This is a genomic window from Kitasatospora sp. NPDC023385 (assembly GCF_055664045.1).
This window is the reverse complement of record NZ_JBVOOL010000011.1, coordinates 1-112,863: the sequence shown is the minus strand read 5'-3', so window position 1 is coordinate 112,863 and position 112,863 is coordinate 1. Positions and strand designations below refer to the sequence as shown.

The following is a 112,863-nucleotide window of genomic DNA, read 5'->3' as shown; positions in this document are numbered from 1 at the left end:
CTCGCGTACGTCGCCGCCGACTACCTGGTGCTCAAGCGGATCCGGCCGCTGGCCGTCCTCGACGTCGCGGACGCCCTCGCCGCCGGCGCCTTCGCCGCCCTCGGCCTGATCGGGCTCGCCGAGGGCGCCGGCTACCTGGCCAACACCCTGCCGCTCGGCACCTTCAACCAGCTCTCCTCCAGCGGGCTGGTGGTGGTGGTCAACGCCGCCGTCGGGGTGGAGGTCGCCTCCGGCGTGGTGGTGCTGCTCGCGCACTTCCTGGACCAGGCCGTCGAGGTCGTCCCCGGCGGGGGGACGCGATGAGCCTGCTGCCCTACCTGGTCGCCGGGTGGATCCTGCTCGCCGGCCTGTACGGCCTGGTCACCAGCCGCAACCTGGTGCAGGCGGTCGGCTGCCTGGCCGTCGCGCAGGCCTCGACGTACGTGCTGCTGCTCGCCGTCGGCTACCGGCGCGGCGCGACCGCGCCGGTCTACTCGGACCTGCCGACCGACGCCCCGGTCGTGGACCCGGTGGTCCAGGCCCTCACGCTCACCGACATCGTCGTCGGCGCCACCGTCACCGCGCTGCTCCTCTCCCTGGTCGTCCAACTGCGCAAACGGCACGGCACGGTGGACCCGGAGCGACTGACCGGGCTGCGGGGGTGACGCCCGCGTGAACACCGCCGACCTGCTGCCCCTGGCCGTCGCCGTCCCCCTGCTCGGCGCAGCCCTCCTCGCCGTCACCGGCCGGTGGCTGCCCCGCCCCGCCCGTGACGCGCTCGCCACCGCCCTGGCCGCCGCCGACGTCGGCTGCCTCGCCCTGCTGTGGGCGCGGACCGCCCCGGACGGCCGGGCGGTGTCCTGGCTCGGCGGCTGGGGCCCGCACGGCGGGCACAGCGTCGGCATCGTCCTGGTCGCCGACCGCCTCGGCAGCGGCCTGGCCCTGCTCGCCGCCGTCCTGGTGCTGGCCGTGCTCTGCTACGCCTGGCGGTACTTCGACGAGCCCTCCGGCGGGCACCGCGGCGTGTTCCCCGCGCTGCTGCTGCTCTTCGAAGCCGGGATGTGCGGATTCGCGCTCACCGGCGACCTCTTCGACGCCTTCGTCTTCTTCGAGCTGATGGGCGCCGTCGCCTACGCGCTGACCGGCTACCGGATCGAGGACCCGCGCCCGCTGCAGGGCGCGCTCGCCTTCGGCCTCGTCAACTCGGCCGCCGCCTACCTGTCCCTGCTCGGCATCGGCCTGCTCTACGCCAGGACGGGCGAGCTCGGCCTCGCCCAGATCGGCAGCGCACTCGACCGGCTCGCCGCCCCCGGCCACGGCCCGGACGCCCTGCTGGTGCTCGCCTTCGTCCTGGTCCTGGCCGGGCCGCTGGTGAAGGCCGCGGCGGCGCCCTTCCACTTCTGGCTGCCGGACGCGCACGCCGTCGCCCCGAGCCCGGTGTGCATGCTGCTGTCCGGGGTGATGGTCGAACTCGGCGTGTACGGCGTGGCCCGGATCCACCGGGTGGTCTTCGCCGGCCCGGGCGGCCTGCCGGACGCCGTCGTCCGGGACACCCTGCTGGCGGTCGGCGTGCTGACGGCCCTGGTCGGCGCCGTGATGTGCTGGCAGCAACGGCACCTGAAGCGGATGCTGGCGTTCTCCACCGTCGGGCACATCGGACTGTTCCTGATCGGGGCGGCCCTGCTCACCCCGGCCGGGCTCGCCGGCACCGCGGTGTACGTGGCCGGCCACGCGGGCGCCAAGGCCGCCCTGTTCGGGCTCACCGGAGTCCTCCTCGACCGGTACGGCTCGGTGGACGAGCACGGGCTGCACGGCCGGGCCCGCGAACTGCGCTCCACCGGGCTGCTGTTCGCGCTCGGCGCGCTCGCGCTGGCCGGGCTGCCGCCGTTCGGCACCGGGCTCGGCAAGGCCGTCGCCGAGGAGGCCGCCGGACACCGCCTGGCCTGGCTGCCCGCCGTGTTCGTCCTGGTCTCGGCCCTCACCGGCGGCGCGGTCCTCCGGGCCGCCCTGCGGGTCTTCGGCGGCGTCGGCGCGCCGCCGGAGGAGCACCCCGAGGTGGCCGCCACCACCGGCGAGGGCGAGGAACCCGAGATCCGCGGCCCAGGCCGCCGGCTGCCCCCGCCGATGGTCGTAGTGCCCGGGCTGCTGCTGGCCGGCTGCCTGGCCGTCGGCGTCCTGCCGGGCGTCGGCCGGGCCCTCGCCGCCGGGGCCGGCGCCTTCACCGACCGCGACGCCTACCTCGCCGAAACCCTCCGGGGGACGACCGGGCGCACCGCCGCCGCACCCGACGCCTGGTGGACCGCCTCCGGGGTCGGACTCGGCCTGCTCTCCGCCCTGCTCGCCGTCGCCTTCGCCACCGCCGCAGTCCGCCGCGACCCACGGCGCGGCACCGGCGGCCTCCACCGCGCCGTCACCCTCCCGCTGCGCCGCCTGCACTCCGGCCTCCTCGGGGACTACGTGGCCTGGCTGACCGTCGGCCTCGCGGCCCTGCTGGCCGCCCTCACCGCCCAGCTCTGACCGGGACGCCGCGGCGCCCGCCCGGATTGACCCGACCGGCCCCCGGCGGCCCCGTCCGACACGCCACGGGCGGCGGACCATCGCCCGCCACCGGGCGGGCCGCGCCTACTGTCGCCTTCGCCCGGACAGGGCGATACCTGACAGAAGCGGAGAATCCCCCATGAACCGACGCATCACCCGGACGCTCACCCTGCTCGCCGCCGCCGGCCTCGCCGCCGTACCGACCGCCGCGAGCGCCGAGGTCGTCTCCGGCGGCAACCACGGGACGGTCATCGTCGGCGACGGCAACCAGGTCGCCGGCTACGACATCATCAACGCCGGCCACGACGCCACCGTCGGCTCCCACAACGGCTCCACCGGGGTGGCCGCCGGAGCCATGGACGCCGCCCAGGCCACGGGCGGCAACTACGGGACCGTGATCGTCGGCGACGGCAACCAGGTCGCCGGGGACGACATCGTCAACGCCCTGGGCGACGCCACCGTCGGCTCCTACAACGGCACCTCGACCATGGCGGCGACGATGGCCGCCGCACTCAGGCCGATCACCGGCTGACGCCCCGCGCCGGCGGCCGCCCGCACCCCCGCGCGCACCCCTTCCGCGCACGACCTCCCACGCATGACCGGCCCGACGTGCGGAGCGGCCCGTCCCGGCGCACCGTCGAAGACATGGCCTCGATCATCGTGCTGTTCGAGCTGGAGCCCGAGCAGGTCCTCGGCGCCGAAGGCGTGGGACCGGGGGTGCTGGCCGTCCACGCCGCCGGCGCCGATCCGGACATCCCCGAAGACCCCCAGCCCACCACGCTGTGCCGGCGCGACACCCGCTCCATGGAGCACAGCCACTACTCCCCCTCCCGCCCCGGCGAACCCTGGTACCCGCCCGACCTGGCCGACCGGCGGTGCCGCGAGTGCGAGCGGGCCCTCGCCACCTCGTGAGCCGCCTCCGGTGCTGCGGGCTCAGTCCTGCGGGCCGCCGGCCGCCGGCGCGGGGGACGGCGCTGGACCGGTAGCCGGGCGGGAGGTACAGGGCCTCGCCGCTCAGGGTGGAGACCTCGGCTGCCGGGTCGCCCGGTGACCGGAGCGTCCAGCGGCTCGATCCCGCGGACTGGATGACAGCGTTGAGGTCGGCCGACCGGCCCCGTCATCCGGGGGCGGAGCGGAACGAACCGGGCACCGTCGAAACTCTGACGGTTCGTCATGACTGAAACGCCGTTCGGCCGGGCATAAAGGACTCAGCCCGCCGAGGGCCCCGGCTGAAGCTCCCCCACGAGCCCAACCGGGACCATGGCCGGCGACCGGGCCTGGGCGCGACTCCCCCCACGGAGTGACGACCAGGCCCGCATGGTGTCCAACCAACGACACGCAGCGTACTTGTCATATCGACGTAACGCTACTGCCCCGTTTCCGGCCACCCACTCCACCCGCGCGAACCGGCCGTTCCGTCCCGCCCGCCCGCACGGGCGCCGAGGGCCGAGGGCCGAGGGCCGAGCCGTTGACAGTGCCCCGACCGGCTCCTACCGTGGCGCAGTCGATTACCCGCGAGTAGGGACTGTTGATGGCCGAGCCGCGCCCGTACGACCTCGTCCTGTTCGGTGCCACCGGGTTCACCGGCGGGCTCACCGCCGAGTACCTGGCCAGAACCGTGCCCGAGGGCTGCCGCTGGGCCCTCGCCGGACGCGACGAGGGCAGGCTCGCCGCCGTCCGGACGAAGCTGGCCCGGATCGACCCGCGCTGCGCCGACCTCCCCCTGCTGATCGCGGACGCCGCGGACCGCGAAGCGCTGCGCGCCGTGGCCGCCGGGGCCCGGGTGGTGGCCTCCACCGTCGGCCCGTACCTGCGGCACGGCGAGCCGCTGGTGGCCGCCTGCGCGGACAGCGGCACCGACTACGTGGACCTCACCGGCGAGCCGGAGTTCGTCGACCGGATGTACCTGCGGCACCACGAGCGGGCGGTGGCCACCGGTGCCCGGCTGGTGCACGCCTGCGGCTTCGACTCGGTGCCGCACGACCTGGGCGTGCTGTTCACCGTCGAGGAGTTGCTGCGCCGCGGAGGCCCGGTGGCCGAGGTCTCGGTCGAGGGCTTCGTCCGCGCCGGCGGCACCGTCTCCGGCGGCACCTTCGCCTCGGCGATGACGGCCTTCTCCCGACCGCGGGCGATGGCCCGGGCCGCCCGGGCGCGCCGCGCGGCGGAGCCCCGGCCGAAGGGCCGGCTGGTCCGCACCCCGGCCGGCCGGCCGCACCGCTCGCGGGCGGCCCGGGCCTGGGCGGTACCGATGCCCTCGATCGATCCGCAGGTGGTCGCCCGCTCGGCCGCCGCACTGGACGAGTACGGCCCGGACTTCGGCTACGCGCACTACGCGGCGGTGCGACGGCTGCCGATCGCGCTCGGCGGTGTCGCCGCGGTGGCGGCGATCGCCCTCGCCGCGCAACTGCCGGTTCTGCGCCGGGCGTTGGGGCGGCTGCGCAGGCCCGGTGACGGGCCGAGTGCGGAGCAGCGGGCGCGTTCGTGGTTCGCCGTCCGGTTCGTGGCCCGGGCGCAGGACGGGCGGACGGTTCTCACCGAGGTGTCCGGGGGCGATCCCGGCTACCAGGAGACCGCGAAGATGCTGGCCGAGTCGGCGCTCTGCCTGGCCTACGACGACCTGCCGCCGGTGGCGGGGCAGCTGACCACGGCGGTGGCGATGGGGCGGCCGCTGATCGACCGGCTGATCGCTGCGGGCATCTCCTTCCGGGTGCTGGACACCCCGCCGACGGCCGCCCCCGGCCGGTAGCGGGCGGGGGCGGCCGGGGGCGGCGCGCGCTCGCCTACTGCGGCGTCACGTAGGCGCCGGAGATGCCGCCGTCGACGAGGAAGGTGTTGGCGGTCATGAAGGACGAGTCGTCGGAGGCGAGGAACGCCACCGCCGCGGCGATCTCCTCGGGCTCGGCGAAGCGGCCGAGCGGGATGTGGACCAGCCGGCGGGCGGCCCGCTCCGGGTCCTTGGCGAACAGTTCCTGCAGCAGCGGGGTGTTCACCGGGCCGGGGCAGAGCGCGTTGACCCGGATGCCCTCGCGGGCGAACTGCACACCCAGTTCGCGGGACATGGCCAGCACGCCGCCCTTGGAGGCGCTGTAGGAGATCTGCGAGGTGGCGGCCCCCATCACGGCGACGAACGACGCGGTGTTGATGATCGAGCCCTTGCCCTGGCGCTGCATGTGCGGGATCGCGTACTTGCAGCACAGGTAGACGCTGGTCAGGTTGACCTCCTGGACCCGCTTCCAGGCGTCCAGTCCGGTGGTGAGGATGGAGTCGTCGTCCGGCGGGGAGATACCCGCGTTGTTGAAGGTGATGTCGAGCCGGCCGTACTCGTCGACGGCCCGCTGGAAGAGGTCGCGCACCGCGTCCTCGTCGGTGACGTCGGCCTGGATGAACAGGCCGCCGACCTCGTTCGCGGCCTTGGCGCCGGTCTCGGCGTCGAGGTCGACGCAGACCACCTTCGCCCCCTCGGCGGCGAAGCGGCGGGCGGTCGCCAGGCCGATGCCGCTGCCCGCGCCGGTGATGACGGCCACGCGGCCGTCGAGTCGCTGGGTCATGCTGATCATTCCTCCGTGGAGATGAAGACGTTCTTGGTCTGGGTGAAGGCGTCGAGGGCGTCCGGGCCGAGCTCGCGGCCGAGGCCGGACTGCTTGAATCCGCCGAAGGGCGTGGTGTAGCGCACCGAGGAGTGCGAGTTGACGGAGAGGTTGCCGGCCTCGACGCCCCGTGAGACCCGCAGGGCCCGCCCGAGGTCCCTGGTCCAGATGGAGCCGGACAGCCCGTACTCGGTGGCGTTGGCGATGCGCAGGGCGTCCTCCTCGTCGCGGAACGGGACGACCGTGACGACCGGGCCGAAGATCTCCTCGGTGAAGGCGCGGTCGTCGTGCCGCACGGGCGCGAGCACGGTCGGCGGGTACCAGAAGCCGGGCCCCTCGGGGGCGCTGCCGCGGATGGCGACGGCCGCGCCGTCCGGGACGTAGGAGGACACCCGGGCCCGGTGGGCGGCCGAGATCAACGGGCCCATCTCGGTCTTCTCGTCGGTCGGGTCGCCGACCCGCACGCCGCGCACGGCCGGCTCCAGGAGCGCCAGGAAGTCCTCGAAGGCGGAGGCTTCGACCAGGATCCGGGAGCGGGCGCAGCAGTCCTGGCCGGCGTTGTCGAAGACGGCGTAGGGCGCGGTCGCGGCGGCCTTGGCGAGGTCCGCGTCGGCGAAGACGATGTTGGCGCTCTTGCCGCCGAGTTCGAGGGTGACGGGCTTCACCTGGGCGGCGCAGCCCGCCATGATCTCCTTGCCGACCCGGGTGGAGCCGGTGAACACGACCTTGCGCACGTCGGGGTGGGTGACGAAGCGCTGTCCGACGACCGGGCCGCGGCCGGGCAGGACCTGCAGCACGCCTTCGGGGATCCCGGCCTCCAGGGCGAGCTCGGCCAGGCGCAGGGCGGTGAGCGGGGTGAGTTCGGCCGGTTTGACGAGGACGGTGTTGCCGGCGGCGAGCGCCGGGGCCAGGGCCCAGGCGGCGATCGGCATCGGGAAGTTCCAGGGCACGATGACGCCGACCACGCCGATCGGTTCCTGGAAGGTGACGTCGATGCCCCCGGCGACGGGGATCTGCCGGCCGAACAGCCGCTCGGGCGCGGCGGCGTAGTACTCGATGACGTCCCGCGCGTTGCCCGCCTCCCAACGGGCGTTGCCGATGGTGTGGCCGGCGTTGGCGACCTCCAGTGCGGCGAGGTGTTCGCGGTCGGCGTCGACGGCGGCGGCGAAGGAGCGCAGCAGCCGGGCCCGGTCGGCGGGGGCCACCCGGCGCCAGGTGTCGAAGGCGGCCCGGGCGCGGGCGACGGCGGCATCGGTCTCGGCGAGGCCGGCCAGTTCGATGGTGGTGATCACCTCCTCGGTGGCGGGGTTGACGACCTCGAGGAGGTCCGGTTCGGTCATGGAGCTGTCTCCCTGTGCGTGGAGGTGGTCCGGCTCGCGGTGAGCAGGGCTTGGAAGAGGCGCGGGTCGTCGGGGTCGGTCTCGGGGTGCCACTGGACGCCCACCACGAAGCGCCGGCCGGCCAGTTCGAGTGCCTCGACGGTGCCGTCTTCGCCCCAGGCGGTGGCCCGCAGGCCGGTGCCGAGCCGGTCGACGGCCTGGTGGTGGTAGCAGGAGACTTCGGCGGTCGGCCCGAGGACGGCGGCGAGCCGGCTGCCGTCCACCACGCCGATCCGGTGGCGGACGAAGCGGGCGGGGACGCTCTGGTGGCTCCCGTCGGGCAGGTGCTGGCGGAGGGTGCCGCCGAGTTCGACGTTGAGCAGCTGCATGCCGCGGCAGACGCCGAGCACCGGCAGGTCGCGGGCCAGGCCGGCTGCGAGCAGCCGGCTCTCCCAGTCGTCGCGGGCGTGGTGGGGCGGGCCGGTGCGCGGATCGGCGGTCGCCGCGTACCGGGCCGGGTCGATGTCCGGTCCGCCGGCGAGGACGAGCCCGTCCAGCACGTCGACGAGGTGGTCGGTGCCGCCGGGTTGCGGTGGCAGCAGCACCGGGGTGCCGCCCGCGCGCGCGACGGCGTCGACGTACGTCTGGGGCACGAGGGAGGCCCGCTGGTTCCAGACGGACCAGGCGGCGTCGTCCTGATAGCTGCTGATGCCGATCAGTGGCCGCCGGCGGTCGTCGCGGCTCACAGCCGCTCGAATCCGCAGCGCCGCTCCCAGTCGGTCACCGCCCGCTGGTAGGAGGCGAGTTCGGTGCGTCCGGCGTGGGTGTAGTGGCGGACGACGTCCTTGCCGAAGGCCTCGGTGGCGACGGCGCTGCGTTCGAAGGCGTCGACCGCGTCACGCAGGTCGGCGGGCACCCGGGGAGCGGTGGAGGCGTACGCGTTGCCGGTGAACTCCGGTTCGAGTTCGAGGCGTTGCTCGACGCCGTGCAGTCCGGCCGCGATCAGGGCGGCGACCGCCAGGTACGGGTTGACGTCGCCGCCGGGGACGCGGTTCTCGAAGCGCAGCGACGGGCCGTGGCCGACCACCCGCAGCGCGCAGGTGCGGTTGTCGCGGCCCCAGGCGATGGCGGTGGGCGCGAAGCTGCCGGGCACGTAGCGCTTGTAGGAGTTGACGGTGGGCGCGAACAGCAGGGCGAAGTCGGCCAGGCAGGCGAGCTGTCCGGCGAGGAAGTGCTCCATGGTGCGGGAGAAGCCGTGCGGCCGGTCGCCGGCGAACACCGGGCTGCCCTGGTCGTCGCGCAGGCTCAGGTGGATGTGGCAGGAGTTGCCCTCGCGTTCGTCGTACTTCGCCATGAACGTGAGGCTGCAGCCCTCCTGGGCGGCGATCTCCTTGGCGCCGGTCTTGTAGACGGCGTGGTTGTCGCAGGTGGTGAGGGCGTCCGCGTACTTGAAGGCGATCTCGTGCTGGCCGAGGTTGCATTCGCCCTTGGCGGACTCGACGGTGAGGCCGGCGCCGGCCATGCCGTTGCGGAGCCGGCGCAGCAGGGGCTCGATCCGGCCGGTGCCCAGGATGGAGTAGTCCACGTTGTACTGGTTGGCGGGGGTGAGCCGGGTGTAGTCCTTGTCCCAGGCCTGTTCGTAGCTGTCCCGGAAGACGATGAACTCCAGCTCGGTGGCGGCCTGGGCCTGCCAGCCGTATCCGGCCAGCCGGTCCAGCTGCCGGCGCAGGATCTGCCGTGGGGAGACGGCGACCGGGGTGCCGTCGTGGTGGACGACGTCGCACTGGACCATGACGGTGGCGGGGTGCCAGGGGACGGACCGCAGGGTGGCGAGGTCGGGGCGCAGCGTCAGGTCGCCGTAGCCGTTCTCCCAGGAGGAGATCTCGTACCCGTCGACGGTGTTCATGTCGACGTCGACGGCCAGCAGGTAGCCGCAGCCTTCGGCGGCGCCGGGCACGACGTCGTCGAGGAAGTACTCGGCGGCGACGCGCTTGCCCTGGAGGCGCCCCTGCATGTCGGTCATGGCCAGCACGACGGTGTCGACGGACCCGTCGGCGACGCGGGTGCGCAGTTCGTCGAGGGTGAGCCGGGGGGTGGTCATCGGATCTCCAGTTCGGTGTCCCGGGCGTCGGGCTCGGGCGGCGTGCCGTGGACGTGGGGCCCGGTGAACCAGTGCCGGGCGGAGAGCAGCCACCACAGGCCGGCGAAGCCGACCACGACGGCCACGGCGACGGGGGTGTAGTTGAAGCTCTCGGCGGTGATCGGGCTCGTGGTCGGGAGCATGAACAGGACGGTGATGACGGCGGTCCAGGCGACCGCGATCACGCCGATCGGTCGGCTCCACCGGCCCAGGTGCCAGGGGCCGCGCGCGAAGTCCCCGCCCTGGCGCAGCCGCAGGTACACCGGGATGACGTAGGAGATGTAGAGGCCGATGACGGAGATCGACGTCACGGCGGTGTAGGCGGTGCTGTTCCAGAGCGCGGGCAGCCCGAGCAGCAGCGCGCCCCCGGTGGCCAGCCAGACGGCGTTGGTGGGGGTCTGGGTGCGCGGGTCGATGCGGTGCCAGAGGCGGGAGCCGGGCAGCGCGCCGTCCCGGGAGAAGGCGTAGATCATGCGGGAGTTGGCGGTCACCGAGGCCATGCCGCAGAAGAACTGGGCGCCGATGACGATGAGCAGCAGCAGTTGGGCGCCGCCGGCGCCGATCGCGTCGATGAAGATCTGCGCGGGCGGCACGTCGGTGTCGCTGTTGAGCGCGCCGTCGTAGTCGCGGATCGCGAAGGTGATGCCGAGCAGCAGGATCCAGCCCGCCACCAGGGAGACGGTGATGGCGTTGACGATGCCGCGCGGTCCGGAGCGGGCGGCGTCGCGGGTCTCCTCGGTCATGTGCGCGGAGGCGTCGTAGCCGGTCAGGGTGTACTGGGCCATCAGCAGGCCGAGCAGGGCGACGTAGAACTGGTTGTGGAAGCCGGTCTGGTTGACGAACTCGGTGAGGACGAAGGACACGGAGGCGTGCCGGTCGGGCAGGACGGCCAGCGCGCCGACGATGATCGCGACGCCGACCAGGTGCCACCACACGGACACGCTGTTGAGGACCGCGACCAGGCGTACCCCGAAGGTGTTGAGCAGGCCGTGCACCAGCAGGATGACGGCGAAGATCTCCATGGTGTGCGCGGGGCTGGCCTCGACGCCGAAGCGGAGGGTGAGGAACGCGTTGGTGAAGAAGGCGGCGCCGTAGTCCACGCTGGCGGTCACGGCGACCTGGCCGAGGAAGTTGAACCAGCCGGTGAACCAGCTCCAGGCCGGGCCGCGGCTGCGGGTCAGCTTGGCGGACCAGTAGTAGAGGCCCCCGGCCGTCGGGTAGCTGGAACAGATCTCGGCCATCGCCAGGCCGACGCAGAGCGTGAGCAGGCCGACCACCGGCCAGCCCCAGACGATCAGGGCCGGGCCCCCGGTCTTCATCCCCGTTCCGTACAGGGTCAGGCAGCCGGAGAGGATGGAGACGATGGAGAAGGAGACGGCGAAGTTGGAGAAGCCCGACATCGAGCGGGCCAGTTCCTGGGTGTAGCCCAGCTCGCGGAGCCGCTGTTCGTCGGCGGAGACGGGGGCGGTGTGCTCCGGAAACATTTCGGGGGCAGGGTGGTCGGGTGAGCGTGCGTCGGTCATGGGCACCCCTGGGGGATTGAGGGTGTGCCGGGGAGCACGCGGCCACGGCGGCGTGGCACGGTCGCCCCGACGGGTTCGACGGTCGGACGGCTCTTCAATGGTCTGGAATCAGTCCATTGGGGTGGGTGAGCAGCATCGTTCCGGCTGAGCCGGTGTCGCGTCAAGGGCGGGAAGGGAACGAGTCCCGGAAACCCGTTCGTAGGTACGATTCCGACGTGGACGTGGACGAAACCCGTGAGCGAGCACGGCTCGACTGGCAGGCCGGGGCGATCTTCCGCCCGGTCCGGAACGGCAACGCCTTCGAGGAGACCGTCGAGAAGCTGCTCCAGGCCATCAAGCTCGGCGTCTTCGGCCTCGGCGACCGGCTGCCCGCCGAACGCGACCTCGCCACCCGGCTCGGCGTCAGCCGGGAGACCCTGCGCGAGGCGCTCCGCACCCTGCAGCAGGCCGGCTGCGTCGAATCCCGGCGCGGCCGGTACGGCGGCACCTTCGTCACCTACCGGATGCCCGCGCCGGACGTCGCCGACCTGCGCCGCGCCGCCCGCGACCTCGGCGGCGCGCTGGAGGACGCACTGACCTACCGCCAGGTGCTGGAGGTCGGCGCCGCCGAGGCGGCCGCCCGCCGGCCCCTCTCCGCCGACCAGCGGGCCCACCTGGAGAGCCGGCTGACCGATCTGGAAGGAGCCCCGGCCGAGCAGTACCGCCAGCTGGACTCGCGCTTCCACCTCGCCATCGGCGAGCTCACCGGCTCTCCCACCCTCGCCACGGCCATCGCCGGTGCCCGGATGCGCCTCAACGACCTGCTCAACGCCATCCCCATGCTGGACCGGAACATCGAGCACGCCGCCGAGCAGCACCGGGCAATGGTCCGGGCGATCCTCTCCGGCGACGGCGACGCCGCCCGACGCGCCACCGAGGAACACCTCGCCGCGACGGCCGCCCTGCTGCGGGGCTTCCTGGCCTGAAGCGCCGTCAGGCCCCTCCGCCACTCAGCTCCGAGCGCCGGAACCGCCCGTGGAGGGCTCCTCGGCAGCTCTCCACGGGCGGTTCGGTCCAGGTATCCGTCCAGGTATCCGTCTGGCTATCCGGAGAGTTCACCGTGGCGCTCGGCCGAGCCTCCGGGCGCCGGCACTCCCACTGGCGCGCCGGTCGCCCGGAAGCCGGACCTCAGCGCCGGGCGGCCGCTTCGACCCGGGTGCGCAGCGCGGCGTCGATGCCGCGCAGGAACTGTTCGAGGTCGCCGGGGTTGCGCGAGGTCACCAGCCGCCAGTCATTGGCATCATCCGTGACCAGCGGCTCGTCCACCCAGGTGGCACCGGCGTTGACCAGGTCAGTGCGCAGGGACGGGTAGGACGTGAGGCGCTTGCCGTGACCGACGCCGGCCTCAGCCAGCAGCCAGGGGCCGTGGCAGATGGCTGCGACCGGCCGCCCCGAGGTGGTGAAGGCGAGCACCGCGTCCACGGCGGGCTGCTGGAGCCTGAGGGTGTCCGCGTTGACGGTGCCACCCGGGATGAGCAGCAGGTCGTAGCCGGTGGCGTCGACCTCCTCGAGGGCGAGTGTCGCGGTCACCGTCTCGCCGGGATCCTTGTCCCCGACCAGGGTGCGGATCTCGCCCCGTTCGGGGGCGGCGATGTCGACGTGGATGCCGTTCTCGCGCAGATGCCTTACGGGGGCGAGCAGTTCGTCCTGTTCGACGCCGTAGTTCGTCACGATCGCCAGGACCTTGCCGTGCTGCTGGGTCATGTCTCCTCCTGTCCGTGGATCTCCTGCGGATGTGCGTCCGGGGGGTCAGCCCCGGCCGATACACTCCCCGCCGACCGCCTCTGCGCGGCCGGGGCGCTCCGGCCGACCGTGCGCCTGCCCGCCCCCGCCCGGCGCAACCCTCCGGCCCGCCGGAGTCCGCGCGGGCTACAGCCCGGCGGTGTAGGGGGCGATGCCGATGATCAGGATGTCGCGGCGGCCCTCGCTGCTGTCATCGCCGAGGCGGACCGGGCCGACGTAGTGGCTGACGCGGCAGTCGTGCACGCCGTAGCCGTCCAGCGGCTCGGTCAGGACGAAGCGGGCATGGACGGCCTCGGGCGCCAGTGCGTCGGGCCGCCGCCCAGCGCTCTCCGGCGTGGCGATGACGTTCTCGCCGCCCTCGACGTTCCGGCGACCGATCAGGTGGGCGAAGGTGAAGGTGGCCGGCGAACCGCCGTCCTGGTGAAGGCAGTCGGGCGAGGAGACCGCGATCTGCTCCCGGTCGCGCACCCCGAGTGCGATCAGGTGGACGCCGACGTAGACCGGCACCCGCCGGAGGTCCTCCAGCCACAGGGCGTGACCCAGGTCGGCGTGGATCAGGGCGTCGAGCAGCCGGTTGTCATGCAGGCCGGACGGGATGTCGGGCAGCCTCCGGAGCACGCGCGGGTACTCCGGGTTGTGCTCGTCCTGCCAGTACTCGGTGACGGTGCCGAACTCCTCGTCAGGCGCGCCGGGGATGTAGGACAGCTCGCCGGTCCACGGCAGGTACACGGCGTGCGAGTAGCGGCGGAACCGGTTGGTCGCCCGCGCGTAGGGATCCCGCGGCAGGTCCCGGTAGACAGCGGCGAGCTCGGCGAAGTCCGCCGCCAGGGCCCCGGCGTCGATGCCCAGGTCCGCGGCGCCCAGTCGGGCATAACCGTCCCGGCGGATCCTCGTGGCCTGCCCGGTCGGCTGGAGTCCGCCCGTCCGGCCGGTCGTGTTCGCGGTGTTCGCGGTGTCGTCCATCGACTGCTCCCAGCATTCCCGGCCGGTCTCCGGCACGGGTCCTTTTCCCGGTCCCTGGCAGGCCGTGCTTCCACGCTGGCATGCCCCGGGCGGCCGCACCGGCGTGGCATCCGCCGTCCGGACGAGCGCGGGGCCGCCCGGGCGATCGACTCCCGGGCTCAGGCGGGAGCCCGGGGCACGGAGGGAGGCCCGGACCGGAGCATGCAGTCCGCGAGGTCGTCCACGACGGCGGGCAGGCCTTCCGTCCGTTGCACGGCACGCTGGCGGTGGGCACCGCTGCCCCGGGTGGCCAGCCGCTCGACGAAGGCGGTGACCCGCTCCAGGTCTCCCATGTCCTCCAACGCGGCGCCGATGTGTTCCACCAGCCGCCCGGCCCGCTCCGGGGCCGGCAGCGCCCGCCCGCTCAGCGCGTCCGCTCCCGGGCCCGGCCAGCCGTCGCGGGTGGCATACCAGTACGCGCCCCGCAGCACCTCACCGCGCATCGGAGGGCCGGGATCGCCGCGCACCACCAGGCCGGCCGAGGTGACCACCAGCCCTCGGACGATGGCGGCGAGGGCGACCGAGTCGCCGGTCTCGGCCGGGACGTCCATGCACCGCACCTCCAGCGTCGGCAGGCTCGGGTGGGGTCGGGTGTCCCAGAACGGCAGCTCGGCGAACGAGCTCCCACCGACCTCCGCCATCGATGCCGCGACGCGCCGGTAGTCGTCGAAGGACTCGACCCACGGAGGCGGCCCGAGGGAGGGGAAGCGCAGCCGCAGCACCGAGCGCCAGCTCGCGTACCCGGTGTCCCGCCCGGCGTGGAAGGGCGAGTTGGCGCTCATCTCCACCAGCAGCGGCAGCCAGGGCCGCAAGTGGTTGCCGACCAGCGCCGCCACCTCGCGATCGGGCAGGCACACGTGGACGTGCAGGGCGCAGACGACGAGGTCGTCCACCATCGTCCGGAACAGCTCCACCCCGTCCTGGTACCGGGGATGGTCGCCGACCGGCGCCGCGCCTCCGCCGCCGAGCACGGGCGTCGCGCTGGGGCACAGCTTCTGGTCCTCGGCCGCGGCGCAGGCGGCGAGCTCCCGACGCAGCCTCGTCAGCCACTCGGACAATCCGTCCATCGTGGCGCACGGCGGTGTCCGGACCTCGACCTGGAAGTCCGTGAACTCCCCGGACACCAGCTCGCCCAGCACCTGACCGGCCCGGGTGGCCAGCCGCGGGCCGGCGGGCACCACGGCACGGGTGCGCGCGTCCACGAGGAAGTACTCCTCCTCCACACCAACCGTCGGCGGCAGCCCGCGCCCCGCACCCCGCTCAGTACCGTCGTCCACATCACCAGGGTCGTGCCCCCGGAGCGTGCTGTCATCCGGTGCCCGCGGACCGGCCCCGCTGCCCGGGCGTTGGACGCACCCGGGCACGGACTTCCTCGGCACCCCGGCCCGGCCGCGCGCCGAGGCGGCGCAGGCGCTGCCCCTCGGCCCGTACCGCGACGCCCTGCACCGCGGGTGCCTCGGCCGCGGCGCCGGTCAGGCGGGAGACGCCGCCTCGGCGGTCCCGACGCTTATTCGGTGGCCCGCCCTCCGCGGCCGCTCCTACAGTGGCCGCGGATCACTGACGTTCACGGGAGCCGGACATGCGCGTGCACTACCCCCGGACTCCGCATCTGCCCTGGTCACCGGGCGCGACCGCGGACGACGTACGGACCGGGGACCTCACCGCGCTGGCCGGCACCGAGGTCGTCGTCACCGAGAAGCTCGACGGGGAGAACACCACCCTCTACCGCGACGGCCTGCACGCCCGGTCGCTGGACTCCGCCCACCACCCCTCCCGCGCCTGGGTGAAGTCCCTGCAGAGCCGGATCGGCGGGCGGATCCCGGACGGCTGGCGGATCTGCGGCGAGAACCTGTTCGCCCGGCACTCGATCCCGTACACCGATCTGGAGAGCTGGTTCTACGGCTTCTCGGTCTGGACGGACCGGGACCACTGCCTGGGCTGGGACGACACCGTCCGCTTCCTGCGCCGCCTCGGCATCCCGGCACCCCGGGTGCTGTGGCGCGGCCGTTACGACGAACGGGCCCTGCGCTCCCTGAAGTCGGACCCCGACCGGCAGGAGGGCTACGTCGTCCGGACGGTGCGGGGCTTCCCCCGGGCCGCGTTCGGCGAACGGGTCGCCAAGTGGGTCCGCCCGCACCATGTGCGCACCGACACCCACTGGATGCACGCCGCCGTGGTGGCGAACGGGCTCGGCCCGAGCGCCGCGCTGTGGGCCGTACGGTCCGGCGCGCCGCCCGAACTCCCCGCCCTGGCCGCCGCTCTGGGGGTGGACGAACTCACCTGCCGGCCCGAGGAGCCGGCCGAGGTGTCGGCCCGGCTGGACGAGCTCGGCCGCGGCGGGGACGCCCGGCTGGCCGGGGTGCTCGCCACCGCCCTGCGTGCCGGACACCGACAGTCGCTGGTACCGCGGCTGGCCGGCCCGCTGGGCCTGCCGCTGGCCCGCCGGGTCGCCGACCTGGTCGGGCTGCACCCCGGCCTGCAGCAGCCGTACCCGGACGGGGAGCGCCGCGCCGGGCTGGTCCGGCTCTCCTGCGCCGCCGACCTCGGGGTCCTGCACGCCGTCGCCGCGGTGGCCGCCTCCGGGCCGGCGGAGCGCGAGCAGGTCGCCTGGTCCGCACTGCACGCCGAGGACGCCGGTCTGCTCGACGAGGCGCCGCTCGCTTGGCTGCGCTCCGGCCTGCGCGAGGCACTGGCCGGCCTCGACCGCGACGCCGCCGACCGCTGCTGGGCGCAGGCCCGGGAGGCGTACGCGCTCGGCCGGATCTCCACCGTCGAGGAGGCGGTCGCGGTCGCCTGGCGTTGGCGGGACGGCCGCTTCCCCCGGCTCGTCCACCTGTGCGGGCCGTCCGGCAGCGGCAAGAGCACCTTCGCCGCCGGGCTCACCGGCATCGGCGCCCGGATCAGCCTGGACGACCTGCGCACCGCCCGGGGCTCGCGCGCCGACCAGCGCGACAACGCCGCGGTCCTGCGCGAGGGCCTGGCCGGGCTGGACGCCGCCCTCGCGGGGGCGGTCGGCAGCGGCTCCGGCAGCCCTGACCCCGGCAGCCTTGATGCCGGCAGCCCGGGCGCCGCCCTCTGGGACGCCACCTCCCTCAACCGCCGGCAGCGCTCCCATGTCCACGCCATCGCGCAGCGCCGCGACGCCCTGGTCACCCAGGTGGTGCTGGTCGTCGGCGAGGGCGAACTGCTGCGCCGCAACGCCCTACGGCCCCACCCGGTGCCGACCGAAGTGCTCACCGCACAGCTCCACCGCTTCAGCCCGCCCTACCCCGGCGAGGCGCACCGCACCTGGTACGTCGGCCCGGGTGGCACCGTGGAGGACACGGCGGGCACGCTCGATGCCGAGGAGGACTGATGCGCCCCATCGAACAGATCTGCCAGCGCATCCGCTGGGACGCCCGCTTCGACCCGGCCCGGTTCACCCTGGGCGTGCGCCAGCGCGACGACCGCACCGAGCGCGTCCCGCTGGAGGCGTTCGCCGCTTCGGGCGACATCCCCTGGCACCGGGTGCGCCGGGTCGAGGCCGACGGCGTCGTGGTCTGGGACCGCGACTCCGGCGTTGACGTGCTCGACACCACCGAAGCAGGCCGCCGCACCGACCCGCGCCGCCTCCGGTCGCCCTTCTTCACGGCGACGACCCCGCACACCTGGCTCCCGGACGGCGGCTGGCAAGCCGCCGCCCCCGAGCCCGCACAGGCCGTCACCCCGACGACCTCGGCGGTCTCCCCCGCCCCGACCGGCACCAGCCTGCGCGTGGTCACCTGGAACACCCTGTGGGACCGCTACGACGCCGACCGGATCGCCACCGCCCGCCGCCGCCCGCTGCTGCTCGCCGCGCTGGAGGCCTGCGACGCCGACGTCATCGCCCTGCAGGAGGTCGAGCCTGCCCTTGTCGCCCTGCTGCTGGCCGCGCCCTGGATCCGCGCCGGGTACACGCTCGACACGGACCCGCTCGGGCGCGACGTCGACGAGCACGGCCTGCTGCTGCTCAGCCGGCTGCCGGTCCTGGAGGCCGGCCGGCACACGCTGGGCCCGCACAAGGCCGTCACCGCGATCACCGTACGGGCCGCGGGCGCGCCGCTGACCGTCGCCGCCGTCCACCTGAGCAGCGACCACTCCACGGACGGCCCGGCCCGCCGCCAGGCCGAACTCGCCCGGCTGGCCGAAGGGTTGGCCGGCGTCGAGGGCGAGCTGCTGCTGCTCGGCGACTTCAACGACGGCCGTTCCGGCCCGTCCGGCCCGGCCGCCGCACTCGGCCTGCGGGACGCCTGGACGCAGGTGCACGGGCCGTCCGACGACACCCCCACCTTCGACCCGAGGACCAACCCGCTCGCCGCGGTCTCCTCCCTGACCGGCCGCCCGGGCCGTATCGACCGCGTCCTGCACCGCGGCGACCGCACCCGTATCGTCCGCGCCGCACTGCTCGGCGACCGGCCGACCGCCGACGGGCTGCTCCCCTCCGACCACTACGGCGTGGCCGTGGACCTCGTCCTCGACGGAGACGGAGGTGGAGATGGAGGGGGCAGCGGACCGGACGACAGCGAGGCGCTGGACTTCCTCGTGGCCGAGCCCACCGCCCGCACCGCCGTCGCCTGGCTGCCGCCGGACGAGCTGCGGCCGCCGATCCAGCAGCTGCGCGCCGCGTACGACCCGCAGCTGCGCCGCTGGCCGCCGCACGTCAACCTGCTGTTCGGCTTCGTCCCGGAGGCGGCGTTCGACCGTGCGCTGCCGCTGCTGGGCACGGCCGCCGCCGAGGTGGCCCCGTTCACCGCGCGACTGGAGGGAGTGCACACCTTCGGGCACCGCGAGGACGCCACCATCTGGCTCGATCCGGCCGCCGCCTCCGCCGAGCCCTGGGCGGCGCTGCGACACGCGCTGGAGCGCCGCTTCCCGCGCTGCCGCGGCCGAGCGGAGGGCTTCACGCCGCATCTGACGCTCGGGCGCAGCACCGACCCGCAGCGCGTGGCCGCCGACTGTGCCGCCCGGTTCGGCGGGGTTTCGGCCCGGGTGGGCGCGTTGGTGGTGCTGTCCCGCCGGGGCTCCGAGCCGATGCGGCCGCGCGCGGTGGTCTCGCTCGGCACGGGCGAGGTGCGCCTGGTGCCCGAGGAGGCAACCGTCTCCCCGCGGCCGGAACCACCCCGACGGGCAGCCGCCGCAGGGGCGGTGGCGCAGCGCATCGTGGGGGCGCTGCCCGAGGGCGTGGTCCACACCGTCGGCTCGCGCCGGATGGGCTGCCAACTGGACGGCGCCGACCTGGACTTGGTGGCCGCCCTACCGGGCCCGGCCGACCTGCCGGGCGTCCGCGCCCGGGTGGCAGCCGCACTGCCCGACGCCCGACAGCTGCGCGACGTGCGCGGGGCCCGCGTCCCCGGGCTGCGGCTGGAGGTGGACGGCCTTTCCGTCGACCTCGCCGTCGTGTTCACCGGCTCACTCGATCCGTCCGAAGCGGTCGACCGTCGGGCGGAGTTGGGCGAGGCGGAGGCCGTCGCACTGAGCGCGGTCACGGACGCCGAGGCGGTCCTGGCGGCGCTCGGCGACCGGCACGCCCGGTTCGTCCGGCTGGCCCGCCAGGTCAAGGCCTGGGCCCGCGCGCGCGGACTGGACTCCGCGCCCTTCGGCCAACTGCCGTCGCTCGCCTGGTCGGTACTCGCCGCACGCACCGTCCTGGACGCCGACGACACCCACGGCACCGACACCGACGGCACCCACGGCACCCACGGCACCCACGGCACCCACGGCACCGACGACACCGACGACGCGGAGGGGGGCCTCTTCCGCCGGTTCGCCGAGACCTGGGCAAGCCGGGACTGGAGCCAACCAGTCGGCCTCATCGGCGAACCGACGAGGCGTCAGGATGATGACCCGGTCACCATTCTCACCCCCTCCGCGCCGATCCGCAGCTGCACCACCCAGGTGAGCGCCGACACCCGCGACCTGCTCGCCGAAGAGCTCTACCGCGCCTGGGAGCTCACCACCGAGCACGGCGGCCCCTGGCCCGCCCTGCTCACCCCGCCCCCGCTCCACCGCCGCCACGCCGCCTGGGCCGTGGTGAGCGCCCCCGACGAGTCCGCCGGCCTCGCCCGGGGCCGCCTGCGCACCCTCCTGTCCGCACTGGAGGGCGCGGGCGCCACCCACCTCCACGCCTGGCCCCACCCCTACCGGACCGCCGACGGCCTCCTCCACTTCCCCATCGGCCTCGGCCCGAGCCCGCTCACGGCGGACCGCCTCACCCCGGTCGCCGCCGCCTGGTGCCGCCACCTTCCCGGCGTCCGCGTGCAGCACACCGACGGAGGAGCCGTCCCCACCCTGACCCGCTGAATCTCGCGGGTCACGCTCACGTCCTTACTCCTCACCCTCTAGATCCGAAACTTTTATTGCGCAATTTATCCTTCGGACCTACCGTTGGGGGCATGCCCCAGCAGCCCGAGCCCGAGCGGATCACCGACCTCTCCCGCCTGAAGGCGTTCACCAACCCCTTGCGGATGCAGCTCTACCGGCTCCTCTACGCGGCGGGCAGCGCCACCGCATCCCAGCTCGCCGAGCAGGTCGACCAGGCGCCGTCCCTGGTCAGCTACCACCTGCGCAAGCTCGCCGAGCACGGGTTCGTCGCCGAGGCGAGCGGCCGCAGCAGCGACGGTCGGGAGCGGTGGTGGCAGGTCACCTCGGAGGAAGGCTGGGGCTTCCGCGAGTCCGACCTCGCCGACACGCCCGAAGGCGCCGCCGCCGTCGGCGCGGTGACCCGCGCCGTGGTCGATTCCCGCGCCGCCCAGTACCGCGCGCACCTGGACCAGAGCGCCGCCTGGGGCCGCGAGTGGACCGATGCCGCCTTCAGCACCGAATGGCTGATCGACCTCAACCCGGCCGAACTCGCGGAAATGGGAGAGGAGTTGCAGGACCTCGCGCGTCGCTGGCGGGAGCGCGGCAAGGCCGCCGGTGCGGCTGGCGACACCGAGGGCCGCGAGCACGTGTCCGTCCACCTGTACGGGTTCCCCTTCCGCCCCTGACCCCGCCGCCGACCCCAAACCGGCGCCGCTAAGGCCGCTCACGCCGCCCCGCTACCACCGCCCGACACCGCGCCGGCCGAGCCCCGCCCGGGCGAAGCGTGTCCCCGACCCGCCGGAGTCCCCCATGGCCGCCGCCGAGACGACCCTCCCCCGTCAGCCCGCCGCACCGCCCGCCCACCGCGACGCCAACGTGCTGCGCTGGCTCGGCGCCTACACCGCCTCCCTGGTCGGCGACAGCGTCTACTTCGTCGCCCTCGGCTGGTCCGCCCAGCGGGCCGCCGGCCCCACCGAGGTCGGTCTGGTGATGGCCGCCGGGGCGCTCCCCCGCGCGGTGCTGATGCTCGGCGGCGGTGTGCTGGCCGACCGCAGCGACCTTCGGCGGGTGATCCTCCGCAGCGACGCCCTGCGGTGTCTGCTGATCCTCTCCGTGGCCGCCGTCATCGCCCTGACCGCGCCCGCCCTCTGGCTGCTGGTCGCGGTCGCGCTCGTCTTCGGGGCCGTGGACGCGCTGTTCGTCCCCGCCGTCGGCGCCCTCCCCTCCCGGATCACCAGCCGCGACCAACTGGCCCGGGTCACCGGCCTGCGCTCGCTGTCGATGCGCCTCGGCCAGATCGCGGGCCCGCCGATCGGCGGCCTGGCCATGGGCCTCGGCGGCCCGGCCGCCGCCTTCGCCGCAGCCGGTCTCCTCTTCGCGGTCTCCGTCCCACTCCTGCTGACCGTACGGCTGCGCCCCCTCGATGCAGCCTCGGACGAAGCCCCGCACCGCCCCGGCACCGCCCGCGCGGACCTCCTCGACGGGCTGCGCTACATCCGCCGCCACCGCCTGATCGGCCCACTCGTCCTCGCCGGCGCCGTCTGCGAACTCGGCCTCACCGGCACCCTCAACGTCGGCATGGTGCTCCTCAACGCCGAACGCGGCTGGGGACCGTCCGGCTACGGCTGGATCGTCAGCTGCTTCGGCGGTGGAGCGGCTGCGAGCGCCGCGCTGCTCGCCGTCGTCGGCCGGCTGCCCCGCGCCGGCCTGACCATGGCGGGCACCCTGCTCGTCGGCAGTGTGGGCGCGGCGGCCCTGGCACTGGTCCCGCACCTGTGGACCGCCGCCGTACTGGCCGCTCTCCTCGGCCTGAGCGCGGGCGTCTTCGGCAGCCTGGACAGCGCCCTCATCCAGACCACGGCCGACCCCGCCTACCTCGGTCGGGTCACCTCCGTCATGATGCTCACCATGCTCGGCCTCGCCCCGCTCAGCTACCCCCTGGTCGGCGCCGCCATCGGCACCTGGGGCACCGCTCCCGTCTTCCTCGCCTGCGGCGCCCTCTCCTGCCTGGGCGCGGCCTTCGCCCTCACCTCCGGCCCAGTCCGACGCGCCGAACTGCCCCGCCGCCAACGGGAAACCCGCTCCCGCTGACGTCCCGACGCCCGCCTAGATCCTCTCTGGAGTCCGGATTCAGGTGGAGTCAAGCGTTTCCTGTTCGATTGGTTTGACCACCTGTTAGCGTGCGCGGATGGAAGATCTGGGACCTGTGGCTTGGCCGCCTGAGCCGATCAGGACCGCGAGGCTCGTGCTCCGTGAGCCCGAGGTCCGGGACCGTGCGGCGTTCATCGAGCTGCTCGCCTCGCCGGAGGTGCACACCTACCTCGGCGGCCCCCGGCCGCGTGACGAGCTTGAGCGTGAGATGCCCGAGGTGCCTGAGCGGTGGCCGGGGAGCTTCGTCGTTGATCTCGACGGGTCGATGATCGGCCAGATCCTGCTCAGGAGAGCAACGGGGCACCGTCGCCCGGCTGCCGCGGGGAAGGCCGATCTCGGCTACCTGTTCCTGCCGCGGGCGTGGGGATTCGGATACGCCACCGAGGCGTGCGCGGCGTCACTCGACTGGCTCGCCGGCGCGCTGCCCGGCGAGCCGGTGGTGCTCACCACCCAGAGCGCCAACGTCGGCTCGATGCGTCTCGCGGCGAAGCTGGGGTTCACCGAGGTAGAGCGGTTCGAGGCCTGGGGCGCCGAGCAGTGGCTCGGCATGTGGGCCGGCCACCGGCGCTGCCGCGCTTCTTGCGGTTGATCGGAAGGCGGGGTTCGATCAGGGCCCACTGCTGATCGGTCAGATCGCCTCGCGCCATGACTGATGGCCTACCAAAACCGAGCCTCCGCGCGTAGGCGATCTACCGAACTCGTGATGCGGACTCCAGACAGGACGTAGCGCCCCCGCGCCGACGGGTACGGCCCCGGGCTCCGGGGTCAGCTCCGCTGGTGGTCGCCCGTCCCGCCGTCGATCAACTCCCGCAGGATGTCCAGGTGTCCGGCGTGCCGCGCGGTCTCCGTCGTCATGTGGATGAGCACCCAGCGCAGCGAGACGGTGTTGCCCGACCAGGACGTCCCGAGGTCGTCCAGCCCGAGCTCCCGGATCACCTCGTCGGCACCGGCCCGGGCCCGGGCGTAGAACGCCAGCACGTCCGCCGTCGACTCGTGCGGCTCCACCCGCATGTCGGACGTCTCGTCGGCGTCGACGTCGAACGGGAGCGGCCCGGTCTCCCGTCCGAACGCCTCCCGGAACCAGCCGAGTTCGGCGCCCCCGAGGTGCTTCACCAGCCCCAGCAGGTTCGTCCCCGACGGCGTCATCGGTCGGCGCAACTGCTCGTCGTCCAGGCCCTGCACCTTCCACAGCACCACCTCGCGGTGCCGGTCCAGCGCCGCGTGAAGGCTCTCCTTCTCCTCGCCCGTGAAGGGCACGCTTCTCATCATGCGCGGACCGTACCACCCGTCACCGACAGGCCCGCCCGCCGCAGCGGTGACCGATCCCGCTCAGGGCCGCGGCCGCCGACCGTCCGGGATCACGGGTGCGCCCCGTCCCCGTACACGCCGCCCGCCCGGTCGGTCAGGCCCGCCATGAACTCCGCGTGCGCGAGGTTCATGTACGGCAGCGGACGCCACCTCGCGCGGTGGTCGGGGTGCTCGCGGAACCGCGCCGCCGTCCCGCACAGCCCGTGCGGTTCCCCTGGGCTCGGACGGTACATATCCTGACTGACCGTCAGATCTGCGTGACGTACTGTCCCGTCGCGTCCGGGCCCGACCCTAGCCCTCCCGCACGGGCGCCACGACGGATTCCCGAATCCCCCCGCAGGTCGGCCCCACCTGCCACCATGGGCGCCGCCCGCACACCACCCCGGCCGCGCAACACGCCTGCCGCGCCTTGGCCTTCACACCGGTGCGAGGACAGATGATGGTCCCATGACCGCCACACCTTTCGACCCGTACGCGCTGCTCGCACAGAGCCGCCTCGGCGTGCTCGCCACCATCAAGACCGACGGACGCCCCCAGCTCTCCCCCGTCATGCCGTTCTACGACCGGGAGGCGAACGCCATCCTGATCTCCACCCGGGACGGACTGGCCAAGACGGCCAACCTGCGCAGGGATCCCCGGGTCAGCCTGGAGGTGACCGGGCCGGACGGACGCTCCTGGGCCACCGCCGAGGGCGCCGCCACCCTCACCGGCCCGGGCACCGACCCCGACGGCCCCGAAGTCGAGGCGCTGGTCGACTACTACCGCCGCGCCGCCGGGGAGCACCCCGACTGGGCGGAGTACCGCGCGGCGATGGTCGCCGACCGCCGGGTCCTCCTCACCATCCCGGTCGACCACGTCTACGGCACCCACCTCTGAACCACCCGGCCCGGCCGCCGCTCCGTCGGGGCGGCGGCCGGGCCACGCTGGGCCAGCGTAGGGCCCGCGCCGCTGACCGGCGCCGGTCAGCGCAGCGTCGCGGTGACCACCGTGGCGTCCAGGTCCTCGTGCCGGCTCTCCACCGCCGCCAGCCCGGCCGCCCGGGTCACCGCGAGGGCCGTCTGCCCCTGCCGCTCGCTGGTCTCGAACAGCAGCGACCCGCCCGGCGCGAGCCACCGCGGCGCCTCCGCGACCATCCTGCGCAGCACGTCCAGGCCGTCCGCGCCGCCGTCCAGCGCCGGCCGGGCCTCGTGCAGCCGCGCCTCGGGCGGCAGCAGGGCGAGATCGCCGGTCGGGACGTACGGGACGTTGGCGATCAGCACGTCCACCCGGCCGCGCAGCGCGTCGGGCAGGGCGGCGAACAGGTCGCCCTCGTACACCCGCGCCCCGGTCCCGGCCAGGTTGCGGCGGGCGCAGCGGACGGCGGTCGGATCGATGTCGGCCGCGTGCAGTTCGACGGGGTGCGCTGCCCCGGCCGCCACGGCCGCGCCCAGCGCGCCGCTGCCGCAGCACAGGTCGAGGACGACCGCGCCCGGGCCGGCCAGCGCGGTCGCGGCGGCGGCCAGGAACTCGCTGCGCCGGCGCGGCACGAAGACCCCCGGGTCGACGGCGATCCGCAGACCGGCGAACTCGGCCCAGCCGACGACGTGTTCGAGCGGGCGTCCGTCGGCGCGGGCGCGGACCATGGCGGCCAGATCGGCGGGCGAGGCGGCGGCGGCGAGCAGGACGCGCGCCTCGTCCTCGGCGAACACGCAACCGGCGGCGCGCAGCCGGGAGACCACCGAGGAACGGAGGGTGGCGGAGGAGAAGACCGGCAAGAGAAACCCCTCGGGGGAAGACGGGAGGAAGACGGACGAAGAAGAACGAACGACTCCGTCAGGGCTCCCGCAAGGGCCGACACCGCGTCGGCGCGCCCTCCGCGCTACGCGCGCGAGGCGCCCGCACGGCCGCGCTCCGGGAGCACCCGCTCGGACATTCCGGTAATGGGTCTCACCTCCCTGAGTCGCGGTCATACTCGGCGTCGGCCACCCTACCGCACGGCCGGAGGGCCCTGACGGCATCGAGCCCGACGGCAACGGGCCCGGCAGCAACGGGCTCGACGGCAACGGGCAGGGCCCCGCGGCACCCGGCGGGCTCCCGACCGCCGAGTCGGTCGATCCCCCCGCGCCCTCGCACCACCGCGCCACGCGGACGGCGAGGCCGGTCCAGCTCCCCAACACCGCAGGTGCGGAAGGGATGACCCGCGGGGCCAGGGCGTGCAGAACCGTCGCAGGCCAGGCCACGCTCCACCCCGAGCCGAGCACTACCCGCCACGGAACGTACGCCGTGCCGGCGGATGACGCGCAGACGGGCAGACGGGCAGACGGGCAGCACCACCGACACCCTCAGGCGGACTGCGGCTGCGGGGCCGGTGGCCTGGTGCGGTAGGCGCCGGCGGTGCCCGGCGGGACGAGGCAGGGCAGCAGCCAGTCCCAGAGGGCGCCGACCCGCCGGGCGCGCTCCTCGGCGGGGCAGCCGTCGGCGAACACCACCTCCAGGCCACAGGCGGTGGTCACCACCAGGGTCTCCGGGCCGAGGCCGCCCGAGCGGCCGCGCAGTTCCCCAGCGCGGCGGGCCCCGGCCAACAGGTCCCGGACGACGGCCGCCCAGACGCTGTGGAAGCCGCGCATGCCCGCGAAGGCGTACTGCGGATCCATCGACCTGAGATCCGTCGCCCTGGGATCCGTCGGCCCGGGATCCGTCGGCCTGGGGTCAGGCTGCCTCGGCTCCGCCGGCCGGAATTCCGACTGCCGAGCGACCGCCGCTCGGGCTGCACCGACCGTGGGCTCGTCCGGTTCCCGTTCGCCCCGCCCGGGCTCCGTCTGCCAGCCGCCGTCCTCACGGCCGAGGCGGAACGCCGCCCGGACCACCGGGTCCGCCCCCAGGGCGTCGACCAGCCAGTATCCGGCGTCAATCAGCCCCTGGAGCGGTGATGAGGAGACGCGCGGGTCGCCGCAGGCCGACCGCAGTGAGCGCTCGGCCTGGGCGAACACGGCTCTGGCCAGCTCCTCCTTGGAGGCGAAGTGGAAGTAGAGCGCCCCCTTCGTCACCCCTGCGGCGGCGGCGATCTCGCCGAGGGTGGCACCGGCGTAACCCCGGCGGTCGAACAGCGCCGCCCCCGCTTCGACCAGCCGCCCGCGCGTCCGTTCCGACCTCTCCTGGACCACCCGTCCCACAACTCCTCACGACGACAAGCACGTTACGACCGGAGCCGCGTGGCCCCCGGTCGACGCCGGGGGCCACCGACCGTCCTGCTCAGCCGACCCGGCTCAGCCCGACCCTGCCCAGCCGGGCCGCCGTGGCCTCCGGCCCCGCAGCGGCAACCCCAACGGCAACCGCAGCCGCAGTCGCGGCGGGTTCGCGCTCCGCCCGCTCGGGGGCGGTGAGCAGGATGGAGCGCTGCAGGCGGCGCAGTCCGACCGAGGGCTCCATGCCCAACTCCCGCACCAGGGTGTTCCGGAGTCGCTGGTAGGCCTCCAGCGCCTCGCCTCGGCGGCCGGATCGGTGGAGGGCGACCATGTACTGGCCGTGCAGGCTCTCGTGGGTGCGGTAGCGGTCGATCAGGACGGTGAGTTCGGCGAGCAGTACCCGGTGGCGACCCAGCCGCAGGTCGGCGTCGATCCGCTGGTCCAGCGCGCAGAGCCTGGTCTCCTCCAACCGCCTGGCCTCGACGGCGAGTTGGCCGCCGACTGGGACGTCCGCGAAGGCCGGTCCGCGCCACAGCGCCAGCGCCTCGCCCAACTGCCGGGCGGCCAGCGGGTGGTCCTCCGCGTCCATCGCCCGGTAGCCCATGCCGGCCAGCCGCTCGAACTCCCGGACGTCCGTCACCCCGCCGCCGCTGTTCAGCATGTAGCCGCCGGGCGAGGTGACCAGGACGTCCTTGGCGCAGGACACCCCCGCCGCCGCGCCGGCCCGGGCGAGCGCCCGGTCGATCAGGTCGCGCAGTTGCAGGACATACGTCTGCACGGTGGTGCGCGCGCTGCGTGGCGGGTGGCCGGACCACAACTCGTCGGCCAACACCCCCGCCGGAACCACCTGGTCCGCACGGAGCGCCAGCACCCCCAACACCTGGCGCGGCTTCGGTGCCGACGGCACCACCGACACCCCGCACACTCGGACGTCCAACGCCCCGAGCACCCGAATTTCCACGATGACCACCCCAATCACACGGAACGCCGCAAGCTTCTCCGCTGCGGCCGGCACCCGGGTCGACACCCCTGGGGGCAACTGTCACCAGTGAAAAACAGGACGCACGGTTTGTCAATACAAAACCGAACGTGCTGTTTGTTTTTTGGCGCGGCCGACTGCTGTACGGTTCCGCGCTCCGAGACAAACCAAAGGCGGCGCCGGACCCCCGTGAGTCCCGCCGCCGCCAGTGCGTCCGCGCCCGCCCCATCTCCCGGTCGGTAGCAGGTGCGCTGAGCCCTCGTCAGTCGACTCAGCCCACGCCGGCCCCCGCCGGCGCCGCGACCGGAGCCTCGACCGCTGCCCCGACTGTCGCCTCGCCGCGCTGCTCGCCGCGTTCCTCACCGCTCGCCCCTATGGCACGGGTCGCCGCGGCCTCCGCGGCCTCCGCGACCACCTGGGCACCGCGCTCCGGACCCATCTGCAGCGAACCGAGCACTCCCGGCACCGCGATGCTCGGCATCAGGTGCTGGAAAAGTCCGGATACCCGCAGTTCCAAGTCCGCACGGCCGCACAGCTTCTGAGACTGGATCTGGACGCCCGTCCACGCGGCGATGATCAGCCACGCGGTGTCCGCCGGAACGACATGCGGCAGCAGCTCGCCACGCTCACCGGCCGCGACGAGCAGCGCCTCCATCCGACCGATCCACCCGGGGATCGCGCCGCCTCCGAGATCGTCGAACACGTCCTGGCCGAGCGACAGCCGGGCTCCCGCACTCAGCAGCGGGTCACGCGGCATCAGGTGCGCCACCACCATCCCGGTGTCCACGAACTCCTGGAGCTTGCAGCTCCGTTCGGGAACTCCGTCCTGGGCGAACTGCTCCTCCACGACACCCTGCGCAAGATCACGCTTCGACGCGAAATGGAAATACACCGCACCACGCGTCACACCGGCCCGGGAGACCACCTCACCGATGGTCGCCCCCTCGTACCCGAACTCGTCGAACACCGACGCCGCCGCCTCCAGGATCAGCCGACGCGTCCGGAGCGCCCGCTCCTGCCGTACCACCGCAATCACCCCGCCCTGAGCTGCCGGAAAAGCAAACCAAACACCCCGTATCTTAGCTATGCCTCACCCGCAACCGACAAGACGCGGTCGGTGAATCCCCCAAGGCCAGTCCCCTCACCCACAATCCGCCGAGCCTCGTCGCAACTCCCGTCACCATCCGTCCCACGATCAAGCTGCATCGGCGCCCACCGAACCGCTCCTTTCATCAGAAAAACCGAACGATCGGTTTCCTATGCCATCCGAAGAATGGCACAGCCGAAGGCGCACCTACCGCCTCCACAACCGAACGGTTGAGTATCCGGGTGAGGCGGCGTAGCGTTGTTCTCAACCAATCGGTTGAGGATGAGCAGGAGTGTGTGGTGGCTGTCGACCAACTGTCCCGGGCGTTCGTGGCGCTCTCGGATCCGACGCGGCGCGACATCGTGACGCGGCTGGCGGTACGGGACGCGTCCGTCGGTGAGTTGGCAGAGTCCTATGCGATGTCCATGCAGGCCGTCTCCAAGCACCTGAAGGTGCTGGAGGATGCCGGGCTGGTGAGTCGCAGCCGGGACGGGCAGCGGCGGCCGTGCCACTTGGAACCGCAGGTGTTCGACTTGATGACGACCTGGATCGAGCGGTACCGGCGCCAGGCCGAGGAGCGGTTCAGCCGCCTGGATGTCCTCCTCTCAGGCTTGGCGGACGACCACGTCGACCACGTCGACCACGTCGACCACGGCAATCAAGACAACCCAGGCGAAAACAGCGCAGCCAACGAAAACAACGAAGGCGACGAAGGCAACAACCGACCCGAGCACACCGAAGGAGCCCCGTCATGACCTCCCCCACCGACCGCACCGACCGTGAAACCCGGATCGAAGCGGACCCGCAGCTGCCCACCATCCGGATCGTCCGCGAGTTCGACGCCCCGCAGGAGCGGGTGTTCCGGGCCTGGATCGAGCCCGAGCTGGTCGCCCGATGGCTCGGACCGCAGGACCTCGACATGAAGATCGACGCCTGGGAGGGTCGCACCGGCGGGCGCTACCGCTACTCGATGCACCGCGAGGGCCAGGAGGTCGCCGCCTTCTACGGCTCCTTCCACGAAGTCCGGCCGGCCACGCGGCTCGTCCAGACCTTCACGTTCGAGGGCGTGCCGGACGGCGTCTCGCTGGACACCGCGACCTTCGAACCCGCCGGGGAGGGCCGCACCCGCGTCACCGTGCTGTCGGTGGTCGACAGCCTCGCGGCGCGGGACGCCATCCTGGCCAGCGGCATGGAGCACGGCGTGGTCGAGGGATACCGGAAGCTGGACGCCCTGCTCGCCACGCTCTGACGCACAGCACGCCGCACTCCACGCGCGGCACGCCGCATCGCAGCCGGCCCGCGCGCACCCGGCCGCTCAGGGCAGGACGGCCACCGCCTCCACCTCCACCAGCTGGTCGTGGTAGCCCAGCACCGTCACCCCGAGCAGGGTGCTGGGCGCGTCGTGCTCCCCCATGTACGAGCGGTACACGTTCCACACCTTCACCAGGTCGGCTTGGTCGGCGGAGGCCACGTACACGGTGGTCCGGGCGAGGTCGGTGAGCCCGGCGCCCGCCTCCTCCAGCACGGTTATCAGGTTGCGCATCACCTGGTGGGCCTGCCCCTCGTAGTCACCGACGGCGACCGTCCAGCCCTCCTCGTCGAGCGGGCAGGCCCCGGCGAGCCAGAGCGAACGGGCCGGGGCGTCGACCAGCGCCCCGTAGGCGTAGTCGACGGCCGGGGTGAGCCGCGTGGAGCGGATCAGCTTGACGGCGCTGCTCATGGGTCCTCCGACGGTCCGACCGAACGTTCGCGCCCATCGTTGGCCTCGCCTGAACGATCGTCAAACCATTTACCGGCGAACGTCGCTCCGTTTCAGGGCCCGTGCGCGCGCGATTCACCGTTCCGGGTGATGGCGGACGGCCCCACCGGAACGGGATCCTGGTGCGCACCCGTACCACGACCGCCCCGGGAGCCGCCTCATGGAACCCCGACCGCCCGACCGCGACCAGGCCTGCGAGGCCGGATCCGCCGGCGTCGGACGTCGTCGCATGCTCGGCCTCGCGCTCGGGGCGGGCCTCGTCCCCACGCTCGCCCCGGCAGCGCACGCGACGCCCACCGCCACCACCACCGGCGCACCCGCGTCCGCCCCAGCACCAGCACCAGCACCCGCACCGCCCACGGCGACGCCGCCGTCCGCCGCCGCGCTGGGCCGCCGGGTCGCCGCCGTGGCCGCAGCGCAGATCGGCGTGCCGTACGCCTGGGGCGGCGGCGACCGCCTCGGTGCGGGCCTGGGCTTCTGCGACGACGAGAACGGCTACCTCGACGGCCAGTGCCTGGGCGAGAAGACGGTCGGCTTCGACTGCAGCGGCCTGTCGCTCTACTGCTGGTACCGGGCCAGCCACGGCACGGTCGAGCTGGGGCACTACACCGTCGCGCAGTTCAACCGCAGCGCCCCGGTGGCGCGCGACGCGCTCGCCCCTGGCGACCTGCTGTTCTTCTCCCGCCCGGACGCGCCCCTGCACCACGTCGGCATCCACGTCGGGGACGGCGCGATGATCCACGCCGAGCGCACCGGCACGCTGGTCGCCCGGGTGGAGCACGTGCTGGACATCCCGCGCTGGGCTGGCGAGTTCGCGGGCGCCCGCCGCCCCGGGCAGCCCACCGCCTGATGCCCACCGCCTGACGCCCGGCGCGGGCGCCCCCGCTCACAGCCCGCTGCCCCGCTCCCCCAACCCCTGGTGGACCCGCAGCAGGAGCCGCTGCAACAACTGCCGCTCCGCCGGGTCCAGCGGCGCGAGCACCTCGTCCTGCACCGCCCGCGCAGCGCCGTCGAGTTCGGCGAGCAGCGCCCGTCCGGCGTCGGTGATCGAGACCGAGACCCGGCGCCGGTCGGCCTGGTCCCGGGCGCGCTCGACGTACCCGGCGGCGGCGAGCTGGTCGGCGACCTTGGCCAGGTCGCTCGGGTCGATGCCCAGCCGCCGCACCAGGTCGCGCTGGGCCTGGGGGCCGAAGTCGGCGAGCGACGCCAGCACCGCCATGTCCCAGAGCCGCAGGCCGCGTCCGCCGAGCTGCTCGGCGAGCCGGCCGCGCGCGGTCTTGCCGACCCGGGAGAGCAGGTAGGTGCTCAGGTCCAGCAGGGTCGGCGGGAGCTCGGAGGCGGGCGTCGGGAGGTCGGGGGCGGGCGTCGGGAGGTCGGGGGCGGGCGGCGGAGTCTCGGAGGTCATGGCGGCATTCTAGGGTCTATCCCTATAGTGGGTTGACACCCACCATCCGTGGGTTCCAGCCGACCGAACCCAGGAGTTCGACCGTGGACGCCCTGTACCCCCGCCTGCTCGTCACCCGCTTCGCCGACTGCTTCGCCTTCTACCGCGCGATACTCCCGCCACTCGCCGGCGCCACCCTGGTCAAGGGCTCGCCCGAGGGCCCGTACGCCAACTGGGACGCCGCCGACCAGGCCGTCCTGGTGCTCTACGACCGCTCCGCGATGGCCGCCACCCTCGGCACCACCGGCCTGCCCGCCCACCCCACCGCACCCGCGCAGGACGCCGCGATGCTGGTCCTCCGGGTGGACGACGTGGACGCCGCCCTCGACCTCTGTCTGCGCCACGGTGGCACCCCGGCCGTCCCGGCGACCGACCGACCGGAGTGGGGACCGAACCTGCGCACCGCCCATCTGCGCGACCCCGACGGCCACTTGGTCGAGCTGCAGTCCTACTGACCCGCCCCGCGTACGCCCGCCGCCCGCCACCCGCCCGCCTGGGAGAGCACCCAAGGGCGGCACCCCGGCGGGCGGCGGGCGAGCCGTCAGCTGTGGTACACCTGCAGCTCGCGCACGGCGTCGTTGAACTTCGATCCGAGGTAGCCGGCCGGCAAGCCCAGGACCTCCTCGTCACCGAGCGACGACCAGAGGTGGACGGTGTTGCAGTTGTTGTACCCCTGCATCGACGACACGCTCAGCGCCACGTCGATGTAGTTGACCAGGTGGTATCCGGTCGAGTCACAGCCGCCCGCGTCCCCGTAGAACGTGTAGATGACGCCGCCGCCGTAGTTGACGTCCTTGTACTCCTCCAACAACAGCGTGCGGTCGGCCGGTTGCTCCGCCGTGCGGGTCCGGCCGTCGGCCAGGGCGAGCGCGTCGGCCCGGGAGTCCGGCGAGCAGGCGCGGCCGAGGAGGGGCGAGGCACCGTCCGCGCCCGGCACGTGCCCGAGCACGGCGGCGCAGTACCGGACGTCGGGTACGGGCAGCGGGCGGAGCCGGGCCGAGCCAGCCGGGGCCGCCGGGGCGGCGGCGACCGCCCCGACGAGGGCGAGACACCCGGCGACTGCGGGCGCGACGAGTCTGTGCGGGATGCGCGGGATGCGCGGGATGCGCGGGATACGTGGGACGCGCATGGGATACCTCCGGTACAGGGACGAGTGGGGACAGCGGCGGCCCCGACTCGGCCGCCGCGCCCATTCGACGGGCGGCCGACGCCCACGACGCCGCCGACACACCGCGCACCGCACTAGTCGTACGTATGCCGCCGGATTGCCGACTCCCCCCGCGCCCGAGGCCGGATCACCCCCCGGCGCCGTCCTCCTACAACTCGGCGCTGCACGCGGCCACTAGCCCGCCGATCCGAGCCCACGCCTCCTCGGCCACCAGCGGCTCCAGCCGTCGACCGTCCCGCAGGCGCAGCGCGACCCGGTCGTCCACGGCCTCCTTCGCGCCGATCACCGCCTGGTACGGCACCAGCCGGGCCGCCCGGATCCGGGCGCCGAGGGTGCCGTACTCGGGCCCGGCGACTTCGGCGCGCAGTCCGAGGTCGAGGCACCGCCGGCGGAGCCGTTCGGCCTGCGGCAGTTCGGCTTCGGAGATCGGCAGCAGGACGACCTGGACGGGCGCGAGCCAGGCCGGGAACGCGCCGCCGTACAGCTCGATCAGGTGGGCGACCGCACGCTCGACACTGCCGATCACGCTGCGGTGGACCATCACCGGGCGGTGCTTGGCGCCGTCCGGGCCGATGTAGTGCAGGTTGAACCGCTCGGGCTGGTGGAAGTCGATCTGCACGGTGGAGAGGGTGAACTCGCGCCCGGCGCCGTCGGCGATCTGCACGTCGATCTTCGGCCCGTAGAACGCGGCCTCGCCCTCCGCCGCCTCGAACGGCACCCCGGATCGCTCCAGCACGTCGACGAGCAGCGCGGTGGCGCGCTCCCACAGCGCCGGATCCGCCACGTACTTGCCGCCCTCACCGGGCAGCGAGAGCCGGTAGCGGACCGGCACGATGCCGAGCGCCCGGTGTGCCTCGCGGATCAACTCCAGTGCGGCGACGGCCTCGTCGGCGGCCTGCTCCGGGGTGCAGAAGATGTGCGCGTCGTTCAGCTGGATCGCCCGGACCCTGGTCAGCCCGCCCAGCACCCCGGACAGCTCGGAACGGTACATGCCGCCCAACTCGGCCATGCGCAGCGGAAGTTCCCGGTAGCTGTGGGAGCGGGAGCGGAAGATCAGCGCATGGTGTGGACAGAGGCTGGGCCGCAGCACCATCTCCTCCGAGCCCAGCTCCATGGGTGGGAACATGTCCTCGCGGTAGTGCGCCCAGTGGCCGGAGATCTCGTACAGCTCGCGCTTGCCGAGCACCGGGGAGTAGACGTGGCGGTAGCCGGCCCGGCGCTCACGACCGCGGATGAACTCCTCCAGGGCGTGCCGGACCGCGGCGCCGTCGGGCAGCCAGTACGGCAGGCCGGAGCCCATCAGCGGGTCGGTGTCGAACAGGTCGAGCTCTCGGCCGAGCTTGCGGTGGTCGTGCTGGAGGTGGTTGTGCTGCAGGTGGTCGCGCGACGGACGGACGTGCGACGGAAGGTCGTTCATGGCGATGGTCTCCACTCTGGGGCCGCGGGCGAGTGGAGCCGGAAACGACGAAGCCCCGGGGCACTCGCCCCGGGGCTTCGGACTAGGTCAGCAGTCAGCGCACCGGGACTCTCTCCGGCGTCGTCGTGACGAGTGCAGCGCGCTTCATGTGATCAACCGTAGCAGGTCGGGAGACGAGCGCAAGATCTTTTCCGAGGGCTTCGCCGAGGCCTCAGTACAGGACGACGCACCCGCGCGCTCCGAGCGCGTCCAGCAGACGCGCGGACGGCCGCACCTCGTTCCACCGCAGGTCCAGCTTCTCCAGCGCAGGCAGCGCCGGCAACGCCGCGGGTTCGGTCAGCCAGTGCGGCAGTTCGGTGATCCGGTTGCCGCGCAGGTCGAGGCGGCGCAGTCGCGGCAGCCCGGCGAGCGCGGCCGGGACCTCGGTGAGCGCGTTGTCCCTCAGCTCCAGTTCGCGGAGCTCGGTGAGCCGGGCGACGGAGTCCGGCAGGCAGGTCAACGCGTTGCCGCGAAGCCAGAGTTCGCGGAGCGCGCCGAGGTTGCCGATCGCTTCGGGCAGCGAACCGATCCGGTTGTCCTGTGCGCGCAACTCGACCAGGGCGGTCATCTCCCCGATGGTGGAGGGGAGTTCGGTGAGCCGGTTGTCTCCGATGTTGAGGTAGCGCAGCGCGGTCAGCCGCCCGAGGGAGTCCGGCAGGGCGGTCAGGGCGTTGTCGTGCAGGTAGAGAAAGTCACCGAGCCCGGTGAGGTCGCCCAGCTCGGCGGGCAGCGCGGCGAGCCGGTTGTGTCCGAGGTCGAGGGTGCGCAGCCCGGTCAACCGACCGATGTCGGGGGGTAGTTCGGAGATCCCGGTGTCAGCGAGGATGAGTACCGTCAGGTCGGTGCGGTCCCACACCGAGGCCGGCACCGCGTCGAGCGGCTGCCGCCAGAGGTTCAGCGTCACGTCCGTCACGCCTGCCCCCCGAAGGCCGGCGCGACGGTCGACGGACGCCGCTTCCTGGGTGACGTAGGCACGACCTGCGGTCCTCGGCTCTCGCTCTTCGCTGTTCGCTCTTCGCTCTTCGCTGTTCGCTCTTCGCTCGGCGGTGCCGCCCGGCGCCCCCGACCCAGTCTACGGACGGGCCAGGGCCGCCAAGCCGCCGCACCGGCGCAGCTACCGACCCGAGGTCCGCGCGGTCACTGCCCCGGGGTCGGCCGGACCGGGTGCTTGCTCATGATGGAGACCCGGTTGAAGGAGTTGATGGTGATCGCCACCCACACCGCAGCGGAGATCTCCGCCTCGGTCAGCTCCTCGCGCGCGGCGCCGTACGCGACCGCCTGCGCGGCGGCGTCCGCCGGGTGGGTCGTCGCCTCGGCCAGCGCCAGCACGGCGCGCTCCCGCGCGGTGAACACCTCGGTGTCGCGCCACGCCGGGAGCACGCCCAGCCGCTGCGTGGTCTCGCCCTCGCGCAGCGCGGCCCTGGTGTGCACGTTCAGGCAGTAGGCGCAGCCGTTGACCTGCGACACCCGGAGGTTCACGAGTTCCACCAGCCGGCGGTCGAGCCCGGCCTCGGCCGCTGCTTCTCGTGCGGCCTCGGCGGCCGCGACCAGGGCCTTGTACGCCTGGGGGCTCTGCTTGTCGATGAACACCCGCCGGTCCGCCGGGACCACCGTCACGTCACTCACCTGCACTCCTTAGGCTGGTCACTGTCGCCCGTCACTCTGCCATGACATGATAGTTGAATATAGAACTATCCGAGACCATCCATCCACCCCCGGGAGGGACCACAACCGTGAGCACCGCCGAGACCGACCTCGTCGAGCCGAGCGCCGCCGATCCGCGCGTGGAGGTCCTGCCCGCACGCGACGTCCCGCTCGGCGGCCCGCGCGCGATGACCGTGCGCCGGACACTGCCGCAGCGCTCCCGCACCCTCATCGGCGCCTGGTGCTTCGTCGACCACTACGGTCCCGACGACGTCGCCGGCACCGGCGGCATGGACGTCGCCCCGCACCCGCACACCGGGCTGCAGACGGTCAGCTGGCTGTTCACCGGCGAAATCGAGCACCGGGACAGCCTCGGCGTCCACGCGTACGTACGACCGGGCGAAGTGAACCTGATGACCTCCGGCCACGGCATCGCCCACTCCGAGGTCTCCACCCCGGCCACCACGGTCCTGCACGGCGTGCAGCTGTGGGTCGCCCTGCCCGAGGAACACCGCCACACCGCCCGCGACTTCCGCCACCACGCACCGGCCCCGGTCCCCCTGGACGGCGGCGAGGCCCGCGTCTTCCTCGGCTCCCTCGCAGGCGACACCTCCCCCGTCCCCACCTTCACCCCGCTGCTCGGCGCCGAACTCGTCCTGCGCCCGCACGCCACCGTCACCCTCGACGTCGACCCCGCCTTCGAACACGGCCTCCTGGTCGACCGCGGCGAGATCCGCTTCGCCGACACCCCGCTCCACTCCGCCGAACTCGGCTACCTCGCCCCCGGCCCCACCACCATCACCCTCACCAACACCACCGGCGCCGACGCACGAGCCGTCCTGCTGGGCGGCACGCCCTTCGAGGAGCAGATCGTCATGTGGTGGAACTTCGTCGGGCGCACCCACGAGGACATCGCCCGGGCCCGCGCCGACTGGCAGGCCGCCGCCGACCGCTTCGGCGAGGTCCACGGCTACCCCGGCGACCGCCTCCCCGCCCCCGAACTCCCCGGCACCCCCCTGAAGCCGCGCGGACGCATGCGCTGACCTTCGGTGATGCTGTCCGCCGCGGCGCATTCGGCCTTTTCAGCGGCGGACGCATCAGCCCCTGCGAGTCGACACACCTAGGGCGAAGCCAAGCTCTGGAGCCGGCCGGCGATCAGGGCGACGGCACGGGGAAGGTCGAGGTAGTGGTGTTCCACGGGAAGTGTGTGATGGGTGAGCCTGTGCTTGGTCACGGCCTGCCACTTGGCCGCGGAGGCTGCCGGAATGAGGGAGTCGTCGCGGGCGGTCCACACCGTGACCGGGTAGGTCAGCTGTTGGTCGGCTCGGTGGCGGTAGGAGTCGATCAGGGTGAGGTCGTGTCGGATGGCGCGAAGTGCAACGCTGCGCCGGTGTTCGTCGCGTGGAAGGTGGATGCCGAGTGACATGGCGAGGCGGGTCAGTGCGGGGTCGTCCATCGACCGGGCGTCGAGGTCGATGTCGCCGTATTCGGGCGGCGACAGAGCTGCGGAGGCGTGGAGGGCGACGGGCGGCTGACGGCGCCGGGTGAGCTGCCAGGCCGTCTCGTAGCCGATGAGGGCGCCGAAGCTGTGTCCGAAGACGACCAGCGGTTCAGGGACGTGGTACGTCAAGCGCTGGGCGAGCTCGCCGGCGAGCGCGGTGAGATCCGCCGCCGGGACGGGGGAGTCGCCGCGCCCGGGGTAGCGTGCGCTCAGGACGCGGAAGCGGGGCCCGAGGCAGTGCGGCCACAGGGCGAAGTCGGCGGGGCTTCCCGCCACCCCGGGCAGCAGGAGTACGGCCAGGTCCGCCACTGCCCCCTCGGGTGTCAGCTCCCACACCAGGCCGTCACCAAGCGCTCTCATCGTCATCCCTTCACATGAACAGGTCTTTTGTCACAAGTCGCCTGGATTCACTCGTTCGTGACGTTCGGTCAGCTCTGGCTGGCCTTCCGATGCCGGTCGCGGGCAGGCTCTGTGCCACGGTTGGCGGCAGAGGCGGGGAAGACACATGGACCGGGCAGTGGACAGCCCTGAGCGTGGCGCGGGCAAGCGAGCGGACGATGTGGCGATCATCGGGATCGGCTGTCGGCTTCCCGGTGGCCTGGACAGCATTGACGCCCTGTGGTCTGCGCTCGTTCAGGGTCGTGATCTGGTCACGCGGATCCCTCCCGAGCGATTCGACACGGACGCATTCACCGACTCCGATCCTCGTCGGCCGGGTAGAACCTACACGGATGCCGCCGGTGTGCTCGCCGATATCGCGGCCTTCGACGCCGAGTACTTCGGCATCTCGCCGCGCGAGGCAGCGTGCATGGATCCACAGCAGCGGTTGCTGCTGGAGCTGGCCGCGGAAGCCATCGACGACGCCGGCATCGATCCGGCGGCGGTCGCCGCCACCGACACCGGGGTCTTCGTCGGGGTGTCCAACCACGCGTACGGCAATCTGCAGTTCAGTCGCCTGGAGCGGGTCGGTCAGCACACCATGACCGGCATCGCCGGCGCGAACACCGCGGGCAGGCTGTCCCATGCGTTCGATCTGCGCGGTCCGAGCGTCGCTGTGGACACCGCCTGCTCGTCCAGTCTGGTCGCTCTGCACCAGGCCTGCGAATTCCTGCGCGCGGGCGGCGAGGCGGCCGTGGCGGCCGGGGTCAACATCCTGGTCGGCCCGCACGAGTTCGTCGGGTTCGCCAAGGCCTCGATGCTCTCTCCCACCGGCAGGTGCCGCGCCTTCTCCGCGGCCGCCGACGGGTTCGTCCGAGCCGAGGGCGGCGTCGTCCTCCTGCTCAAGAGCCTCGAACGCGCCCTCGCCGACGGGGACCGCATCCACGCGGTGATCGCTGCCACCGGCACCAACAGCGACGGCCGCACCCCCGGCCTCGCCCAGCCCAGCGCCCGCGCGCAGGCGGCGTTGCTGCGCCGGGTGTACGGGCGGGCCGGCCTGGCCGCCGATGACCTGCTGTACCTGGAGGCGCACGGCACCGGCACCCCGGTGGGCGACCCGCTGGAGTGCGAGGCCGTCTCGGCAGCGCTGGCAGCGCGGCGATCCGTCCACCCGCTGCCCATCGGCTCGATCAAGACGAACCTCGGACACCTGGAATCGGCCTCCGGCCTCGCCGGCCTGCTCAAGGCCCTGCTGATCCTGCGCCATCGCGTCATCCCGGCGTCTCTGCACGGCCAACCAGCGAGCCCCGCCATCGACTTCGCCGACCTGGGCCTCTCCCCCGTACCTGTCGCCGTGCCGCTGCCCACCGCCTCGGGTGGACTGGTCGGGGTCAACTCCTTCGGGTTCGGCGGCGCCAACGCCCATGCCGTTCTCGCCCCCGCCCCGGCCCTTGCGGCCCGGACCGCCCCGGCGCCGGGACCGCGGCCCCTCCTGGTGTCCGCCCGGACTCCCGCCGCCCTCACCCAGGCGGCCACCGCCATGGCGGACCGCCTCTGCGAAGCGGACGTGGACGAGCAGGTCTTCTACGACATCGCCCACACCTCGGTCACCCGCCGTGGCCGCCACGCCCACCGAGCCGCCGTGGTGGCCGCCGACGCCGCCACCGCCGCCCACCGGCTGCGCGCCGCTGCCGCGAACCCGCAGGTCCCCGCGCTGTCCCGCCGTGATGTCGCGTTCGTCTACAACGGCAACGGCGCCCAGTGGACGGGCATGGGCCGGAGCCTGCTCACTCGTTCCGTCCCGTTCCGGGAGGCCGTCGAGGAGATCGACGGGGCGCTGGCGCCGCTGCTCGGCTGGTCCGTGCACGAGGAGCTCGCCACCGGCACCGACACCGGCCGCCAGGCGCGGACCGAGGTCGCCCAGCCGCTGCTGTTCACCGTGCAGGCGGCCCTGACCGCGACTCTGGCCGCCTACGGGGTGCAGCCCGCGGCGGTGGTCGGTCACAGCGTCGGAGAGATTGCCGCCGCCCATGCCTGCGGTGCCCTGGACCTGCCCGGTGCGGCGCTGGTCATCGCCCACCGCAGCAGCGCCCAGGCCCGAACGGCCGGGTCGGGACGGATGGCGGCGGTCGGACTCGGCCGCCCCGAGGCGGAGGAAGAACTGGCCGCCTACGACGGCCGGCTGGAGCTGGCCGCGGTCAACAGCCCTCAGGACGTCACCGTGGCCGGGGACGAGGCCGCGCTCGACGACCTGGCCCGAAGCCTGGCGGGACGCGGCACGTTCTTCCGGATGCTGGACCTGGACCACGCCTTCCACACCCGGCACATGGACCTCGTCGAAGAAGACCTGCGCAGCGCTCTGGGCGCCCTGGCGCCGCAGTCCGCCCTGGTCCCCTTCGCCTCCACGGTCACCGGCGGCCTGCTGAAGGGCCACGAACTGACGGCTGAGTACTGGTGGCTCAACGTCCGTCGGCCGGTGCGGTTGACCGACGCCGTCCAGGCCCTTGCCGAAGCGGGCTGCGGCGCGTTCGTCGAGATCGGCCCGCACCCCGTCCTGAGCCATTACCTGCGCCGCACGCTCAGCGCCGTGCGCCCGCCCGGGCAGACGGTCGTGGTACCGACCCTCAGCCGCGACCGCGACGGCACCGAGGGCGTCGAAACGGCCGCGGCCACCCTGCTGGCGGCCGGCGCGCGCATGGACCACGCCCGGCTCCTCCCGGTTCCCGGCCGGGTCCGGAGCCTGCCTCCCTACCCCTGGGAGCGCGAACACCACTGGCACGGCGCCCCGCAGTGGTTCGAGCGCGGCTGCGGTGACGGCCGGCGCCACCACCCCCTGCTCGGCGAACGGTCGGGCCACCCGGACCCGCTCTGGCAGACCCGCATCGACCCCTCACGGCACCACTGGCTCGCCGACCACGTCGTCGCCGACGCCGTGGTCGTCCCTGCCGCCGCCTTCGCCGAAACCGCCCTGGCCGCAGGCCGTCTTCACCACCAGGCCCCCGTCCAGCTGACCGCCCTGGCCGTCGAGCGCGCCCTCGTCCTGCCCTTCGACGACCCGGCGATGGACATCCAGCTCCAGACCGCCCTCGACCCGGCCGACGGCACCGTACGCCTCTCCAGCCGCGACGGCTCCGGCCCCTGGCGAGCTCACGCCCGAGGAGTCGTCCGCCGGCTGCTGCGCGAACGCCCCGCGCCACAGGACCTGGCCGACCTGCACGGCCGACTGGGCGAGCCCCTGACCGCCGCCGCCCACTACGCGGCCATCGCCGCGACCGGCATCAGCTACGGCCCCGCCTTCCGCGTCCTCACCCAGCTGCACACCGGCCCCGACGAAGTCCTGGCCCGCTACACCCTCACCACCACCGAACCGTCCGCCACCGCCACCAAGCCATCCGTCACCACCACCCAACCGTCCACCGACCCCGACAGCGGGCACCTGCTGCACCTCACCCTCCTGGACGGCGCCATCCAAGCCGGCGCCGCACTGCTCCACCGCACCGGCGACAGCTCCGATCGCCCACTCGACGCGCCCTACCTCCCCGCCGCCGTCGAGGCCCTTCGGGTGTGGAGCCCGCCACCCTCGGAAGGCTGGGTGCTCGTACGCCACCGCGAGGCCACCGACCGTGAAGTCTGCTGGGACATCCAGCTCCTCGACGACCAGGGACAGGTCACCGCCGAACTGGACGCATGCCGGCTGCACCGCTTCGACGCCGCCCGCACCGCGCCACGGCACCTGACCACGGTCCTGCGCGCCGCCCCCCACGGACCCGACCCCGACATTCCGCCGCACCACCTGCCCGGCCCGCGCGAGCTGGCCCACACGCTCTCCGGCACTTCCCTGCTCGCGCAGAACGACGACCGGTACGCCCGGGCGCTCGTCCTGGCCAAATCACTGAGCGCCCAATTCACCCTGCAGGCCGCCCACACCATCGACCCGGCCGCCACCACGTTCAGCCCCGAGACCCTGATCGCGGCAGGCGCCCTCCCCGAGTACCGGCGTGCGCTGCACGGACTCCTCGGTCACGCCGAACGCGCCGGGCTGCTGCACCGCACCGGCGACGGCGTCTGGACGCCCACCAGCCCCGCCGACCCGCGGCAGGCCCTGACCGAACTGCTGCGCACCGCGCCGGGCCAGGTCGTGGAAGCCGTCCTCTACAGCCGCTGCGGCAGCGTACTGGCGGACGTCCTGCTAGGTCGGCTGGACCCCGTCGCCCTGCTCTTCGGCGATGCCGAACGCCACTGGATGGAGAGCTTCTACTCCGACACCGAAGTCACCCGCCACTACAACGCCGTGGCCGCCGCCCTGGCCCGTGAGATCGCCCGGAACTGGCCCTCCGGGCGGCCGTTGCGCGTTCTGGAGATCGGCGCGGGCACCGGGGCCCTGACCGCGGCACTTCTCACCGCGCTCCCCGCCGACCGCACCCACTACACGTTCACAGACGTCTCCGAAGCGTTCTTCCACCACGCCCGGCGCCGCTTCAGCGACCACGACCACATCACCTACCGCACCCTCGACCTCGACCAGGACCCCGAGCGGCAGGGCTTCGCCCCCGGCTCGTTCGACCTCGTCGTCGCGGGCAACGTCCTGCACGCCACGACCGGACTGCGGGAAAGCCTCGCCCGTATCGCCGCTCTACTCGACGACGGCGGGCAGCTGCTGGCCGTCGAGACCCACAACCCCGACGTGCTCCTGCCGATCTTCGGCCTGCTGAAGAGTTTCTGGAACGCCGACGACCCCGACCTACGCCCCGACTCGCCCCTGCTCCCGCACGATCAGTGGCCGCGGCTGCTCGCCGGCAACGGGTTCGACGAGGCGGCCCAGCTCGGCGCCGACCGGACCGGTGGCGACTACTCGGTCCTCCTCTCCCGCCGTGGGCCCCGCCCGCTGCCCCGCCCCGAAGCACCTGCCCCCGAAACCGGCGTGACCTCCTGGATCATCGCCACCGAGCACCCGCACAATGCCCTCGCCGGCCCCCTGGCGACCGCCCTGCGCGCGACCTGCGACGTCCCCGTCGCTGTCGTGGCCGCCGCCACCGACCGCACCCAGTGGGCGGCCCGGCTGTCCTCGGACCGGGACCGCCCCGCCGTGGTCCTGCTCCTCGCCGACTCCGCCACCCCCCGCGACGACGACGGCACACCGTACGAAGCCGGCCACGTCGAAGACGGGTCGGACATCCTGGGACCGGCCGTCACCCGTACCGCGGTGCTGCGTGCCCTCGCCCAGGCCTGTGCCGGACTGCCCCGGTCGACCACCCCCGAACTCTGGCTGATCACCCGGCCGTCGGGGGCCCTTCCCGCAGCCGGAGCGCTGCTGACCCCGGGCGACGCCGTCCCGTGGGGCGTGGCCCGGACGGTCTCCAACGAACAGGCCAGGCCGGCCGTCCGACGGCTGTCGTTCGAGCCGGGGCCCTCGCCCGAGCGCGACGCCCGGCGGCTGGCCCGTGAGCTGCTGGCCGAACCGGCCGGGGAGGACGAGATCGTCCTCACCTCCGGCGGGCGGTTCGTGCCTCGGTTGCGGGAAGCACCCGCCACGACCGTGCCGGCGCACGGGAGCCCGTACCGGTTGAGGCTGCGCCGGCCGGGTCTGGGCTTCGGCCTGGACTGGACGCCCGCCCCCGCGCCGCCCGCCCCCGGCCCGGGCCAAGTGGCCGTCGAGGTGCGAGCGGCCGCCCTGATCTACCGTGACGTGATGCTGGCCACCGGCCTGCTGCCACCCGGGGCCGAAAGCCCGGCACCCGGCGAGTACAGCCTCGGCCTGGAATGCGCCGGTGTCGTCAGCGCCGTCGGGGCCGGTGCCCCGTTCACCGTCGGGCAGCGCGTCCTCGCCTACGCTCCCGGGGCGCTGGCCTCGCACGTCGTCGTCCCGGCCCTGGCCGCGGGCCTGATCCCCGCCCGTCTGGGCTTCGCCGAGGCCGCGACGCTGCCGGTGGCTTTCTTCACCGTCCAGCACGCCCTGGAACACCTGGCCCGGCTCACCGAGGGCGAGACCGTCCTCGTCCACGGCGCCGCCGGCGGCGTGGGACTCGCGGCTCTCCAGTACGCCCACCAGGTGGGCGCCCGGGTCATCGCCACCGCGGGCAGCCCGGCCAAACGCGATCTGCTGACCCTGCTGGGCGCCGACCACGTGCTGGACTCCCGCACGCTCGCGTTCGCCGACCACGTACTGGAGCTGACCGACGGCAAGGGGGTCGACGTCGTCCTCAACTCCCTCGCGGGTGAGGCCATCGCGCGCAACCTCGACGTCCTACGGCCCGGCGGCCGCTGTATCGAGCTGGGCAAACGCGACATCCACACCGGCGGGCGCCTCCCGTTGCGGCCCTTCCGCAACAACCTGTCCCTGCACGCCGTGGACGCCCACCAGATGTTCACCTGCCAGCCCGAGCTGTCGAGCCGTCACTTCGCCGAGCTCGTCCGCCGCGTCCACGAGGGCGCCTACCAGCCGCTGCCGCACCAGGTGTTCCCCGCCGACCAGGCCGTGGAGGCCTTCACCCTGCTGCGGCACTCCCGGCACGTCGGCAAGGTCGTCATGTCGCTGGAGACCCCGCCGCACCTGGCACCCGCCGCCAGGCGCCTCGCCTGCGCACCGGACGGCACCTACCTGATCATCGGCGGCCTCACCGGACTCGGGGCCGCCACCGCCCGTTTCCTCGCCGCCCGCGGCGCCCGCCACCTGGCCCTGGTGAGCCGCCGCGGCTCCGCCACTCCCGGCGCGGCCGAGCTGCTCGCCGACCTGGCACGTCAGGGAGCCACCGCCACCGCCTACGCCGCCGACGTGGCCGACCCCGCGGCGATCGGCGCCGTCCTGGAGAGGATCGGCGGGACCGGACGGCCCTTGCGCGGCGTCGTCCATTCCGCCATGACCCTGGAGGACCGGCTGCTGACCGACCTGAGCGACGAGGCCATCGAGACGGTCCTCGCGCCGAAGCTGTGCGGGGCAGCCGTCCTGGACCGTCTCACCCGCAAGGCCGTCCTGGAGTTCTTCGTCATCAACTCCTCCATCTCCGCCACCGTCGGCCACCGCGCCCAGGCCGCCTACGCCGCCGCCAACCTGGCCATGGAAGGACTCGTCCGCGCCCGCCGGGCAGCCGGCCTGCCCGCTCTGGCCGTCGGCTGGGGACTGATCGGCGAGGTCGGCACCGCCGTCGAGGCCGAATACACCGGCACCTTGGAGCGCATGGGTCTCGGCCCCTTGTCCTCCCAGCAGATCTTCACCGCGCTCGAAGACCTCATGACCCGCGCCGCCGCCGACCGCGACCGCGACCGCGACCGCGAGGGCGACGGCGACGCGGCGGTCGTACAGGTCGGCCACTTCGACTTCCCGCGCATGGTCACCCTGCTACCTGCCCTGCGCGCTCCCAGGTTCGCCGCCCTCCTGCCCCCCGAAGAAGCCGAGGACGAGCAAGGTGGCGACCTGCGACGGTCCCTGACCTGCGACGACCCGCAGACCCAGCACACCACCGTCGCCGACCTCCTCGTCCGCCTGGTCGCCCGCGTCACCCACCACGCCCCGGAACGGGTGGACCGCACCCGCCCCCTGGACACCCTCGGCATGGACTCGCTGATGGCCGCCGAACTCGTTGTCGCCCTCCAGCGTGAACTGGCCTGCGAAATCCCCACCATGGAAGTCATCGGTGCCGCCGGCATCAACGATCTCGCCAACCGTGTCCTGACCCTACTCAACCGGCCCGCCACTGCTTGACCGGCAGCAGAGTGGGGAGTCCCCGACCCGCGGTATCAGGGATGACGTGCACTCGTCGGCAGCGCCGGCGGGGAGGAGATCCCGGTTCACATACCGGGAACGCCCGGGAGCCCGCGGATGGTGAGACCGAGGCCGACGGTGAGGACGACTGCGGCCGTGAGCAGGGAGGTGTAGGGGGTGAGGCGGCGCAGGGTGGGCAGGCGGCGGCTGGTCAGGTCGGCCAGGCGGGTGCTGCCGCCGGCGAGGAGGACTCCCGCCGCGGCGAGGGCGAGCGCCATGCCGACGCCGTAGCCGATCACCAGCAGCACGCCGAACAGGGAGCGGCCGAGCGCGACGGCACCGAGGAGCACGACCAGGGCGGAGGGGCTGGGGACCAGGCCCCCGGCCAGGCCGATCCCCAGCAGCGAGGCGAGGCCGCCGAGTCGCCGCCCGTGCCGGTGGTGGTGGTCGTGCGAGTGGCCGTGCGAGTGCTCGTGGTCGTGCGCGTGCGAGTGGCCGTGCGAGTGCTCGTGGTGGTCGTGGTGCTCGGGCTGGTGCCGGCTTCCGTCGCGCAGGGTGCGGACGGCGCGGTAGAGCAGGCCCGCGCCGATCACCGTGATCAGTGCCCCGCCGAGCAGGCCGAGCCAGCCCAGCAGGTGCTCGCCCGCGAGGCCGGCCGAAGCCGTGAGCAGCAGGCCGGTCAGCAGGACGCCCGCTGTGTGGGTGATGGTCACCGTGGCCCCGACGGCCAGCGCCGCGCGCAGGCCGCCGCGCCGCTGCGCGAGGCAGGCGGCCACGGCGAGCTTGGCGTGGCCGGGCAGGGCGGCGTGGCCCGCTCCGAGCAGCAGGGCGAGGGCGACGGCGAGCAGGCCGACGGGGAGGGTGAGGTCGCGGGCGCCGACCAGGTCGCTCAGTCGCCGTTCGAGGGCGGGGAACGGCACCCAGCCGTCCTGGGCCGGCGGTGCCGCGCCGTCGTGGGCTGTGGCCGGCACCGGTTGGCTGCTCCCCGGGGCCGTCCGCAGTTCGGCGGTGAGTTCGCCCAGGGGGCGGTCGAGCAGGGTCTGCGGATAATCGGTCAGCGCCGCGCTGACGCTCTCGGTGGGGACGGACGACTCGGTCAGGTGCAGCCCGTCGCCGACGGCCGTGATCTCCTTCCAGCCGAGGCGGCCGCCGTCCGCGCCCGAGGTGAACCGGATCCGGGCCGGCCGGTCCAGCGCGGCGGGCGCGGTGAGGGTGCAGGTGAGCCGGGCGGTCGGCAGCCCGGCGGCGGCGGGGCGGTATTCCAGCGCGCTGCCGGTCAGGCGCCAGCCGAGTGCCTGCCCGTCCGCGTCGGTCCGAACTCCCGTGGCCAGTTCCGTACAGCGGGCGGTCGCCCGGACGGCGGCCTCGGCCGGGCTGATCACGCCGTCGTGGTCGGTGTCGGTGACCTCGCGGTCCTGGGCGGTCGGGATTTCCGCCGAGTCCACCACTGCGGTGTCCTCGATGCGGTCGGCCAGGAGCCGCAGTTGGTCGAGCCGGTTGACGGAGAAGTTGCCGAGGGGGTGGGCGTGCGCGGCGGTACCGGGGGCGAGGCCGAGCAGCAGCCCGGCGATCACGCCGAGGACGGCTCGCGGTGTTCGGTTCACGGATGGGTTCCTGACGAGGGGCTCGGGGTCAGCCGGTGCCGACCGGCAGCGTCTCGAGCAACTGCCGGGCCGTGGGGGCGTGGTAGGGCGAGAAGGACGGGTTCAGGCGCAGCGCCGCTCGCAGGTCGGTGGCCGCCTCGGGGCGTCCGAGCGCGGCTTCGACCGTGCCGCGGTGGTAGTCGAGGGCGGCGGTGTGCCAGTGGGTGGCCGCGGCCTGGTCCAGGAGGTCGAGCGCCTCGGTGTCCTGGCCGGCCCGGTGCAGTGCCCAGCCGAGCGCGTCAGCGACCAGGACGCTGTGGCGTCTTCCCCATTCCGCGCGCAGGAGCCGTACGGCGACCGTCGGGTCGCCGTGGTCGGCCTGGTGGAGCATGAGTGCCGGGTCGACCGGGCCGCCGCCGCTGTCGAGCAGCCGGACTTCGGCGGCCAACGCGGCCAGTTGCGGCCGGGCGTCCGCGTCGAGGTGCCGCGAGAGCTGCAACTCGGCGTACTCCAGGAGGAATTGTGGCTGCGGCACATGCTCGACCAGGGCACGGTACGCCGCCGCGGCCTCGTCGTAGCGGCCCTGGGCGGCGGCGACGCGGGCCCGGCCCGCCTGGGCGTAGTAGTCGTCGGGGGTGGCGGCCAGGGCGCGCCGGTAGTGTTCGTCGGCTTCGCCCAACTGTCCCTGTTCCCAGGCCAGGTCGCCGATGCGGTGTTCGCAGAAGGCGATGTCACCGGGCGTGCTCGCGCTCTGCAGGGCGCGGTCGAGGGTGATCCTGGCCTCCTCGGCGCGGCCGTGGGTTTCCAGGTCGTAGGCGGCCCGGGTGTAGCCGGGGACGGTCGGGGCCAGGTCGAGCAGGCGTTGGGCGGCGGCGGTGGCGGCCGGGTAGTCGCCGAGCTGGATCTCGGCGTCTGCGAGGACCAGGTAGCCGGTCGGCCGGTCGGGGGCCATGGCGGTCGCGCGGCGGCCGGCCTCCCGGGCGGCGGCGAAGTCGTGGCGGGCGTTGGCGAGCATGCCGGTGCCGGCCACGGCGTCGTAGTTGGCCTCGGGCTTGAGGTCGAGGGAGTGTCGGAACGCCTGCTCGGCGTCGGCCAGGCGGGCTGCGTCCAGGGTGGTTCGCGCCTGGTCGAGCGCGGCGAGGCCCAGCTCGTTCCAGGCGTGCGGGTCCTGGGGGCGGTTGCGGACGGCGGAGCCGGCGGCGGTGAGGCGGTCCGCGGTGGCCGGCGGTGCGGCGGCGGCCGTGGATCCCGGCCCGGTCGGGGGTGGCGGGCCGGCCGCGATCGGCGGCCCGGACGGCCCGAGCGCGAGCAGCGCGCCCGCGCAGGCCAGCACGGCCGCGCCGCCGATCGCGGCCCCCGCCGCCCGTCGCCACCTGGGACGACGGGCGGCGACGCTCTCGGGTGGCTGGGTCACGGCAGCGCGTGCGGCAGGTTGAGGTACGGGAACGCGTCGCTCGCCGGCTTCGGCTGGAGGTCGAAGAGCGGTTCGGGCAGCAGGTCGGCCGCGGATCGACCGCCAGGTTCGCCTTCCAGCATCCGCAGCAGCGAGTTGTCGATCATGTCGTTGGGGCGGCGGCCGTTGGGGTAACCCTGGGGATCGCCGGCCAGCACGCCGAGGCGGTCGGGGTTGGCGGTGACCGGTGTGCCGAGGTTCAGCCGCAGTTCGTCGGCGAAGGCGAGCGCGCTCGGGTCGGCGTCGGCGTTCATCGCCTGGGTGTTGAGGTCGAAGCCGAACTTGGCGCCGTTGTCCTTGCCGATCCCGCGCAGGAAGAGCGCCCGGATGTCGGTGCGCGGTCCGGCCGGGGCGGGACGGCCGCCGGCTGCCTCGATCTTGTGCGGCGGGGCCGGGTCCAGAGCCGAGGCGAGGAAGGCCTGGTCGTTCTGGTCCTGGTCGGCCGGGCGGGCGTTGAACCGGTCCTCGGGCCCGCCGGGGGTGGCGGTCCCGCCGAAGGTGCCCCAGAGCGCGAAGCCGATGTGCGGGTTGCCGAGCCGGCCGACCTGCCGGTACGTCGCGTCCTGGGTGCGCAGGTCACGGGAGAGGTCCGCGCCGGGCCGGGACATCGTCGCCCAGACGCCGACCACCGGGTTGCGCTTGGCGTCCCCGTTCAACGCGAGTTCGGACTTGGGGACTTGGAGGATCAGGCTGCTGACGTTGATCGCCGTGAGCGGGTTCGCCGCGGGCAGGTAGCCGGGCACCGGGCCGGCGGTGCCGGCCAGGAAGTAGCCGAAGACGCGGGCGTCGGCCTGGAAGGACTCCGCACTCTGGCCGGCGATCGTGCGGCCGCCGCCGGGCAGCGCGGTGGTCGCCTGGTCGCGCAGCGCTCCGTAGTCGGGCATCACGGCGAGGCTCTGCCGGGTCGGCGCGACCGGCGCGTCCTTGACCAGGACCTCCGCCGGCTGCCCGGCCCGGATCCGCTCCAGCGTGTAGTACTGGCGAAGCAGTAGCGCCGGGTCCTTCAGCGAGCGGACCGGGCCGGCCGCGATCGGACCGGCACCGAACAGGCGACGGTCCTCGGTGCGGAAGGTCCACCGGTAGGTGAGGTCGGACTTTCCCGTGCCACGGCTGTCGACGTGGACCTCGTACCGGGCACCGCCGGTCGCGAACGGGTAGTTGACGGGCGTCGCCGTCGTCGCGGGCAGTTGGAGGGGCTGGACGTCCGCGATGATCGTCGCCATCGACGGATCGTCGGGGCTGGTGAAGGCGTAGACGTCGGTGACGTTGGCCTGCGGGTCGGCGATCACGCCGGGCGCGTCGAAGTGGCCGCCGGCCGCACTGGTCCCGAGGTACGGGCCGACCAGCGCGGCGGCGGTGAGGAGCGAGATCGCTGCGACGGGCGCGAGCCGTTTGGCGCGGCGGGACGGCGGACGGGGCATCGGCAACTCCAAGCCTCAGTAGGGATGTTGGTGGACCCTCCGCACGGCGTGCGGGCACGAAAGAGCCACGCGGGATCTCTGACGGTGCCGTCCGGACGCGCTCACCCTAGGCGGCTGTGGATCATGAAACGCCGGAATCGGTTCGGAAGCCAACCAAACGGGTGGCGGGTTTCCCCCGCGAGAGTGATCACCGGTTGCGAGGGCCTTTCGACCTGCGTTACCCATGGCTGCGCTTCAGCTCAGAGGCGTCAATTCCGCTTGACAAGAAGGAGCAATGCCCATGCGACTGTTCCGCTGTATCGCCGCGCTCTCGCTGGCCGGGGCACTCGCCCTGTCGGCCGCCCCGGCCGACGCCTCCGCCCCCGGCGTCGACGCCGCTCCGCGCAGCGCGCCGTCCACGGCCGGTCCGTACATCTCGCCGTGGGGCAGCGCCCACGTCCGGCTCAGCGACACCACGAAGGCCTGGTTCGACCGCAACGGCATCAAGCTCGGCGCGATCGCACCGTTCGTACTGGACCCCGACGGCTACGGCGTCGACATGCCGATCGGGTCGACGGCGGGCGACCACCTCGACGAGAAGGGCCGGATCTACTACCCGGGCGGGATGACCCTCACCCAGCAGAGCAGCGGCACCACGGTCGAACTGCAGGCCACCTGGATCCGGGTCATGCCGCAGCCCGGCTACTCGGCGGGCGTCAAGCTCAACGGCCGGCAGATCAGCCCGGAGACGCTGCTCGCCTACACCACCCCGGCGGAGGTCCTGGCCAACGGCCGCCCGACCTTCACCGGCTTCAAGCTCGACCGCGTCCCGTTCCACGTCACCCAGGACACAGCTGACCTGACCAAGTTCTGGTTCAAGGACGGCCTGGCCGTCGACTCGATGTTCGGCGAGCTGACCCCGAAGTTCGACTACGTACCGACCTCGTGACCCCGATACCGACACCGGGGTACGGACGGATCGCCGGGTCCGTCCGTACCCCGGTAAGGCCGAGCACCGCTGAGCACTCCCGGCCGCTCACGGCACCAGACCCCTGGTCGTGGGCACGGCGGATCTCCTCCACGGCATCGCCCACCGCTTTCTCCCCGGTGGTCGGATACAACAGAACGGAACCACTCCATGGCCATCACATCCCGCAAGGCGCTGACCGTAGCCACGCTCGCGCTGGCGGGTCGATTCCGGTCTTGGGGGGTGCGCCGTCGTTCTCGTCATCGCGGAGGACCAGCTCGATCCGGCGCTGCTCCAGTTGCACTCGCTTGCTGGGGTAGAGGAGAGCGTGAAGCTCCTCGGTCGCGGTGGCTCCGACCCCGCGTTCACCCAGGTCCTCGCGACGCTGCAGGTGTTGAAGCACCCATGCGGGCCGCTGGGCTCGCAGGACGAGCTGTCTCGCGGCGGCCAGGAGGAAGAACGCCGCGACCGGGGCGGCGGGAAACAGCAGGCTTCCCGTGACACTCACCGTGCTCAGCATGACCGGGTAACGTCCGGTCCACCGACGGCAGTTCCGTCAATGGGACTGGGCACGATGGCCGTCAGTTCCGTATTCACCGTCCGCATGATGAGGTGGCACGGTGACCAATCAACATGAGGCGGGGATTGTCCGACCGTTGACGCTGGCCTGGGTGCGCCGTCACCTGGAGGCCGGCGAGCGGGTCGTCGGAGCCGAGGCGCTGCACGGCGGCGCCACCGCCGAAATGCGGAGGCTGACCATCGGCACGCGGGGCGGAGGCACCCGGCACCTGGTGCTGCGCTCCTTCGTCGACCCGACCCGGCAGGGGCCGGCCGAGGACCTCCTGCACCGGGAGGCCGACGCCCTGACCACGCTCACCGGCACCGGTGTGCCGGCTCCCGGACTCGTCGGCGTCGATCCGACCGCCGCGCACTGCGAGTACCCCTCGCTCCTCATGACCCACCTGCCGGGCCAGCCGGTCCTCGACGAGGAGGGGCTGGAGACGCGCCTGCCCCTGCTGGCCCGTCAACTCGTGGCGATCCACGCGGTGCGGCCGGCCGCACCGCCCCGGGAGTACGTGGCGCTGTCGACCGCCGACACGGTCGTGACCCCCGAGGGCGCCGACGCCGCGGTCTGGGCCGCCGCCATCGACGTGATCCGCAGGCCCGCTCCGCGCTACGAAGGGCGGTTCCTGCACCGGGACTTCCAACCCTGCAATGTGCTGTTCGGCCTGCCGCCCGAGGACCCGGCCGGTTCGGCAGATGCCCGGATCACCGGCGTCGTCGACTGGGCGGCGGCCTCCTGTGGCCCCGCGGACCTCGACGTGGCGCACTGCTCCACCAATCTCGCGCTGCTGTACGGCCCGGTGTGGGGCCTGCGCTTCACCGAGGCGTACCAGGAGGCCGGCGGGATACTGGCCGCGGCCGCGGACGAGCGGCTGTACTGGCAGGTGCGGGTGCCACTGGCGTTCTCGGAGGAAGTGCAGTGGGTGGCGCAGCCGTGGCAGGAGGCAGGACGGACCGAGCTGACGACACGGGTCGTGGAGGAGCGGCTGGATGCCTATGTCACCTCCCTGATGGCCGCGCTGGGCTGAGCACGGCGGTCCGGGGTGTGTCGGCGCCACGGTCTACGCTCCCCGGCACCTACGGCGGTCGTGACCCGGGGTGGCCTTGGCTGGGTCAACCCCCGTTCGGAAGCCACTGGGGGATCTCAGAGGGCACCGCTGACCGGGAAACCCGGGCCGGGGGCTTCGCTGACAAACGATCCCTGATCGCCTACGACCACTGAGGACATCGAAATCGTTCATCCAGCCACGACCGGTCCGGCCCGGGCTAACCTGGTTCGGGACGGGCGGAGTTGGGTCTCCTGGGGCCGTTCCGCCACAGCGGAGTCGGGAGGACGGATGTTGGCCGAGTCACTGACGGCGCTCGCCGGCGCGGGGGCGAGCGCGCTGATCGGAGCCATGGCCACCGACCTGTGGCAGGGCGCCCGCGGCAGGGTGGTCCGGCTCTTCGGGCGGGGCGGCGAGGCCCGCGGGGAGGCGATCGGCGCGCAGCTCGACGAGGACGCCGTCCTGGTCGGCCGCGCCGAGCCGACCGACGCGGACGAGATCCGGGCCGAGCTGCTGCCCGTGTGGCGTCGGCGGCTGATCCTGCTGCTGGAGGAACACCCCAACGCCGAGGGCGAGTTGCGGGAGCTCGTCGCCCGCGTACAGGACGGCCTGCCCGCCGGACGCCAGGTATGGACGCAGTCGAACACCGCCCGCGACCACGGCACCCTCTTCGCCGTGCAGGGCGGCAGCCTGCATTACCACCAGGCGGCCGAGGGGCAGGTGTCACCACCCACCGACGAGGACGGCGTGGACGGGACCGGCTGACCGTGGACCTCCCCGACGAGGTCCACCAGGAGGTCCGCGCCGTCGCCGGCTTCGCCTACGGCGCGGTCGGCGCCGACATCCACGTCTTCGGCGACGGCACCCCCGTCTACCTGCTGTACGCCCGCGACACCCACGGCGCCGCCGACGGCCTGCGGCGGGACTCCGCCTGGCTGCGCGCCCAGCCCAGCAGGATGCTCGACGCCCGCAGCGAGATCGTGGAGTTCACCGGCCGCGAGGCGGAGCTGGGCCGGCTCCGCGCGTGGCGCGACCAGCCCGCGCGGACGGCCGTGCGGTGGCTGCACGGCCCCGGCGGCGCCGGCAAGTCCCGCCTCGCGGCCCGCTTCGCCGCCGAATGCGCCGCCGCCGGCTGGCTCGTCGTCGACGCCGTGCACGGCACCGACAACCATCCGCCCGCCGAGGGCAGCCAGGACCTGCGCACCGACCACCGCGCCGGGGTGCTGATCCTCGTCGACTACGCCGACCGCTGGCCGGACGCCCACCTCGCCTGGCTCTTCCACAACGGCCTCCTGCGCGGCGAACTCCCCGCGCGGGTCCTGCTCATCGCCCGCTCCGTGCGGCCCTGGCCGGCCCTGCGCGCCCAGCTCGGCCGCCGGCGGCGCCCCACCGACCTCTCCGACCAGCCGCTGGACCCGCTGGCCGACTCCGGCCGCCAGGGGGAGCGCGCCCGGATGTTCGAGGCCGCCCGCCGGGGCTTCGCCGCCCACTACCCGGACCCCGGCGCCCTCAAAGCCCTCCGCCCGCGCCACGAGGACCTCGTCCGCCCCGACTTCGGGCTGACCCTCGCCGTCCACATGGCGGCGCTCACCGCCGTCGACGCCCGCGCCACCGGCCGGGAACCACCCGAGGACCTCGCCGGGATGACCGCCTACCTCCTCGACCGCGAGCACGAGAACTGGCGCCGCCCCGACGCGCGCGCTCCGGGCGCCCCGGTCACGGACGCCGCCGCCGACGACCGCCGCGGCCTCGACCTCGCCCGTACCGTCTTCACCGCCGTCCTCACCGGCCCGATGCGCCGCGACGCCGCGCGGCCCCTTCTGGACCGCCTCCTGTTACGGACCCCGGCCGACCAGGCGCTGACGGCCCACGCCGTGCACTACCCACCCACCGACCCGGCGGCCGCCCACGTACTCGAACCGCTGCTCCCCGACCGGCTCGCCGAGGACTACCTCGCCCTCACCCTCCCCGGGAGCCCCGTCACCGGATACCCCACCGACCTGTGGTCGGTCACCGGCACCACCCGCATCCTCCAGCGCGACGCAGGAGCCGCACCGCCCTGGACCCCCCGCGCCCTCACCTTCCTCACCGCCGCCGCCGAACGCTGGCCGCACGTCGGCCCCGCCGTCCTCTTCCCGCTGCTGCGCCGCGACCCCGCCCTCGCCGTCCGGGGCGGCGACGCCGTCCTGGCCGCGCTCGCCGCCCTCGACTCCGTGGACCTCGACGTCCTGGAGGCCGTCGAGCCGCTGGTGTCCTCGCGCGACGTGCGGGTGGAGACCGGTGCCGCAGCCCTGGCCTCGCGCCTCGCCAGCCGCCGCCTCGAAGGGGCCGCCGACCCCACCGAACGGGCCCGGTTCCTACCGGGCTTGGTCGCCGGCCATCTCAGGGCGGACCGCCGGAGCGACGCGCTGGCGCTCATGGAGGAGGTCGTACGGCTCACCCGGGAGGCCGCCCGGCAGGATCCGGTACACCGGCCCGACTACGCCAGAGCCCTCCTCAACCTGGGCGGCCTCTTCATCCGGGAGATCGGCTCCGAGCGCCAGGTCGAACTCCTCCGCGAGGCCATCGGGCTGCTGGAGCAGGACACGGCGGACGACGAGGTCCTGGGCTCCCTGGCCCAGGCGCACACCCGGCTCGCCTTCGCGCTCTGGCAGACCGGGGACGCGGCGGGCGCCCACGCGTCCGTGGCCGAGGCACAGCGGCTCTTCGGGCAGATGCTGGACCGCGACCCCAGGCTGTATCTGGCCCTGGCCACGGACCTGAACCGCCTGGAGATGGTGAACGGCTACCTGCTGGCCGAGTCCGGGCGCTCGGCGGAGGCCGCCGAGGGCGCCGGCCGGATGGTGGAGTACCTGACCCAGATGGCGGCCCTCGACCCGGCCGGCCACGGGGAGGAACTCGCGGGCGTCCTGTACACCCAGAGCCTGTACCTGTGGGACGCCGGACGGCCCGCCGAATCCGTCGACGCGCTCCTGAAATCCATCCACCTCTACCGCCAACTCGCCGAGGTGGGCCCCCGCTTCAAGGACCTGCTTGCCGCCCGTCTCGACGACGCCGCGGCCAAGCTCATCGCCCTGGAGCGGCACGCAGAGGCCACCGCGATCGTCGAGGAGAGCCTCGCCCTGCACCGGGAACGCCTCGCCCGCCTTCCGGACACCGCCGACGGTCTCGACACCGCCGACGGCCTGGACGCCGCCGACGCCGAACGCCGCGCCATCGGCACCGCGCTGCTCTACCTACGGGAGCGGCGCGGCGCCGACCGCGTGGCCTGGGGATCGCCGGCCGAGATCGACGCGGTGGCCGAGCGGCTCGTCCGGGCCGACAACCCGGCGGGGCTCTGGAGCCTCATGCAAGCGGTCCCCGTCACCGACGCGCTGCGGATCGCCCACCGCCACCCGCCCGAGCACTGGGCCCCGCCCGAGGACCCCCGTGGTCTGGTCGCCCGGCTCACCTCGTGGCGCCACCGGCCGCGGGCCGCCGAGCGTACGGCCCGCGCCGCCGCCGAGCAGGCCGTATGGCGGCTGCCCGACCGGCTGGGCCTGGGGACGGCCGGTCTGACGGGGGCCGGCCTGCTCTCCTTCGCCCCCGGAGGGCCGGGGCGGGCGCCGGTCATGGTCCGGGAGGCGTACCTGCCCCGCGGGGCGCACCCCGACGGCGTGTTCGCCACCCGCATCGACGTGTACGACCTCCGCTCCCGCTCCGTGCTCTGGTCCGCCGACCACCGCAGGTCCGGCTCCGCTGCCGTGACCTGCCTCGGCGCCGACGCGGTCGTCGCCCTCACGCAGCCGTACCAGGCGGAACCGGAACTCGTCCGCTACGGGCCGTACGGGGCGGAGGTCCTCGCGCACGGCCGGGCCCTCAACGGGGCCCGGATCCTCGCCACTTCACGCGTTTTCGTCGTCCTGCTGTGGGGCACGACGGCGGCCCTGATCGGCACGCACGACGGTCGGCTGGAGCCGGTCGACCTGTCCGACGGCCTCGGTCTGGAGCACATCACCGTCCACGCCGTCGACCCCTCCGGCGAGCGGCTCCTGTTGGCGGACCGGCGCCGCGTGCTCCTCACCGACGCCGTCCTGGAGCCGCTGTCGGCCGACGGTTGGTGGGGGGTGCCCGAGCAGCACGGCGCGGTCGAGTCCGCGGTGTTCCTGTCCCCCGAGGAGTTCGTCACCGCCGCGTCGACCGGCGGCGTCTACCTGTTCCAGCAGGAGTCGGACCGGACCGCGGTGACCGCCTGGCACGTCGGGCCGCCGCTGGAGGACCTGATCGCCGTCCCCGGATGGCGCGTCGTCGGCGGCCGGTCCCGCGGCGGAGCGAGCACGCACTTCCACGACTCGGTCGCCCTCGCCCCGGTACCGGCGCCGCGCCTGCTCGCGGGGGCGTCGCACGAGGACCCGCCGCGCCTGCTGGCCGCCGCGCCCGGAGGCCGCCACGTGGTCCACGGCTCGGCCGTGCACGACCTCGGCGACCCGCTCTCCTTCATGGGCAGGCCGCTCGCCTCGCTCACCCCGGCAGACCGGGAGCTCCTCGGCGCCTACCTCGACCGGGGAAGGGCGCCGTCGGCCGCGATCCGGGAACTGCTGGCGCTCGTACGGGACCTCGGAGCCCCCAGATGACCGCCACGAGGCAGGGAGAGTGACCGCGAATGTTCCGCAGGAGACGCGCCAAGGGCACCCCGCCGAACCCCGGAAGGCCGACGCACCCCGAGCATCCTGACGACTCCGAGCGCCCTGACCACCCCGGGCACTCTGGCCACCCCGAGCGGCCACCGGACCCGCCGCCGGAGTCCGGCGGTCCGGAAGACCCCCTCGACCTCCGGCTGGGCGAGGACGACGAGGGGCCGACGCACCTCGGCGTGGACACCACCCTGCGCACGCGCGACCACCTGCTCGACGCGGAACGGCGGCTGGGCCCGGGCCACCCCGACGTCCTGCGGCTGCGCTACAACTACGCCTTCTTCCTGTGCGTCTGGTCGGCCGCCGCCCCGCCCGGAGACACGCACATGCAGGACCGGGCGATCCCCCTGTTCCTGGTCAACCTGGACCACCAGACGGCGACCCTGGGCCCGTACGCCCGCGACACCCTGCTGACCCTGGACGGGATCGGACGCGCCCACCTCTCGGCGGGACGCCCGACCGAGGCCCTCCCGTACCTGCAACGGGCCCTGGACGGCAGCGAACTCGGTCCCGACCGCGACGAGGAGCGGATCCTCGACCGCCGCGAGAAGCTGTCGGACGCCTACGCGGCGGCAGGCGACACCGACCGGGCGACCGCCCTGCTGGAGGAGACGGTGGCCGGCAGCAGGCACCTCCTGCCGCCGGGCGGCGAACAGCTGGACGCCCGCAAGCAGAAACTGTTCTCCGCCTACCGCAAGGCGGGCCGGCCAGAGGCCACGGCGCTGTGCCGGGAGATCCTCGCCGACAAGGAGCGCTTCCTCGGCCCGGACCACCTCACCACCTACATCTGGGTGGACAACCTGGCCCACCTCCTCCACGACGCCGGTGACCTCGACGGGGCCATCGCGTGCTACGAACGGGTCGTCCGCGGCTTCGAGCAGATCCACGGAGCCGACAGCGACGCGATCTCCTACCGCTACCACAACCTCGCGATCGCCCACCTGGAAGCCGGCCGCCCGGAGGTGGCCCTGCCGTACCTGAAGGCGTCCCTCGCCGCGCGCGAACACAGCCGGGGCCTCGACGACCCGGGCACCCTGGACGCCCTGATCTCCCTCATCTCCGGCTACGACCAGGCCGGGCGGCTCACCGAGGCGATCGCGGCGACCGAACGGCTGATCGCGGACCTGGTGCGCCTCGGCGGCCCGCAGCACCCCAAGCTCCCCGAGGTGTACGCCTATCTGGCGGAACTCAGGCGCGCCGGTCCATGACGAGGCCACCAACGGCCGTGAGCGAACACCACCACCGCCGCGCGGTTCGAGGGCAAGGTCAGGTCGCCGGACAGCGCCGATCCGCCGACCGGGACAAGGACCTCCTCCGCCATCACGCCACCTCCTCGCGGCCCGCTCGCATGGCCGGGCGGACACCGCGCATCCCGCTCGCCGCCCCGACCAGCTGTCCCGCGCCTGCCCGTGGTGCTTCGAACGAAACGACGGCGGCACAGAGGACGCGGCGAAGCGGCAGGAGCTGTTCCGTCGGGCGATCCGGGACCAGGTCCGCGAGCGGGGCGCGGACGGGCCCGGGGCGCAGGGCCGCCTTCTGCCGGCCGAGCACGTCGACGGTCAGGGTTGACTCCGGACAGCGAGGCATCCGCCACAGGCGTTAGAACGACCGCGCCCCGGGCACGAGCCGAACAGGGGCGCCTCCGATCCGTCGAGGTGGCGGAGGTCGCGAGATGGACGGGCGTGCCCTTTCTGATCCGGGCGGCCACCCGCGCCGCGTCCTGGTCGCCCATGCCGTGCACCGGTGGCGCTGCCGAGATCCGAGGAAGCGAGAGCCATGACTGAACCCTTGACCGCAGCCCAGCAGCTCATCGCGAACCATCTCGTCGAAGGCCGGATGACCGCAGGCGAGGAGATCGGCCTGCGGGTGGACCAGACCCTGTGCCAGGACGCGACCGGCACCCTGGTGATGCAGGAGCTCGAAGCGCTCGGCCTGGACCGGGTGCGCACCGAGCTGAGCGTCCAGTACGTCGACCACAACATCCTGCAGGCCGACGAGCGCAACGCCGAGGACCACCTGTTCCTGCGCTCGGCGGCCCAGCGCTTCGGCCTCTGGTACTCCAAACCCGGCAACGGCGTCTCGCACCCGACCCACATGCAGCGCTTCGGCATCCCGGGCAGGACCCTGATCGGCTCCGACTCCCACACCTGCGCCGGCGGCGCACTCGGCATGCTCGCCATCGGCACCGGCGGCCTGGACGTCGCCCTCGCCATCGCCGGCCAGCCGCTGTACCTGCGGATGCCGCAGATCTGGGGCATCCGTCTCGACGGCGAACTCCCGGACTGGGTCAGCGCCAAGGACGTCATCCTGGAGCTGCTGCGCCGCCACGGCGTCAAGGGCGGCCTCGGCCGGATCCTCGAGTACCACGGCCCCGGACTGGCCGGCCTGACCGCCATGGACCGGCACGTGATCGCCAACATGGGCGCCGAACTCGGCGCCACCGCGAGCGTGTTCCCCGCCGACGAGGCCGTGCGCGACTTCCTCCGCTCCGAGGGCCGGGAGCAGGACTTCGTCCCGCTGACCGCCGAGCCCGGCGCCGCCTACGACCTCACCGAGCAGATCGACCTGGCCACCGTCGAACCGCTGATCGCCATGCCCACCTCCCCCGGCAATGTCGTCCCGGTCCGCGAGGTGGCCGGCACACCGGTCCACCAGGTGGTGATCGGCTCCTCCGCCAATCCCGGACTGCGCGACTTCGCGATGGCCGCAGCCATGGTGAAGGGCCGCCAGACCTCCGGACGGGTCAGCTTCGACATCAACCCCAGCTCGCGCGAGGTGCTCCAGGACATGACCCGCACCGGCGCCACCTTCGACCTGATCGCCGCCGGCGCCCGCATCCACCAGTCCGGCTGCCTGGGCTGCATCGGCATGGGCCAGGCTCCCGCCGCCGGCCGGAACTCGCTGCGCACCTTCCCCCGCAACTTCCCCGGCCGCTCCGGCACCTCGGACGACTCGGTGTGGCTCTGCTCGCCGGAGACCGCTGCCGCCGCCGCGCTCACCGGTGTGATCACCGATCCCCGGGCCTGGGCCCTGCGGGAGGGCGCCCCGCCGGTCGTCCTGCAGTTGCCGGAGCGAGCGTCGGTCAACCGGGCGATGTTGGAGGCTCCGCTGCCACCGGAGCGGGCCGCCCTGGTCGAACTGGAGCGCGGCCCCAACATCTCCGCCCTGCCCGACCTCGACCCGCTGCCCGACGTCCTGGAGGGCCCGGTGCTGCTCAAGGTCGGCGACGACGTCTCCACGGACGAGATCTCCCCGGCCGGGGCCAAGGCCCTGCCGTACCGCTCCAATCTGCCCAAGCTCGCCGAGTTCACCCTCACCCGGATCGACCCCGGGTATCCGCGTCGGGCCCGGGAGGCCGGCGTGCACGTGATCGTCGCGGGCGAGAACTACGGTCAGGGTTCCTCGCGCGAACACGCCGCGATCACCCCGAGGCTGCTCGGGCTCCGCGTGGTGATCGCCAAGTCGTTCGCCCGGATCCACTGGCAGAACCTGGCCAACTTCGGTGTGCTGGCGGTGGAGTTCGCCGATCCGGCCGACTACGACCGGATCGAGCAGGGCGACGTGCTGCGGATGGACGGGCTCTTCGAGGCGCTGGGCCGCGCTCACGAGCCCGTGCTGACGCGCGAGGACGAGCTGGTGGTGGACGTGACGGACGAGCTGCTGGTGGCCCCGGAGCCGGAGCGTCCGGAGCCGTCGATTCCGCAGGAGCCGGCGCTCTGGGTGCACAACGCCACCCGGCACGAGGACTACCGGGTCACCCACCACCTCTCCGAGCGCCAGCGCGAAGCGATCCTGGCCGGCGGCATCATCCCGGCCCTCGCCGGCGCGCACTGAGGGCCACGGGCTACGGTGTGCTGCGGGTTACGTGGCGGTCCGGGCTGTCCTTCAGGACCGCCTCGGGCCCGGGGTCGACGTGAGCCCGGGTCGACGCGGCTCCTCCCCTGCCCCCGTTCGGGTTGTGCAGGGCGGCTCGGTAAGGTCGTGAGCCATGACTGCGTCAGAGCCCACGATCCTCGCCACCTCCGGTGGTCACCGCGCCGGCGACCGCACCAGGGTGGCCTTCGATGCGCTCGTGCACCACGCGGTCGATCTGTCAGGGGTCCACGGGCGTCGTCCCCGGGTCATGTACGTGGGTACGGCGATCGGCGACGCTGAGCACTTCACCGCACGCATGGCCGAGGCCGCACGGGTCGCCGAATTCGACCTGACGCCGCTTCAGCTCTTTCCCATGCCGAACGTGGAGGACGTCGAGGGCGCCGTCCTCGATCAGGATGTCGTCTGGGTCATGGGCGGTTCGGTGGCGAACCTGCTGGCGGTCTGGCGCGTCCACGGGCTCGACACGATCCTCCGACGCGCCTGGGAGGCCGGGATCGTGCTCAGCGGTGTCAGCGCGGGATCGATCTGCTGGTTCCAGGGCGGCCCCACCGACTCCTTCGGGCCTGAACTGCGGCCGCTCACCAACGCCCTGGGCTTGCTGCCCTACGGCAACGGCGTCCACTACGACAGTGACAAGGGACGCCGCCCGATGGTCCACCGACTCGTCGCCGATGGCACCTTGCCCGTCACGCATTGCACTGACGACGGGGTGGGCCTGGTCTACCGCGGAACCGAACTGGTCGAAGCTGTTACGGAGGTGGCAGGAAAGGGCGCCTACGTCGTCGTGCGCGACGGGGAGTCGGCCGTCGAGGAGCGCGTCGAACCCCGCCGGCTCCCTTCGCTGCGGCGCTGACGACGCGGTCAGGGCTCGTTTGCCCAGGTGCAGTCGGGTGCGGGGAGCTGGGGCCGCCGTCGGTCAGCGACTCCGCTGGGCCAGCCATTCGGCGAGTACGGCGGCCTGGCTGTGGTCCGCGTCCTTGGTGGCGGTCAGCAGCGTGAGCTTGTCCTCGGTGGCGAGGTCGCGCAGGTGGCCGGCCGCCTCGCGGTGTCCGGTATCCCGCAGTTCGGCCAGGTAGCGGCGGCGGAACTCGGCGAACCGGCTCGGCTCGTGGCCGTACCAGCGGCGCAGTTCGGTCGACGGGGCGACGTCGCGCAGCCACTCGTCCAGGTCGGCTTCCTCCTTCGTCATCCCACGCGGCCAGACCCGATCGACGAGCACCCGCCGCCCATCCTGTGGCGAGGCTTCCTCGTAGATCCGCCGGTAGGCGACTTGTACGGCCATGGGGGGCTTCCTTCCGGGTCAGTCGGCTGAGCCGAGCGCATTCGCCCCGGGGCAGTGCGGATCGGGGCAGGGCTCGGGCTGCCCGGCGACGGTCCGGTGACCGGTCGGGACGGCGGTCTCGCCGAGAATCCAGTGGCGTGGGTGTCCACAGACCGGGCACGGCTGTGCGAGGGCGTGCGACAAGGCGGGTCTGGACGTGGACGTGGTGGACGTGGTGGTCATTGCGGTCACTCCTGACAGATCGGGCACAGGGACACCGGGATTCGGCCCGCAACGCCACGGGCATCCCACGAGGGCGTCTGCCCGGATCAGGAGAATCCTCACCCGGCGGTGGCTCCGCCGCACACCGCCGACTCAATAGGCAGCGCGGCAGTCCACCAACGAACGGTGGCGTCAGTCCAGGTCGAACAGCGGCTGCAGCAACTCCTGGATGTCCCGGGCACCGGAGCCCGGCGGGATCACCCGGACGTTGTCCGGGTTCGACGCGACCATCGCCACTGTCCGCGCCTCCGGCGGCAGGAGACCGAGGAACCAGGCGATGGTGTCGGCCCACACCGTGGGATCCCCGTCGCGCAGGATCAGCTGGCCCCGCTCGAAATAGCTGCACTGGCGGACCATGCCGCCCACCTCGACGTCGAAGTCGATGTAGTCCTTCTCGCTCACCGGCGCGTGCTTGAACCAGGATTCCAGGCCGGGAAAGCGGTCACGGAGGTGCGCTTCGGCTTCTCCCGGAGTGAGCGGCCAGGTCGTTCCGGGCGCGGCGCCGACGTAGATGGTGTCCAACAGGAGCTCCTTGCCGAGTTAGGGGACCACACGGACGTTGCTCTTCACATGGTGCTTCGCGAGCAGGTACTGCCAGTAGCCGACAGTAGCGCTGTCGGGAGTGTCGACCTCCAGGTACTGGGCGTGGTTGGCCGGGTTGTCGATCGCGGCCTGGTAGCGGGAGAGCTCGGACTCGTCGTCTCCCAGCACGAACTGGACGTTGAACTTCCCCTCCTGCAGGCCTTCGAGGGATCGTGGGCTGCAGCCCTTCTTGCGGACGTTCTTCGCGTCGATCAGCGCACCGTCGGCGGGTCGGAAGCCGTCCGCCCACACCTTCTCGCCGTCCGCGCCGAGGACCCGCCGCTCCGGCGTGCCCGCCACCTTCACCTGGTAGGCGCGGTCGTCCGCAGTCCCGTAGTTCGGGGCCCGCTGGTCCATGCCCTCGATCCAGGTCCTGGCTGCCGTCTGCTGCGCCCCGTCGTAGAGCGGGTACGGGCGAGGCTCCGGCGGGGGCGGAATCGGGCCGACGGCGGGGTTGGCCGGCGAGCTCTGTCCCGCCAGGTTCTGCGGGTTGCCGGGTGTCGCGGCGCCGGCCGAGTCGACGCCGGCGACCGCGGTTGCGGCGGTGGCCGTGCCGGCGAGCACGACGAGCCGAGCGGCGAGGGACGACACGATGGCTTCGGCCTCGGCAACCGCGGCCGCCGCGGCCATCTCCGCTTCGGCCGTGGCCAGGGCTTCGGCCGCGACCGCCGCGTCAGCGGCCAGGGCCGCATCGGCGGCGGCCGCTGCGGCGTCCGATCCCCCGAGTGTGAACACGGTCAGCAGGACCCCGGCGGTGGTCACCACGCCGGCCGTCACTCCGAGCGCGATGAGGGTGTTCTGGCAGTCGTCGATCGCCTTCGCGTAGTCGTTGCAGATGGCCTGCAGTTCTCGGCACGCGGCCGAGATGTTCTCCATCAGGGACAGCTTGGACGATGCGGCTGTTCCGGCGGCGGGGCAGGCGTTGAACACGGTGGCGGCATAGCTCTTGAACCCTTCGACCGCGTCCCCCGAGCACTTGGCGGTCACCTCCGCCGAGTGCAGACCGGCATTGCGCTGCGCCTGGTCGATCAGTGAGGCACAGTGTTCCCAGACGTGTGCGGCACTGCGTAGCCGCGTTGGGTCGCCTTGGGGCCAGAACTTCCCGATGACCGGGATCTCGTGGACCTCCTTGCTGCCGGTGACCATCGGCAGACTGTTGTGGGCCTCGTTCGGTTCGCACTGCTGGGCCCCTTTGGCGAGGCCTGACGACGTGTTGATCTTTCCGGTGAAGGCTGCGGCAACGGTGTCCTGGACGGCAAGGTAGTTGGACGCCATCGTCAACAGGCGGCTCGATACGGTGGCCATACCCTGCCCGGCCTTCCCGATGGCCTGGACGATGGTTCTGGCGGCGGGCTCGTACTTGCCGGCGAAGGAGTGGGCGACGGAGTCGTCGCCGGCCATGCCTGCCGTGGAGGCCAGATCACCGACGATTCCGTCAGCGATGTTGTAGACGAAGTCCTTGGTGTCGAGGAACTGGAGTGACGCCTGGAACACAACGTTCGGGTCGACTTCGAATCCAGGCCCTGTCGATACGCCTGCCACGCGCTTGTCCCCTTCCCGCCGGTCCGGCATGCACCTCGATGTGCGACGACAGCACTCCGGGGCCCGGTTCCGCAACCCCGTCCGCCGTGAGCCGGACGTGCATCACGAAGCGTCCGCATCGTGGTCGATGAGGGACCTGTCGGATGCCAACGCTCAGGCAGCGGCAGCGAAGTACTGCTCGTCGGCACCGTGCGCGAGGCCGAGGGTGACGCCCTGACTGAGGCCGACGAACAGCGCCCTTAGCGCGACAGCCAGGCGTTGCGCCTGGTGGGACGTTACGACGCTCCCGTTGTGCGCCCTTCCCGTGAACAGCGCGATCAGGTGGTCCTCCTGCGACCAGCAACACCAGGCACCGGCGCGCGCAGTGGAAGGCCGCCGCTCCGCAGCTCGTCCCGATCACGGTCGACGGGCGCGAGCAGCTCGTGCCCCGCAACCTGGTCCGGGCCTATGAACGCGGGCTGATCAAGAACTGAACGAGGACGGGGCCGCAGCGTACGCGCTGCGGCCCCGACTGTTCGAGGCCGCGAGCCGTGGTGACGGCTCCGACCTCCAGGGCTCGTCGACGCGTGGTGCCGTCCCGGCGGCGGGGAGCGGCGCCGGTGCAGCGGCCGCGCCCCTCGGTCAATCTTTGGTAATGATATTCATATTCTGACCGGGACATCTTCCGCTTGGGGACGGCCATCGGGAGCTTCTATCGGGTGGTCGAGGCGTAGGGCAGCAGGGCCATCTCGCGGGCGTTCTTGATCGCCCGGGCCATCGCCCGCTGCTGCTGGACGGTCAGCCGGGTGACCCGGCGACTGCGGATCTTGCCGCGGTCGGAGACGAATTTCCGCAGCAGGTTCGTGTCCTTGTAGTCGATGTACTCGATACCGGCCTCGAACAGCGGGTTCGGGCGCGGCTTCAGCGGTCGTCCGCCGGCAGGGCGCTTGACCATCGGTTTTCCCCTCTCTGGTCAGGTCTGGTCAGGTCTGGTCAGGAGACGCCTTCGAGCAGGTCCTCGAAGGCGTCGGGCAGGGCCTTCCAGCCGGCCTCCCCCGCCGTCAGTTCGGCGTCGGTGAGCAGGCAGGAGTCGAGCAGTTCGGTGAGCCCGTCGACGTCCAGGCCCTCGGCGGTGAAGACGAGTTGCTGGACGCGGTCACCGTGGGCGGGGTGCCAGTCCAGGGCCGCGGCGGCCCGGCGGGCAGGCGGGTAGAGCTCCCAGGCCGCGTCGGGCAGCGAGGCGAGCCAGGGCCCGCACTCCTCGACGGCGAGGTTCGCCCCGGCGGCGTCCCAGGCCAGCATCAGCTCGGGCCGGTTGGCCAGCCAGAACCGGCCCCGGCTGCGCTGCGCGGCCGGGACCAGCAGCTCCAGCGCCTCGTACAGCCGGCCCGGGTGCAGCGGACGCCGCCGCTCCCACACCAGGGTGGCCACCCCCGCCTCGTCGGCCTGCTGCGGCAGCAGGGCGAGCGCCGGATTGACCCGGTCCCGGGCCGCGGCCACGTCGAACCCGCCGAGCGCCGCCCGCAGCAGCGCACCGGTGCCGAGCAGCACCCGCCGGGCGGTGGGGTGGAGTTGGCGCAGCATGGCCAGACCCGCCTCGCCGCCGCGGGCGACGGCGATGGTGGTGGCGTACTCGATCTGGTGGGCCAGCGCCTCGGCGCGGGTGCGGGTGTCGTCCGGGGAGGTGTGCTCGCCGTGCTCGGCGAGGTCGTCGGAGACGGACAGTTCACCGATCAGCCGGTCCGGGTCGACCGCGACCACCACACCGGCGAGTTCGACGAACTCCTCCACCGGACGGCCGTCCACCTCGCCGCCCGCGATCACCTCCACCGCCGGATGCGGGTCGCTGCCGCCCCACAGCTCGACCACGACCAGCCCGTGCTGCCCTTCCTCGGCCAGCCGCAGCAGTTCGGGCAACAGGTCCTCGCGCAGGGCGCAGCAGGCGCAGTCGTTGGCGAGCGGGGCGTCCGCCGTCGCTATCGTGCCGGTGGCGTCGCGGAGTTCCCGGTGGACGGTGCCGCGGTCGGCGTCTCGCAGGTCGTGGTGGAGGACGACGCCGTGGACGCAGCCGTCGAGCAGTTCCTGGACGGCGCGGCGGCGTTCGGCGCGGTGCAGGCCGGCCACCACGACGACGGGGAGCCTGACGTGTTCGGGCACCGCGCTCACCAGCTCGACTTCCGTACGCCGGGCAGCTGGCCGGCGTGGGCCATGGAGCGCAGGTTGATCCGGGAGAGGCCGAAGGCACGCTGGTAGCCGCGCGGCCGGCCGTCGATGCTGTCGCGGTTGCGCAGGCGGGTGGCGCTGGCGTCGCGGGGCTGGCGGCCCAGCTCGTCCTGGGCGGCGGCCCGCTCCCCCGGGGCGCTGGACGGGCTGTTGATGATCTTCTTCAGCGCGGCCCGGCGCTCGGCGTAGCGGGCGACGACGACGCGGCGCTGCTCGTTCTTGGCGATCTTGCTCTGCTTGGCCATCAGACCTTCTCCCCCCGGGCGCGGATGCGGGCCACGGCGGCCTCGATACCGATGGTGTCGACGGTCTTCAGGCCCTTGGCGCTGAGCGTGAGCCGGACGTACCGGCCCTCGCTGGGCACCCAGTAGCGCTTGCGCTGGATGTTCGGGTCGAAGCGGCGCGGGGTGCGGCGGTGCGAGTGGGAGATCGCGTTGCCGAATCCCGGCTTGCGGCCGGTCAGTTGGCAGTGGGCGGACATCGGGGCTCCGTTCGGGGAAACACGCGGGGACCGCTCGGCAGGCCGGGCGCAACCGTCCCGCCGAAGCAGCACGGACACTACCCTAGATGAAAACGGATTTCATTTTGCTATGGTTCTCGCCACCGCCAGAGGAAGGACCACAAGGACCCCATGGCCCGCAACGAACTGCGCCCGATCATCAAGCTCCGCTCCACCGCCGGCACCGGCTACACCTACGTCACCCGCAAGAACCGCCGCAACGACCCCGACCGCCTCGTCCTGCGCAAGTACGACCCCGTCGCCAAGCGGCACGTCGACTTCCGCGAAGAACGCTGACCACCCCCGGAAGGACACCCACCATGAAGCCCGGAATCCACCCCGCCTACCGCCCCGTCGTCTTCCGCGACAAGGCCGGCGGCCTCGCCTTCCTCACCCGCTCCACCGCCACCAGCCCCCACACCGTCGAATGGGAGGACGGCAACACCTACCCCGTCATCGACGTCGAGATCTCCTCCGCCAGCCACCCCTTCTACACCGGCAAGTCCCGCGTCCTGGACACCGCAGGCCGCGTCGAACGCTTCGAACGCCGCTACGGCACCACCCGCCGCTGAGCCCCCGCTGCCCCGGATGGCCGACAACCCGCCCGGGGCAGCTCAACCAGTGCGCCAGAAGCCCACGACACCACCGGTCCGGCCGATCAGGGACGCGACGAAGCTCCGACGTGGAGATCCAGCGAAGGCCCTCCCTCGCTTTCCGCGACTCGACGGTCAGCCGTGCCTCAGCGCTTCAGCCCGGGAGTGAGCACGACCCTTCGGCGGCTGGGCGTTCAGTACCGGAGCTGGCATGATCACCGGGTGGCCGAGGCGCTGCGTGTACGGGCGGCGACGGCTGAGCGGATGCTCTGAGAGGGCGTTCTGGGAAAAACCATGGAGTGGTTCGAGCAGGTCCGGGAAGCGGAACAGCGTGAGGACTGGGAGACGGCCATCACGTTGGTGAGCGCACGTGCCGAGTGCCACTCCGTCGATCACTATGCACACAACAACCATCTCTGGCACCTGAGTTTGCTCGCCCGAGCGGGGCGCCTCCCGGAGCTCAATCCGCGGGGGCCCAGGAGCCGGAGGCATCGGTCAGCCGGGCCGCCCGGAGGGACGAGCGGGGGCGAGGAGGCCCATCAAGCGGTCCAGGAGCTCGGCCCAGAGGATCAGTACGCGCACCGGATCCTGGCCGGCTTTCGATCGTCATCGAACGCTCGATGGTCTCAATGTCTCAGATGAGCTGCAGAGATTGTCCAAAGGGCTTGAGCGTGGCAGGCCCGGGAATGGCCTGCGGCGGCGGTGGTGTGGCCTCTGCAACGCTTCCTCAGACTGTTGCTCGATCGGCATTGTTACCCGTCCCCGTCACCGTCCCCGCCACCGTCGCCGCCTCCGGCCGGTGCTCGGCCGGGCCGTGGTCGCGGCCCTGGAAGGTGCGGCGGTAGGCGGCGGGTGAGACGCCGATGGCGGCGGCGAGGTGCTGGCGCAGGGAGGAGGCGCTGCCGAACCCGGCGTGCTCGGCGACCCGGTCCACCGGCAGGTCGCTGGATTCCAGGAGCCGGCGGGCGAGTTCGAGCCGCTGGGCGGTGAGCCACTGGACGGGGGTCTGGCCGGTCTCGGCGAGGAAGCGGCGGCTGAAGGTGCGCACGCTCATACCAGCCTTTGCGGCCAACTCGGCGAGCTGGATGGGGTGGTGGAGCTGACGCAGGGCCCAGTCGCGGGCCCCGGCGGTGTCGCTGCCGGCCGCGTCGGGGACGGGCCGGGCGATGTACTGGGCCTGTCCGCCGTCGCGCCACGGCGGGACGACGCACAGGCGTGCGACCCGGTTGGCGACCTCGGTGCCGTGGTCCTGGCGGATCAGATGCAGGCAGAGGTCCATTCCGGAGGCGGCGCCGGCCGAGGTGAGGACGTCGCCGTCGTCCACGTAGAGCACGTCGGGGTCGAGCGGGGTCTTGGGGTACAGCCGGCGGAAGTGTTCGGCGTGCGCCCAGTGCGTGGTGGCGGGCCGGCCGTCGAGCAGCCCGGCGGCGGCGAGGAGGAAGGAGGCCGTGCAGATCGACACCAGGCGGGTGCCGGGGCGCAGCCGGGCGAGTGCGGCGGCGACCGGTTCGGGGAGCGGGTCACCGGCGGCGATCGGGTCCTCGACGGCCGCCACGACCAGGGTGTCGGCGGTGGCGATGACGCTCGCGTCGTGTTGGACGGCGATCGAGAAGTCCTCGCTGGTGGGCACTGGCCGGCCGTCCGGAGTGCAGGTGATCACCTCGTAGAGCCGCTTGCGGTCCGGGCCGTGGGCGAGGCCGAACGCCTTGCCGGGGATGCCGAGCTCGAAGGGGACGACGCCCGGGAGGGCGAGGACGACGACGCGGTGCACGGCGTTCTGCACGGCGTTCTGCGCGGCGTTCTGCAGCGTCTGATGCATGTCTTGGCGCATGGCCAGATCCTCTCACTTGTTGGCGATCTGGCCACTCGTTTCGGGTACTCGGCGACGCCAGGCTGTCGATCGAACGGGAACGAGACGGGGAGTGGATCCAGATGGCGGAGAAGATGCTGGCCGTGGCCTTCGAGGAGCCGGGCGGGCCGGAGGTCCTGAAGGTCGTGGAGCGGGAGCGGCCGGTACCCGGCCCGACGGAGGTGCTGGTCCGGGTGCACGCGGCCGGCGTCAATCCGGTGGACTGGAAGACGCGGGCGGTCGGTGCCCTGTTCATCCCCGGTGACGGCATCGTGGGGTGGGACGTCTCGGGCGTGGTGGAGGCCGTCGGCCTCGGCGTGACGCTCTTCCGGCCGGGTGACGAGGTGTACGGCATGCCGGGCTTCCCGCGGATGGTCGGCGGCTACGCCCAGTACGTGGCCGCTCCGGCGCGCCACTTCGCGCCCAAGCCGGTCGGGCTCGACCACGTGCAGGCGGCGGCCCTCCCGCTGGCGGCGCTGACGGCTTGGCAGGCCCTGGTGGACACGGCGGCCCTGCGGGCGGGTCAGCGGGTCCTGGTGCATGCTGCGGCGGGTGGCGTGGGGCACCTGGCGGTGCAGATCGCCAAGGCGTTCGGCGCGTACGTCATCGGCACGGCCGGCGCCGGCAAGCACGACTTCGTGCGGAGGCTGGGTGCGGACGAGGTGATCGACTACACCGCGGTCGACTTCGCCTCGGCGGTCTCCGACGTGGACGTGGTGATCGACCCGATCGCCGGGGACTACCAGGAGCGCTCGCTGTCGGTGCTGCGCGACGGCGGCACGTTGATCACCCTCCCGGCCCGCGAGACCGAGGCGATCGCCTCGGCTGCGGCGGCGCGCTCCATCCGCTCGGGCTTCATGCTGGTCGAGCCCGACCGGCAGGCACTGTTGGCCATCACGGACCTGGTCGAGACCGGCAGGCTGAAGGTCCACGTCGACGCCGTCTTCCCGCTGGCGGACGCCGCCAGGGCCCACGAGCTCGGTGAGACCGGGAGGACCACGGGAAAGCTGGTGCTCACCGTCGGTCACCCCTCGGCCAACTCCTCGGATCACCGCTGACCGGCGCTGACCAGCGCCGGCCGGGCTTTCCGGGCTCCGGCCCCCGCGCTTCCCGGGGCCCCAACCCCCAAGCACTGCACAATCCTGACGAACAAAGAGGTCGCTCCTCGTGGCAAGTACTCAGCAGCAGTCAGCCCGCCCGCCGGCCGTGGCCGCGACGTCCGGCGCCGTTCCGTGGATGACGATGGCGGTCATCCTGGCCGCCCTGTTCATGGCGGTCCTCGACTCGTTCATCGTGGTGGTCGCGGACCCCGCGATCGAAGCGGACCTGCACGCCTCCGCAAGCGATGTCCAGTGGATCCTGGCCGGCTACCAGCTGAGCTACGCGGTCTTCATCATCACCGCCACCCGCCTGGCCGACCTGTACGGCCGCAAGCGGGTCTTCCTGCTCGGGGTGGCCCTGTTCACCGTGGCATCGGTCGCGTGCGCCCTGTCACCGAACGCGGGCAGCCTGATCGCCGCACGGGTCGTCCAGGGCACCGGAGCCGCCCTGATGGTCCCCCAGGTGTTCGCGTACGTCACGGTGCTGGTGCCGGCGGCGAAGCGGCACAGCGTGTACGGCGTGCTCGGCATCGTCATGGGGATGGCCACCATCGGCGGGCAGCTCGTCGGCGGACTGCTGATCGGCGCCGACCTGTTCGGCTCCGGCTGGCGCCTGGTGTTCTGGGTGAACGTCCCGATCGGAATCGTCCTGTTCCTGCTCGCCGTGCGCCACGTGCCGCGGACCGGCTCGGCTGCCACCCGCAAGCTGGACCTGCCCGGCGTCCTGACGCTCAGCGCGGCCCTCTTCCTCCTGGTGCTCCCGCTGATCCAGGGGCAGGAGGCGGGCTGGCCGTGGTGGGCCTGGGCCTGCTTCGCGGGTAGCGCGGCCGCGTTCGGCCTGTTCGTCGCGGTCGAGCGCAGCCTGGAGCGCCGGGGCGGGGATCCGCTGGTACCGCTGGCGCTGTTCGCACAGCGCTCGTTCTCGCTCGGCATCGTCCTCGTCGTCGCCCTGTACGCGCTGATCTACTCGTACTACCTGGCCCTGTCGGTGACGATGCAGCAAGGCCTCGGGATGTCGGCGCTCGGCGCGGGCCTGGTCTACGCGCCCGCGGCCACCGCGTTCTTCGTGTTCAGCATGGTGGCGAGCCGGACCATCCCGACGTACGGGCGACGCGTCCTCGAGATCGGGGCGGTCGTCCTCGCGAGCGGCTACCTGGCGACAGGTGTCCTGCTGGTGTCCGGCCCGCGGATCACTCCGCTGCTCGTGATCCCCACCCTCGTCCTGCAGAGCATCGGCGGCGGGCTGGTCATCACACCGGCGCTCAACACGGTGCTCAGCCGCGTCAAGCCGGAGTCCGCCGGTGTCGCGTCAGGGGTCCTCTCCACGGCGCAGCAGTGCGGCGGAGCGCTGGGGGTCGCCGTCATCGGAGCGGTCTTCTTCGGCTCGTTCCACCCAGCGGCCGTGGGCAGGATCGCCGCCGCCGGCCACGCCTTCGCCGTCGCGTCCTTCGCGGTGTTCGTCATCGCCGTCATCGCGGGCGTGGTCGTCTTCCTCCTGCCGAAGGCCCCGGCGACAGAGTCCTGAGAAGCCACTCCTACCAGGGCACATCGTGCGCATACACCTGCACGGCGGGCAGCAGGGCACACGACTCTCTGGATGCATCAGGGCTCGGCGCAGCGGTGGCTGCGCCGAGCCCTGATCTGTCGCTCATCGGTTCAGCCGAGCGTCAGACCGCGCTCCCCGCGCTCCTGTGCCAGAGCCTCCAGGCCGTAGCGGGCCACGTGCTCGGCGTTGCTCAGGTCGATGGTCCGGACGCCCTCGGAGGTCAGCCGCTCGTTGATCTCGTCCAGGTGCTGCTGCACGAGCTGCTTCTCGGCGTCGGTGGTGCGGCCCTTGTGCGGCCTGCCGGCGTGCTCCAGGCTCGCGTAGTTGACCCGCTCCTTGGTGCCGGCCGGCGCCGGCTGGCTCGGGATGGTGCGGGCCACCTTCTTGGCGCCGCGCAGCACCTCGGCCATCGGGGCGGCGGAGGCCAACCGGTTGAAGGCCTCCGCCTCCAGCACGACCGTCTCCGGTTCGTCGGCATCGGGGTAGTGCAGCTCGATCGTCACCAGGTCGAGCGCCAGCTCCTCCACCGCGGTCAGCTCACTGCTGAGCGCCTCGATCTCGACCGGGCCGTCCGCCAGGTCGGGGTGCTGGCGGACCACGATGCGCACCAGGTCGTCGTCGTTCTCCACGTGCGTACCGGTCAGGTCCGAGAACCGGATGATCTTCTGGCCCATGTCTGCCTCTCGTGACGGCTGCGATCTGGCGAGAGCCTACGCCGGGGCTGATCTTGGCCGCCTCATCGTCACCTCACCGTCACCTCACCGTCGCCTCACCGACGTCCGATCCAGGGGCCGAGGGACGGCCTCCCGCTGTCCGATTGGCCCACGAAAACGGCGCTCGATTGGATACCCCGTGGGGGAACCCGCTGGCTAGGGTCGAGGCGCACGCTGCGCCGCCGATGCGGCGCACGCCAACGGGAGGAAACACACCATGCGCAAGATCATCATCGGGCTGGCCGCCACCGGTCTGTTCCTCGCCGGCACCGTCGCCACCGCCGGCACCGCCAACGCCGCAGGGTCGCGCTGCTCCGACTGGAGCACCAGCGAGCCGCTGCTGAAGGTCGGTGCCACCGGCGACGCCGTACGGGAACTCCAGTGCGAGCTGAACTACTCGATCAACCCCGACACCCGCGCCAAGATCGCCGTCGACGGGTCGTTCGGCCAGGCCACCCTGGACTCCGTCCGCTACTTCCAGCAGTGCATGGGGTACCTCCAGGTGGACGGCGAGGTCGGTCCGCAGACCTGGGGGGCGCTGGACTGGTGGAGCTCCGTGAACGCCTACCCCCACTGCGGAGACAGCCGGTAGGAACAGCGTCGGCCCTTGACGGGAAGTGAGCCCGCGCGGGATACGTGGTCGGTCGTCGAGGCCGCGAGGAGTTCAGGCCGGACGCTCGGCTGGGGTTTCCCAGCCGAGCGTTCCGCGTGGGCGGCGGGCGACGGTTGAACCGGTCGGCGACATCGGCCCCGCCCGGCTGCGCATCCTCTGATCGCCCTGCCCGGGGCTGCCCGGCGCGACGGGCGCCGCCGGACGGGCGCGGACTGTCCGTCAGGTACGCCCGGCCGCCTCGAGCAGGCGCGGCGGGAGGTAGGGGGACCGGAGGTGGACGGCCCAGCCGCGGCTGCGGCGGGCGTGGCAGGCGAGGGCGAGGATGCCGAGGCTGAGCGCGGCGTCGGGGGCGGTGGCACGGTCGGCTACGGAGTGGTGGTCGCGGTGGGCTTCCAGGGCGTCCAGCAGGGCGAGGTTGAAGCTGGTCTCGTCGCCCTCCACGAGCTGGGAGAAGAGGATGACCGGGGGCGGGAGGAAGCCCTGGCCCCTGGCGCGTTCCACCGCCTTCAGGGCCTGCTCGGTGGCCGGGCGCGGGTCGGTGCCGCGGAGGTGGTCGTGCAGGGCGGTGCGGTACGGGGCGAACGGGGAGCGGTCCTCGGCGGCGATGGTGGGGCCCGCCAGGAGGAGCGGCTCGAGGTCCTCGGCGTTGCCGGTGATCAGGGCGTAGGAGAGGGCCGTCTCCCAGAAGGCCGGGCCGAAGTCCGTGTCCTGGCAGGCGGGGAAGCGGAGCGTGCGGCCGTCGATCGTCACCTCTGCCTCGGTGCCCGGGTCGGCGAGGGCCACCCGGAACACGGCGGCGCCCAGCCGGGAGCCGAGCCGCAGGTTGGCGAGCTGGGCGTCGGTGGCGTCGGAGGACTGGGAGGCGCGCGCCGCGAGGAGGTGGGTCTGGCAGCGCAGGGCGCCCGTGAGTTCCCACGCGGCCGGCGGCTCACCCTCCTTCGGCGTGATGGCCTCCCGAGTGCGCCGCTCGAACCGCGCCTCGCTCTCCGGGCTGAGCGGCCGGGCCGGGCTCGGCCGGTCGAGGTCGACGGGCCCGGCGGCGAGCCGGGCCACGGCGTCGGGGCGCGCGTCACGGCCGAAGGCGTGGACGCGCGGGCCGGGGGTCTCGAAGCCGGTGACCAGGGCGTGGGGCAGGTAGTCGGTGTCGACCGCCGGAGTCCACCCGTAGGTGCGGTACGCGAGAGCGGCCAGGGCGATCGGGACGAGCGGCAGGAGGCCGCGGGGTCCGGTGCCGTGCGGGCTGTCCTGGAGGAGCGCGAGCAGAGCCGCGTCGAAGGCCTCGCGTTCCCCGTCGGTCAGGGCGCGCAGGGCACGCAGGCCGGGCTGCGGTTCCCGGGGGGTGGAGAAGTCGACTTCCTCGAAGAAGTGGGCCAGGAAGCCGTCGACGAGCTCGCGGTCGGGCGTGAGCGGCCCGTCGGGCATCAGCTGCCGGGCCCAGGAGAAGGCCTCGCCGTGGGCGGAGACCTTGTCCGAGACGATCGCGAGGCAGAAGGCGTCGAGCCACTCCCGGGCGGTGACCAGGTGGCGGGGGTCGCGTTCCCGCCCGTCCTCACGGCTGTAGCTCATCCCGAAGTTCGGGTAGTCGAGGAAGACGTGGAAGCCGTCGTGCGGATAGTAGGCGGCGAAGGACACGGCACCGGCGGCGGCCTCGGCTGCGTCCTTGAGGACGGCCTCTGCCTCGGGGGTGTCGAGGTCCGGCCGGACCGTGGAGAGGGCGCCGAGGTAGTCGAGGAAGGAGTCGGCGATCAGCTGCCACTCGGTGGTGGTCATCAGGTCGGCGCGGGAGTAGGAGTGGACCTGCCTCCCGATCCGGTTCACGAAGTCCTCCCGGGCCTTCGCTACCCGCCCCGCGTCCACCTGGTGCCGTTCGATCCGCACAGCCCTGCCCCCTTGAACATCGACTTGAACATCGACCTGGCCCCAGCCTAGGCAATGGGTCGGACATCGTGGTCCGCAGGATCTCGTCGGCACACCGCCCGCCCCACCAGGACCAGGACATGCCGCGAACGTCCCGCACGACGGTTCGCCTCATCGTGCCGGTCACCCGGGCGACGCGCCGGACCAGACCGTCGGGCGCTGAGTCGGTCATCCGGGCGCTGAGCCGGTCATCCGGGCGAGGAGCCGCTGGCCGGGCAGGCGCAGCTGGACGGTGAAGGCCGGGGAGGCGGGCCGAAGGCCGACGCTGCGGGTGTACGGGTCGGGTCGGGCCGGTCGGGGCCGTACGGTTCAGGGATTCCGTCCGCCGCTGTCGTCCGACGACTCACGGCCCCGCGAGCGGTGCCGCCGCACGTACCAGACCAGCAGGGCGGCGGCGATGATCACGGCGATCACGATGGCGGCGACCCGGCCGACCGTGCCCTCCACCCTGGTGTAGGCGGCTCCGGCGAAGTAGCCCAGGAGGGTGAAGCCGACGCCCCAGGCGATCCCGCCGACGGCGTTGTAGAACAGGAACCGGCGGTACGGCATACGGGACATCCCGGCCAGCGAGGGCACCAGCGGGCGGAAGAAGGCGATGAACCGGCCGACGAAGACGGCGGCCGGCCCGCGTCGGCGGATCAGGTCCTGCGCCGTGCCGACCTGCTTGGTATGGCGCCGCAGCGGGCGGGTGCGAAGGAACGCCGGACCGAGGTGGCGGCCGATCTCGTAGCCGGCGGAGTCCCCGAGGATGGCCGCGCAGACCACGACCAGGACCATCCAGCCGAGGGAGGCCCGGCCCTGGTGGGCGAGGAAGCCGCCGAGGACGGCGGCGGTCTCGCCGGGGATGAAGAAGCTGAAGAACAGGGCGTCCTCGGTGAAGACCATGCCACCGACGGCCGCGTAGACGACCGGGCCGGACAGGCCGCGCAGCCAGTCGGTGATCGAGTGCATCGGCTCTACCTCGTCGGCGATCGTGCCTCTTTCCGCCCTGATGTGACGCTCTCCCCATGATGGCCCCGTCGGGCGAGGAACGCGTCCGCGACGGGCATCGGCTCCCGCCCACCGGGCCCGGTCGTGGGCGCTTTCCCGTGGCTCCCCGTCCGTCGTCGGCCGCGGGCGGGTGCCGCCCCACGGTGCGGGGGCGGCTCGGCCGGTAGGCTCGATTGCGGTGCAGGAGTGATCCGTTCCGGACTGGGGTGATCCGTGGCGACGTACGTTCTGATCCACGGCGCGGCTGCCGATGCCTGGTGCTGGGGGCCGCTGGCCGCCGAGTTGCGCGGGCGGGGCCATGACGTGGTCGCGCCGCGACTGCCGTGCGACGACGACGCGGCCGGGCTCGCCGAGTACGCGGACGCGGTGGTGGCGGCGATCGGCGACCGGGCGGCCGGCCTCGTGGTCGTCGCGCACTCGTTCGGCGGTTTCACCGGTCCGCTGGTGTGCGCGCGGGTGCCGACGGATCTGCTGGTCATGCTCCAGGCCCAGGTGCCGGCGCCCGAGGAGACGCCGGGCGCGTGGTGGGAGAACACCGGCTACTGGGAGGCCCGCCGCGAATCCGACCGCGCCCGGGGCGTGGCGGAGGGCGCGGAGGAGGACGAGCGCGCCCTGTTCCTGCACGACACCCCGGCCGCGTGGGCCGACGAGCTCCTCGCGGAGCACCAGCGGCGGCAGGCCGAGACCCCGTTCGGGACGCCGTGGCCACTGGACGCCTGGCCGGAGGTACCGACCAGGTACCTGCTGGCCACCGGCGACCGGTTCTTCCCACCCGCGTTCCTGCGGCGGCACGTCGAGGAGCGGCTCGGCTTCCGGCCGGATGAGATGCCGGGCGACCACCTCCCGATGCTCGGCCACCCGGTGGAGCTGGCCGAGCGGCTGGAGTCCTACCGGACCGGGCTGTAGGCGAGGAGCGCCGCAGGGGAAGTCGGCGGGCCCGACTTCCCCCGCAGCAGCGGGGCCATGGGTCAGGGGCGGGGACGGCGCCGACCACCCGGGAGGTACCGGCGGACGAGAAGCTGCCCTCGGCCCCGCGTCGACCACCTGGTGCGGGTCCGGCATCGACACCGTGAAGCTGCTCGTCGGCCAGAAGGCATGATGCTGATGCCCGGTCTCGTCCCTCAGGCGAAGCGGGAGCTGCGCACCGGGCCGGCGGAGCGGCAGCGATCGCGCGGGCCGGTCAGCCAGCGGGGGGCGACCGCGCGGGCGAAGGCGGCCAGCGCCTCGTCCGGGTCGGCCGGGGTCTCACCGTCGCCTCGGTCGGGGGTCGGGTCGGCAGCGCGGATGTCGGCGGCCAGTTCCTCGGCGGTCCGCTCGTCCGGCTCGCCGCCGAGCGGCTCCCAGGGCGCGAGGATCGTCTGGCCGAGCAGGCCGCAGACGTCGGCTGCGACGCCGGGCGGCTCCGTCCAGCAGGTCGCGTGCTCGTACAGCACCTCCCCCGGCGCGCGCTCGTTCAGGCAGGAGACCAGCCGGTTGTCCGCCTCGCTCAGGTCGTAGGCCACCACCACGGTGTCCACCGTGCCCGGGCGGTAGGGCTGGACGGGCAGTCCGAGCAGGCTCGCGGCGGCCAGGCCGAGCGCGCGGTCCGCGCGGCCGGGGAGCAGGGAGACCGAGTGCGGGCGCGCCTCGGTCGCCTCCAGGATCAACCGCAGCCGTTCCAGGCCTTCGTGGCACAGCGCGTAGCTGTCCTGCAGGACGGCGTAGCGGCCGGTCATGCCCGCGTCCCAGCCGTACGGGGACAGGGTGGCGAGCAGGCCGCCGGTGAGGGTGAAGTGCCAGGCGCGCAGGGCCTGGTGGTGGAGCGGGTCGGGGCCGCCGGGCTGCGCGGTGGCGACCACGGCCGCCGCGCGGTCGAGGGAGCGGCGCAGCCGGTCGGCGGCGGGCTGCCACTGGCCGGCCTCGGCTGGCAGGCGGTCGAAGGAGGTGCGGGCGGCGGGGGCGTCGCCTGCCATCAGCGTGTTGTAGGCGAGCAGGTAGCGCTCGGGCCAGTCGCGGAGCAGCGAGTCGTGGTGGCGCAGCAGGGTGACGGCCTCGGCGTGGTGCTCCTCGTCCTCGAGGGCGACGGCGAGTTCGGCGATGATCGGAAGCCGCCGGTCGGCGCGGCCGCGGAGCTTGGCGAGTAGGCCGCGCGGCGGGGCTCCGGCCGCGCGCAGAGCCTCGGTGAGGGCGGGGACGGCGAGGAACGAGGCGCCGCGTCCGACGCAGGCGTATCCGTACTGGTAGAGCGCGTCGGCGTCGGTGGGCTTGCCGGCCAGGGCACGGGCGGCCTCAACGAGGTCGTCGAAGCCGCCGTCGGCGGCCAGCCGCTCGACCAGCGGCGCCACCTGGGCGGCCCGCAGATCACGTGCGACCGAGCGCAGTTCGCGCATCGCGGCTTCCGGGTCACCGGACTCCACGAGGCTCCAGGCGGTGTCCAGCGAGGTCGTCGTCACAGGGCTTACCTCCGGGGCGGGTTGTTGTCGTCGAGGGACGAAGGCGGTGGGCGTCGTGGGCCGCGGGTGCGCGGGTGCGCGGGTGCGCGGGTGGCGGGGCGCACGGCACCGGTGCGGGCTGGCGGCGCGGACGCTCACGCGCGTGGTCGCGGTGGCGGCCGCGGCCGCGGCCGCGGGAACGGTGGTGAACGTGGCGGAGCGCGGACCAAGGCGGCGACCTGGCCGCGGCGTCGAAGCCCGGCGGCGGGTGGGACTCACCTGCTCGGGCGGTGGCCGCCCTTCCTGTTGAGGTCGCGCATGGGGACGATCATGTCCGAACGCCTTTACCCGCCGCAAGCAGATTGTTCGTCCGTCGACCGGCGGACCGGCAAGCCGGTGTGCCGATGTCGATCCGCCCGGGCCGGACGCGAGGAGGCGGTCGGTAGGCGCTCGGAAACCGGATGTCGGCGCGGCGATGAGTTTTCCGACGCCGGCAGGTCTACATCTTTGACCGGAACGACCGACTCACCGGGAGTACAGACATGGGACTCATCCACATCGAGCTGTTCGCGACCCTCGACCTCGTCGGGCAGGCGCCCGGCGGTCCCGACGAGGACCCGGCGGGGTTCCCGTTCGGCGGCTGGCAGGCACCCCTGATGAACGAGGTCACCGGGGCGCAGATCGGCGCCGCGTACGAGGGTACGGACGCCCTCCTGCTCGGCCGGCGGACGTACGACCTCTTCGCGTCCTACTGGCCGCACCAGAAGGAGGGCGAGATCGCCGAGCTCTTCAACCACGTCCCGAAGTACGTGGCCTCCCGCGGCACGCCCGACCTCCCCTGGGCCGGGTCCGTGCAGCTCGGCCCCGACCTGGCCGGCGCGGTGCGCGAGCTCCGGGACCGGCACGAGCACGTGAAGGTCGTCGGGAGCCTGGACCTGGTGCAGACCCTCCTGCGGGAGAAGCTCTTCGACCGTCTCGACCTCTGGGTGCACCCGATCATGCTCGGGGTCGGCAAGAAGGTGTTCGACGACGGCGCGGTGCCCACGAACCTCACGCTCCTCGAACCGCCGGCCGCCGGTCCGCAGGGCACCGTGTTCCTGCGCTACGGTCTGGCCGACGGCACGCCCCGGACAGGTGACATGAGCGCGCCCGACCGCGGTCTCGGGAACAACGACCCCCGGTGATCCGATGACCACCGTCAACACCGACGGGATCGCCCTGGGCATCGAGCCGTTCGGCGCCGACCGGTAACGACAGGTGACGACGACTCGGCGCTCAGCCTGGTCGGCATCCGCCCGGTGGCCACCGGGCGGATGCCGACGACCTCCTCGACCACGACCGGGCGACGATGAGCCAGTTGTCCGCGCGTCCGATGCCCGACTGACTGGACCGACCACGAGGCCGTCGAGGAGTTCGCCGCCGTCGGCGCGCACGTCCGCGGCGACGACCCCGTCACCGCGCGCCATCGCCTCGCGCGTCTGGGACCGCGCGCCCACACGCCCGTCACGATCGGGGTGATGGCGGCCCCCGGCCGAGGCAGCAGCGAGGTCGCGGCCGGAGCGAGGTCGCGGCCGGAGCCCAGCCCGAAGTGGGGCCACAGCGACGCCGCCAGCCGTTCGCAGAGATCAAGGGCGTGCGAGCACGCCACGGCACGGTCCCCGGCGGAGGCGGACGAGAATGCCGGGGCCGCTGAGGTGAGGGCCTCACGGTGCCGCGATGGTGGCCTGGGCATGACCGCGGAGGCTGGGAGAAGATGATCCCATGAGCTTCGACCTGGCAGTTCTTGCAATGGACGCTTCGCCGGAAGCCGAAGCGGCGCGTGCGATGTTCGAGCGGTGCAACTCCCTGCATCATGACGAGGGCGAACTGGATGAGCGGGTCGTCGGGTTCTATGAGCGGCTGCGCTCGCAGTTCCCCGACTACCCATCCCGTCCGGCGGACTCGCCCTGGATGTCGACGCCGTTGGCAGTCGGCATCGACCACGTGATCATGAGCCTGAGCTTCTCCTCCAGGAGCGACGACGCGATCAAGGCGATCGAGGAGCTTGCCGGGGAGTACCGACTGGTCCTATGGGATCCGCAGTCCCAGGATGCCTACTTGCCGAGGGCCTGAGCCTCGGGGCGGGACCAGCACTGGCTAACTGCCTTTCTCGGAAGGGTTCTTGGGTTGCTCGCCAGGCCGGTAGCTGGAGCCGTTCATGATGACCTGGTGGGGAAACAGCGGATACCGGGCGCTGGGAGCCAGGTTTGCTGGTGGTAATCACGGACCGGCCCTGCCGCTCGCCGACCACCTCGTGGAGCTCATCTGCGGCCCGCCTGGGGTGATCCCCGGCGACCTCCGCCAGCCACGTGACGCCGGCCCACTCCTGGGGGGAATTCCCTGATCGTCGATGCCACGTCGCCGCCGTCCCCTGCTGACGCCCGCAGGTGCGGGGAGGATACCGCTGCCGCGCCCAAACCCGGGCGGGGTCGCGTCCCATGAAGTGGTGTAGTGGTCGTAGACCAACGGTCATGAGGTGGGTGGGAGTTCGTTGCGGCCGGGCATTCGGCCCGGAACAGCTCGGTCTCGCTGTCGCCGACCGTCAGCCCCAGGGCCTCCATGATGACCGCGTAGAGGGCCTCGTCGATGCGGCGCCGTCGCTCCAGCAGGCTGGGGAAGAAGCTGCCGGTGCGGACCTTGGGGATGGCGAGCTCCAGGTCGCCGGCCTGCGTGGTGAGGGACTTGTCGCGGTGACCGTTGCGCCAGGTGGTGCGGGCCGCGGTGTGCTCGCCCGGCTCGGCCCCGATCCGGGCGGTCGCCTCGGCCTCGATCAGCTCCTGCAGGAGCCGCTGGGCCAGGGTCCTGATCAACTCGATTCCGTCCGCCGTACGCAGTGACTCCATGAGGCGGAGTAGGTCAGACTGGGACAAGGCCATCGCGCACCTCTCACTCAACGAGCATGCCTACTCGGAGAGTTGCGCGATGGCTCCTGTATGACCAGGGGTTACGTCAAGATCTCTGCTACACCACTCGGCGGGACGCCATCGGGTCCGCAGTGCGGACTGCGTCGGGATAGGAATTGAGGAGGCTTCTTCGTTCCAGATGTGGAACGTCTTGCCGGTAGGAAAGGCTGCGCGGGCGCGTTGGGTGCGGAGGTTGGCCGCGTCCCGGCCAGCGGCTTCCTCGGCCAGCAGGGCCCGCACGATCTCGGCAGGATCCCAGCGTTGGGCCTTCGCGGTCGGGATGATCTCGGCCATCGCCCGGCGAATGTGAGGCAGTTTCAGGCGGCGGGTCAGCGCGATCGCCTCGTCGAACGCGGCGCCTGAGGTCGCGGCGACAGCTGAGGCCGGTGCGGCGAGCCTGGGCCGGGCGGGTGTGGGAGCTGGCGGGGTTGTGGTCATCGGTCGTGTCCTTCGTGTCGGAGCGGTTGGATAGGTTGCGGTCATGGCAGAGGTGAGTGACGAGAGCGTTCGGGGCGCCTTCGAGCGATTGGCACAGCGGGTCCGTGATGAGCTCGCCGCAGCCGGGCTGCCGCTGGTCACGCCTGGTCTGTCGCCCGAACTGGCCGTCGGCGCGGAGGTTCGCGCCGACGTGTGGAACCACCACTTTCACGGCGAGGAGCCCGAAGTGGTCGTGAGCTGGAAGGTCAGCCCCCAGTTGCGGAGCAACGCCATGGCAGGCGCGAGGCAGGGGCGAGGAGTTACTCCGGCGATCCGGCAGTCCGGCGAGGTCCAGATAGCGATGGCCGCCGCGGTGATCGCGATCCTGTCAGCGGCCGGCTTCACCGCCAGGGACCGCGACAACGACATGAGCCCGTTCGACGTGCAGGTTCTCGCAGGTCCCGAGCCCGGCGGCCAGCCCGGCTGGGCCTTCCCTGACGAGGGCCTGGTGCCGCCCAGCCAGCCCGGCTCAGTGGCCGAAGCCTGACCAGGCGGAGGTGCCCGGCTGCAGGCTGTGGGTCTCGCTGCGGCGGATCGGCTCGGCCGGGCCGTGCTCGCCCTGGTGGTCCAGGATCGATAGCAGGTCGCTCTCGGCGAAGCGACCCACCGTCGCGGCGGTGCCGAGCGCCCGGTCGACGTCGGCGGTGCCGTTCAGCTTGGTCAGGGCGATGGCGTCAGCCATCTTCGCCCTGATCCGGCGGGTGCCGGCCGCGGCGGCCTCGATGAGCCAGGCCGCCGCCCCCGGCCCGATCGCCAAGAACTGGGCCTCGGCTGGGTTGGTCGGCTTCGGGACGCGTTCCCCGCGCGGGGCGTCGGGGTAGTGCTCGTCGGCGATGCTCGGGTTGTCTGGGGTGGATCGGGCGTGGCGGGCGACTTCCACCGTGTTGCCCGCGACCCACCTACGCGATCAACAATTCAGTATCGCCGGTCAGTTCTGGACTGATAGCGTCCCGCACGTGGCAAAGCTGAACCAGATCATCGCCGTTGAAAAGGGCGTCAAGTCCAAGTCCCTCCAGGAGCTGACGCAGGCCCACCAGGACCTGCAGAAGCCCGCGCTGCTGGCCGGGATCTCCCGCGCCTACCAGCCCAAGGACGAGGAGGGCGAGCAGCTGCCGCCGGAGTCGACCCGTGTGCAGCTGAAGGCCGAGGACATCCTGCGGTCGACCGCGAACACCCTGACCCGGCTCTTCGACGTGACGGCCACCAAGGACTGGGCCAACATCAGCGCCCGCGCCGACGTGGTGGTGGACGGCCAGGTGCTCCTCCCCCAGGTGCCGGTGCCGTACCTGCTCTTCCTGGAGAAGCAGCTCACGGACCTGTTCACCTTCGTGAGGAAGCTCCCGGTGCTGGACGCCTCCGAGTCCTGGAACCTCGACCCGTCCACCGACTCCTGGAAGACGGAGCCGGTGCGCACCATCCGGACCAAGAAGGTGCCGCGCAACCACGTCAAGGCCGAGGCCACCGACAAGCACCCGGCCCAGGTCGAGGTCTACTACGAGGACATCGCGGTCGGCTACTGGACCACGGTCAAGTTCTCCGGCGCGTTGCCGGCCCGCCGCGTGAACGAGCTCGCGGAGCGGGTGGAGAAGCTCCAGCAGGCGGTCAAGTTCGCCCGCGAGGAGGCCAACGCCGTCGAGGTCACCGACCAGCGGGTGGGCGACGCCGTCTTCGGCTACCTGTTCCGGTAGCCTCCTGATCGCCCGCCCGGGGAGCCGGGCGGGTGCACCGAGCGCGTCAAGGACCTTGTCCCGGATGCCGGGCGGGTCCGGACGCTGTGTGGTGCGAAAGCTGACACTGATGTTGAAGCTGACCAGGGGTCACAGTGGAGGTTCAAATCCTCCCCCCGGCACTACCGGCCGGGGTAGCCCAAGCCAGGCAGAGGCAGGCCCCCTGAATCTCAGACTCTCGCTCCAGTCTCAGTATTCGCCGCCGAACACCGGATCGACCGGGTGCGGACGAATATCGACGAATGCAGGTTCAAGTCCTGTCTGTGCCGCTCCGTGGCACGGTAGTTCAAAGGCAGAACGCGTCGATTTCAACCTGATCCGCGACCCTTAAACGTGCCGGTGTGCGCAATTGGGCGGCACACAGGGGCCCGGGAGCAGGCTACGCTCCCGGGTCCTCTCGCCTTTCGACGCGGCCGCCGTCAGCGGCCAGGCCGGCCGCTGCCTCGGACGATCACTGCTGGTCCCCGTCCGCGCGGGGACGACGACGAATCCGCCGCAGCCCCACGACCGCGCGGAGCGCTGCATGTCAGTCCTGCTCCATCTTGGACAAGGCATCGGCGACCAGCTGGGTGGCGAAGCTGTCATCGTCGTTTCCGGAGAGCCGGTTGACGTGCTCCGCGAGCAGGACGGTCACCGCCTCGAGGGGATTCATCTCGGCGGCGGTCCAAGGGCCGTACTGCGCGCGCCACAGATTGGGGCTCAGGCCGGTGCCCGCGGCGAGGAGGAGGCCGGCCATCATGGGGACGACCTCTGGCCGGAAGGTCCTGGGCATCATGCGCATCGTGGCCACCAGGGTGGGCACCGTGTGCTCGACGATGTCCTCGTCGTGGTGCTCGAGGCTCCCCCGCAGCCAGTTCATGAACATGAAGATGAGGGTGCACATGCCGTCGAGGAGTTCGTCGAGCCCACCGGCACCGAAGGACGCGGCGAACTGGTCGACCATCCGCTGCTGTTCGAGATCCGACCCGGCTTTGCCGTCGTGGAGGGCCTTGAGCCGGGAGTCGACCACCATGAGCGCAGCGCCCACATCGCCGACGGAAGCGTATCGGGGGTCGCAGGGCGACGGCATGGGGACTCCTCAGGTTCGGCTACGGCAAGTAGCAGGATGCGCTCACAGGGTAGTCAATCGGTCGGCCCGCGGTCCGGCGAATCCCATAGGCTGCCTCACATGCTGATCGCCTGGTGGGTCCTCGTCTCGGCGGCAATCTGCGGGAACCTCGTGTTCTGGATGCGTCGCCTCGGCCGTGTCCGCCGCAGGTTCATGGCTGAGCACCCGGCCGAGTGGGGCCGGATGGGCCGCCGCGAACAGAGCAATCCGGGCCCGGAGTCCGGCCGGATACTCCTGTGGCACGCACTTACGTTCATCCTGCTGATCGCCGTCGGTGCGGTCGGGGCGGCCGGGATCTCCGGCAAGTTCTGATGGAGCAACCGACCGCGCCGTCCGATCCGCTGCCCCGCTGGCCTACGGGACCGGCCCAGGAAGACAGCGAGCGAGTCGACTGGCTGGGGGTTGAACGGGAGCTCGGCTGCCAGTGGCCAGCCTATTTCCGTGACGGAGCCAGTGACCGTTGACCACACGAGCTCGCCAGCGGAACGACGGCTACAGGTCCGCAATCCAGGGGTGTCGGGGGTATACGCGGGCGAGCAGATCGGCCAGGGTCGCGCGCTGAGCCGGGGTCATGTGCGGGACGGTCGCCTCGAAGTCGGCTTGATCCTTTCGGCGGGCGTGCTTGGCCTTGAACAGCAGGACGAGTTGGGGCGCCAGGTACGGGATGCCGTCGTGGGTGTGCTGGACGATGTCCCGGTAGGGAAGCCGGATCCTCTCATCGTGTCGGCAGATCCAGGTGTCGCCGTCGTGCGGTTCGCGGAACACGTCGAGCAGGTAGTTTCCGGTGGCCGGATCGCGGAGCCAGGTCTGATGCACGGCGGCCAGCACCTCCGGTGTGGCGCTCTCCCAGACGCGGCCGCTGCCTGCCGCGTCGAAGACGTATCCCGGGAATCGGTGGCGGACCTCGGGAAAGCTCGCAGCCGGAATGCCGATCTCGATGTCTCCATGAGCGCGCGTCTGAGTGCCGCGGAACAGGTCCAGCGCCCAGCCCGCGGCCACGTACCAGGGCGTGCTGATCCCGGTCAGCTGCTGCGCGACCTCACTCGGGGTCCAGCAGGATGACCACCTGGCGTGGAGGGCTTCGATCTCGCCAGGTGACAGCTCGATGCCACCGCTGGGTAGTTGCTCGCTCACTGCAGGAACCTATCAGCGGAGCCCAAGCGAACCATCCGTCCGGATCGGCCGGGAGTGCGACCGGGACATAGGACCGGCCGTCCCACCGCCACGACCACTCCGGCGCGAACGGTGGCGTGGCGGTTCGGCGAAGGCCTCGCGCAACCACGACGAGTGCTCCGGTCACGCCCCGCGCTGCTTCATCAGCGTGTCCAGGCGTGCCTGGTACCCGGCCGGGTTGCCGTCGCCGCTCAGGAGATCGGAAGGATTTTTCTTTTCGAGCGCCTGCAACCGTTCGCCGGGGTCCGCGTCTATGACAGTGAGAAGCGGGGCCGCGGTCGGCCCTCGGCCGCGCGGAAACCGGCGGCCCGCTCGCCATCAGACACCAGCATGCTGCTGCGGCCTGCCCGCAGCGCGGTTCCAGGGGGGAACTGTGTCCGCCATCATTCGTACCCGTCGTACCTGCCGTACCCGTCGTGCCCGTCGCGCCATTGCCGTCGCCGCTGCCGCTGGCGTAGCCGCCGTCTGCGGATCGGTCGTGGCCACCGCGCCGGCCGCCTTCGCGGGCGAGCCGTCGCACACCTCGCTCTCCGTCCAGGCCCCGGCCTCGGTCGGATTTGCGGGCGGGCCGGTCGCGTTCACCGAGGCCATCACCAACTCGGGCCAGGAGAACACCAGTTACAACCTGGAGCTGCAGACCGTCACCGAGATGGGCACGCCGCCGAATGCCATCATCATCGACTACAAGGACCCGGCCGACGGTGCGTGGAAGTCAGTGCCGCTGGTGATGACCCCCGCCGCCGAACGCGTCGTGTACGCGGGGACGCTGCCCGGACTCACCGTCCCGGCCGGTCGGACCCTCACCGTGGACCTGCGGATCGGCGCGCCGATGGGCCTGCCCCACAACGGCGCCAGCAACGGTGGCTTCCGGTCCATCGCGCTGCGTTCCGCCGTCACCACCCCCGCGGACCACGGGGCGGTGCAGGCCGAGGCGACCCGTACTATCGGCATCACCTCGATCACGAGCTCGCTCGCCCATGTGCCCGCCACCGCCGTTGCGGGCGGCGCGCCGGTCGAGTTCGACGCCACCATCGACAACCCCACGCCGTCCGACTACACCAACCTCGGCAACGTCCTGTTCGTGGACCGGCACGCGACCGTGCAGGTACGTCGCGCGGACGGGTCGTGGCGGACGCTGGACAAGGTGGCCGGAATCACGCCCGAGGACCCGTACGGCGTGTACCTCCAGGGCCGTGACTCCAGCCTCCGAGCGGGCGGCAGGACCGTCGCCCGGGTGCGGGTGTCGTACGACGCGAAGACCCCGGCGAGCGCCACCACGCTCGGCCCGTGCGTGTTCGTCAACGAGGGGAGCCAGCCGTTCTGGGGAACCACGACGTGCGGTGCTCACTCGACGATCCAGGTCCTGCCCGCCGCCACGAAGACGCCCGAGCCGAGCCCGTCCTCCTCCTCGGCCCCGGCGGTCCCCGCCGTGCCGGCCTCCGCGTCCTCGCCGAGCGCCCCGGCTTCGGCGGCCCCGCCCGCCGCCTCCCCTGCGGCATCCACTCCGCAGGCCCGCGTGACCGACGCCGCGCAGCCTGCCGCGTCCACGTCCGTCGAGCTCGCCTCCACCGGGGCCGACCACACCGTAGGACTCGCCGGCGGCAGCCTCGCCCTGACGGCCGTCGGGGCCGGCGCCCTCTGGCTGCGCAAGGTGCGAGCCGCGCGAAGGTGACCGGTCGGTCCTGGACCTCGGCGCCCTTCCGCCGCGGATCCGCCTCCCACCGCCGATCCGCTGCCGAGCGGATCGGCGGTGGGGGTTCCTCACGCCACGGCGCGCGGTGACGCGCGATTCGGTAAGCCGGGCGCAGGAGGAGCGGTTCCCCCTCCGGGGGGAGTCGCGGTGGAGGCCCGGACCGGGGGCGGGCTGGGAGGTGGGAGGCAGCCGGGAGACAGCCCGTCCCCCTCTCGCCACCGAGGACTGACCATGCGAAAGCTCACCACCGCCATCGCGCTTGCCACCGCAGCCGTGGCACTCGCGGCCGGGACGGCCGACGCCGCCGCGGCCACACCCGCACCGGCCGAGCAGCTCTCGCTGCACAGCTGGACCCTGCTCAACGAGCACGGCCCGGGCCCCAACCCGGGCGAGCGGCTCACCGCGCAGGTCAGCGCCCGTACGGTCGACGGCCGCACCCGGGGGCACGCCGTGGTGCAGCACGTGTTCGAGAAAGACGGCACCACCCGGGCCGAGTTCGACGTCGACTGCCTGACCGTCGACGGGAACGGCGACATCACCGTGACCGGTCCCATCTCGAAGACCGTCATCACCCCGCTCGGGGGCGAGCCGTACCTCTTCGAGGAGGGCCGGCACCCCGAGGCCGGCCTCACCTTCTACTCGGGCGACGAACGGCACCAGCGCCGGGTCGGCTGGAACCGGACCGACCCCCAGATGCACTCCGAGGTCGTCAAATGCGGCGCGGTTCCGGCCGGCTTCTGGGTCATCGACGGCGGCACCTTCCTGCGCCGTCACTGACTCTGGCGGGAGAGGCCCGTACCCACGGCATCGTGCGCAGACGGCCGTCGGCCGATTCCACGAACGGGCCGATCACCCGAGGCGGCCGGAAGAGGCCCGTAGCGGCCCGACACGCCGGGAGCGGGCCGGTCCGTGTGGAGCAGTCAGGTCGCGATCTGTGGGCCTGCCTGTCTGAGGTAGTGGACCGCGGTCTGACCGGTGTGCGGGGCGAGCAGGTCCTGCAGTTCGTGGGCGGCGGCTTGGAGGTGGTGGCCGTCGCGGGTGGCGTGGAGGGTTTCGAGGACGAAGGCGACGTGTCGGGAGTCCTCGGTGACGCGGGTGCGGTGGGCGTCGCGGTGGTTCCAGTGACGGGTCAGGACTCCGGTGGTGTCGGTGTAGACGATCTCGCCGGGGTTGGGGTGTTCGACGGTGTCGGGTGCGCCGAGCGGGGTGAAGGATTCGGTTCCGTCGGCGTGGTGGATGACGACGTCGCCGGTGACGTGGTCGAGGTCGAAGGCGCCGGCGGGCAGGCCGTGGCGCACGGAGACGGTGTTGTAGGAGTCGACGGCCGGGTTGATCCGCGGCAGGCTCCCCTTCTTGGCGAATCGGCGGCCGAGGGCGTCGACGCTGGGGCGGGTGCGGCGGGGGTTGGTGCCGAAGGAGCGGTAGGCGGTGTGCCAGGCCTCGATGCGGGGGTCGTTCTCGTCGGCGGGCTGCCAGCTGCCGTCGGCGAGCTGCCGCTCCAGCTCCTGGAGGGCGGCGGCGGTGCGGGGCCACGGTTCGCGGCCGCGCAGGCCGGTGGCGGTGACCACGGCGATGAGGGTGTCGGGGAAGGCGGCGACGACGGCGGGGTCGAGGCGGAAGGCGGGCATGGGCGGGGTCCGTTCCGTGCGTCGGGGCGGTGGTGCGGTGCGGAACTCAGGTGCGGGGCTCAGCTGAGGGCCAGGAGGCCGACGGCGACGGCGGCGGTGCCCAGGCCGACGAGCTGGCCACGATGGAGCCGCTCGGCGAGGACACTGCGGGCGAGCAGCACCGTGCCGGCCGGGTAGAGCGCAGTGATCACGGCGACGACGGCCAGGTCCCCGCTGCGGGCTGCGAGCAGGAACAGCAGGTTCGCCAGCGAGTCCAGCGCCCCGGCGGCGGCCGACATCGCGTACGCGGGGCGCTCCGGGCCCAGTCGGTGGCGCATCAGGGCGGCCGCGGCCAGGGTGACCGCCGAGGAGACGGCCCGGCCCGCGATCAGTGGGGCCACCCCGCTGTCGGCGGGCGCCTGGTGCAGGAAGACCAGCTGGAGGGCGATGACGGCGCCCGCGCCGAGGGCCAGCAGCAACGCGGTGCGGGAGGGGCGCGTCGAGCCGGTGCCGCCTCCGGCGCTGACCAGCACCACCGCCACCAGGGCGAGCGGCAGCCCGGCCAGGCCGGCGATGCCGAGGTGTTCGCCCTGCAGCAGGCCCACCGCGACGGGCAGCGCGGCGGAGACCAGCGCGGTCACGGGCGACAGCACGTTCATCGGGCCGATCGCCAGGGTGCGGTAGAGCAGGGCGAACGCGGCGGCCGAGGCGACCCCCGACGCGGCGCCCCAGCCGAGGGCCCCCGCACTGAACGAGGCGCCGAGGAACGGCCAGAGCAGCAGTTCGACCGCGAGGCTGGCGGGGGCCGCGATCAGTACGGTCCGCAGCACGTGGGCCTTGCGGGCGCCGAGGCCGCCGAGGAAGTCAGCGCACCCGTAGGCGAGTGAACTGCCCAGGGCCAACAGCAGAGCGAGCACAGCAACATCCCTTACCATGTCAGTGGAACGACCCCACGGTACAACGGATCGACCGTCGACTGCCAACAAAACGACCGGGCGGTGCATTCGAGTGCCCTGCTGCGAGGATGATGACCAGGTGACCGAGACAGCCGCCGCCCTGCGGACAGTCGCGCACAACGTCAAGGCGGCCCGCCTGCGCGCGGGCCTGTCCCTGGACGAACTCGGCCGGCGCGCCCAGGTCAGCAAGGGCGCCCTGGTGGGACTGGAGAAGGCGCAGGGCAACCCCAACCTGGCCACCCTCGTCCGCCTCGCCGACACCCTCGGCGTCCCGGTGTCCGACCTGATGCAGGGACGCCCCGAGGGCCGCGTCCGTATCGTGGCCGCCGACGCGGTGGCGCCGCTGTGGACCGGAGAACAGGGCAGTGAGGCCCGGCTCATGCTGACCACCTCGGGCCCCGCTCCGGTCGAGGTCTGGCGCTGGCGGCTGGAACCGGGCGAGGAGTACCCCAGCCACCCCCACCAGGCCGGCGTCGTGGAGACCGTCAGCGTCACCACCGGCCGGCTGACCCTGGTCGTCGACGGCACCGAGCATGCCGTCGAAGCCGGCCAGACCGCCACCTTCGACGGCGACTCCCCCCACACCTACCGGGGCTCAGGCACCAAAACCTGCCACCTCATCATGACGGTCCACCTGCCACCCGGCCCCGCTACCGCAACCGCTGCCGCGACCGCGCCCTGATCCACGTCAGGCCGCGGCCAAGGTGAGCAGCACGCTCACGGAGAAGCCCGGTGCTCAACGCACGCTTCCAGTTCCTGATCCTCTACTTGGCCGGCCCGGAGGCCCGCGGCCGTCCGCGCCGCGCCGCTCCGCTCCGGGCGAGCGGCTATGCGGACAGTCGACGGAGCCATTCCGCCAGGAGTTGCTCTTCGGCTTCACTGAGGGCGTTCTGGCTGGGCAGCGCGGCACGCAGGGCGCGGGCGGCGCCGGCTGCGCCCTGTTCGCGCACGGCTGGTTCTTGGGTGGTGACGGTGGCCACCATGGATTCGCGGAGGGCGACGAGGAGTGCGGGGTCGCGCTGGGGTTCGGGCACTGACAGCCAGGTCAGGATGGCGCCGCTGGCGGCGGCGTGGACGATCTGGACCGCCAGGCGTTCTTCGACCCGCAGGAGCCCGGCGGCGGCGATGCGGCGGATTCGGTCCACGAGGTGTTCGAGGCCGATCCGGATGACGGCGGTGGACCGGGTGGGCTCGCCGTACATCAGCAGGTACAGCGCGGGGTTGGTCACCCCGAACTCGACCGCGGCGTCCCAGCCGTCGCGCAGTTCCCTGACCGGATCCTCCGGGGCGGACTCGAGCTGCTCCTTGGCCGCCAGGAAGCGGGTGAAACCGCGCTCCGCCACCGCGTCCAGCAGCCCTTCCTTGTCGCCGAACAGCCGGTAGAGGGCCGGCGGCTGCAGTCCGGCGGCGTCGGCGACCGCCCGGGTGGTGACCGCGTCCCGGCCGCCACGCTCCAGCAGGTCCATCGCGGCGTCGACGACCCGGCGGCGAGTCAGTTCACGCGTTGTGGCGCCGGGGTCGATGGCACGCCGCGCAGGGGTCGGTTCAGCAGGCATGGGCCAACGATAGCGCTCTTGCGCCCACGATGCTATCGACGTTATCCATGCTTCGTTTCCGTTGGTAATATCGACGGTAACGTTTCATTGGTTCCACCGGAAGCGCCAGTGCGAGGAGAATCGTCATGCCCGACCGTCTGCGCATCATCGGAGTGGAGGAGACCGTCGTCATGCCGGCTGTCCACGAGGCGTACGAGCGGCTGGGATCGCCGCAGATCCCCGCGCGGGGCTTCGGGGACAGCCCGGTCGCAAGGAATCTGCACGAGGTCGGTGAGCAGCGGCTGGCCCACATGGACGATCAGGGCATCGACGTCGCCGTGCTGTCCCTGTCGTCTCCGGGCGTGCAGGACCTGCCGAAGGCCGACGCCGTCGCGGTGGCCCACGAGGCCAACGACCAGCTCGCCGCGACCGTCGCCTCCCGGCCCGACCGCCTCCAGGCGTTCGCCGCGATCCCCACCCAGTCACCGGCCGCGGCCGCGGCGGAGCTGGAGCGCGCGGTGACCGAGCTGGGCCTCCCCGGCGCCATGCTCTACGGCCGCACCGGGGACAAGCCGGCCGACCACCGGGACAACGACGAGCTGTACGCGACGGCCGAGCGGCTGGGAGTGCCACTGCACTTCCACCCGCAGACGCCGGTCCAGCCCGTCATCGACGCCTACTACTCAGACCTTCCGGCCCCCATGGGCCCGGTGCTCGCCGGAGCCGGCCTCGGCTGGTACTACGACCTCGGTGTCCAGTACCTGCGCATGATCTTCTCGGGAGTCTTCGACCGGTTCCCCGACCTGCAGGTGATCGCCGGACACTGGGGCGAGGTCGTGATCTTCCACCTCGACCACACCGGCTTCTTCGGCGAGGCGGGCCGCCTGCGCCAGCCCCTCGCCGACTACTTCAGGCAGAACTTCTGGGTCGCGGGCAGCGGCACCAACAGCCCCCGCTACCTGCGCTGGACCGCCGAAGTGATGGGCACCGACCGGATGTTGTACTCCACCGACTACCCCTTCACCTACGGCTTCCGCCCCGGCGGCTTCCCCTACGTCGACACCAGCAACGGCCAAGCCCGCTCCTTCCTGGAGAACTCGCCCTTCACCGACGAGCAGAAGGCCGACATCGGCCACCGCAACTGGGAACGCCTCACCGCCCGCGCCAAGCGCCCGTCCGCCTGAAGCGCCACCCACGGGCCGGCCACCCCCGTGGGTTGGCCGGACCCGTGGGCCGGCCGGACCCGGCCGTCACCGCCGGGGTTGTCCCGGCGGTGACGTTCGCCCTGGCCACCGGCTCGTAGCGGATCAGCCCGCCGTCACCGCGCCCTCCGGCACTCCGAACCACTGCTCCAGCGCTTCCGCCAGCCCGGCCGTCGACGTCGACGCCTGCGCCTGCGCCTGCGCCTGCGCCCCAGCGTCGGCCGCCCAGGCCGTGAAGCCGTCCGGACGGACGAGGACCGCCGCCAGTTCCGGGCGGGACGGGCAGCCGGCCGTCAGGGTGTCGACGCGGCCGGCGTACCCCGCGGCGAGGGCCCGGAGCTCCGGGTCGTCGGTGAGGTCGAGCAGCAGGGCCCGGCCGTCGTGGAGGTGGTCCGCGAGGCGGCTGCCGTCGGCGAGTTCGAGGTCCGGGGTGCTGCGGCCGGTCAGCGGGTGCTCGCCCGGCAGCGCGTAGCGCGTCCCGGCGCTGTTGAGCCGCGCGGTGAGGTACGTGGTGCCCACGACCGTCCCCGCCAGGTCGCTGACGATCGCGCGCAGGGCCCGGGACTGCGGGTCCGGGCGCATGGCCGCGACCTGGGACCGGGTCCAGTCCAGGATCCACGCGCCGACCGGGTGCCGCTCGGAGGTGTACGTGTCCAGCAGCCCTTCCGGCGCCCGGCCGCCGACCACCGCGGCGAGCTTCCAGCCGAGGTTCATCGCGTCCCCGATTCCCAGGCTCAGCCCCTGGCTCCCGAACGCGGAGTGCACGTGCGCCGCGTCGCCCGCCAGCAGCACCCGGCCCCTGCGGTACTCGGTGACCTGGCGGGCGTGGTCGGTGAAGCGGGTCGCGGTCCGCACCTCGGTGATCGTGACGTCCACGCCGGAGACGCGGCGCAGCCGCGCCTGGAGGTCCTCGGCGGTGACCGGTGCGTCCCGGTCGGCGGGCGGGCCGTCGAACTCCACGGTGACGACGCGGCCCGGCATCGGCCCGTAGGCGTACACCCCGGTGTCCGTGGCGGTCCAGCCGACCGTCAGGTCCTCGGCGCCGGTCATCTCCACGACCGCCTGGTGGCAGGTGACCTCCGGGTCCGTACCGGGAAACTCGAACCCCGCGAGCTTGCGGACCGCGCTGCGGCCGCCGTCGCAGCCCACGAGCCAGCCGGCGCGTACCGTCCCGTGGCTGGTCCGCACGGTGACGGCCTCCTCGTCCGCGTCGAAGCCGGTCAACTCCACTCCCCGGCGCACCTCGACGCCGAGCTCGTCCGCCCGCTCGCCGAGCAGCCGCTCGATGTCCTGCTGCGCCACGAAAGCGATCTCGGCGGCGGGGCCGGCGTCGCCGAGGCCCGGCTCCGTACGGTCGACCAGGTCGGCGCGCAGCATGATCCCGGCGAAGTGCCCGACGTACCCGATCCCTTGACCCGTGGCCCCGCCTTCGTTCCGGCCCTCCTCGCCGCCTCCGTCCCCGCCGTTCCGCTCGCGCATGAACGCCCGGAAGCGGTCCATCGTCTGCCGTTGCACCTCGGCCAGCGCGGGCAGCATGCCCCGGCGGTAGAGCGCCTCGGCGCTGGGCGTGGTGATCGCCCCGCCCTTGATCGTCGGGTTCACCTCGGTGAGGCGCTCCAGGACGGCCACCCGCGCGCCTCCGAGCCGGAGCTCACAGGCCAGCATCAGTCCGACCGGGCCAGCGCCGGCTATCACTACGTCATAGTCCATGGCGCCCACTATGACTGACGGACCAAAGGGCTTTTTCACCGCCCTGACCAGCCACAACAGGTGCCGCAATGTCAAGGGGCAGGCCCCGCGAGAAGGGACGGGAGGCGGGGCGTCCGCGTTTCTCATCGGCTGCCTTACCCGCCTCCCGCCGGTGCTCCGGTCTGTCCTCGATCAGGTGGCCTGGTGGTCGGACGATCAGGTGGTCAGCGCCGCAGCCTCCGCGTTGGCGCGCTCTGTGACCAGAGCGAGGACGCGCCCGGCGCCGGCCAGGTCCTCAGTGGGTATCCCGCCCCAGATGCGGGCGGCGATGGGGGCGGTCTCCGCGGCGGCGGCGGCGATCAGCTCGTGCCCTGCAGCCGTGGGGCGAAGGTGCGCACCGTCCGCGACGAGCAACTGCTTGGCCAGCAGCTCGTCGAGATCGGCGCGGATGTCGGCCGGATCCGCCTTGAGGAAGCCGCGGACCTGGGTGACGAGATCGTCCGGCGTCGGCGGGGCGTCGGCGGTGACGGCGGCGCGCAGGGTGATCTGCTGCTGGAACGTGATGCCGTGCCGGGCCAGGACGTGCTCCAGGACGCTGCGGGCGGCGTAGTGGGCCAGGCCGAGGGCGCGGGCGTCGGCGACGGGTGCGGCGGTGGTCATGGTGTTCTCCCCTGAGTGCTCTCGTCGTTCGGTAGGGATGGGGCGAGAGGTGCGTCGAGCAGGGTCGTCAGTTCGTTGGTGAACGCGCGCGTCCGCGGGGCGTCGGGGCCGCCGAGCGGCTCCAGCAACTGCTGATGCAGTTCCTGGACCACCGCGATGGCTTGCCTTGTGACGGCCTGGCCCTGCTCGGTGAGGGCGAGCTGCACGGCGCGCGGGTCGCGGGGATCGCGGGTGCGCTCGATCAGACCGGCCGACTCCAGGGCGCGCGCCAGCTTCGAGACGTACAACGCCTCCAGACCGGCGTGGTCGGCGAGTCGGCGTTGACTGGGCCGCTCGCCGGCGCGCTGCATGCCGTGCAGCGACGCGACCAGTGAGTACTGCGCGTGGGTGAGGCCCAGCGGAGCCACCGCGCGATCGACCGCGACGCGCCACTTGTTGGCGAGCCGCCATACGAGGAAGCCGGGCGTGGGGCCCGGTGAACCCTTGCTCATGGCAAATAGATTACATGGCTACTATGTCCATGGCTACTATTTTCTGACGGATGCACGGGTTCAGCCGAAGCGAGTCCAAAAGCCGCCACGGGATGATCCCGAAGGGGCGTTGACCGGAGCGTTGCAGTCGACTCCGAACCCGGGGACAGGACATTCGTTCCGATCACCAGGCCGCCGGTGCGGAAAGTAGTTGCATGAGTACTCTTCGCGCATGACTACCGATCTGATCGAAGACCGCAGCGACGACTCCTACGTCCTCGAGATCAAGGACATCACCCTGACGCCGACCTACCCACAGCCGGGGAAGGAGGTGCGGTGGGAGATGACCGGCCGGCTCAAGGAGCAGGTCGATCTGACCCAGGTGGAGTGCCACCTCCAGGTGAAGCTGGGACTCATCTCGCTGATCCGGAAAACGGCCACGCTGCCCGAGGTGCTGAAAATGCTGGGGGCGGAGCTGGAGGGGGACACGCGGCCGCCCGCCGGGGAGTGGAAGCAGACCTGGACGTTCACGCTTCCCAAGGAGGTTCCGCCCGCAGAGTTCCGGATCTACCTCCAGTCGTACACCGGGGACAAGGAGGAGAAGGACTTCATGGACCTCAACGTGCACGTCGACTTCCGCAGCCGCCGGTAGCCGTACGCCCGCCGGCCCGGTACCGAGACTGCCCGCTCCACGCCACGTGGGGCGGGCAGTGTCGCGCCGGGCTCGAACTGCCGTCAGGGCCGCTGCCGGTCGGCTGATCCGCGCTGTGGCTGGCGCCGCGACCTCGATGTATGCCGCGATCGGGTGTGTTCGTGGCGCGGGTCAGATGGTGGGGCTGGGCCAGGGGGTGTCCGTGTCGACGGCGGCGGTGTAGTCGATGCCGGGGACGGAGAAGCCGTAGAGGCGGCGGACTTGGTCGCTGAACCAGTCGAGGTCGGCGAGTTCGGTGATGGTGCCGCTGGTGGCGGTGTTCCAGTGTTCGGCGACGGCGTTCTGTACGGCGGGGTCGAGTTCCCAGGTGTCGAGGCGGACCCGTCCCTCGTCGTCGAGGTCGAGGGGGCGGGCACCGGTCAACTGGTCCCAGAGATCCACCAGTTGACCGATCGGGGCCACCATGGCGTCGCCGAGGACGCCGCGCAGCAGCCCGACGTACAGGGCGATGCCGGGGATGGCGGTGGAGGACTGGGTGACGGCTGCGGCGTTGACCGAGGTGACGGCCCGGCCACCCAGCATCTTGCCGAGGCGCTCGTCCAACGTCCGTGCGGTGGCTTCGAGATGGGACTTCGCGGCGCCGATGGTGCCCTGCCGGTAGATCGCCGCGGTGAGTGGCGAGCCGATGTAGGAGAGTGCGGCGGTGGTGAAGCCATCGGCGAGCAGGGAGCGGTCGGCCAGGAACGTGATCCACCGTTCCCAGTCGGTACCGCCCATCACTGCCACCGTCTGCTCGATGTCGTCGCCCTCGGCCGGCGCGGTGGTGACCTCCTTCACCTCCGGGGCACCGTGCTCGTCGAAGACGAGGGTCTTGGTGGTGTACGGCGAGCCGACCGGCTTGAGGACCGAGGCGTACACGTCGCCGGTGTCCGGATCGGTGCGGCGAGGCGCGGCCACCGAGTAGATCAGGTAGTCGAGTCGTCCCCCGAACCGCTCGGTGAGCAGGTCGGCAACCTGCTCCTTCACCGTGTCGCTGAACGCATCGCCGTTGACGAAGACCATGTCCCGCCCGTGCTGCCGGGCGAGCCGGGCGGTGGCGGCGGTGCGATACCAGCCGGCCGTACCGGTGCGCCGAGCAGGCGCCTTCTCGAAGCACACACCGATGCCACGGATACCGACACGGGCCAGGCCCGCGATCGTGGCGGCCAGGCCGTACCCGGCGGACGAGCCGATGACCAGAGCCACCGGGCCTTCGCCCCCCGCGGGGACCTGGGCGGGAACTGCCCGCCACATCTCGTCCACCAGCTTCCGGCAGCCGCCGGGGTGGGAGTCGAGGAACAGGAAGCCCCGGTTCTTGGGCGCAATGACGCGTTCGCTCACGGTGTGGTGCCCCAGGTGTCGTCACGGACAAGGATGCGGCGGCCACCACGGCCACCGCACCGTGCAAGTCTGCGGCCCTGCGGACGAACACGGTGATCTTGACCGGCACAACGATGTCCAGTCGGGCTTGGAGGTGTTCTCACTAGCTCCAGCCGGGGCGGCCTGTTCCATCCCCTGGCCAGTGGCTCGTATACCCCCAGCGCGCCGAGCCCTACAACCGAACCCGGGGATCGGCTCGATGACTGCCGGTGAGCAGCGCCAGGCGCCCACGCGCGACACCCCGACGTGGGGGCCTACGGGGTTCCGGAGGCCATGATGGTCTGCGCAGGTCACAGTGCGGGCGATTTCATACGGGGGATGCGGGTGTGATCGAGGTGGAGCGCCACGGAGCGTTCAACGTCAACTGTGTCGGGTTGGAGGGTCTGCACTTCCCGTTGAGCTTCAGCGTCCATGAGGCTCAACCGGCGCCAACTCCCCAGCGCGGGTTGACCGGTGTGAGGACTCCGAGCCGGTCCTCGATCGCCTGGGCAGCTGCCAGACACAGGTCCTCGCGGAACGCGCGCCCGACGATCTGCACTCCGGACGGCAGCCCGTCGGCCGTCCCGGTCGGCACGGCCACCCCGGGCACGCCCACGAAGCTGGTCACGGTGCACAGGCGCATTCCCGACCCGACGCGGTCCCGCCCGGCCCGGTCGCGCGACTCCAGCCCCGGTTCGACGGGCGGTTCGGTGAACGAGGGTCCGAGCAGGAGCGGGTACTCGTCGAGGAATTCGGCCCAGGAGCGGCGGATGTTCATCCAGGTGCCCATGAGCTTCATGAATTCGTCCGCGTTCGCGGGCGGGGTCCGCTCCATGGACATCTCGATGAAGCGGTCCCCGCCCTCGCCGAGCAGCCCCCGCACCACCGGCCAGGTCGGGGCGAACTCGGTCACGGTGATCCGGCCGTAGGCGTCGAGCGCTTCGTCCAGCCGGGGCACGTCCGGCACTTCGCGCACGTCGTACCCGGCGTCCCGCAGCGCGTCGGCCGCGGTCGCGATGCCCGCGCGCACTGTTGGGTGGACGCCGTGCCCGCCGGGGTCCGCGACGACGGCGACCTTCACCGGCCCGGGCAGCGGCTCGCCGTACGCGGGCACCGGTACGGCCCGCGGGTCGCGCGGATCGGTGCCGGCCAACACCTCGTACGCCAGCCGCAGATCGCCGATGCTCCGGGCAAACGGGCCGTCGGTGACCAGCATCTGGGATGCGGGGCCGGGGTCGTCCGGACCAAGGATCCGATGGTCCGCGGGGAAGCGGCCGCTGGTCGGCTTCAGCCCGGCCACACCGCAGAACTGGGCCGGGACTCGCACCGATCCGCCGGAGTCGTTGCCGAGCCCGAGCGCGGCCATGCCGGTGGCGACTGCCACCGCGTCGCCCCCGCTCGTTCCGCCGGGAGTCCGGCCGCGGTCCCAGGGATTGACCGTGTCCCCGAACAACTCGCTGCGCGTGTGCATCCCGGCCAGGATCAGGGTGGGCATGTTGCTGTGCCCGATCGGGATCGCCCCGGCCGCACGCAGCCGGGCCACCGGGGGCGCGTCCGCCGGCGCCACCAGATCGCGGAAGCGCGGGGTGCCGAACGTGGTCGGCACCCCCTCGATGGCCGTGGACTCCTTCACCGTGAACGGCACCCCCGCGAGCGGACCCAGCTCCTCGCCCGCGGCCCGCCGCCGGTCCGTCCGCTCGGCGGCCTGACGGGCGCGCTCCGCCAGGAGCTGGGTGATCGCGTTCACCCGCGGGTTGACCTCGGCTATGCGGTCCAGATGACTCTCCACCAGCTCGACGGCGCAGACCTCGCCATCACGCACCGCCTTCGCCTGCGCGGCCGCCGGCAGCTTCCACAGGACATCCCCCATGACTCCCATCCTCCCGATCCACGTTCCGATGCGCTTGCATCGGAACTGTATCCTGGGAACCGATACGAGCGCATCGAATTAACGCAGCGACAGCACGGAGGCGACCGGGCATGCCCAGGCAGGTTGACCACGAGGACCGGCGCCGGCGCATCGCCGAGGCCGTCTGCCTCATCGCCGACGAACACGGACTGGAGGGCGTGACCCTGCGCGACGTCGCCGCCCGCGCGCAGGTGTCGATGGGCGCCGTGCAGCGCTGCTTCCGCAGCAAGGAAGAGATGCTCCTGTTCACTCTCGGGAACATCGGCGACCGGATCACCGCACGCGTCCGGGCCCGCCTCGTCCGGAGCCCGGCCCAGTCGGCCGCCACCGCCCTGGGCCACGCGGTCACCGAAGTCGCGCTGCTCCGGGAAGAACATCGCGCCGAGGCACGGGTCTGGCTCGCCTTCGTCGCACAGGCCGTGGTCAGTGAGCCGCTCGCCGACACGCTGAAAACCAACTACGCAGCCCTGCAGGAGACGTTCACCCAGCTCATCCGGGAGACCGGCGAGAGCGCCGCGAGCGCCGCGAGCGCCGCGAGCGCCGCGAGCGCCGCGCCCCTCGACCCGCAGCGCGAGGCCCGAGCCCTCCTCGCCCTCGCCGACGGCCTCACCGCCCACGTCCTCATCGGCCGCCTCACCTCGCAAGAGGCGCAGGACGTCCTGCACGCGCACCTGGACAGCCTCTGGGAACGGCACGTCCTACCTGGTCACACCGCCTCGAACGTCCCTGATCGCCGAGGCGCGATCTGACTCACCCTCCACCAGCCAGGCCCACCGTTCAACCGTGGGCAGGCCCTCCAGCCACGCCCTTGATCTCACCGTCGGTGAGCAGACGGCTCCCCGCCGGTTCGCTTCTCCACTGGGCCTGCCCCGAATCGCGTCGCGCTGCGCTGCGCGAGCGCCTCGTCGAAGGCCACCTGCATCCGAGTCGTCGCATCGTCAGGCATGCGGCTGGCCCTCTGTGTGGGCGGCAGAGGTCCGGACACGCGACAGGGCAATGCGACGGCGCACGAGATCGACATCGGTGATCCTCACTGTCAGGGCGTCGCCAACCGCGAGGACGTCTCCGGGCGATTCGGCCAGCTCCGTGGTGTGCACGAGCCCCTGGAAGCCGTCCTCTCGGTCTTCGATGCGGACGAAGACGCCGAACGGGATGATCTTGGTGACCGGCCCGGTGGCCACCTGCCCGATTCGCTGTGCGACCTGCGGCCACGGGTTCTCCTGCGCTGCTCGCAGCGACAGCGGCACCCGTTCCCAAACCATGTCGACGTCGAGGACTTCGGCTGTGATCTCCTGGCCGATGCTGACGACGTCGGACGGATTGCTGAAGGGACGCCACGACAGCTCCGGAATGTTGATCATCGCGGTGAAGCCGCCGATGTCCACGAAGGTGACGCCGAAGCTTGCGAGGGAGGTCACCGTGCCGGTGACGAGCTGGCCGCGCCGCAGCGTCTTCAGGAACGCCCAGTCCCGGTCGCTTGGCGTCGGCTCGGTCTGCCAGCGAGCTCGCAGAACACCATCGCTGTCGGGCAGTACGGCAGTGAACAGGGGCTGACGCTCGTCGGCATACATGGACACAACGCCAGCGGCACGCGCGTTGGCGAGTCGGGAGGTCACCTCCCCGAACTGGGTCTCGTCCACGACCGCGCCAGTGATCTGCCCGCCCTCGTCCTCCCAGACGACCTCCACCAGGCCCTCGTCGGGCAGCGCGGCCACGGCCGTGTCGACGTCGGTGAGCAGGTCCGGCCAGGCCGCCAACCGTGCGCGTGGGGTCAGCTGGGAGCGCACGGTCTCGACGGTGTCCGGGGTGAGGCGGTGCCACCGGGAGGCGTTCTCAGCGAAGGTCTCCTCGAGGAACGTGGCGCGGCGGGCGCTGACTGCCCAGTGCAGCCGGGCCCAGAAGTCGGCGTCGGCCGGACGCTGCACGTACGTGGGGTCGCCGGGCGTGAAGTCGTACGGCGATGCGTCCAGGCGTTCCGGGAACAGGCCGAGCGCTCGGGTGCGGGTCAGCGCCGCTTCGCAGGGCCGACTGCTGCCGAGGTAGAGGTACTGGTCCCAGCCGACGTGCACCGTGAACTCTCCCTCCGCCTCCAGACGGCACCAGGCGCCGTTGTCGCGGAGCATGGCCCGGACCAGTTCCAGGCCGACGCCGACCGGCACCAGTGCGCCGTCATGGAACCCGGCGGGGCCGGCGGGGAAGAGGGCGGCCAGGCCGTAGCCGTCGACTGGTGGTTCCAGGCCGAAGTGGGCGAAGCCTCCGAGCTGCGGCTCGCGGATGGCCAGTCGGTCGACGCCGGTGTCCTCGGCGAAGGTGGCGACGGCCTGCAGGTAGGCGGCTTCGACCGGCCCGTGGTCGCTGGTCGCGGGCTCAGTGCCGGCGTAGTGACCGTCCTCGTCGCGGTCGGCGGGGTCGTACTTGGTGACCTGGTAGACGTAGGGCAGCACGTCACTGCCCGCCGGAGGTCGACGGCGTGGCTGCATGCTGGTGGCGCTCAAGGACGCGGTAGACAGTGGCGCGGCTGACGGCGAAGCGCTCGGCGAGGTCGGCGAGGTCGGCGACGGTGTACTCGCCGGACTGGTGCCGCTGGACCAGGCGGGTCTGCTGGCGGGCGGTGAGCTTGGGCTGCTTTCCCTTGAGCCTGCCCCTGGCCCGCACCACCGCCATTCCGGCGCGCACGGCCGCGAGGGCCTGGGCCAGGCCGGGCCGGTCGCGGTTGACCCCGGTCAGTCCATGGTCCAGGTAGATCCGGTCCTCCGGAACGTCCAGACCGAGCAGGATCTCGCGCTGGGCGGTGAGGTCCTGCTTGTCCAGACTGCATCGCGCGTTAGCTCTGCAGTTTGAGTGTGTCTCGTGAGGGTGAAGTTCCTTCCCACGTACGAGTGATAGCTCTTGCTCTGCTCCGTGTCTCACTCCAGGTTCGTCCTGTGATCCTGCATTACTACAGTTCCGCCGGATGGGAAGAGTGGGGCCTGTACGATCGGCCCGTCATCCGGGAGGCCATGCCCGTCCTCATCGACGAGGACCTCCACCTTGAGGACGCGGCGGGTCTGCGGCCGACGGTGGTGATGAACCTGTGGCTGCGTGAGTTGCCGGTCAGTGGGGCGCCGTCGCCGAAGTCATGGCGAACGTACGCCCAGGCGCTCAAGGGCTGGGCGGAGTTCCTCGACACCCGCCGGATCCCGGTCTTCGCCGATCGGCAGCGGCTCCGGGCTGCGCTGTCGATGTACGCCGAGTACCGACTGTCCGGACCGCTGGAGGTGAGGCTGAGCCCGGCGAGCTGGAATCTGGCGGTCAAGACGCTTTCGTCCTTCTACCAGTGGGCGGCGACCGAGGGGTACGCGCCGACGGTCCCGTTCTCCTACGCGCGGCAGTCGATGACCCGCCCGGACGGTGCGCGCGTGGAGGTCACCAGGAACCTGGCGACGGTGCGTATGGGCAACGCGCATGCGACGCGGAAGTACCTGGAGAAGCCGTACGTGGAGCTGCTGATGCACGCCTTGGCGGGCAACAACCCGGCGGGCGAACGGGACGTCTCGTTCCGGGGACGGGAGACCGGCCGCAACGCGGCGGTGATCGGCCTGGCGCTGTCCAGCGGGTTGCGGTCGCAGGAGTTCACGCATCTGACGGTCTACGAGGTGCCGCCGCTGCCGCGCCGCCGCACAGCGGTGCCAGTGCCACTGGTGCTCGCCCCGCCGACAGCGAAGGGCAGGAGGGGTCGGTCGACGTGGATCGGTTACGAGGATCTGGCCCGGGTCCACGACTACATCAGCTGGGAGCGGTCCGCAGCTACCGAGGGCTCGCGCTGGCAGCCCCGTGATCCGCTGTTCGTCGAGGCCCCGACGCATGACGGCGCGCTCATCAACGGGACGCGCCGCCGTTGGCACGCCCTCACCCCGGCCGAGCGGCTGCGGTTGGTGGCACCCGACGGGGGCAGCGCGCTGCTGGCGGTGCAGTCCGGCGGGAAGCCGTTCGTCGACTGGGCGACGGTCCTGCGCCGGACCGCGCAGCGGATCCGCGACCGCTTTGAACCGTCCTTCCCGCATGTCCATCCCCATGTCACCAGGCACACCTTCGCGATGGCCACGCTGGAGCGGCTGGTGCGCGGCTACTACCAGCAGGCTGCCCAGCTCGCCGTGGACACGGGCGATGACGACGCTCTGGCCCTGTACCTGACGAAGGCCAATCCCTTGCTCGTGCTACGCGATTTGTTGGGGCATACCAGCGCCGCCACCCAGGCGTATCTGAACCCTCGGGAGTTGCATCAGACGGGCGAGAAACCGCAGGTCGCCAGGTCATGTCGAGGGCTTGAAGGACTTCAGGGCTCCTACGAACTAGCCTCCTAACCAGGCCTGTTGCAGGGGAGATCCCGTTTGATGCATGATCTTCCCTCCAGAAGGGATGGTCTGGATGGTGCATCAGCGCAAGGTGGCCCTCGCCGGGTCGGCTCACCTGGAACTCGTCTCGGGGGTGGTTCAGCTTCGTCCCGAGGACGCCATGTTCGACGCGATGCTGCGGGGCTGGCGTGCCCAGCAGAAGTCGCGGGGTCTGAAGGACGAGACGGTCGAGGACCGGGATCGGCTCGTACGCCGGTTCATGGAGTTTGCGAACGAGTACCCGTGGCAGTGGGTACCGGCCCACGTGGACGAGTGGTCGCTCTCCCTGACGGGCGAGAAGCACCTGGCGCCGTCGACGATCCGCAGCTACCAGGGCACGGTGCGACTGTTCAGCGAGTTCCTCATCGACGGCCGCTACGGCTGGGGGCCGGCCTGCGAGGAGGCCTTCGGCACCTTCCCGGTGGCGATCTGCCACGAATGGAACACCATCGCCCACCTCAACGACTACGAGGGCGACCCGGAGGCGAAGCCGTTCACCCGGGAACAGCTGCAGCTCCTCCTCGACTATGCCGACGACCAGGTCGACCGGGCGGTGCGAGCCAAGCGCAAGGGCGCCCTGGCCGCCTACCGGGACGCCACCCTCTTCAAGGTCATCTACGGCTGGGGTCTGCGGCGGACCGAGACCTCCAAACTCGACCTGGTCGACTTCGGACGCAACCCGCAGGCCCGCCAGTTCGGCCGGTACGGCACGCTCAACGTCCGCTACGGCAAGGCGAAGAAGGGCCAGCCGCCACGCCGGAGGAACGTGCTGTCGGTGATGGACTGGGCCGTCGATGCGGTGGCGGACTACGTTGAGAACGTCCGCCCGCGCTTCGGGTTCCCCGACCACCCGGCTCTGTGGATCACCGAGCGCGGAGGGCGGCTTCAGCCCGGCTCGATCAACGACCGGTTCGAGGCATACCGCGACGCGCTCGGGCTGCCGAAGGAGCTGGTCCCGCACTCGCTGCGGCATTCGTACGTCACGCACCTGACCGAGGACGGGGTGGACCGGCGCTTCATCCAGCTTCTCTTGAGTCCTCAGCAGTGTGTGCATGACGTGCAGCACGAGCCTGGGGTAGGCGGAGATCTGTGTGGTGGAGGTGGTTATCTACCGCCGTCCACCACGCAGTTCCCCGGGAGGTTTGATGCTGGTGCAACGGGTGCTGATGCCCGACTCGCCGCTTGAGTCATGGACGGTCCTTGGCGATGAGGGCGGCATAGTCGAGCCGATCGAGCGGTACCTGGCCTACCTGACGGCGATCGAGCGGTCGCCGAACACGATCAAGGCATACGCCCACGATCTGAAGGACTGGTTCGTCTTCCTCGACCGACGCGGCCTGGACTGGCGCGAGGTCCGGCTGGAGGACCTGGGCGAGTTCGTCGCCTGGCTCCGGCTGCCTCCCGCGGGCCGCGACGGCGGTGTCACATTGCTGCCCTCGGCGGAGCATCACTGCGGGGTGACCACGGTCAACCGGAAGCTGTCCGCGGTCAGCGGCCTGTACGTCTTCCACGCACGCCACGGTGTGGATCTTGGCGACCTCGTCACCGAGCTGCAGCCGGTCCGCGCCCGGCGCACGGGCTGGAAGCCGTTCCTGTATCACCTGGCCGACGGCCAGCCTGAGCGTCGCCGCACGATCAAGCTGAAGACGCCCCGCACGCATCCGACGCTCCTGACCGCCTCCCAGGCCCAGGCGATCCTGGACGCATGCACCCGGTTGCGGGACCGGTTCCTGTTCGCGCTGCTCTGGGAGACGGGGATCCGGATCGGCGAGGCCCTGGGCCTGCGGCACGAGGATCTGGCCGTGGCGGAAGGCGAGTTGACCGTGACGCCGCGCGTCAACGACAACCGGGCACGGGCCAAGTCAGCCTCGCCCCGCACCGTTCCCGTCGGTCCCGAGATCGTGCGGCTCTACGCCGACTACCTGCACGGTGAGTACGGCGACCTGGACAGCGACTACATGTTCGTCAACCTGTGGGGCGGCTCCTACGGTCATCCGCTGACCTACGCCTCCGTCTACGACCTCGTGCTGCGGCTGCGGCGCGAGGTCGGGTTCGACTTCGATCCCCACTGGTTCCGGCACACCCGGGCCACCCTGCTTCTGCGGCAGGGGGTGCCGATCGAAGTGGTCAGCACGTTGCTCGGACATTCCTCGATCGCCACCACACACGACGTTTACGGTCATTTGTCCGTGGAGGACGCCCGCCGGGCCCTGGAGGCCGCGGGATTCCTGACCGGCCGGGAGGTGCGCTGGTGAGCGACGCGATGCCTGCCGCTCCGGCCCCCGGCGCCGGCCTGCTCGGCAAGCTGATGGCCGCCGTCCGGCCGGAGTTCCGCGTGGACGTGTTCATCCCCGCGCCCGGTGAACTGATCTTCAGGCTGGGCTCGTGCCGGGTTCCTGGATGCCCGCGCCGGCCCCGTACCCGCCAGCTTTGCCGGGGCCACTACTACCGCTGGCAGCGGCGAGGGAAACCGGACGTCGAAGCCTTCATCGCCGATCCCGGGCCCGATCCGATCGGGCGGTCGGAGCTGGCGGCGTGCGCCGTCGCCGGATGCCGCTTCGGGGCGGCCCGGCAGGGCCTGTGCGTGCGCCACCACGGCTTTTGGGAGCGAGCGGGCCAGCCCGACAAGAGAACGTGGGTGGCTGGCCTGCCGACTGTCGAGGACAGCGGCTGTCGGGTCTGCCGGCTGTCGTTCTGCACCCTGTGGGCCCAGGGGAAGTCGGCGTTCTGCCACAACCACAACTCCCGGTGGCAGGCCGTTGGCAGGCCCGAGATCGAGGAGTTCGTGCGCCGCTGCGAGGCCGCCGGGGACGACCGGTTCGACTTCCGGCCGCTTGGTGGGAAACGGCAGCTGCGGCTGGAGCTGCAATACGCCCTCCAGTGCCGTCACGACGAGCGGCAGGTCAACACCCACAGCTCGGCCGTCGCCCCGGTGATCCGGCTGGTCGCCGCCAGCGGCGCCGCGTCGTTGCTGGAGTGGCCGATGGAGCGGTGGAGCGAGTACTACGCCGCCGGACGCGGCTCCAGTCACAGCCAGAACGGGCAGCTGGCGTTCCTGCGCTACGCGTACACGCACCTGGAGGACCTCGCCCATGGCAGCGGTTGGGAGAGCGAATTCCCGCGTGATGTGTGGGAACTGCGCCGGCTCGGCATCGAGGGCACCAGGGCCCGGCTGCGCTTCGACCGCATCCTCCAGCCGTGGCTACGCGAGCTGGCCAAACGGTTCGTGCGGTGGCGGCTGAGCGTCGGCCGCAGCGTCAACCAGGCCGTCATCGACATCCTGGCCCTCAACCGGTTCTCCGGCTTCCTGGCCGACCCCCGCGTTGCCGCCGACGAGCCGGCCTGCGTGGACCGGGCCGTGCTGGAACGCTACCTCGCCGACCTGGCCCTCGACCCGCGCTCAACACATTCCCGAAGCCGAGACATCAGCTCGCTGAACGCCTTCTTCCATACCGTGCGCCGCCACGGCTGGGACCAGGGCCTCCCGGCGAACGCGACCTTCTACCCGGATGACTTCCCCCGTCCTGACAAGCGGCTGCCCCGGGCTCTGGCCGAGCACGTGATGGCCCAGGTCGAACAGGCCGCCAACCTCGACCGCTGGCACACCCCCGACGGCCGGGTCCTGACCTTGATCCTCATGCGCTGCGGGCTGCGGGCTGCGGGTCGGCGACGCCTGCCACCTGGCCTTCGACTGCATCATCCGGGACACCGACGGCGCCGCCTACCTGCGCTACCTCAACCGGAAGATGAAACGCGAAGCCCTGGTTCCCATCGATGAGGAGGTCGAGGGCGAGATCGCCGCCCAGCAGCAGCGCGTCCTTGAGCGTTGGCCCGGCGGCAGCCAGTGGCTTTTTCCGGCGCCTCGGATGAACCCCGACGGCACTCGGCCACTGACCACGCACTCCTACCGCGGCCAGCTCGACCGCTGGCTGGAGCGATGCGACGTCCAGTACGAACACGGCCGACCGGTTCATCTGACGCTCCATCAATGGCGCCACACTTTTGGAACCAGGCTGATCAACCGGGACGTCCCGCAGGAAGTCGTACGCGTCCTTCTCGATCACTCTTCCGGTGAGATGACCGCCCACTATGCCCGGCTGCACGACTCCACGGTCCGCCGGCACTGGGAGAAGACCTGCAAGGTCAACATCAAGGGCGAGAGCGTCATCGTCGATCCCGGCGGCCCTGTGGCCGAGGCCACCTGGGCCAAGCAGCGGCTCGGGCGCGTGACCCAGGCCCTGCCCAACGGCTACTGCGGCCTGCCGGTGCAACGGACCTGTCCGCATGCCAACGCGTGCCTGACGTGCCCGATGTTCGTCACGACCCCCGAGTTCCTGCCGCAGCACCGCGAGCCGAAGCAGCAACTGCTGCAGATCGTCTCCGCCGCCGAGGCCCGCGGCCAAGCCCGCGTGGTCGAGATGAACCGCCAGGTCCTCGGCAACCTGGAGAAGGTCATCACCAGCTTGGAAGACGACCTCGGACGGCCGGAGACGACTGCCGATGCGAGCTGACAACAGCCAGCACATCGTCGACGCCGCCCGTCGCCGCAGCGAGTACACCCGCGCCAAGGCCGTCCAGGCCCTCCGCACCCTCGACCTGGCAGGCGAGCCGGTGACCTTCGAGACCGTCGCGAAGCGAGCCGGAGTGTCCCGGTCCTGGCTCTATGCCCAGCCGGACCTGCGAGAGGAGATCGAGCGCCTTCGGGCAGCACACCGCCGCGACCCCGGATCGCCGGTTCCTGCACGGCAGCGCACCTCCGGCGCTTCCTTGCTACGACGCCTTGAAGCCGCCAACACCCGCATCCGACGCCTCACCGAGGAGAACCAGCAACTCCGTGACCAACTCGCCCACGCACTCGGCGAACAACGCGCCGGGACAACTCGCATCAGCCCACCCGAGCAGCGTGCCTCGCAGCAATAGCTGTCACGTCGCAAGTCCGAACCGTCACCGCGCGCCCGTTCGAGCGGAGCGGAGCCCAGCGCCCGTTGTCTTGTCGCTTACTGCTGGTGGGCAACTGGTTGCGCGAGAGCGAGTCCAGTCCACTGTTCCAGCGCCTCCGCGTGGCTGCCTACCGCCGTCGCCCGGGCAACCATCGCAACTTCCTCCGGCGTCGGCTCACCATTGCGGGAGAGCAGAGCCAGCGGCCAGGCCGGGGTTCCCGAATGCTCACCGTCGAAGGGATGCCAGTCCCAAGCCGCGTCGAACCGCCAGACGCGCCCGTTCCGGTCGGCTACCTCATCGCCTGGTTCAAGGAATGCGTACGGGCGGAAAAGCAGCTCGATGCGGATCGGTTCGCCGCCGGCCGGATCGAGCGCGTAGGCCTGGTCCTCAAGCTCGGGGTCATAGGTGTCACCCTGTCGCAAGAGGTCGAGGTAGGACGCCGGCCGCGGCAGCATGCCGGTGACCTGTGGCGGATCGAAGTGATAGACCGCCTGGACGTGCACCACGGTCGCGGGGACCCCTACGAGGCATGTGTCACCCTTCCTCAGCGCGGTCTTCGCCGGTTCCGTTCGGAAGATCTCCCACTCGCCGGCCTCGGGCGTTGGAATCGCCCGCTGGCCGTTCCACCTGATGTTCTTGGCCTGCGGGTCCACCTCCAACCACGGCCACCACACGGAAACGTAGGAGCGGGAGACCTCGGTGACCGTGGTCTCGGTGAACGGGCACTCCAGCTTCAGCACGTCACCGGCCCGGTAGTTGTCAATCATGGACGCATTCTGCACGCCCAGGCTGACACGCGACCGAGCGGTGTCCCGGGGGCCTCCGGCCCGCGCCGCTGCCAACCTGATGACGGCTCCGCCTCCCGAGTCGATTGTGACAACAAGCTCGCGCATCTGATGAGAGACACCGCTGAGACTCCGAAGCACTCCCCCAAGTCGAGCGCGTTCGGCGGTGACAACTATCAATGCGAGGCAGACGCGGCCGCAAGCGATCCCAGGTCAATAACGATCGGCCCGTGTTGAAAGGACTCCCGATGCCCTCATCCGCTGCGTCACGAACAACCACCACGACGCAAACAGCCAGGTCAACAGCCCACCAGTCAAGCGAACTCAAGATAATCCAGCAGCAGGTCGGCCACGAGTGCGACAGCTCCCTGGCCATCTATACGCACGTCAGCGATGACTTCATGAACACTTCCCTGCACAAGGCACTGGCGCCGGCGTTCGCCGGGGCATGACAGGAGGGATCCGGCGATGGCCGCCAAGCTCGACTACCAGTGGCACCTGCGCAAGGTCATGGCGGACCGCGGGATGTTCTCCACCACCGACCTCCTCCCGCCGCTCGCCGAACGGGGCATCACCCTGTCGTCGAGCCAGGTCTACCGGCTCGTCGTCGAGCGACCGGAGCGACTGAGCCTGAAGATCCTCATGGCTCTGCTCGACATCCTGGACTGCGCGATGGACGACCTCATCGAGCCCATCACCGTGGCCGGAGCCGTGCAGAAGCCGAAGAAGGCCGCCGCCGGCGGCGGCGGGGAACCCGCGGAAGGGCTCGGCGGACTGCGGCCGAAGCGGGCCAGGATCAGGGGTGTTGACCGGCCGTGACCACCGCTGACCATCACGGCCGCGCCGTCACCGACCCGATCGGCCTGATGACCGATCTGATCTCCGACGTCGAGAAGAAGCTCGACCCCGCCTCCATCCAGATGGTGGTCACTGTGATCGCGGGCGGCCGGTCGAAGTCCCGCCGCCTCGCACAGGCCCTGGCGACGCGGCCCGCCGTCCTCACGGACGGCCGGTCCCCGGCACCACGGGCCATCGGCGACCTGCTCATCGAACTCCGCAATGCCGGCGCGTCGGCGATCTCGCCACCGGTCTGCGCCGAGTGCGGCAAGAACCTGCGGACCCTCCAGCGCCAGGGCCAGGACTGGTACTGCTCGGTCTGCGGCCAGGAGACCGCGGCATGCGCCGCCTGCGGCAACACCCGGCGCCTGGCCTTCCGGGACCGCAAGGGCTTGCCCCGCTGTTCGATGTGTCCCGACCCCGACGACCGCGATCCCGTCGACGTCGTCCACAAAGTGATCGCCGCGATCGCCCCGGACGCCGACCGTGACGTGATCGCTGAGGCCCTCCACCGGTCAGTGCCCACCCGCCCCGCCTACCGTCGGAGGCTGGTCTGGGCCCTGGAGGACAACCCCCGCCTGCTGACCGGCGAGGGCTATCTCGCGCCGCACCGGGCCATCCTGCAGTTCATCGACCTCCTGCACGAGGCAGGCGTCGCCGGGATCGTCCGGCCAGCCTGTCCCCGCTGCCACCGGATTGTCCGCATCGACAAGCCGCTGGACGGTCAGCGGGTCTGCCGCAACTGCATCGCCAAGTCACGCGTCGAGGAGTGCGCACGCTGCGGTGCCCGACGCGAACCGGCGACCCGCGACGAGCACGGGCGTCCGCTGTGTCCGAACTGCCTGGTCACCGACCCCGCGAACACCGAGGTCTGCATCAGCTGCCGCGAGCGACGGCGAGTGCAGACCCGCACCGCCGACGGTCCCCTCTGCCCCAACTGCTGCCCGCTGCCCGTCCTGGCCTGCTCGCTCTGCGGCCGCACCGCACCCTGCACGATCTCCAAGCTGACCGGCCTGCCCCGGTGCGGAGGCTGCGACCGGCGCCAAGTGTCCGCGTACTCGTCGAAGTGCTCAGTCAGGTACAGCTGAACGTGCTCAGCTTGACGTCTGACCGGTCGCTCGGGTGTCGGATGGATCACCTA

General features: G+C 72.3%; 102 protein-coding genes and 4 pseudogenes (1 of these 106 only partly in view). 52 read left to right on the top strand and 54 right to left on the bottom strand.

What is annotated here, in order from left to right; translation table 11 throughout:
* The 6 genes from AC0B61_RS19065 to AC0B61_RS19040 all read left to right on the top strand — a co-directional run.
* Positions 1-303 carry the final stretch of an MnhB domain-containing protein gene (locus AC0B61_RS19065; protein ID WP_471741859.1) on the top strand. It extends 438 nt beyond the left edge of the window, so the window shows 303 of its 741 coding nt (coding positions 439-741); its start codon lies beyond the left edge, outside the window; its stop codon occupies positions 301-303.
* Positions 300-644, top strand: coding sequence for a sodium:proton antiporter (locus AC0B61_RS19060; RefSeq protein ID WP_471741858.1), 345 nt, complete (start codon positions 300-302; stop codon positions 642-644). The genes AC0B61_RS19065 and AC0B61_RS19060 overlap by 4 nt, the downstream gene beginning before the upstream one ends.
* Positions 645-651: 7 nt before the next feature.
* Positions 652-2,496, top strand: coding sequence for a complex I subunit 5 family protein (locus tag AC0B61_RS19055; RefSeq protein WP_471741857.1), 1,845 nt, complete (start codon positions 652-654; stop codon positions 2,494-2,496).
* 160 nt (positions 2,497-2,656) lie between these two features.
* On the top strand, positions 2,657-3,049 hold the full coding sequence (locus AC0B61_RS19050) for a hypothetical protein (protein WP_471741856.1): 393 nt from the start codon (positions 2,657-2,659) through the stop codon (positions 3,047-3,049).
* Between the two features lie 113 nt (positions 3,050-3,162).
* Positions 3,163-3,429 (top strand): hypothetical protein, encoded by a 267-nt coding sequence (locus AC0B61_RS19045; RefSeq protein ID WP_471741855.1) that lies wholly within the window; start codon positions 3,163-3,165, stop codon positions 3,427-3,429.
* 619 nt (positions 3,430-4,048) lie between these two features.
* Entirely contained in the window at positions 4,049-5,263 is a 1,215-nt protein-coding gene (locus AC0B61_RS19040; protein WP_471741854.1) for a saccharopine dehydrogenase family protein, read from the top strand.
* 34 nt (positions 5,264-5,297) lie between these two features.
* On the opposite strand, the gene AC0B61_RS19035 is transcribed toward AC0B61_RS19040, so the two are convergent.
* Genes AC0B61_RS19035 through AC0B61_RS19015 form a run of 5 tightly spaced genes read right to left on the bottom strand, consistent with a single transcriptional unit; the run spans position 5,298 to position 11,086 of the window.
* A complete protein-coding gene (locus tag AC0B61_RS19035) occupies positions 5,298-6,074 on the bottom strand; it encodes a 3-oxoacyl-ACP reductase (RefSeq protein WP_465660721.1) in 777 nt (258 codons plus the stop codon).
* The gene (locus AC0B61_RS19030; protein ID WP_471741853.1) at positions 6,071-7,444 is read right to left on the bottom strand and encodes an aldehyde dehydrogenase family protein; all 1,374 of its coding nucleotides are present in this window, start codon (positions 7,442-7,444) and stop codon (positions 6,071-6,073) included. Before AC0B61_RS19030 ends, AC0B61_RS19035 begins: the two co-directional genes overlap by 4 nt.
* Positions 7,441-8,169 carry a gamma-glutamyl-gamma-aminobutyrate hydrolase family protein gene (locus AC0B61_RS19025; RefSeq protein ID WP_471741852.1) on the bottom strand — a complete coding sequence of 243 codons (729 nt, stop codon included), beginning with the start codon at positions 8,167-8,169 and terminating at the stop codon, positions 7,441-7,443. Before AC0B61_RS19025 ends, AC0B61_RS19030 begins: the two co-directional genes overlap by 4 nt.
* Positions 8,166-9,524 carry a glutamine synthetase family protein gene (locus AC0B61_RS19020; protein ID WP_471741851.1) on the bottom strand — a complete coding sequence of 453 codons (1,359 nt, stop codon included), beginning with the start codon at positions 9,522-9,524 and terminating at the stop codon, positions 8,166-8,168. The genes AC0B61_RS19025 and AC0B61_RS19020 overlap by 4 nt, the downstream gene beginning before the upstream one ends.
* The gene (locus AC0B61_RS19015; RefSeq protein WP_471741850.1) at positions 9,521-11,086 is read right to left on the bottom strand and encodes an amino acid permease; all 1,566 of its coding nucleotides are present in this window, start codon (positions 11,084-11,086) and stop codon (positions 9,521-9,523) included. Before AC0B61_RS19015 ends, AC0B61_RS19020 begins: the two co-directional genes overlap by 4 nt.
* 215 nt (positions 11,087-11,301) lie before the next feature.
* Between AC0B61_RS19015 and AC0B61_RS19010 the strand changes: the two genes are divergently transcribed.
* Positions 11,302-12,051 carry a FadR/GntR family transcriptional regulator gene (locus tag AC0B61_RS19010; protein WP_471741849.1) on the top strand — a complete coding sequence of 250 codons (750 nt, stop codon included), beginning with the start codon at positions 11,302-11,304 and terminating at the stop codon, positions 12,049-12,051.
* A 202-nt stretch (positions 12,052-12,253) separates the two neighbouring features.
* Here the strand turns inward: AC0B61_RS19010 and AC0B61_RS19005 are convergent, their stop codons facing one another.
* The 3 genes from AC0B61_RS19005 to AC0B61_RS18995 all read right to left on the bottom strand — a co-directional run bounded on the left by AC0B61_RS19005 (position 12,254) and on the right by AC0B61_RS18995 (position 15,147).
* A complete protein-coding gene (locus AC0B61_RS19005) occupies positions 12,254-12,829 on the bottom strand; it encodes a type 1 glutamine amidotransferase domain-containing protein (RefSeq protein ID WP_471741848.1) in 576 nt (191 codons plus the stop codon).
* A 165-nt stretch (positions 12,830-12,994) separates the two neighbouring features.
* Positions 12,995-13,831, bottom strand: coding sequence for a 2OG-Fe dioxygenase family protein (locus tag AC0B61_RS19000; RefSeq protein WP_471741847.1), 837 nt, complete (start codon positions 13,829-13,831; stop codon positions 12,995-12,997).
* Positions 13,832-13,989: 158 nt separating this feature from the next.
* Positions 13,990-15,147, bottom strand: a complete 1,158-nt coding sequence (locus tag AC0B61_RS18995) for a carboxylate-amine ligase (protein ID WP_471741846.1) — start codon at positions 15,145-15,147, stop codon at positions 13,990-13,992.
* A 302-nt stretch (positions 15,148-15,449) separates the two neighbouring features.
* Here AC0B61_RS18995 and AC0B61_RS18990 point away from each other — a divergent pair, with 302 nt between their 5' ends.
* The 5 genes from AC0B61_RS18990 (at position 15,450) to AC0B61_RS18970 (ending at position 22,928) form a co-directional block, all read left to right on the top strand.
* Positions 15,450-17,225 carry an RNA ligase family protein gene (locus AC0B61_RS18990; protein WP_471741845.1) on the top strand — a complete coding sequence of 592 codons (1,776 nt, stop codon included), beginning with the start codon at positions 15,450-15,452 and terminating at the stop codon, positions 17,223-17,225.
* Positions 17,225-20,188 carry an RNA repair domain-containing protein gene (locus tag AC0B61_RS18985; protein ID WP_471741844.1) on the top strand — a complete coding sequence of 988 codons (2,964 nt, stop codon included), beginning with the start codon at positions 17,225-17,227 and terminating at the stop codon, positions 20,186-20,188. Before AC0B61_RS18990 ends, AC0B61_RS18985 begins: the two co-directional genes overlap by 1 nt.
* A gap of 92 nt (positions 20,189-20,280) precedes the next feature.
* Entirely contained in the window at positions 20,281-20,874 is a 594-nt protein-coding gene (locus AC0B61_RS18980) for an ArsR/SmtB family transcription factor (protein WP_471741843.1), read from the top strand.
* A gap of 124 nt (positions 20,875-20,998) precedes the next feature.
* Positions 20,999-22,279, top strand: a complete 1,281-nt coding sequence (locus AC0B61_RS18975; RefSeq protein ID WP_471741842.1) for an MFS transporter — start codon at positions 20,999-21,001, stop codon at positions 22,277-22,279.
* Positions 22,280-22,376: 97 nt separating this feature from the next.
* Positions 22,377-22,928 carry a GNAT family N-acetyltransferase gene (locus tag AC0B61_RS18970; protein ID WP_471741841.1) on the top strand — a complete coding sequence of 184 codons (552 nt, stop codon included), beginning with the start codon at positions 22,377-22,379 and terminating at the stop codon, positions 22,926-22,928.
* A gap of 176 nt (positions 22,929-23,104) precedes the next feature.
* Here the strand turns inward: AC0B61_RS18970 and AC0B61_RS18965 are convergent, their stop codons facing one another.
* Both AC0B61_RS18965 and AC0B61_RS18960 read right to left on the bottom strand, forming a co-directional pair.
* Positions 23,105-23,608: a DinB family protein gene (locus AC0B61_RS18965; protein WP_471741840.1), complete on the bottom strand. Its 504-nt coding sequence runs from the start codon at positions 23,606-23,608 to the stop codon at positions 23,105-23,107.
* Between the two features lie 89 nt (positions 23,609-23,697).
* Complete coding sequence (locus tag AC0B61_RS18960) at positions 23,698-23,880, bottom strand: hypothetical protein (RefSeq protein ID WP_471741839.1); 183 nt, start codon at positions 23,878-23,880, stop codon at positions 23,698-23,700.
* A 214-nt stretch (positions 23,881-24,094) separates the two neighbouring features.
* Here AC0B61_RS18960 and AC0B61_RS18955 point away from each other — a divergent pair, with 214 nt between their 5' ends.
* Complete coding sequence (locus AC0B61_RS18955) at positions 24,095-24,523, top strand: PPOX class F420-dependent oxidoreductase (RefSeq protein ID WP_471741838.1); 429 nt, start codon at positions 24,095-24,097, stop codon at positions 24,521-24,523.
* 86 nt (positions 24,524-24,609) lie between these two features.
* Here the strand turns inward: AC0B61_RS18955 and AC0B61_RS18950 are convergent, their stop codons facing one another.
* From AC0B61_RS18950 to AC0B61_RS18935, 4 genes are all read right to left on the bottom strand, one after another.
* Positions 24,610-25,401 (bottom strand): putative protein N(5)-glutamine methyltransferase, encoded by a 792-nt coding sequence (locus AC0B61_RS18950; RefSeq protein WP_471741837.1) that lies wholly within the window; start codon positions 25,399-25,401, stop codon positions 24,610-24,612.
* Positions 25,402-25,968: 567 nt separating this feature from the next.
* Positions 25,969-26,790, bottom strand: coding sequence for a TetR family transcriptional regulator (locus AC0B61_RS18945; protein ID WP_471741836.1), 822 nt, complete (start codon positions 26,788-26,790; stop codon positions 25,969-25,971).
* An 88-nt stretch (positions 26,791-26,878) separates the two neighbouring features.
* Positions 26,879-27,772 carry an AfsR/SARP family transcriptional regulator gene (locus tag AC0B61_RS18940; RefSeq protein ID WP_471741835.1) on the bottom strand — a complete coding sequence of 298 codons (894 nt, stop codon included), beginning with the start codon at positions 27,770-27,772 and terminating at the stop codon, positions 26,879-26,881.
* 289 nt (positions 27,773-28,061) lie between these two features.
* The gene (locus tag AC0B61_RS18935) at positions 28,062-28,817 is read right to left on the bottom strand and encodes a ScbR family autoregulator-binding transcription factor (protein ID WP_471741834.1); all 756 of its coding nucleotides are present in this window, start codon (positions 28,815-28,817) and stop codon (positions 28,062-28,064) included.
* Positions 28,818-29,176: 359 nt separating this feature from the next.
* On the opposite strand from AC0B61_RS18935, the gene AC0B61_RS18930 reads away from it, so the two are divergent.
* A complete protein-coding gene (locus tag AC0B61_RS18930) occupies positions 29,177-29,632 on the top strand; it encodes an ArsR/SmtB family transcription factor (RefSeq protein WP_471741833.1) in 456 nt (151 codons plus the stop codon).
* On the top strand, positions 29,629-30,126 hold the full coding sequence (locus tag AC0B61_RS18925; protein ID WP_471741832.1) for an SRPBCC family protein: 498 nt from the start codon (positions 29,629-29,631) through the stop codon (positions 30,124-30,126). Before AC0B61_RS18930 ends, AC0B61_RS18925 begins: the two co-directional genes overlap by 4 nt.
* A gap of 66 nt (positions 30,127-30,192) precedes the next feature.
* On the opposite strand, the gene AC0B61_RS18920 is transcribed toward AC0B61_RS18925, so the two are convergent.
* Positions 30,193-30,597, bottom strand: coding sequence for a RidA family protein (locus tag AC0B61_RS18920; RefSeq protein WP_471741831.1), 405 nt, complete (start codon positions 30,595-30,597; stop codon positions 30,193-30,195).
* A 199-nt stretch (positions 30,598-30,796) separates the two neighbouring features.
* Between AC0B61_RS18920 and AC0B61_RS18915 the strand changes: the two genes are divergently transcribed.
* A complete protein-coding gene (locus AC0B61_RS18915) occupies positions 30,797-31,486 on the top strand; it encodes a C40 family peptidase (protein WP_471741830.1) in 690 nt (229 codons plus the stop codon).
* A 36-nt stretch (positions 31,487-31,522) separates the two neighbouring features.
* On the opposite strand, the gene AC0B61_RS18910 is transcribed toward AC0B61_RS18915, so the two are convergent.
* Positions 31,523-32,041 (bottom strand): MarR family winged helix-turn-helix transcriptional regulator, encoded by a 519-nt coding sequence (locus AC0B61_RS18910; protein WP_471741829.1) that lies wholly within the window; start codon positions 32,039-32,041, stop codon positions 31,523-31,525.
* Between the two features lie 83 nt (positions 32,042-32,124).
* Between AC0B61_RS18910 and AC0B61_RS18905 the strand changes: the two genes are divergently transcribed.
* The gene (locus AC0B61_RS18905) at positions 32,125-32,535 is read left to right on the top strand and encodes a VOC family protein (RefSeq protein ID WP_471741828.1); all 411 of its coding nucleotides are present in this window, start codon (positions 32,125-32,127) and stop codon (positions 32,533-32,535) included.
* Between the two features lie 86 nt (positions 32,536-32,621).
* Here the strand turns inward: AC0B61_RS18905 and AC0B61_RS18900 are convergent, their stop codons facing one another.
* The 4 genes from AC0B61_RS18900 to AC0B61_RS18885 all read right to left on the bottom strand — a co-directional run bounded on the left by AC0B61_RS18900 (position 32,622) and on the right by AC0B61_RS18885 (position 36,330).
* Positions 32,622-33,209 (bottom strand): hypothetical protein, encoded by a 588-nt coding sequence (locus AC0B61_RS18900; protein WP_471741827.1) that lies wholly within the window; start codon positions 33,207-33,209, stop codon positions 32,622-32,624.
* Positions 33,210-33,396: 187 nt separating this feature from the next.
* Entirely contained in the window at positions 33,397-34,665 is a 1,269-nt protein-coding gene (gene thrS, locus AC0B61_RS18895) for a threonine--tRNA ligase (RefSeq protein ID WP_471741826.1), read from the bottom strand.
* 211 nt (positions 34,666-34,876) lie between these two features.
* Positions 34,877-35,617: a leucine-rich repeat domain-containing protein gene (locus AC0B61_RS18890; protein ID WP_471741825.1), complete on the bottom strand. Its 741-nt coding sequence runs from the start codon at positions 35,615-35,617 to the stop codon at positions 34,877-34,879.
* Between the two features lie 224 nt (positions 35,618-35,841).
* Positions 35,842-36,330: a carboxymuconolactone decarboxylase family protein gene (locus AC0B61_RS18885; protein WP_471741824.1), complete on the bottom strand. Its 489-nt coding sequence runs from the start codon at positions 36,328-36,330 to the stop codon at positions 35,842-35,844.
* A 107-nt stretch (positions 36,331-36,437) separates the two neighbouring features.
* On the opposite strand from AC0B61_RS18885, the gene AC0B61_RS18880 reads away from it, so the two are divergent.
* Positions 36,438-37,391: a pirin family protein gene (locus AC0B61_RS18880; protein ID WP_471741823.1), complete on the top strand. Its 954-nt coding sequence runs from the start codon at positions 36,438-36,440 to the stop codon at positions 37,389-37,391.
* 77 nt (positions 37,392-37,468) lie between these two features.
* On the opposite strand, the gene AC0B61_RS18875 is transcribed toward AC0B61_RS18880, so the two are convergent.
* Positions 37,469-38,209 carry a thioesterase II family protein gene (locus tag AC0B61_RS18875; protein WP_471741822.1) on the bottom strand — a complete coding sequence of 247 codons (741 nt, stop codon included), beginning with the start codon at positions 38,207-38,209 and terminating at the stop codon, positions 37,469-37,471.
* Between the two features lie 145 nt (positions 38,210-38,354).
* Between AC0B61_RS18875 and AC0B61_RS18870 the strand changes: the two genes are divergently transcribed.
* A complete protein-coding gene (locus tag AC0B61_RS18870) occupies positions 38,355-45,926 on the top strand; it encodes an SDR family NAD(P)-dependent oxidoreductase (RefSeq protein WP_471741821.1) in 7,572 nt (2,523 codons plus the stop codon).
* Between the two features lie 86 nt (positions 45,927-46,012).
* On the opposite strand, the gene AC0B61_RS18865 is transcribed toward AC0B61_RS18870, so the two are convergent.
* The 3 genes from AC0B61_RS18865 to AC0B61_RS18855 are packed head-to-tail and all read right to left on the bottom strand — an operon-like array spanning position 46,013 to position 50,383.
* Positions 46,013-47,530, bottom strand: coding sequence for a nickel transporter (locus AC0B61_RS18865; RefSeq protein ID WP_471741820.1), 1,518 nt, complete (start codon positions 47,528-47,530; stop codon positions 46,013-46,015).
* A 28-nt stretch (positions 47,531-47,558) separates the two neighbouring features.
* The gene (locus AC0B61_RS18860; protein WP_471741819.1) at positions 47,559-48,923 is read right to left on the bottom strand and encodes a tetratricopeptide repeat protein; all 1,365 of its coding nucleotides are present in this window, start codon (positions 48,921-48,923) and stop codon (positions 47,559-47,561) included.
* Positions 48,920-50,383 (bottom strand): DUF4331 domain-containing protein, encoded by a 1,464-nt coding sequence (locus AC0B61_RS18855; protein ID WP_471741818.1) that lies wholly within the window; start codon positions 50,381-50,383, stop codon positions 48,920-48,922. Before AC0B61_RS18855 ends, AC0B61_RS18860 begins: the two co-directional genes overlap by 4 nt.
* 280 nt (positions 50,384-50,663) lie before the next feature.
* On the opposite strand from AC0B61_RS18855, the gene AC0B61_RS18850 reads away from it, so the two are divergent.
* Positions 50,664-51,311, top strand: a complete 648-nt coding sequence (locus tag AC0B61_RS18850; protein WP_471741817.1) for a hypothetical protein — start codon at positions 50,664-50,666, stop codon at positions 51,309-51,311.
* A gap of 196 nt (positions 51,312-51,507) precedes the next feature.
* On the opposite strand, the gene AC0B61_RS18845 is transcribed toward AC0B61_RS18850, so the two are convergent.
* On the bottom strand, positions 51,508-51,849 hold the full coding sequence (locus AC0B61_RS18845) for a DUF6191 domain-containing protein (protein ID WP_471741816.1): 342 nt from the start codon (positions 51,847-51,849) through the stop codon (positions 51,508-51,510).
* Between the two features lie 100 nt (positions 51,850-51,949).
* Between AC0B61_RS18845 and AC0B61_RS18840 the strand changes: the two genes are divergently transcribed.
* The 6 genes from AC0B61_RS18840 (at position 51,950) to AC0B61_RS18815 (ending at position 62,341) form a co-directional block, all read left to right on the top strand.
* Positions 51,950-52,921, top strand: coding sequence for a phosphotransferase family protein (locus AC0B61_RS18840; protein ID WP_471741815.1), 972 nt, complete (start codon positions 51,950-51,952; stop codon positions 52,919-52,921).
* Positions 52,922-53,230: 309 nt separating this feature from the next.
* Positions 53,231-53,704 (top strand): hypothetical protein, encoded by a 474-nt coding sequence (locus tag AC0B61_RS18835; protein ID WP_471741814.1) that lies wholly within the window; start codon positions 53,231-53,233, stop codon positions 53,702-53,704.
* Positions 53,705-53,706: 2 nt separating this feature from the next.
* Complete coding sequence (locus AC0B61_RS18830) at positions 53,707-57,552, top strand: hypothetical protein (protein WP_471741813.1); 3,846 nt, start codon at positions 53,707-53,709, stop codon at positions 57,550-57,552.
* A gap of 29 nt (positions 57,553-57,581) precedes the next feature.
* Positions 57,582-58,820, top strand: a complete 1,239-nt coding sequence (locus AC0B61_RS18825; RefSeq protein WP_471741812.1) for a tetratricopeptide repeat protein — start codon at positions 57,582-57,584, stop codon at positions 58,818-58,820.
* Between the two features lie 568 nt (positions 58,821-59,388).
* On the top strand, positions 59,389-61,446 hold the full coding sequence (locus AC0B61_RS18820) for an aconitate hydratase (protein WP_471741811.1): 2,058 nt from the start codon (positions 59,389-59,391) through the stop codon (positions 61,444-61,446).
* Positions 61,447-61,600: 154 nt separating this feature from the next.
* Positions 61,601-62,341, top strand: a complete 741-nt coding sequence (locus AC0B61_RS18815; protein WP_471741810.1) for a Type 1 glutamine amidotransferase-like domain-containing protein — start codon at positions 61,601-61,603, stop codon at positions 62,339-62,341.
* A gap of 63 nt (positions 62,342-62,404) precedes the next feature.
* Here AC0B61_RS18815 and AC0B61_RS18810 read toward each other — a convergent pair whose 3' ends face one another.
* The 4 genes and pseudogenes from AC0B61_RS18810 to AC0B61_RS18795 form a co-directional block, all read right to left on the bottom strand.
* Positions 62,405-62,770: a DUF488 domain-containing protein gene (locus AC0B61_RS18810; RefSeq protein WP_471741809.1), complete on the bottom strand. Its 366-nt coding sequence runs from the start codon at positions 62,768-62,770 to the stop codon at positions 62,405-62,407.
* A 393-nt stretch (positions 62,771-63,163) separates the two neighbouring features.
* A complete protein-coding gene (locus AC0B61_RS18805) occupies positions 63,164-63,553 on the bottom strand; it encodes a hypothetical protein (protein WP_471741808.1) in 390 nt (129 codons plus the stop codon).
* Between the two features lie 18 nt (positions 63,554-63,571).
* Positions 63,572-65,185 (bottom strand): restriction endonuclease fold toxin-2 domain-containing protein, encoded by a 1,614-nt coding sequence (locus AC0B61_RS18800; RefSeq protein WP_471741807.1) that lies wholly within the window; start codon positions 65,183-65,185, stop codon positions 63,572-63,574.
* A gap of 123 nt (positions 65,186-65,308) precedes the next feature.
* Positions 65,309-65,488, bottom strand: a pseudogene (locus tag AC0B61_RS18795) (TetR/AcrR family transcriptional regulator); the annotation flags it as partial.
* Positions 65,489-65,493: 5 nt separating this feature from the next.
* Between AC0B61_RS18795 and AC0B61_RS18790 the strand changes: the two are divergent.
* A pseudogene (locus AC0B61_RS18790) lies at positions 65,494-65,628 on the top strand (50S ribosomal protein L32); the annotation flags it as partial.
* A 218-nt stretch (positions 65,629-65,846) separates the two neighbouring features.
* Here the strand turns inward: AC0B61_RS18790 and rpsR are convergent.
* From rpsR to rpmB, 4 genes are read right to left on the bottom strand one after another with little or no spacing between them, the layout of a single operon-like run.
* The gene (gene rpsR / locus AC0B61_RS18785) at positions 65,847-66,089 is read right to left on the bottom strand and encodes a 30S ribosomal protein S18 (protein WP_471741806.1); all 243 of its coding nucleotides are present in this window, start codon (positions 66,087-66,089) and stop codon (positions 65,847-65,849) included.
* Positions 66,090-66,127: 38 nt separating this feature from the next.
* Positions 66,128-67,300, bottom strand: coding sequence for a CobW family GTP-binding protein (locus AC0B61_RS18780; RefSeq protein ID WP_471741805.1), 1,173 nt, complete (start codon positions 67,298-67,300; stop codon positions 66,128-66,130).
* Positions 67,297-67,602 carry a 30S ribosomal protein S14 gene (rpsN, locus tag AC0B61_RS18775; protein ID WP_471741804.1) on the bottom strand — a complete coding sequence of 102 codons (306 nt, stop codon included), beginning with the start codon at positions 67,600-67,602 and terminating at the stop codon, positions 67,297-67,299. Before rpsN ends, AC0B61_RS18780 begins: the two co-directional genes overlap by 4 nt.
* Positions 67,602-67,838, bottom strand: coding sequence for a 50S ribosomal protein L28 (gene rpmB, locus AC0B61_RS18770; RefSeq protein WP_471741803.1), 237 nt, complete (start codon positions 67,836-67,838; stop codon positions 67,602-67,604). Before rpmB ends, rpsN begins: the two co-directional genes overlap by 1 nt.
* Positions 67,839-67,988: 150 nt before the next feature.
* Here rpmB and rpmG point away from each other — a divergent pair, with 150 nt between their 5' ends.
* Together rpmG and AC0B61_RS18760 are read left to right on the top strand one after the other, a co-directional pair.
* Positions 67,989-68,153, top strand: a complete 165-nt coding sequence (gene rpmG, locus AC0B61_RS18765) for a 50S ribosomal protein L33 (RefSeq protein ID WP_360501696.1) — start codon at positions 67,989-67,991, stop codon at positions 68,151-68,153.
* Between the two features lie 23 nt (positions 68,154-68,176).
* A complete protein-coding gene (locus AC0B61_RS18760) occupies positions 68,177-68,428 on the top strand; it encodes a type B 50S ribosomal protein L31 (protein ID WP_471741802.1) in 252 nt (83 codons plus the stop codon).
* A 748-nt stretch (positions 68,429-69,176) separates the two neighbouring features.
* Here the strand turns inward: AC0B61_RS18760 and AC0B61_RS18755 are convergent.
* On the bottom strand, positions 69,177-70,280 hold the full coding sequence (locus AC0B61_RS18755) for a GlxA family transcriptional regulator (RefSeq protein WP_471741801.1): 1,104 nt from the start codon (positions 70,278-70,280) through the stop codon (positions 69,177-69,179).
* A 101-nt stretch (positions 70,281-70,381) separates the two neighbouring features.
* Here AC0B61_RS18755 and AC0B61_RS18750 point away from each other — a divergent pair, with 101 nt between their 5' ends.
* Entirely contained in the window at positions 70,382-71,356 is a 975-nt protein-coding gene (locus AC0B61_RS18750) for an NADP-dependent oxidoreductase (protein WP_471741800.1), read from the top strand.
* Positions 71,357-71,465: 109 nt separating this feature from the next.
* Positions 71,466-72,923, top strand: coding sequence for an MFS transporter (locus AC0B61_RS18745; RefSeq protein WP_471741799.1), 1,458 nt, complete (start codon positions 71,466-71,468; stop codon positions 72,921-72,923).
* Between the two features lie 131 nt (positions 72,924-73,054).
* On the opposite strand, the gene AC0B61_RS18740 is transcribed toward AC0B61_RS18745, so the two are convergent.
* Positions 73,055-73,618, bottom strand: coding sequence for a hypothetical protein (locus AC0B61_RS18740; RefSeq protein ID WP_471741798.1), 564 nt, complete (start codon positions 73,616-73,618; stop codon positions 73,055-73,057).
* Between the two features lie 256 nt (positions 73,619-73,874).
* On the opposite strand from AC0B61_RS18740, the gene AC0B61_RS18735 reads away from it, so the two are divergent.
* The gene (locus AC0B61_RS18735; RefSeq protein ID WP_471741797.1) at positions 73,875-74,249 is read left to right on the top strand and encodes a peptidoglycan-binding domain-containing protein; all 375 of its coding nucleotides are present in this window, start codon (positions 73,875-73,877) and stop codon (positions 74,247-74,249) included.
* Between the two features lie 240 nt (positions 74,250-74,489).
* Here the strand turns inward: AC0B61_RS18735 and AC0B61_RS18730 are convergent, their stop codons facing one another.
* Together AC0B61_RS18730 and AC0B61_RS18725 are read right to left on the bottom strand one after the other, a co-directional pair.
* A complete protein-coding gene (locus AC0B61_RS18730) occupies positions 74,490-76,148 on the bottom strand; it encodes an immunity 49 family protein (RefSeq protein WP_471741796.1) in 1,659 nt (552 codons plus the stop codon).
* A gap of 348 nt (positions 76,149-76,496) precedes the next feature.
* On the bottom strand, positions 76,497-77,138 hold the full coding sequence (locus AC0B61_RS18725; protein ID WP_471741795.1) for a DedA family protein: 642 nt from the start codon (positions 77,136-77,138) through the stop codon (positions 76,497-76,499).
* A gap of 252 nt (positions 77,139-77,390) precedes the next feature.
* Here AC0B61_RS18725 and AC0B61_RS18720 point away from each other — a divergent pair, with 252 nt between their 5' ends.
* Positions 77,391-78,083, top strand: coding sequence for an alpha/beta fold hydrolase (locus AC0B61_RS18720; RefSeq protein ID WP_471741794.1), 693 nt, complete (start codon positions 77,391-77,393; stop codon positions 78,081-78,083).
* Between the two features lie 215 nt (positions 78,084-78,298).
* On the opposite strand, the gene AC0B61_RS18715 is transcribed toward AC0B61_RS18720, so the two are convergent.
* Positions 78,299-79,609, bottom strand: coding sequence for a hypothetical protein (locus AC0B61_RS18715; protein WP_471741793.1), 1,311 nt, complete (start codon positions 79,607-79,609; stop codon positions 78,299-78,301).
* 521 nt (positions 79,610-80,130) lie between these two features.
* Between AC0B61_RS18715 and AC0B61_RS18710 the strand changes: the two genes are divergently transcribed.
* Together AC0B61_RS18710 and AC0B61_RS18705 are read left to right on the top strand one after the other, a co-directional pair.
* Positions 80,131-80,772: a dihydrofolate reductase family protein gene (locus AC0B61_RS18710; RefSeq protein WP_471741792.1), complete on the top strand. Its 642-nt coding sequence runs from the start codon at positions 80,131-80,133 to the stop codon at positions 80,770-80,772.
* Between the two features lie 577 nt (positions 80,773-81,349).
* Positions 81,350-81,700, top strand: coding sequence for a hypothetical protein (locus AC0B61_RS18705; protein WP_471741791.1), 351 nt, complete (start codon positions 81,350-81,352; stop codon positions 81,698-81,700).
* A gap of 479 nt (positions 81,701-82,179) precedes the next feature.
* On the opposite strand, the pseudogene AC0B61_RS18700 reads toward AC0B61_RS18705, so the two are convergent.
* Both AC0B61_RS18700 and AC0B61_RS18695 read right to left on the bottom strand, forming a co-directional pair.
* A pseudogene (locus tag AC0B61_RS18700) lies at positions 82,180-82,503 on the bottom strand (transposase); the annotation flags it as partial.
* A 27-nt stretch (positions 82,504-82,530) separates the two neighbouring features.
* Positions 82,531-82,968, bottom strand: a complete 438-nt coding sequence (locus AC0B61_RS18695) for a hypothetical protein (RefSeq protein WP_471741790.1) — start codon at positions 82,966-82,968, stop codon at positions 82,531-82,533.
* 43 nt (positions 82,969-83,011) lie between these two features.
* Between AC0B61_RS18695 and AC0B61_RS18690 the strand changes: the two genes are divergently transcribed.
* Positions 83,012-83,494, top strand: a complete 483-nt coding sequence (locus tag AC0B61_RS18690; RefSeq protein ID WP_471741789.1) for a hypothetical protein — start codon at positions 83,012-83,014, stop codon at positions 83,492-83,494.
* Here AC0B61_RS18690 and AC0B61_RS18685 read toward each other — a convergent pair.
* Positions 83,477-83,896: pseudogene (locus AC0B61_RS18685) on the bottom strand (IS21 family transposase); the annotation flags it as partial. The gene AC0B61_RS18690 and the pseudogene AC0B61_RS18685 overlap by 18 nt on opposite strands.
* A gap of 67 nt (positions 83,897-83,963) precedes the next feature.
* Here AC0B61_RS18685 and AC0B61_RS18680 point away from each other — a divergent pair.
* Positions 83,964-84,695: a DUF7873 family protein gene (locus tag AC0B61_RS18680; protein ID WP_471741788.1), complete on the top strand. Its 732-nt coding sequence runs from the start codon at positions 83,964-83,966 to the stop codon at positions 84,693-84,695.
* A 565-nt stretch (positions 84,696-85,260) separates the two neighbouring features.
* Here AC0B61_RS18680 and AC0B61_RS18675 read toward each other — a convergent pair.
* Positions 85,261-85,803 carry a hypothetical protein gene (locus AC0B61_RS18675; protein ID WP_471741787.1) on the bottom strand — a complete coding sequence of 181 codons (543 nt, stop codon included), beginning with the start codon at positions 85,801-85,803 and terminating at the stop codon, positions 85,261-85,263.
* A gap of 99 nt (positions 85,804-85,902) precedes the next feature.
* Between AC0B61_RS18675 and AC0B61_RS18670 the strand changes: the two genes are divergently transcribed.
* Positions 85,903-86,154: a hypothetical protein gene (locus AC0B61_RS18670; protein WP_471741786.1), complete on the top strand. Its 252-nt coding sequence runs from the start codon at positions 85,903-85,905 to the stop codon at positions 86,152-86,154.
* 180 nt (positions 86,155-86,334) lie between these two features.
* Here AC0B61_RS18670 and AC0B61_RS18665 read toward each other — a convergent pair whose 3' ends face one another.
* The gene (locus AC0B61_RS18665; RefSeq protein ID WP_471741785.1) at positions 86,335-86,976 is read right to left on the bottom strand and encodes a nucleotidyltransferase domain-containing protein; all 642 of its coding nucleotides are present in this window, start codon (positions 86,974-86,976) and stop codon (positions 86,335-86,337) included.
* A gap of 517 nt (positions 86,977-87,493) precedes the next feature.
* Between AC0B61_RS18665 and AC0B61_RS18660 the strand changes: the two genes are divergently transcribed.
* Positions 87,494-88,687 carry a hypothetical protein gene (locus AC0B61_RS18660; protein WP_471741784.1) on the top strand — a complete coding sequence of 398 codons (1,194 nt, stop codon included), beginning with the start codon at positions 87,494-87,496 and terminating at the stop codon, positions 88,685-88,687.
* A 252-nt stretch (positions 88,688-88,939) separates the two neighbouring features.
* Positions 88,940-89,485, top strand: coding sequence for a hypothetical protein (locus tag AC0B61_RS18655; protein ID WP_471741783.1), 546 nt, complete (start codon positions 88,940-88,942; stop codon positions 89,483-89,485).
* Between the two features lie 143 nt (positions 89,486-89,628).
* Here AC0B61_RS18655 and AC0B61_RS18650 read toward each other — a convergent pair whose 3' ends face one another.
* Both AC0B61_RS18650 and AC0B61_RS18645 read right to left on the bottom strand, forming a co-directional pair.
* Complete coding sequence (locus AC0B61_RS18650) at positions 89,629-90,336, bottom strand: B3/B4 domain-containing protein (RefSeq protein WP_471741782.1); 708 nt, start codon at positions 90,334-90,336, stop codon at positions 89,629-89,631.
* Positions 90,337-90,395: 59 nt separating this feature from the next.
* Complete coding sequence (locus tag AC0B61_RS18645; RefSeq protein ID WP_471741781.1) at positions 90,396-91,232, bottom strand: EamA family transporter; 837 nt, start codon at positions 91,230-91,232, stop codon at positions 90,396-90,398.
* A gap of 118 nt (positions 91,233-91,350) precedes the next feature.
* Here AC0B61_RS18645 and AC0B61_RS18640 point away from each other — a divergent pair, with 118 nt between their 5' ends.
* The gene (locus tag AC0B61_RS18640; RefSeq protein WP_471741780.1) at positions 91,351-91,953 is read left to right on the top strand and encodes a helix-turn-helix domain-containing protein; all 603 of its coding nucleotides are present in this window, start codon (positions 91,351-91,353) and stop codon (positions 91,951-91,953) included.
* A gap of 145 nt (positions 91,954-92,098) precedes the next feature.
* Here the strand turns inward: AC0B61_RS18640 and AC0B61_RS18635 are convergent, their stop codons facing one another.
* Positions 92,099-92,827, bottom strand: a complete 729-nt coding sequence (locus tag AC0B61_RS18635; RefSeq protein ID WP_471741779.1) for a TetR/AcrR family transcriptional regulator — start codon at positions 92,825-92,827, stop codon at positions 92,099-92,101.
* A 125-nt stretch (positions 92,828-92,952) separates the two neighbouring features.
* Here AC0B61_RS18635 and AC0B61_RS18630 point away from each other — a divergent pair, with 125 nt between their 5' ends.
* Positions 92,953-93,990, top strand: coding sequence for an amidohydrolase family protein (locus tag AC0B61_RS18630; RefSeq protein WP_471741778.1), 1,038 nt, complete (start codon positions 92,953-92,955; stop codon positions 93,988-93,990).
* Positions 93,991-94,113: 123 nt separating this feature from the next.
* Here AC0B61_RS18630 and AC0B61_RS18625 read toward each other — a convergent pair whose 3' ends face one another.
* From AC0B61_RS18625 to AC0B61_RS18615, 3 genes are all read right to left on the bottom strand, one after another.
* Positions 94,114-95,718 carry an FAD-dependent monooxygenase gene (locus AC0B61_RS18625; RefSeq protein ID WP_471741777.1) on the bottom strand — a complete coding sequence of 535 codons (1,605 nt, stop codon included), beginning with the start codon at positions 95,716-95,718 and terminating at the stop codon, positions 94,114-94,116.
* Positions 95,719-95,913: 195 nt separating this feature from the next.
* Positions 95,914-96,357 carry a MarR family transcriptional regulator gene (locus tag AC0B61_RS18620; protein WP_471741776.1) on the bottom strand — a complete coding sequence of 148 codons (444 nt, stop codon included), beginning with the start codon at positions 96,355-96,357 and terminating at the stop codon, positions 95,914-95,916.
* Positions 96,354-96,848, bottom strand: a complete 495-nt coding sequence (locus AC0B61_RS18615; RefSeq protein ID WP_471741775.1) for a MarR family winged helix-turn-helix transcriptional regulator — start codon at positions 96,846-96,848, stop codon at positions 96,354-96,356. Before AC0B61_RS18615 ends, AC0B61_RS18620 begins: the two co-directional genes overlap by 4 nt.
* A gap of 211 nt (positions 96,849-97,059) precedes the next feature.
* Here AC0B61_RS18615 and AC0B61_RS18610 point away from each other — a divergent pair, with 211 nt between their 5' ends.
* Positions 97,060-97,479 carry an ML domain-containing protein gene (locus AC0B61_RS18610; RefSeq protein WP_471741774.1) on the top strand — a complete coding sequence of 140 codons (420 nt, stop codon included), beginning with the start codon at positions 97,060-97,062 and terminating at the stop codon, positions 97,477-97,479.
* Positions 97,480-97,650: 171 nt separating this feature from the next.
* Here the strand turns inward: AC0B61_RS18610 and fabV are convergent, their stop codons facing one another.
* A complete protein-coding gene (gene fabV, locus AC0B61_RS18605) occupies positions 97,651-98,859 on the bottom strand; it encodes an enoyl-[acyl-carrier-protein] reductase FabV (protein WP_471741773.1) in 1,209 nt (402 codons plus the stop codon).
* 457 nt (positions 98,860-99,316) lie between these two features.
* Entirely contained in the window at positions 99,317-100,747 is a 1,431-nt protein-coding gene (locus tag AC0B61_RS18600; RefSeq protein ID WP_471741772.1) for an amidase, read from the bottom strand.
* 110 nt (positions 100,748-100,857) lie between these two features.
* Between AC0B61_RS18600 and AC0B61_RS18595 the strand changes: the two genes are divergently transcribed.
* Positions 100,858-101,535 (top strand): TetR/AcrR family transcriptional regulator, encoded by a 678-nt coding sequence (locus AC0B61_RS18595; protein WP_471741771.1) that lies wholly within the window; start codon positions 100,858-100,860, stop codon positions 101,533-101,535.
* A gap of 189 nt (positions 101,536-101,724) precedes the next feature.
* Here the strand turns inward: AC0B61_RS18595 and AC0B61_RS18590 are convergent, their stop codons facing one another.
* Both AC0B61_RS18590 and AC0B61_RS18585 read right to left on the bottom strand, forming a co-directional pair.
* The gene (locus AC0B61_RS18590; RefSeq protein ID WP_471741977.1) at positions 101,725-103,266 is read right to left on the bottom strand and encodes a S1 RNA-binding domain-containing protein; all 1,542 of its coding nucleotides are present in this window, start codon (positions 103,264-103,266) and stop codon (positions 101,725-101,727) included.
* Positions 103,232-103,696, bottom strand: a complete 465-nt coding sequence (locus AC0B61_RS18585; protein WP_471741770.1) for a helix-turn-helix domain-containing protein — start codon at positions 103,694-103,696, stop codon at positions 103,232-103,234. Before AC0B61_RS18585 ends, AC0B61_RS18590 begins: the two co-directional genes overlap by 35 nt.
* A 14-nt stretch (positions 103,697-103,710) precedes the next feature.
* Between AC0B61_RS18585 and AC0B61_RS18580 the strand changes: the two genes are divergently transcribed.
* The 6 genes from AC0B61_RS18580 (at position 103,711) to AC0B61_RS18555 (ending at position 110,079) form a co-directional block, all read left to right on the top strand.
* Positions 103,711-105,129 carry a site-specific integrase gene (locus AC0B61_RS18580; RefSeq protein WP_471741769.1) on the top strand — a complete coding sequence of 473 codons (1,419 nt, stop codon included), beginning with the start codon at positions 103,711-103,713 and terminating at the stop codon, positions 105,127-105,129.
* 64 nt (positions 105,130-105,193) lie between these two features.
* Positions 105,194-106,345 (top strand): tyrosine-type recombinase/integrase, encoded by a 1,152-nt coding sequence (locus AC0B61_RS18575; protein WP_471741768.1) that lies wholly within the window; start codon positions 105,194-105,196, stop codon positions 106,343-106,345.
* The gene (locus AC0B61_RS18570) at positions 106,305-107,414 is read left to right on the top strand and encodes a tyrosine-type recombinase/integrase (protein WP_471741767.1); all 1,110 of its coding nucleotides are present in this window, start codon (positions 106,305-106,307) and stop codon (positions 107,412-107,414) included. Before AC0B61_RS18575 ends, AC0B61_RS18570 begins: the two co-directional genes overlap by 41 nt.
* Before the next feature lie 80 nt (positions 107,415-107,494).
* The gene (locus AC0B61_RS18565) at positions 107,495-108,937 is read left to right on the top strand and encodes a hypothetical protein (protein WP_471741766.1); all 1,443 of its coding nucleotides are present in this window, start codon (positions 107,495-107,497) and stop codon (positions 108,935-108,937) included.
* Entirely contained in the window at positions 108,840-109,670 is an 831-nt protein-coding gene (locus AC0B61_RS18560) for a tyrosine-type recombinase/integrase (RefSeq protein ID WP_471741976.1), read from the top strand. The genes AC0B61_RS18565 and AC0B61_RS18560 overlap by 98 nt, the downstream gene beginning before the upstream one ends.
* Entirely contained in the window at positions 109,660-110,079 is a 420-nt protein-coding gene (locus tag AC0B61_RS18555; protein WP_471741765.1) for a DUF6262 family protein, read from the top strand. The genes AC0B61_RS18560 and AC0B61_RS18555 overlap by 11 nt, the downstream gene beginning before the upstream one ends.
* Before the next feature lie 77 nt (positions 110,080-110,156).
* Here the strand turns inward: AC0B61_RS18555 and AC0B61_RS18550 are convergent, their stop codons facing one another.
* Complete coding sequence (locus AC0B61_RS18550) at positions 110,157-110,867, bottom strand: hypothetical protein (RefSeq protein WP_471741764.1); 711 nt, start codon at positions 110,865-110,867, stop codon at positions 110,157-110,159.
* A 486-nt stretch (positions 110,868-111,353) separates the two neighbouring features.
* On the opposite strand from AC0B61_RS18550, the gene AC0B61_RS18545 reads away from it, so the two are divergent.
* On the top strand, positions 111,354-111,704 hold the full coding sequence (locus tag AC0B61_RS18545) for a helix-turn-helix domain-containing protein (RefSeq protein WP_471741763.1): 351 nt from the start codon (positions 111,354-111,356) through the stop codon (positions 111,702-111,704).
* Complete coding sequence (locus tag AC0B61_RS18540) at positions 111,701-112,810, top strand: hypothetical protein (RefSeq protein ID WP_471741762.1); 1,110 nt, start codon at positions 111,701-111,703, stop codon at positions 112,808-112,810. The genes AC0B61_RS18545 and AC0B61_RS18540 overlap by 4 nt, the downstream gene beginning before the upstream one ends.
* The last annotated feature ends 53 nt before the right edge of the window (positions 112,811-112,863 follow it).

Bases quoted from the DNA above. Each gene is read 5' to 3' on its own strand.
- AC0B61_RS18690 (WP_471741789.1), top strand. From the start codon at position 83,012: ATGGCAGAGGTGAGTGACGAGAGCGTTCGGGGCGCCTTCGAGCGATTG.
- AC0B61_RS18985 (WP_471741844.1), top strand. From the start codon at position 17,225: ATGCGCCCCATCGAACAGATCTGCCAGCGCATCCGCTGGGACGCCCGC.
- AC0B61_RS18630 (WP_471741778.1), top strand. From the start codon at position 92,953: ATGCCCGACCGTCTGCGCATCATCGGAGTGGAGGAGACCGTCGTCATG.
- AC0B61_RS18915 (WP_471741830.1), top strand. From the start codon at position 30,797: ATGGAACCCCGACCGCCCGACCGCGACCAGGCCTGCGAGGCCGGATCC.
- AC0B61_RS18620 (WP_471741776.1), bottom strand. From the start codon at position 96,357: ATGACCACCGCCGCACCCGTCGCCGACGCCCGCGCCCTCGGCCTGGCC.
- AC0B61_RS18960 (WP_471741839.1), bottom strand. From the start codon at position 23,880: ATGTACCGTCCGAGCCCAGGGGAACCGCACGGGCTGTGCGGGACGGCG.
- AC0B61_RS18545 (WP_471741763.1), top strand. From the start codon at position 111,354: ATGGCCGCCAAGCTCGACTACCAGTGGCACCTGCGCAAGGTCATGGCG.
- AC0B61_RS19020 (WP_471741851.1), bottom strand. From the start codon at position 9,524: ATGACCACCCCCCGGCTCACCCTCGACGAACTGCGCACCCGCGTCGCC.
- AC0B61_RS18695 (WP_471741790.1), bottom strand. From the start codon at position 82,968: ATGACCACAACCCCGCCAGCTCCCACACCCGCCCGGCCCAGGCTCGCC.
- AC0B61_RS19015 (WP_471741850.1), bottom strand. From the start codon at position 11,086: ATGACCGACGCACGCTCACCCGACCACCCTGCCCCCGAAATGTTTCCG.
- AC0B61_RS18820 (WP_471741811.1), top strand. From the start codon at position 59,389: ATGACTGAACCCTTGACCGCAGCCCAGCAGCTCATCGCGAACCATCTC.
- rpsN (WP_471741804.1), bottom strand. From the start codon at position 67,602: ATGGCCAAGCAGAGCAAGATCGCCAAGAACGAGCAGCGCCGCGTCGTC.
- AC0B61_RS18635 (WP_471741779.1), bottom strand. From the start codon at position 92,827: ATGCCTGCTGAACCGACCCCTGCGCGGCGTGCCATCGACCCCGGCGCC.
- AC0B61_RS18815 (WP_471741810.1), top strand. From the start codon at position 61,601: ATGACTGCGTCAGAGCCCACGATCCTCGCCACCTCCGGTGGTCACCGC.
- AC0B61_RS18825 (WP_471741812.1), top strand. From the start codon at position 57,582: ATGTTCCGCAGGAGACGCGCCAAGGGCACCCCGCCGAACCCCGGAAGG.
- AC0B61_RS18955 (WP_471741838.1), top strand. From the start codon at position 24,095: ATGACCGCCACACCTTTCGACCCGTACGCGCTGCTCGCACAGAGCCGC.
- AC0B61_RS18975 (WP_471741842.1), top strand. From the start codon at position 20,999: ATGGCCGCCGCCGAGACGACCCTCCCCCGTCAGCCCGCCGCACCGCCC.
- AC0B61_RS18555 (WP_471741765.1), top strand. From the start codon at position 109,660: ATGCGAGCTGACAACAGCCAGCACATCGTCGACGCCGCCCGTCGCCGC.
- AC0B61_RS18870 (WP_471741821.1), top strand. From the start codon at position 38,355: ATGGACCGGGCAGTGGACAGCCCTGAGCGTGGCGCGGGCAAGCGAGCG.
- AC0B61_RS18675 (WP_471741787.1), bottom strand. From the start codon at position 85,803: ATGCCGTCGCCCTGCGACCCCCGATACGCTTCCGTCGGCGATGTGGGC.
- AC0B61_RS18725 (WP_471741795.1), bottom strand. From the start codon at position 77,138: ATGCACTCGATCACCGACTGGCTGCGCGGCCTGTCCGGCCCGGTCGTC.
- AC0B61_RS18855 (WP_471741818.1), bottom strand. From the start codon at position 50,383: ATGCCCCGTCCGCCGTCCCGCCGCGCCAAACGGCTCGCGCCCGTCGCA.
- AC0B61_RS18850 (WP_471741817.1), top strand. From the start codon at position 50,664: ATGCGACTGTTCCGCTGTATCGCCGCGCTCTCGCTGGCCGGGGCACTC.
- AC0B61_RS18925 (WP_471741832.1), top strand. From the start codon at position 29,629: ATGACCTCCCCCACCGACCGCACCGACCGTGAAACCCGGATCGAAGCG.
- AC0B61_RS19045 (WP_471741855.1), top strand. From the start codon at position 3,163: ATGGCCTCGATCATCGTGCTGTTCGAGCTGGAGCCCGAGCAGGTCCTC.
- AC0B61_RS18735 (WP_471741797.1), top strand. From the start codon at position 73,875: ATGCGCAAGATCATCATCGGGCTGGCCGCCACCGGTCTGTTCCTCGCC.
- AC0B61_RS18740 (WP_471741798.1), bottom strand. From the start codon at position 73,618: ATGGGCCAGAAGATCATCCGGTTCTCGGACCTGACCGGTACGCACGTG.
- rpsR (WP_471741806.1), bottom strand. From the start codon at position 66,089: ATGGTCAAGCGCCCTGCCGGCGGACGACCGCTGAAGCCGCGCCCGAAC.
- rpmB (WP_471741803.1), bottom strand. From the start codon at position 67,838: ATGTCCGCCCACTGCCAACTGACCGGCCGCAAGCCGGGATTCGGCAAC.
- AC0B61_RS18750 (WP_471741800.1), top strand. From the start codon at position 70,382: ATGGCGGAGAAGATGCTGGCCGTGGCCTTCGAGGAGCCGGGCGGGCCG.
- AC0B61_RS18550 (WP_471741764.1), bottom strand. From the start codon at position 110,867: ATGATTGACAACTACCGGGCCGGTGACGTGCTGAAGCTGGAGTGCCCG.
- AC0B61_RS19000 (WP_471741847.1), bottom strand. From the start codon at position 13,831: ATGGACGACACCGCGAACACCGCGAACACGACCGGCCGGACGGGCGGA.
- thrS (WP_471741826.1), bottom strand. From the start codon at position 34,665: ATGAACGACCTTCCGTCGCACGTCCGTCCGTCGCGCGACCACCTGCAG.
- AC0B61_RS18845 (WP_471741816.1), bottom strand. From the start codon at position 51,849: ATGCTGAGCACGGTGAGTGTCACGGGAAGCCTGCTGTTTCCCGCCGCC.
- AC0B61_RS18670 (WP_471741786.1), top strand. From the start codon at position 85,903: ATGCTGATCGCCTGGTGGGTCCTCGTCTCGGCGGCAATCTGCGGGAAC.
- AC0B61_RS18625 (WP_471741777.1), bottom strand. From the start codon at position 95,718: ATGGACTATGACGTAGTGATAGCCGGCGCTGGCCCGGTCGGACTGATG.
- AC0B61_RS18705 (WP_471741791.1), top strand. From the start codon at position 81,350: ATGAGCTTCGACCTGGCAGTTCTTGCAATGGACGCTTCGCCGGAAGCC.
- AC0B61_RS19035 (WP_465660721.1), bottom strand. From the start codon at position 6,074: ATGATCAGCATGACCCAGCGACTCGACGGCCGCGTGGCCGTCATCACC.
- AC0B61_RS19030 (WP_471741853.1), bottom strand. From the start codon at position 7,444: ATGACCGAACCGGACCTCCTCGAGGTCGTCAACCCCGCCACCGAGGAG.
- AC0B61_RS18835 (WP_471741814.1), top strand. From the start codon at position 53,231: ATGTTGGCCGAGTCACTGACGGCGCTCGCCGGCGCGGGGGCGAGCGCG.
- AC0B61_RS18610 (WP_471741774.1), top strand. From the start codon at position 97,060: ATGACTACCGATCTGATCGAAGACCGCAGCGACGACTCCTACGTCCTC.
- AC0B61_RS18920 (WP_471741831.1), bottom strand. From the start codon at position 30,597: ATGAGCAGCGCCGTCAAGCTGATCCGCTCCACGCGGCTCACCCCGGCC.
- AC0B61_RS18570 (WP_471741767.1), top strand. From the start codon at position 106,305: ATGCTGGTGCAACGGGTGCTGATGCCCGACTCGCCGCTTGAGTCATGG.
- AC0B61_RS18600 (WP_471741772.1), bottom strand. From the start codon at position 100,747: ATGGGGGATGTCCTGTGGAAGCTGCCGGCGGCCGCGCAGGCGAAGGCG.
- AC0B61_RS18810 (WP_471741809.1), bottom strand. From the start codon at position 62,770: ATGGCCGTACAAGTCGCCTACCGGCGGATCTACGAGGAAGCCTCGCCA.
- AC0B61_RS18965 (WP_471741840.1), bottom strand. From the start codon at position 23,608: ATGATGAGAAGCGTGCCCTTCACGGGCGAGGAGAAGGAGAGCCTTCAC.
- AC0B61_RS18910 (WP_471741829.1), bottom strand. From the start codon at position 32,041: ATGACCTCCGAGACTCCGCCGCCCGCCCCCGACCTCCCGACGCCCGCC.
- AC0B61_RS18650 (WP_471741782.1), bottom strand. From the start codon at position 90,336: ATGCCCGCCTTCCGCCTCGACCCCGCCGTCGTCGCCGCCTTCCCCGAC.
- AC0B61_RS19050 (WP_471741856.1), top strand. From the start codon at position 2,657: ATGAACCGACGCATCACCCGGACGCTCACCCTGCTCGCCGCCGCCGGC.
- AC0B61_RS18710 (WP_471741792.1), top strand. From the start codon at position 80,131: ATGGGACTCATCCACATCGAGCTGTTCGCGACCCTCGACCTCGTCGGG.
- AC0B61_RS18875 (WP_471741822.1), bottom strand. From the start codon at position 38,209: ATGAGAGCGCTTGGTGACGGCCTGGTGTGGGAGCTGACACCCGAGGGG.
- AC0B61_RS18800 (WP_471741807.1), bottom strand. From the start codon at position 65,185: ATGCCGGACCGGCGGGAAGGGGACAAGCGCGTGGCAGGCGTATCGACA.
- AC0B61_RS18990 (WP_471741845.1), top strand. From the start codon at position 15,450: ATGCGCGTGCACTACCCCCGGACTCCGCATCTGCCCTGGTCACCGGGC.
- AC0B61_RS18900 (WP_471741827.1), bottom strand. From the start codon at position 33,209: ATGCGCGTCCCACGTATCCCGCGCATCCCGCGCATCCCGCGCATCCCG.
- AC0B61_RS18615 (WP_471741775.1), bottom strand. From the start codon at position 96,848: ATGAGCAAGGGTTCACCGGGCCCCACGCCCGGCTTCCTCGTATGGCGG.
- AC0B61_RS18590 (WP_471741977.1), bottom strand. From the start codon at position 103,266: ATGCAGCCACGCCGTCGACCTCCGGCGGGCAGTGACGTGCTGCCCTAC.
- rpmG (WP_360501696.1), top strand. From the start codon at position 67,989: ATGGCCCGCAACGAACTGCGCCCGATCATCAAGCTCCGCTCCACCGCC.
- AC0B61_RS18980 (WP_471741843.1), top strand. From the start codon at position 20,281: ATGCCCCAGCAGCCCGAGCCCGAGCGGATCACCGACCTCTCCCGCCTG.
- AC0B61_RS18595 (WP_471741771.1), top strand. From the start codon at position 100,858: ATGCCCAGGCAGGTTGACCACGAGGACCGGCGCCGGCGCATCGCCGAG.
- AC0B61_RS19040 (WP_471741854.1), top strand. From the start codon at position 4,049: ATGGCCGAGCCGCGCCCGTACGACCTCGTCCTGTTCGGTGCCACCGGG.
- AC0B61_RS18760 (WP_471741802.1), top strand. From the start codon at position 68,177: ATGAAGCCCGGAATCCACCCCGCCTACCGCCCCGTCGTCTTCCGCGAC.
- AC0B61_RS18755 (WP_471741801.1), bottom strand. From the start codon at position 70,280: ATGCGCCAAGACATGCATCAGACGCTGCAGAACGCCGCGCAGAACGCC.
- AC0B61_RS18575 (WP_471741768.1), top strand. From the start codon at position 105,194: ATGGTGCATCAGCGCAAGGTGGCCCTCGCCGGGTCGGCTCACCTGGAA.
- AC0B61_RS18655 (WP_471741783.1), top strand. From the start codon at position 88,940: ATGCGAAAGCTCACCACCGCCATCGCGCTTGCCACCGCAGCCGTGGCA.
- AC0B61_RS19005 (WP_471741848.1), bottom strand. From the start codon at position 12,829: ATGACCCAGCAGCACGGCAAGGTCCTGGCGATCGTGACGAACTACGGC.
- AC0B61_RS19060 (WP_471741858.1), top strand. From the start codon at position 300: ATGAGCCTGCTGCCCTACCTGGTCGCCGGGTGGATCCTGCTCGCCGGC.
- AC0B61_RS18970 (WP_471741841.1), top strand. From the start codon at position 22,377: ATGGAAGATCTGGGACCTGTGGCTTGGCCGCCTGAGCCGATCAGGACC.